General features: G+C 64.8%; 107 protein-coding genes, 1 pseudogene and 1 CRISPR repeat array (2 of these 109 cut by a window edge). Of the genes and pseudogenes, 65 read left to right on the top strand and 43 right to left on the bottom strand.

The window, feature by feature from the left end; genetic code table 11:
* From KPL81_RS16920 to KPL81_RS16890, 7 genes are all read left to right on the top strand, one after another.
* Positions 1–119 carry the 3' end of a phosphoglycerate kinase gene (locus KPL81_RS16920; protein WP_219793173.1) on the top strand. The gene continues 1,048 nt to the left of window position 1, outside the view, so 119 of the gene's 1,167 nt are visible here — the last part of the coding sequence; the start codon falls outside the window, past its left edge; it ends in the stop codon at positions 117–119.
* Between the two features lie 76 nt (positions 120–195).
* The gene (gene fba / locus KPL81_RS16915) at positions 196–1,260 is read left to right on the top strand and encodes a class II fructose-bisphosphate aldolase (RefSeq protein WP_209475733.1); all 1,065 of its coding nucleotides are present in this window, start codon (positions 196–198) and stop codon (positions 1,258–1,260) included.
* 181 nt (positions 1,261–1,441) lie between these two features.
* On the top strand, positions 1,442–2,491 hold the full coding sequence (locus KPL81_RS16910; protein ID WP_219793172.1) for a LacI family DNA-binding transcriptional regulator: 1,050 nt from the start codon (positions 1,442–1,444) through the stop codon (positions 2,489–2,491).
* The gene (locus KPL81_RS16905; RefSeq protein WP_219793171.1) at positions 2,488–3,471 is read left to right on the top strand and encodes a sugar kinase; all 984 of its coding nucleotides are present in this window, start codon (positions 2,488–2,490) and stop codon (positions 3,469–3,471) included. The genes KPL81_RS16910 and KPL81_RS16905 overlap by 4 nt, the downstream gene beginning before the upstream one ends.
* Positions 3,472–3,498: 27 nt before the next feature.
* Complete coding sequence (locus KPL81_RS16900; RefSeq protein ID WP_219793170.1) at positions 3,499–4,482, top strand: 2-hydroxyacid dehydrogenase; 984 nt, start codon at positions 3,499–3,501, stop codon at positions 4,480–4,482.
* A gap of 155 nt (positions 4,483–4,637) precedes the next feature.
* On the top strand, positions 4,638–4,919 hold the full coding sequence (locus tag KPL81_RS16895; protein ID WP_338035635.1) for a hypothetical protein: 282 nt from the start codon (positions 4,638–4,640) through the stop codon (positions 4,917–4,919).
* A gap of 62 nt (positions 4,920–4,981) precedes the next feature.
* Positions 4,982–5,563: a COG4315 family predicted lipoprotein gene (locus KPL81_RS16890; protein WP_219793169.1), complete on the top strand. Its 582-nt coding sequence runs from the start codon at positions 4,982–4,984 to the stop codon at positions 5,561–5,563.
* A 248-nt stretch (positions 5,564–5,811) separates the two neighbouring features.
* Here KPL81_RS16890 and KPL81_RS16885 read toward each other — a convergent pair whose 3' ends face one another.
* Positions 5,812–6,267, bottom strand: coding sequence for a hypothetical protein (locus KPL81_RS16885; RefSeq protein ID WP_219793210.1), 456 nt, complete (start codon positions 6,265–6,267; stop codon positions 5,812–5,814).
* A gap of 461 nt (positions 6,268–6,728) precedes the next feature.
* On the opposite strand from KPL81_RS16885, the gene KPL81_RS16880 reads away from it, so the two are divergent.
* The 3 genes from KPL81_RS16880 (at position 6,729) to KPL81_RS16870 (ending at position 8,354) form a co-directional block, all read left to right on the top strand.
* Entirely contained in the window at positions 6,729–7,427 is a 699-nt protein-coding gene (locus KPL81_RS16880; RefSeq protein WP_209475728.1) for an HAD family hydrolase, read from the top strand.
* Between the two features lie 136 nt (positions 7,428–7,563).
* Positions 7,564–7,938 carry a translation initiation factor Sui1 gene (locus KPL81_RS16875; RefSeq protein WP_219793168.1) on the top strand — a complete coding sequence of 125 codons (375 nt, stop codon included), beginning with the start codon at positions 7,564–7,566 and terminating at the stop codon, positions 7,936–7,938.
* Between the two features lie 14 nt (positions 7,939–7,952).
* Positions 7,953–8,354, top strand: coding sequence for a YbaY family lipoprotein (locus KPL81_RS16870; protein ID WP_219793167.1), 402 nt, complete (start codon positions 7,953–7,955; stop codon positions 8,352–8,354).
* On the opposite strand, the gene KPL81_RS16865 is transcribed toward KPL81_RS16870, so the two are convergent.
* Positions 8,326–9,195: an NAD-dependent protein deacetylase gene (locus KPL81_RS16865; RefSeq protein WP_219793166.1), complete on the bottom strand. Its 870-nt coding sequence runs from the start codon at positions 9,193–9,195 to the stop codon at positions 8,326–8,328. The genes KPL81_RS16870 and KPL81_RS16865 overlap by 29 nt on opposite strands.
* Before the next feature lie 110 nt (positions 9,196–9,305).
* Between KPL81_RS16865 and KPL81_RS16860 the strand changes: the two genes are divergently transcribed.
* Positions 9,306–10,244 (top strand): nuclease-related domain-containing protein, encoded by a 939-nt coding sequence (locus KPL81_RS16860; protein WP_219793165.1) that lies wholly within the window; start codon positions 9,306–9,308, stop codon positions 10,242–10,244.
* Here KPL81_RS16860 and KPL81_RS16855 read toward each other — a convergent pair.
* A complete protein-coding gene (locus KPL81_RS16855) occupies positions 10,231–11,568 on the bottom strand; it encodes a deoxyguanosinetriphosphate triphosphohydrolase (RefSeq protein WP_219793164.1) in 1,338 nt (445 codons plus the stop codon). The genes KPL81_RS16860 and KPL81_RS16855 overlap by 14 nt on opposite strands.
* A 159-nt stretch (positions 11,569–11,727) precedes the next feature.
* Here KPL81_RS16855 and KPL81_RS16850 point away from each other — a divergent pair, with 159 nt between their 5' ends.
* Positions 11,728–11,907: a hypothetical protein gene (locus tag KPL81_RS16850; RefSeq protein ID WP_219793163.1), complete on the top strand. Its 180-nt coding sequence runs from the start codon at positions 11,728–11,730 to the stop codon at positions 11,905–11,907.
* An 84-nt stretch (positions 11,908–11,991) separates the two neighbouring features.
* Here KPL81_RS16850 and KPL81_RS16845 read toward each other — a convergent pair whose 3' ends face one another.
* From KPL81_RS16845 to KPL81_RS16790, 12 genes are all read right to left on the bottom strand, one after another.
* Positions 11,992–12,591, bottom strand: coding sequence for a hypothetical protein (locus KPL81_RS16845; protein ID WP_219793162.1), 600 nt, complete (start codon positions 12,589–12,591; stop codon positions 11,992–11,994).
* Between the two features lie 57 nt (positions 12,592–12,648).
* Positions 12,649–13,818, bottom strand: coding sequence for a zinc-dependent alcohol dehydrogenase (locus tag KPL81_RS16840; protein ID WP_219793161.1), 1,170 nt, complete (start codon positions 13,816–13,818; stop codon positions 12,649–12,651).
* Between the two features lie 89 nt (positions 13,819–13,907).
* Positions 13,908–15,413 (bottom strand): tripartite tricarboxylate transporter permease, encoded by a 1,506-nt coding sequence (locus KPL81_RS16835; RefSeq protein WP_219793160.1) that lies wholly within the window; start codon positions 15,411–15,413, stop codon positions 13,908–13,910.
* A gap of 9 nt (positions 15,414–15,422) precedes the next feature.
* Positions 15,423–15,896, bottom strand: a complete 474-nt coding sequence (locus KPL81_RS16830) for a tripartite tricarboxylate transporter TctB family protein (RefSeq protein ID WP_219793159.1) — start codon at positions 15,894–15,896, stop codon at positions 15,423–15,425.
* On the bottom strand, positions 15,893–16,888 hold the full coding sequence (locus KPL81_RS16825) for a Bug family tripartite tricarboxylate transporter substrate binding protein (RefSeq protein ID WP_209475714.1): 996 nt from the start codon (positions 16,886–16,888) through the stop codon (positions 15,893–15,895). The genes KPL81_RS16830 and KPL81_RS16825 overlap by 4 nt, the downstream gene beginning before the upstream one ends.
* 70 nt (positions 16,889–16,958) lie before the next feature.
* Complete coding sequence (locus tag KPL81_RS16820) at positions 16,959–18,164, bottom strand: CaiB/BaiF CoA transferase family protein (protein ID WP_219793158.1); 1,206 nt, start codon at positions 18,162–18,164, stop codon at positions 16,959–16,961.
* A gap of 2 nt (positions 18,165–18,166) precedes the next feature.
* Complete coding sequence (locus KPL81_RS16815; RefSeq protein WP_219793157.1) at positions 18,167–19,117, bottom strand: hydroxymethylglutaryl-CoA lyase; 951 nt, start codon at positions 19,115–19,117, stop codon at positions 18,167–18,169.
* A gap of 120 nt (positions 19,118–19,237) precedes the next feature.
* A complete protein-coding gene (gene ntrC / locus KPL81_RS16810) occupies positions 19,238–20,650 on the bottom strand; it encodes a nitrogen regulation protein NR(I) (protein WP_209475708.1) in 1,413 nt (470 codons plus the stop codon).
* Positions 20,643–21,689, bottom strand: coding sequence for a nitrogen regulation protein NR(II) (gene glnL / locus KPL81_RS16805; protein ID WP_219793156.1), 1,047 nt, complete (start codon positions 21,687–21,689; stop codon positions 20,643–20,645). The genes ntrC and glnL overlap by 8 nt, the downstream gene beginning before the upstream one ends.
* 312 nt (positions 21,690–22,001) lie before the next feature.
* Complete coding sequence (locus KPL81_RS16800) at positions 22,002–22,541, bottom strand: DUF4124 domain-containing protein (RefSeq protein WP_219793155.1); 540 nt, start codon at positions 22,539–22,541, stop codon at positions 22,002–22,004.
* 164 nt (positions 22,542–22,705) lie between these two features.
* Positions 22,706–24,112: a glutamate--ammonia ligase gene (gene glnA, locus KPL81_RS16795; protein ID WP_209475702.1), complete on the bottom strand. Its 1,407-nt coding sequence runs from the start codon at positions 24,110–24,112 to the stop codon at positions 22,706–22,708.
* Positions 24,113–24,461: 349 nt separating this feature from the next.
* Positions 24,462–25,001 (bottom strand): glycosyltransferase family protein, encoded by a 540-nt coding sequence (locus KPL81_RS16790; protein ID WP_219793154.1) that lies wholly within the window; start codon positions 24,999–25,001, stop codon positions 24,462–24,464.
* Positions 25,002–25,336: 335 nt separating this feature from the next.
* Here KPL81_RS16790 and typA point away from each other — a divergent pair, with 335 nt between their 5' ends.
* The 15 genes from typA (at position 25,337) to KPL81_RS16715 (ending at position 42,465) form a co-directional block, all read left to right on the top strand.
* On the top strand, positions 25,337–27,184 hold the full coding sequence (gene typA, locus KPL81_RS16785; protein WP_209475698.1) for a translational GTPase TypA: 1,848 nt from the start codon (positions 25,337–25,339) through the stop codon (positions 27,182–27,184).
* Between the two features lie 259 nt (positions 27,185–27,443).
* A complete protein-coding gene (locus KPL81_RS16780) occupies positions 27,444–29,414 on the top strand; it encodes a type VI secretion system Vgr family protein (protein ID WP_219793153.1) in 1,971 nt (656 codons plus the stop codon).
* Between the two features lie 3 nt (positions 29,415–29,417).
* Positions 29,418–30,791, top strand: a complete 1,374-nt coding sequence (locus tag KPL81_RS16775; protein ID WP_219793152.1) for a DUF4123 domain-containing protein — start codon at positions 29,418–29,420, stop codon at positions 30,789–30,791.
* A gap of 19 nt (positions 30,792–30,810) precedes the next feature.
* Positions 30,811–32,679: a hypothetical protein gene (locus KPL81_RS16770; RefSeq protein ID WP_219793151.1), complete on the top strand. Its 1,869-nt coding sequence runs from the start codon at positions 30,811–30,813 to the stop codon at positions 32,677–32,679.
* Positions 32,664–33,695, top strand: coding sequence for a hypothetical protein (locus tag KPL81_RS16765; protein ID WP_219793150.1), 1,032 nt, complete (start codon positions 32,664–32,666; stop codon positions 33,693–33,695). Before KPL81_RS16770 ends, KPL81_RS16765 begins: the two co-directional genes overlap by 16 nt.
* Positions 33,692–33,955, top strand: a complete 264-nt coding sequence (locus KPL81_RS16760) for a PAAR domain-containing protein (RefSeq protein WP_219793149.1) — start codon at positions 33,692–33,694, stop codon at positions 33,953–33,955. The genes KPL81_RS16765 and KPL81_RS16760 overlap by 4 nt, the downstream gene beginning before the upstream one ends.
* The gene (locus KPL81_RS16755) at positions 33,952–34,875 is read left to right on the top strand and encodes a hypothetical protein (protein WP_240549338.1); all 924 of its coding nucleotides are present in this window, start codon (positions 33,952–33,954) and stop codon (positions 34,873–34,875) included. The genes KPL81_RS16760 and KPL81_RS16755 overlap by 4 nt, the downstream gene beginning before the upstream one ends.
* On the top strand, positions 34,872–35,135 hold the full coding sequence (locus tag KPL81_RS16750) for a PAAR domain-containing protein (RefSeq protein WP_219793148.1): 264 nt from the start codon (positions 34,872–34,874) through the stop codon (positions 35,133–35,135). Before KPL81_RS16755 ends, KPL81_RS16750 begins: the two co-directional genes overlap by 4 nt.
* A 133-nt stretch (positions 35,136–35,268) precedes the next feature.
* The gene (locus tag KPL81_RS16745) at positions 35,269–36,294 is read left to right on the top strand and encodes a MerR family transcriptional regulator (protein ID WP_219793147.1); all 1,026 of its coding nucleotides are present in this window, start codon (positions 35,269–35,271) and stop codon (positions 36,292–36,294) included.
* A 182-nt stretch (positions 36,295–36,476) separates the two neighbouring features.
* Positions 36,477–36,803: a hypothetical protein gene (locus KPL81_RS16740; protein WP_219793146.1), complete on the top strand. Its 327-nt coding sequence runs from the start codon at positions 36,477–36,479 to the stop codon at positions 36,801–36,803.
* Positions 36,804–36,984: 181 nt separating this feature from the next.
* Positions 36,985–38,430: a sodium-dependent transporter gene (locus tag KPL81_RS16735; protein WP_209475692.1), complete on the top strand. Its 1,446-nt coding sequence runs from the start codon at positions 36,985–36,987 to the stop codon at positions 38,428–38,430.
* Positions 38,431–38,547: 117 nt separating this feature from the next.
* Complete coding sequence (locus KPL81_RS16730; protein ID WP_209475690.1) at positions 38,548–39,318, top strand: ABC transporter ATP-binding protein; 771 nt, start codon at positions 38,548–38,550, stop codon at positions 39,316–39,318.
* Between the two features lie 94 nt (positions 39,319–39,412).
* On the top strand, positions 39,413–40,117 hold the full coding sequence (locus KPL81_RS16725) for an ABC transporter ATP-binding protein (protein ID WP_219793145.1): 705 nt from the start codon (positions 39,413–39,415) through the stop codon (positions 40,115–40,117).
* Between the two features lie 27 nt (positions 40,118–40,144).
* Positions 40,145–41,152: a branched-chain amino acid ABC transporter permease gene (locus tag KPL81_RS16720; RefSeq protein WP_219793144.1), complete on the top strand. Its 1,008-nt coding sequence runs from the start codon at positions 40,145–40,147 to the stop codon at positions 41,150–41,152.
* Entirely contained in the window at positions 41,152–42,465 is a 1,314-nt protein-coding gene (locus KPL81_RS16715; protein ID WP_219793143.1) for a branched-chain amino acid ABC transporter permease, read from the top strand. Before KPL81_RS16720 ends, KPL81_RS16715 begins: the two co-directional genes overlap by 1 nt.
* A gap of 184 nt (positions 42,466–42,649) precedes the next feature.
* Here KPL81_RS16715 and KPL81_RS16710 read toward each other — a convergent pair whose 3' ends face one another.
* Complete coding sequence (locus KPL81_RS16710) at positions 42,650–43,834, bottom strand: ABC transporter substrate-binding protein (RefSeq protein ID WP_240549337.1); 1,185 nt, start codon at positions 43,832–43,834, stop codon at positions 42,650–42,652.
* A gap of 332 nt (positions 43,835–44,166) precedes the next feature.
* Between KPL81_RS16710 and KPL81_RS16705 the strand changes: the two genes are divergently transcribed.
* Positions 44,167–45,252 carry a C45 family autoproteolytic acyltransferase/hydrolase gene (locus KPL81_RS16705; protein ID WP_219793141.1) on the top strand — a complete coding sequence of 362 codons (1,086 nt, stop codon included), beginning with the start codon at positions 44,167–44,169 and terminating at the stop codon, positions 45,250–45,252.
* 12 nt (positions 45,253–45,264) lie between these two features.
* Here KPL81_RS16705 and KPL81_RS16700 read toward each other — a convergent pair whose 3' ends face one another.
* Complete coding sequence (locus tag KPL81_RS16700) at positions 45,265–45,513, bottom strand: hypothetical protein (RefSeq protein WP_209475679.1); 249 nt, start codon at positions 45,511–45,513, stop codon at positions 45,265–45,267.
* 187 nt (positions 45,514–45,700) lie between these two features.
* Between KPL81_RS16700 and KPL81_RS16695 the strand changes: the two genes are divergently transcribed.
* Positions 45,701–46,072, top strand: a complete 372-nt coding sequence (locus KPL81_RS16695; protein ID WP_209475677.1) for a DUF6746 family protein — start codon at positions 45,701–45,703, stop codon at positions 46,070–46,072.
* A gap of 51 nt (positions 46,073–46,123) precedes the next feature.
* Here KPL81_RS16695 and KPL81_RS16690 read toward each other — a convergent pair whose 3' ends face one another.
* Positions 46,124–46,714 carry a DUF4202 domain-containing protein gene (locus KPL81_RS16690; protein ID WP_219793140.1) on the bottom strand — a complete coding sequence of 197 codons (591 nt, stop codon included), beginning with the start codon at positions 46,712–46,714 and terminating at the stop codon, positions 46,124–46,126.
* Positions 46,715–46,875: 161 nt separating this feature from the next.
* Here KPL81_RS16690 and KPL81_RS16685 point away from each other — a divergent pair, with 161 nt between their 5' ends.
* Positions 46,876–47,298: a DUF6746 family protein gene (locus KPL81_RS16685; protein ID WP_219793139.1), complete on the top strand. Its 423-nt coding sequence runs from the start codon at positions 46,876–46,878 to the stop codon at positions 47,296–47,298.
* Positions 47,299–47,359: 61 nt separating this feature from the next.
* Here KPL81_RS16685 and KPL81_RS16680 read toward each other — a convergent pair whose 3' ends face one another.
* Positions 47,360–47,881 carry a cytochrome b gene (locus tag KPL81_RS16680; RefSeq protein ID WP_219793138.1) on the bottom strand — a complete coding sequence of 174 codons (522 nt, stop codon included), beginning with the start codon at positions 47,879–47,881 and terminating at the stop codon, positions 47,360–47,362.
* Between the two features lie 200 nt (positions 47,882–48,081).
* Here KPL81_RS16680 and KPL81_RS16675 point away from each other — a divergent pair, with 200 nt between their 5' ends.
* Positions 48,082–49,083 (top strand): aldo/keto reductase, encoded by a 1,002-nt coding sequence (locus tag KPL81_RS16675; protein WP_240549336.1) that lies wholly within the window; start codon positions 48,082–48,084, stop codon positions 49,081–49,083.
* 395 nt (positions 49,084–49,478) lie between these two features.
* Entirely contained in the window at positions 49,479–49,895 is a 417-nt protein-coding gene (locus KPL81_RS16670; protein ID WP_219793137.1) for a cupin domain-containing protein, read from the top strand.
* Positions 49,896–50,088: 193 nt separating this feature from the next.
* Positions 50,089–51,736: a CRISPR direct-repeat array (repeat unit 28 nt; unit sequence TTTCTGAGCTGCCTGTGCGGCAGCTCAC).
* A 130-nt stretch (positions 51,737–51,866) separates the two neighbouring features.
* Here KPL81_RS16670 and cas6f read toward each other — a convergent pair.
* From cas6f to KPL81_RS20785, 9 genes and pseudogenes are all read right to left on the bottom strand, one after another.
* A complete protein-coding gene (gene cas6f / locus KPL81_RS16665) occupies positions 51,867–52,436 on the bottom strand; it encodes a type I-F CRISPR-associated endoribonuclease Cas6/Csy4 (RefSeq protein WP_219793136.1) in 570 nt (189 codons plus the stop codon).
* Positions 52,437–52,439: 3 nt separating this feature from the next.
* Positions 52,440–53,477, bottom strand: a complete 1,038-nt coding sequence (gene csy3, locus KPL81_RS16660) for a type I-F CRISPR-associated protein Csy3 (protein ID WP_219793135.1) — start codon at positions 53,475–53,477, stop codon at positions 52,440–52,442.
* Between the two features lie 17 nt (positions 53,478–53,494).
* Complete coding sequence (csy2, locus tag KPL81_RS16655) at positions 53,495–54,481, bottom strand: type I-F CRISPR-associated protein Csy2 (protein ID WP_219793205.1); 987 nt, start codon at positions 54,479–54,481, stop codon at positions 53,495–53,497.
* Complete coding sequence (csy1, locus tag KPL81_RS16650; RefSeq protein ID WP_240549335.1) at positions 54,474–55,793, bottom strand: type I-F CRISPR-associated protein Csy1; 1,320 nt, start codon at positions 55,791–55,793, stop codon at positions 54,474–54,476. Before csy1 ends, csy2 begins: the two co-directional genes overlap by 8 nt.
* Positions 55,794–55,997: 204 nt before the next feature.
* The gene (gene cas3f / locus KPL81_RS16645; RefSeq protein WP_219793133.1) at positions 55,998–59,354 is read right to left on the bottom strand and encodes a type I-F CRISPR-associated helicase Cas3f; all 3,357 of its coding nucleotides are present in this window, start codon (positions 59,352–59,354) and stop codon (positions 55,998–56,000) included.
* Entirely contained in the window at positions 59,351–60,325 is a 975-nt protein-coding gene (gene cas1f, locus KPL81_RS16640; RefSeq protein WP_219793132.1) for a type I-F CRISPR-associated endonuclease Cas1f, read from the bottom strand. Before cas1f ends, cas3f begins: the two co-directional genes overlap by 4 nt.
* 126 nt (positions 60,326–60,451) lie before the next feature.
* Positions 60,452–61,048 (bottom strand): malonic semialdehyde reductase, encoded by a 597-nt coding sequence (locus KPL81_RS16635; RefSeq protein ID WP_219793131.1) that lies wholly within the window; start codon positions 61,046–61,048, stop codon positions 60,452–60,454.
* Positions 61,049–61,122: 74 nt separating this feature from the next.
* Complete coding sequence (locus KPL81_RS20790) at positions 61,123–61,362, bottom strand: TspO/MBR family protein (RefSeq protein ID WP_338035634.1); 240 nt, start codon at positions 61,360–61,362, stop codon at positions 61,123–61,125.
* Between the two features lie 82 nt (positions 61,363–61,444).
* Positions 61,445–61,522 (bottom strand): annotated as a pseudogene (locus KPL81_RS20785) (TspO/MBR family protein); the annotation flags it as partial.
* Positions 61,523–61,700: 178 nt separating this feature from the next.
* Here KPL81_RS20785 and KPL81_RS16625 point away from each other — a divergent pair.
* From KPL81_RS16625 to KPL81_RS16570, 12 genes are all read left to right on the top strand, one after another.
* Positions 61,701–62,366 carry a hypothetical protein gene (locus KPL81_RS16625; protein ID WP_219793130.1) on the top strand — a complete coding sequence of 222 codons (666 nt, stop codon included), beginning with the start codon at positions 61,701–61,703 and terminating at the stop codon, positions 62,364–62,366.
* Between the two features lie 116 nt (positions 62,367–62,482).
* On the top strand, positions 62,483–63,382 hold the full coding sequence (locus tag KPL81_RS16620) for a metal ABC transporter permease (RefSeq protein WP_219793129.1): 900 nt from the start codon (positions 62,483–62,485) through the stop codon (positions 63,380–63,382).
* A gap of 148 nt (positions 63,383–63,530) precedes the next feature.
* Positions 63,531–63,680: a hypothetical protein gene (locus KPL81_RS16615; RefSeq protein ID WP_162832591.1), complete on the top strand. Its 150-nt coding sequence runs from the start codon at positions 63,531–63,533 to the stop codon at positions 63,678–63,680.
* Entirely contained in the window at positions 63,680–64,414 is a 735-nt protein-coding gene (locus KPL81_RS16610) for a metal ABC transporter ATP-binding protein (RefSeq protein ID WP_219793128.1), read from the top strand. Before KPL81_RS16615 ends, KPL81_RS16610 begins: the two co-directional genes overlap by 1 nt.
* Complete coding sequence (locus tag KPL81_RS16605) at positions 64,411–65,301, top strand: metal ABC transporter permease (RefSeq protein ID WP_219793127.1); 891 nt, start codon at positions 64,411–64,413, stop codon at positions 65,299–65,301. Before KPL81_RS16610 ends, KPL81_RS16605 begins: the two co-directional genes overlap by 4 nt.
* Before the next feature lie 38 nt (positions 65,302–65,339).
* Positions 65,340–66,485 carry a metal ABC transporter solute-binding protein, Zn/Mn family gene (locus KPL81_RS16600; protein ID WP_219793126.1) on the top strand — a complete coding sequence of 382 codons (1,146 nt, stop codon included), beginning with the start codon at positions 65,340–65,342 and terminating at the stop codon, positions 66,483–66,485.
* Between the two features lie 298 nt (positions 66,486–66,783).
* A complete protein-coding gene (locus KPL81_RS16595) occupies positions 66,784–67,899 on the top strand; it encodes an SMP-30/gluconolactonase/LRE family protein (RefSeq protein WP_219793125.1) in 1,116 nt (371 codons plus the stop codon).
* 345 nt (positions 67,900–68,244) lie between these two features.
* A complete protein-coding gene (locus KPL81_RS16590; protein WP_219793124.1) occupies positions 68,245–69,465 on the top strand; it encodes an ABC transporter substrate-binding protein in 1,221 nt (406 codons plus the stop codon).
* A 41-nt stretch (positions 69,466–69,506) separates the two neighbouring features.
* Positions 69,507–71,069 carry a fatty acyl-CoA synthetase gene (locus KPL81_RS16585; protein ID WP_219793123.1) on the top strand — a complete coding sequence of 521 codons (1,563 nt, stop codon included), beginning with the start codon at positions 69,507–69,509 and terminating at the stop codon, positions 71,067–71,069.
* A gap of 3 nt (positions 71,070–71,072) precedes the next feature.
* Complete coding sequence (locus tag KPL81_RS16580) at positions 71,073–72,230, top strand: acyl-CoA dehydrogenase family protein (protein WP_219793122.1); 1,158 nt, start codon at positions 71,073–71,075, stop codon at positions 72,228–72,230.
* Between the two features lie 40 nt (positions 72,231–72,270).
* A complete protein-coding gene (gene bktB, locus KPL81_RS16575) occupies positions 72,271–73,461 on the top strand; it encodes a beta-ketothiolase BktB (protein WP_219793121.1) in 1,191 nt (396 codons plus the stop codon).
* 43 nt (positions 73,462–73,504) lie between these two features.
* Entirely contained in the window at positions 73,505–75,157 is a 1,653-nt protein-coding gene (locus KPL81_RS16570; RefSeq protein WP_219793120.1) for a fatty acid--CoA ligase, read from the top strand.
* Position 75,158: 1 nt separating this feature from the next.
* On the opposite strand, the gene KPL81_RS16565 is transcribed toward KPL81_RS16570, so the two are convergent.
* Complete coding sequence (locus KPL81_RS16565) at positions 75,159–76,175, bottom strand: AraC family transcriptional regulator (protein ID WP_219793119.1); 1,017 nt, start codon at positions 76,173–76,175, stop codon at positions 75,159–75,161.
* 123 nt (positions 76,176–76,298) lie between these two features.
* On the opposite strand from KPL81_RS16565, the gene KPL81_RS16560 reads away from it, so the two are divergent.
* From KPL81_RS16560 to KPL81_RS16535, 6 genes are all read left to right on the top strand, one after another.
* Positions 76,299–76,982 carry an ABC transporter ATP-binding protein gene (locus tag KPL81_RS16560; protein ID WP_219793118.1) on the top strand — a complete coding sequence of 228 codons (684 nt, stop codon included), beginning with the start codon at positions 76,299–76,301 and terminating at the stop codon, positions 76,980–76,982.
* The gene (locus KPL81_RS16555; RefSeq protein ID WP_219793117.1) at positions 76,982–79,492 is read left to right on the top strand and encodes an ABC transporter permease; all 2,511 of its coding nucleotides are present in this window, start codon (positions 76,982–76,984) and stop codon (positions 79,490–79,492) included. Before KPL81_RS16560 ends, KPL81_RS16555 begins: the two co-directional genes overlap by 1 nt.
* Positions 79,489–80,652 (top strand): lipocalin-like domain-containing protein, encoded by a 1,164-nt coding sequence (locus KPL81_RS16550; protein ID WP_219793116.1) that lies wholly within the window; start codon positions 79,489–79,491, stop codon positions 80,650–80,652. The genes KPL81_RS16555 and KPL81_RS16550 overlap by 4 nt, the downstream gene beginning before the upstream one ends.
* A gap of 21 nt (positions 80,653–80,673) precedes the next feature.
* Positions 80,674–81,588, top strand: a complete 915-nt coding sequence (locus KPL81_RS16545) for a LysR family transcriptional regulator (protein ID WP_219793115.1) — start codon at positions 80,674–80,676, stop codon at positions 81,586–81,588.
* 81 nt (positions 81,589–81,669) lie between these two features.
* Positions 81,670–82,101: a DoxX family protein gene (locus KPL81_RS16540; RefSeq protein WP_209475630.1), complete on the top strand. Its 432-nt coding sequence runs from the start codon at positions 81,670–81,672 to the stop codon at positions 82,099–82,101.
* A 93-nt stretch (positions 82,102–82,194) separates the two neighbouring features.
* Positions 82,195–82,932 carry a DODA-type extradiol aromatic ring-opening family dioxygenase gene (locus KPL81_RS16535; RefSeq protein WP_219793114.1) on the top strand — a complete coding sequence of 246 codons (738 nt, stop codon included), beginning with the start codon at positions 82,195–82,197 and terminating at the stop codon, positions 82,930–82,932.
* Positions 82,933–82,957: 25 nt separating this feature from the next.
* Here KPL81_RS16535 and gloA read toward each other — a convergent pair whose 3' ends face one another.
* Positions 82,958–83,491, bottom strand: a complete 534-nt coding sequence (gloA, locus tag KPL81_RS16530) for a lactoylglutathione lyase (RefSeq protein WP_219793113.1) — start codon at positions 83,489–83,491, stop codon at positions 82,958–82,960.
* Positions 83,492–83,628: 137 nt separating this feature from the next.
* Here gloA and KPL81_RS16525 point away from each other — a divergent pair, with 137 nt between their 5' ends.
* Complete coding sequence (locus KPL81_RS16525) at positions 83,629–84,159, top strand: C40 family peptidase (protein WP_219793112.1); 531 nt, start codon at positions 83,629–83,631, stop codon at positions 84,157–84,159.
* 56 nt (positions 84,160–84,215) lie between these two features.
* Positions 84,216–84,830, top strand: coding sequence for a thiamine phosphate synthase (gene thiE, locus KPL81_RS16520; protein ID WP_219793111.1), 615 nt, complete (start codon positions 84,216–84,218; stop codon positions 84,828–84,830).
* A 34-nt stretch (positions 84,831–84,864) separates the two neighbouring features.
* Here the strand turns inward: thiE and mntR are convergent, their stop codons facing one another.
* Entirely contained in the window at positions 84,865–85,347 is a 483-nt protein-coding gene (gene mntR / locus KPL81_RS16515) for a manganese-binding transcriptional regulator MntR (protein WP_209475619.1), read from the bottom strand.
* A 180-nt stretch (positions 85,348–85,527) separates the two neighbouring features.
* On the opposite strand from mntR, the gene KPL81_RS16510 reads away from it, so the two are divergent.
* Genes KPL81_RS16510 through KPL81_RS16500 form a run of 3 tightly spaced genes read left to right on the top strand, consistent with a single transcriptional unit; the run spans position 85,528 to position 88,146 of the window.
* Positions 85,528–86,436, top strand: coding sequence for a metal ABC transporter solute-binding protein, Zn/Mn family (locus KPL81_RS16510; RefSeq protein WP_219793110.1), 909 nt, complete (start codon positions 85,528–85,530; stop codon positions 86,434–86,436).
* Positions 86,433–87,221: a metal ABC transporter ATP-binding protein gene (locus KPL81_RS16505; RefSeq protein WP_209475615.1), complete on the top strand. Its 789-nt coding sequence runs from the start codon at positions 86,433–86,435 to the stop codon at positions 87,219–87,221. Before KPL81_RS16510 ends, KPL81_RS16505 begins: the two co-directional genes overlap by 4 nt.
* A 43-nt stretch (positions 87,222–87,264) precedes the next feature.
* The gene (locus KPL81_RS16500) at positions 87,265–88,146 is read left to right on the top strand and encodes a metal ABC transporter permease (RefSeq protein WP_240549349.1); all 882 of its coding nucleotides are present in this window, start codon (positions 87,265–87,267) and stop codon (positions 88,144–88,146) included.
* A gap of 76 nt (positions 88,147–88,222) precedes the next feature.
* On the opposite strand, the gene KPL81_RS16495 is transcribed toward KPL81_RS16500, so the two are convergent.
* Positions 88,223–89,098, bottom strand: coding sequence for a DMT family transporter (locus KPL81_RS16495; RefSeq protein ID WP_219793108.1), 876 nt, complete (start codon positions 89,096–89,098; stop codon positions 88,223–88,225).
* Between the two features lie 334 nt (positions 89,099–89,432).
* Between KPL81_RS16495 and KPL81_RS16490 the strand changes: the two genes are divergently transcribed.
* Genes KPL81_RS16490 through KPL81_RS16470 form a run of 5 tightly spaced genes read left to right on the top strand, consistent with a single transcriptional unit; the run spans position 89,433 to position 94,915 of the window.
* A complete protein-coding gene (locus tag KPL81_RS16490) occupies positions 89,433–90,074 on the top strand; it encodes a DUF1826 domain-containing protein (RefSeq protein WP_219793107.1) in 642 nt (213 codons plus the stop codon).
* Between the two features lie 56 nt (positions 90,075–90,130).
* Positions 90,131–91,672, top strand: a complete 1,542-nt coding sequence (locus tag KPL81_RS16485; RefSeq protein WP_219793106.1) for an ABC transporter substrate-binding protein — start codon at positions 90,131–90,133, stop codon at positions 91,670–91,672.
* Entirely contained in the window at positions 91,669–92,652 is a 984-nt protein-coding gene (locus KPL81_RS16480; RefSeq protein ID WP_219793105.1) for an ABC transporter permease, read from the top strand. Before KPL81_RS16485 ends, KPL81_RS16480 begins: the two co-directional genes overlap by 4 nt.
* On the top strand, positions 92,649–93,476 hold the full coding sequence (locus KPL81_RS16475; RefSeq protein ID WP_219793104.1) for an ABC transporter permease: 828 nt from the start codon (positions 92,649–92,651) through the stop codon (positions 93,474–93,476). Before KPL81_RS16480 ends, KPL81_RS16475 begins: the two co-directional genes overlap by 4 nt.
* Entirely contained in the window at positions 93,473–94,915 is a 1,443-nt protein-coding gene (locus tag KPL81_RS16470; RefSeq protein WP_219793103.1) for an ABC transporter ATP-binding protein, read from the top strand. The genes KPL81_RS16475 and KPL81_RS16470 overlap by 4 nt, the downstream gene beginning before the upstream one ends.
* 84 nt (positions 94,916–94,999) lie before the next feature.
* Here the strand turns inward: KPL81_RS16470 and KPL81_RS16465 are convergent, their stop codons facing one another.
* From KPL81_RS16465 to KPL81_RS16435, 7 genes are all read right to left on the bottom strand, one after another.
* A complete protein-coding gene (locus KPL81_RS16465) occupies positions 95,000–96,304 on the bottom strand; it encodes a D-alanyl-D-alanine carboxypeptidase (protein ID WP_219793102.1) in 1,305 nt (434 codons plus the stop codon).
* 174 nt (positions 96,305–96,478) lie between these two features.
* Positions 96,479–97,714, bottom strand: coding sequence for a zinc metallochaperone GTPase ZigA (gene zigA, locus KPL81_RS16460; protein ID WP_219793101.1), 1,236 nt, complete (start codon positions 97,712–97,714; stop codon positions 96,479–96,481).
* A complete protein-coding gene (gene dksA / locus KPL81_RS16455; protein WP_219793100.1) occupies positions 97,714–98,142 on the bottom strand; it encodes an RNA polymerase-binding protein DksA in 429 nt (142 codons plus the stop codon). The genes zigA and dksA overlap by 1 nt, the downstream gene beginning before the upstream one ends.
* Before the next feature lie 204 nt (positions 98,143–98,346).
* On the bottom strand, positions 98,347–99,150 hold the full coding sequence (locus KPL81_RS16450) for an ABC transporter ATP-binding protein (protein ID WP_219793099.1): 804 nt from the start codon (positions 99,148–99,150) through the stop codon (positions 98,347–98,349).
* A complete protein-coding gene (locus KPL81_RS16445; RefSeq protein ID WP_219793098.1) occupies positions 99,147–100,283 on the bottom strand; it encodes a FecCD family ABC transporter permease in 1,137 nt (378 codons plus the stop codon). Before KPL81_RS16445 ends, KPL81_RS16450 begins: the two co-directional genes overlap by 4 nt.
* Positions 100,284–100,313: 30 nt before the next feature.
* Positions 100,314–101,270 (bottom strand): FecCD family ABC transporter permease, encoded by a 957-nt coding sequence (locus tag KPL81_RS16440; RefSeq protein ID WP_219793204.1) that lies wholly within the window; start codon positions 101,268–101,270, stop codon positions 100,314–100,316.
* A gap of 65 nt (positions 101,271–101,335) precedes the next feature.
* Entirely contained in the window at positions 101,336–102,211 is an 876-nt protein-coding gene (locus tag KPL81_RS16435; RefSeq protein ID WP_219793203.1) for an ABC transporter substrate-binding protein, read from the bottom strand.
* 243 nt (positions 102,212–102,454) lie between these two features.
* On the opposite strand from KPL81_RS16435, the gene KPL81_RS16430 reads away from it, so the two are divergent.
* Together KPL81_RS16430 and KPL81_RS16425 are read left to right on the top strand one after the other, a co-directional pair.
* Positions 102,455–103,444: a LysR family transcriptional regulator gene (locus KPL81_RS16430; RefSeq protein WP_219793097.1), complete on the top strand. Its 990-nt coding sequence runs from the start codon at positions 102,455–102,457 to the stop codon at positions 103,442–103,444.
* Positions 103,445–103,525: 81 nt separating this feature from the next.
* Positions 103,526–105,718: a TonB-dependent receptor domain-containing protein gene (locus KPL81_RS16425; protein WP_219793096.1), complete on the top strand. Its 2,193-nt coding sequence runs from the start codon at positions 103,526–103,528 to the stop codon at positions 105,716–105,718.
* A gap of 125 nt (positions 105,719–105,843) precedes the next feature.
* On the opposite strand, the gene KPL81_RS16420 is transcribed toward KPL81_RS16425, so the two are convergent.
* The gene (locus KPL81_RS16420) at positions 105,844–106,266 is read right to left on the bottom strand and encodes a PPC domain-containing protein (protein WP_209475590.1); all 423 of its coding nucleotides are present in this window, start codon (positions 106,264–106,266) and stop codon (positions 105,844–105,846) included.
* 38 nt (positions 106,267–106,304) lie between these two features.
* Positions 106,305–107,066, bottom strand: a complete 762-nt coding sequence (locus tag KPL81_RS16415) for a sulfite exporter TauE/SafE family protein (protein WP_219793095.1) — start codon at positions 107,064–107,066, stop codon at positions 106,305–106,307.
* A gap of 253 nt (positions 107,067–107,319) precedes the next feature.
* Between KPL81_RS16415 and KPL81_RS16410 the strand changes: the two genes are divergently transcribed.
* Positions 107,320–107,778, top strand: coding sequence for a thioesterase family protein (locus KPL81_RS16410; RefSeq protein ID WP_219793094.1), 459 nt, complete (start codon positions 107,320–107,322; stop codon positions 107,776–107,778).
* Positions 107,779–107,888: 110 nt separating this feature from the next.
* On the opposite strand, the gene KPL81_RS16405 is transcribed toward KPL81_RS16410, so the two are convergent.
* On the bottom strand, positions 107,889–108,545 hold the full coding sequence (locus KPL81_RS16405) for a PRC-barrel domain-containing protein (protein ID WP_219793093.1): 657 nt from the start codon (positions 108,543–108,545) through the stop codon (positions 107,889–107,891).
* A 406-nt stretch (positions 108,546–108,951) separates the two neighbouring features.
* Here KPL81_RS16405 and KPL81_RS16400 point away from each other — a divergent pair, with 406 nt between their 5' ends.
* Both KPL81_RS16400 and KPL81_RS16395 read left to right on the top strand, forming a co-directional pair.
* Positions 108,952–111,003 (top strand): NADH:flavin oxidoreductase, encoded by a 2,052-nt coding sequence (locus KPL81_RS16400; protein WP_219793092.1) that lies wholly within the window; start codon positions 108,952–108,954, stop codon positions 111,001–111,003.
* A 17-nt stretch (positions 111,004–111,020) separates the two neighbouring features.
* Positions 111,021–111,671: a TetR/AcrR family transcriptional regulator gene (locus tag KPL81_RS16395; RefSeq protein ID WP_219793091.1), complete on the top strand. Its 651-nt coding sequence runs from the start codon at positions 111,021–111,023 to the stop codon at positions 111,669–111,671.
* Between the two features lie 8 nt (positions 111,672–111,679).
* Here the strand turns inward: KPL81_RS16395 and KPL81_RS16390 are convergent, their stop codons facing one another.
* Positions 111,680–112,575: the final stretch of a prolyl oligopeptidase family serine peptidase gene (locus KPL81_RS16390; RefSeq protein WP_219793090.1), read on the bottom strand. It continues 1,159 nt past the right edge of the window; 896 of the gene's 2,055 nt are visible here — the last part of the coding sequence; its start codon lies off the right edge, out of view; it ends in the stop codon at positions 111,680–111,682.

Here is a 112,575-nt window from a genome sequence, read left to right as displayed (position 1 = left end):
AGTACGGGATCGAAGAACGGGTCTCCTACATCTCCACCGGCGGCGGCGCCTTCCTCGAATACGTCGAGGGCAAAGTGCTGCCCGCCGTCAAAGCCCTGGAAGACGCCGCAGCCCGCTGACCCAACCCTTGCCGCCCGGCACTACCGGGCGGCGCCCCACTGCCCCCAGACAGATCGAAAGAGAACAGGTGAGTCAATGGCACTGATCAGCATGCGCCAGATGCTGGACCACGCCGCCGAGCGCGGCTACGGCATTCCGGCATTCAACGTCAACAACCTCGAGCAGATGCGCGCCATCATGGAAGCGGCCGACGCCACCGATTCCCCGGTGATCGTCCAGGCCTCCGCCGGTGCGCGCAAGTACGCTGGCGCCCCCTTCCTTCGCCATCTCATCCTGGCCGCGGTGGAGGAATTCCCCCACATCCCGGTGGTAATGCATCAGGACCACGGTACCTCGCCGGCGGTGTGCCAGCGCTCTATCCAGCTCGGCTTCTCCTCGGTGATGATGGACGGCTCGCTGGGTGAGGACGGCAAGACGCCGATGGACTACGACTACAACGTCGACGTCACCCGCCGCACCGTCGAGATGGCCCACGCCTGTGGCGTCTCGGTGGAGGGCGAATTGGGCTGCCTGGGCAGCCTGGAGACCGGCATGGCCGGTGAAGAGGACGGCATCGGCGCCGAAGGCGTGCTTTCCCACGATCAGCTGCTGACCGACCCGGAAGAGGCCGCCGAGTTCGTCAAGGCAACCCAGGTCGACGCCCTGGCCATCGCCATCGGCACCAGCCACGGCGCCTACAAATTCACCAAGCCGCCCACCGGCGATACCCTGTCGATCCAGCGCATCAAGGAGATCCATGCGCGCATCCCCGATACCCACCTGGTGATGCACGGCTCCTCCTCGGTACCCCAGGAGTGGCTGGCCGTCATCAACGAGTTCGGCGGCGAGATCCCCGAGACCTACGGCGTGCCGGTCGAGGAGATCGTCGAGGGCATCAAGCATGGCGTGCGCAAGGTCAACATCGACACCGACCTGCGCCTGGCCTCCACCGGCGCGGTGCGTCGCTTCCTGGCCAAGAACCCCGGCGAGTTCGATCCGCGCAAGTACCTCAAGGAAACCGTGACCGCCATGCGCGACGTCTGCATTGCCCGCTACGAGGCCTTCGGCACCGCCGGCAACGCCAGCCGCATCAAGCCGATCAGCCTCGAGGCGATGTTCGAGCGCTACGCCCGCGGCGAGCTGGATCCCAAGGTGAAGTAATCCTCTCGCTTGCAGCACGAGACGGGCGGCCAAGAGTCGCCCTTCTCTTTCTCCGCACAGCCCCTCGTTTATCCGCACCGCCTGACATTCCCTTTCCGCTTTGCGTTCCACCGTTGTGCACAAGCCTTGTCCCCGCGCCTCGTGCGATCTAGTATGGGAACGTTCCCATTCGAGACGTCACATGTCTGCACCCACCTCTCGGCATCCCACTATCCTCGAAGTGGCACGCGAGGCCGGCGCCTCCAAGACCAGCGTGTCGCGCTACTTCGGCGGCGAGCGCGAGCGGCTCTCGCCGGCGCTGCGCCAGCGTATCGGCGAGGCCGCACGCAAGCTCGGCTATCGCCCCAACCAGATCGCCCGCGGCCTCAAGGGCGGCCGCTCGCGGCTGCTCGGTATGCTGGTGGCCGACATTCGCAACTCCTATTCGGTGGCGGTGATGCATGGCGTCGAGCAGGCCTGCCGTGAGCAAGGCTATTCGCTATTGGTGGCCAATACCGGCAACGACCCGGCACAGGAGCGCACCCATCTCTCTCTGCTCGCCTCCTACCGGGTCGAGGGGTTGATGATCAACGCCGCCGGCCAACCCACCCGCGAACTTCAAGCCATGGCCGCACAGGGCCTGCCGCTGGTCCTGGTCGATCGCTGGCTCGAGGAGCTCGAAGCGGACAGGGTCGGCCTCGACAATGCGCTCGCCGTCGATATGGCCATCGATCACCTGAGTGCCCAAGGCTACCGCCACCTACTGTTTCTCAGCGAACCGGTAGGCCTAGCCAGCCCACGCCAGCAGCGCTGGCAGCGTTTCGAGCAGCGCCTGTCCGAAGAGCCGGCACTTGACGGCGAACGCCACGATCCGGCCCTCGACGGCAGCGCGGTCGGGGCACTCCTCAAAGCGTTCCTCGCCCGCGCCGGTCGTCCCGCTGCAGTGCTGTGCGCCAACGGCAACGTGACCTTGGCCGCCACTCGCGCCCTCCAGGCGCTGGGTCTAAGCCTGGGCGAGGTCGGCCTGCTGGGTATCGACGAGCTCGACTGGTGTAGCCTCGTGCCGCCCGGCATCACCACCCTGGCCCAACCCACCGAGACCATCGGCCGCGCCGCCGTGCAGCAGTTACTGGCCCGACTCGACGATGGCGGTGCCGCCCTGCCGCCACGCCACACGCTGTTTTCCCCGACACTGATCGCCCGCGGCTCGACTCGCCTGCCCGCCACCGACAACGACAAGGAGACGCCATGAAAGACGCCAAGCTCGCACCAGAAATTCTCGCCTTCGGCGAAGCCATGGCCCTGTTCGTGGCCGAGACACCCGGCGCGATGGAGGAGGTGGAGTGCTTTCGCCGTGGCATCGCCGGGGCCGACACCAACGTCGCCATCGGCCTGGCCCGGCTCGGCTTCCGAGTCGGCTGGCTGAGTCGCGTCGGCGAGGATGGCTTCGGCCGCTATATTCGCACCACGCTAGAAGCCGAAGGGCTCGACTGCCGCCACCTGATCACGGACAACGACCATGCCACGGGCCTGGTGTTCAAGGAGCGCGCCGAGGGCGGCGCCGACCCTCGGGTGGCGTACTTCCGCCGTGGCAGTGCGGCCAGCCACCTGGCACCTGAAGATGCTGCCCGGGTGGACTTCGCCGCCGCCCGCCACCTGCATGCCACCGGTATCCCTCCGGCGCTCTCCCACAGCTGTCGCGAGTTGACCCAGGCCATGCTCGAACGCGCCCGATCGCAGGACGCGAGCATTTCCTTCGACCCCAACCTGCGCCCCAGCCTGTGGCCCAGCGAAAGCGCAATGCGCGACACGCTGAACGCGCTGGCGGCGAAGGCCGACTGGGTGTTGCCGGGCCTGGCAGAAGGTCGCCTGCTGACCGGGCTCGACACGCCGCGCGATATTGCCGCCTTCTATCTCGAGCGTGGCGCCAGGGCAGTGTTCCTCAAGCTGGGACCCGAGGGTGCCTATTACCGTGGCGTGCTGGGAGGCCGCGAAGCGGAAGCCACGGTCGCCGGCTTCCCGGTCGAGCGCGTGGTGGATACCGTGGGCGCCGGCGACGGCTTTGCAGTGGGCGTAATCAGCGCCCTGCTCGATGGCCTCTCTCCACAGGCCGCCGCACGCCGCGGCAACTTGGTCGGCGCCCAGGCCGTGCAGGTGCAGGGCGACATGGAGGGCCTGCCCAGCCGCGCGCGCCTGACCGAACTCGAGCGCCATCTGCCAGACTTGCCGTAACCGAGCCGCCAACACCGGAGCGAGACAATGACAAAACGCATCGTCGCCTACAGCCGCCTCAAGCCGACACACCTCGACCAGCTCAGGCAGCGCTTTCATGTCGACTACTTCGAAGCGCTGAAGAGCACCGACGACCCAGGCTTTCGCCAAGCGTTGAGCCAGGCCCACGGCATCGTCGGCTCGAGCCTTCCCATCACGCCCGACTTGCTCGACGCAGCGCCGCAGCTGGAGGCCATTGCCAGCATCTCGGTGGGCTACGACAACTACCCTGTCGACGAACTGACCCGGCGCGGCATCCTACTGTGCAATACCCCCGACGTGCTCACAGAGACCACCGCCGACACCGGTTTTCTGCTGATCATGGCCACGGCCAGGCGCGCCATCGAGCTGGCCGAATTCATCAAGCGCGGTGACTGGCAAGAAAGCATCGGCGAAGCCCACTTCGGCAGTGACGTGCACGGCAAGACGCTGGGCATGATCGGACTGGGACGTATCGGCGCCGCCGTGGCCCGCCGCGGCGCCCTGGGCTTCGGCATGCAAGTACACTACGCCTTCGCCTCACCCAAGCCCGAGCTGGAGCGTGAACTGGGCGCAGTGCGCTGCGAACTGGACGAACTGCTGGCGCAGAGCGACTTCGTCTGCGTAACCGTGCCGCTCTCGGCCGAGACGACCCACCTGATTGGCAGGCGCGAGTTCGGCCTGATGAAGCGCTCAGCGATCTTCGTCAACATCGCTCGCGGCAAAGTGGTCGACGAGGCGGCACTGATCGGTGCGCTGGAGAGCGGCGAGATTCGCGCCGCCGGCCTCGACGTGTTCGAGCAGGAACCGCTCTCGCCGGAGTCGCCGCTGCCGCACATGCCCAATGTCGTAGCGCTGCCACACATCGGCTCGGCCACCCACGAGACCCGTGACGCCATGGCCCAGCGTGCAGTAGACAACATTACGCTCGCGCTCGAAGGTCAGCGGCCGATCAGCCTGGTCAACGAGGAGGCCTTGCAGGCGCGGCGCTGAGCAACTTCGTTGCATCGCAGCATAAACTGACCAAGACTAGGAAGGGAATCAATGAGGAACCGCCTAGCCGACAAGGAGTCATGATGTCATTTTTCCACTCGCCGCTTATCCCAACCACGCCCACTGCCATGTTCGACGTTTGGAAGCTGGGTGTCATGACATTCGAGCTGTGGACCACTTCGTTCAACACTATCGCCATGCGCCATGGCCTGTGGCAGACCCAGTCGCCCACCAGCGCCAGGATGCTCAAGGAGAACCAGCGCATGGTGACCGAGAAGCTCGAGGCCGGCATGGAGACCGGGCTCGTCTGGCAAAAGGCCATGCTTGGCATGATGTTCGGCCAGACGACCCCTTGGTGGGTGACGAGCCGGCGCTCCATGACGCCCTACCATCGCCGTAGCAGCGCAAATTCGCGGCGGCTCTCCCGCCATCACTGAGTTTGCCCCTTTCCCGCCTCGCTACCTAAAGTGAAAAGAACACCCTGACAAGGAGACGTCATATGAAGCCTAGCGCACTGGCAGGCAGCCTGGTGACCGCTGCCGTCTTGATCGGACCGGCCCTTGCCGGGCCGGAAACCACCGAGACCGGTGGCAACGAGAGTCCCATGACGGTCGAGGGCATGGACCCCGAGGAGTCGGAGCAGCAGCTCGAAGCCAGATCGACGCCCGAGGGCCGGGCTCGCCTCGAGGTTGCCGAGACGGAGCCCTTCGGCCGCTACCTGACCAATCAGGACGGCAAGAGCCTGTACGTATTCATGCAGGACGAGCAGGGCGGGGGCTACAGCACCTGTGACGAGACCTGCGCCATCGCCTGGCCGCCTTACACGACCACGGACTCACCAAACGCCGGCGACGACATCGATGCCGAGCGGCTGGATACCTTCGAGCGCGAGGATGGCTCAGCGCAGGTCACTTACGACGGCTGGCCGCTCTATTACTTCGCGCGTGACGTCTACCCCGGCGATGCCCTGGGCCAAGGCCTCGACCACCTGGGTGGCCACTGGTATCTGATCTCACCCGAGGGCGAGGTCATCGAAACGGATGTGCAGAAACAGGCCGAACCGGTTGAGCCCGAACCTTGACCCCAGAGAGCCAGCGTCACCGAGCCACAAGGGCCTGATAATTGACCATCGCTTTGTTGTCGAAAGCCAACCTTGGGCAGGCACACATAAAACCGCCCCCAGCGTGAGCCGGGGGCGGGTCCGAGGTGGTTGATGGAATCAACCTCAGGTGACGTCGCCATCCTCCTTGATGGCGACCACCCATCCTTGGGTATCAGCGATTACCAATCCTGGTCGTCATCCTGATCCTCTTCCTCTTCGTTCTCTTCTTACCAGTCGTCGTTGGCAGCATCGCCCTCGACTTCAGCGCCAGCATCGGTGCCCAGGCCGCTGTCGCCGGTCTCGGCGCCGGCTTCGATACCGGTATCGGCGCCTGCACCTGCTGAGGTACCGGTATCATCGGTCCCCATGGCGGCACCATCGCTTGTGCCTGTCCCGGTAGTCATTCCGGTATCGGCACCTGCGTCAGCCTCGGTACCGGCATCGGTGCCCAGACCGCTGTCACCCGTCTCGGCGCCGGCCTCGATGCCGGTATCGGCGTCGGTTTCCGCACCGGTGCCGGTATCATCCGTACCCATGAATTCATCATCCGTTGCCGTCTCCTGCGACACGGCACCCTGCTTGTCCTCTTCGTCATGAAAATCGGCAAGAGCCAGCGGGCTGGCGGTCAGGCCAAACGTGATACCGACGATGCCGAGTTTCTTGAGAAATTCCTTGGACATCATGTTCGCACCTCCAGAGGAGTTGAACGTGAGTTTCCTTGAAGCCGAGGCTTCGCGGTTCATACCGGTAAGAAAATGTGCGCCTGAGCGCCAGGGTCTTGACCGGATGTCGTGCTCACTCTGAAGGTAGCATCGGTCGGGCCAACAAACCAAAATTTCAGAAAAAATCAAATATAACAGTAGGTTGAAAACATCAGGAGATGCCATGGCGTGCCCTGGGATGGGGCTGGTCGGTGGTAATATCTGACACATGGGTCTGATCGAGCCAACCTCGCCTGCTCTCAAGGGGAGCCTTTGGATGCTCATGCAGCGGAGGCTGTTCGTTGCAGACTTGAATACGCTGCGCTTAGAGGCAATACTTAGAAAACAGCGTTCGCAAACATGCGGTCCCTAAACTTCACGGTCCGCATGCCGATACAAGAGGTACGGTGCTCGACAGTCACAGACTGCGAAGGAAGATCGGTATGATTCGCCCCCTATGCCTACTTTTCGATTGTGATGGCACGTTGGTCGACAGCGAGCCCCTGCTGGCCGCGGAAATGGCTGCCAGCCTGACCCGGCTGGGGCTACCCTTCCAGGCGAGTGACTACATCGGCGAATTCCGCGGCAGTCGTTTTCGCAATATCGTGGCAGTGCTCGAGGACCGCTATGGCAGCGTCGACCCACTGCACCTGGCCGAGACCGAGACGGAGATGCGCAGCAATCTGAACCGTCGGCTCGAAAGCGAACTGTCACCGATCACGGGGGCTCGCGAAGCACTTCTGGCGCTCTCCAACTACCCGTGTGGTGTGGTGTCCAATGGCCCCGAGAACAAGATTGTCACCTCCCTGAAGGCCATCGGTTTTTCCGATTTCTTCGGGACGAATCTGTACAGCGGCTATACCGCCAAGTGCTGGAAGCCCGACCCCCGCCTCTACCTGCACGCTGCCCAACTGATGGGCTTCGAGGCCGAGGACTGCATTGCCATCGATGACGCCTTGGTAGGAGTCAGGGCTGCCCTCGACGCTGGGATGACGGTGATCCACCTGAACCGCTACCCCGACGCCGAGGAAACCCCGGAAGGGGCAATCATGATCAGCAGCATGTACCAGCTTCCTACGGTGATAGAGAATCTGGCGCACGCCAGGGCCATGGACAGCCGGCAAGTTGCCCACGCCCGCTGAGGCGGTGAATTCTCGCTTTTCCCGTCGCCATATCGGCTTATCCCGCCGCGGCAGCAATGCTGCGTAGGCACGCGCTCCCCTCGGGCGTTATCATCACGGTAATCCTCGACCGATCTACCCAACGCCAGGAGCTTACATGGCTTCACTGCAAGACCAACTGCGCGGCCTGGTCTATTCCACCGAACATGGCGACATCTGTCCCGACTGCCGCCAGCCTCAACAGGAGTGTCGCTGTGCCGAGCTGGTCGACCAGGCGCGCATCGCGGCACTCGACGGTATCGTGCGCATTCGGCGCGAGACGAGCGGCCGCAAGGGCAAGGGGGTAACCACCATCACCGGCCTGCCGCTGGCCAGTGCCGAGCTCAAGGCGCTGGCCAAGACACTCAAGAAGCGTTGCGGAACCGGTGGCTCGGTGCATGCCGGCGTCATCGAGATCCAGGGCGACCACCGCGAGCTGCTCAAGGCCGAGCTCGAGCGCCTGGGGCATACCGTCAAGCTCGCAGGGGGCTGAGAGAAGGAGAAGATATGCCGTATCACCGCAACGACTTGCCGCGCTGGGTGCGACTGGGCGCCGCCGTGCTGACGCTGATGGCACTGGCCGGCTGCGCCGGCAGCCCCGATTTCGTCGAACTCGACACGCGCATCGAACCTCCGGTCGGGCTGGTGCCCACCCAGGATGCCGAATTGCGGGTGCAGCTGAAGGATGCCAGCGGCCCCCTGGCGGAAACCCGTTCCACTCCGAGCGGGAACGGGCCCTGGCCGGTCACGCTGCGCTTCGACCGCCGCGCGCTCGAGCAAGCCCGCTCGCCACGCCTGACCGCCGAGCTGCGCCAGCAGGGCAGCCTGACCCATGTCACTGCCGAGCCGGTGCCGATCTCGGCTGCCGACACTGGCCCGCTCAGCCTGCCGCTCGATCCCCGCCCGTGAGATTGGCGGCCACCGCCGCGAGCACCACCCCCACCGGGGCCTCGAGCTTGAGGGCGTAGAGCGCATCGGCACGCGTACGCCCCAGATTGAGGCAGGCGGTCGGCTTGCCGGCAGCACTGGCTCGACGCGCAAATCGATAGCCGGAATAGACCATCAGCGACGAGCCCACCACCAGTAAGGCCTCGGCCTCGTCGACCATCGCCTGAGCCCGTAAGACCCGCTCCCGCGGTACGCTGTCGCCGAAGAACACCACGTCCGGCTTCCAGATGCCTTGGCCACAGCGTCGGCAGCCGGGCACCTCGAAAGAGGAGAAGTCGGTTTCCAGGCTGGCATCGCCATCTGGACGCGCCTCAGCCTGCACACCCTGCCACTCGGGATTGCGCTCGGCCAGCTCCGCGTGCAGGTCATGGCGCATGCGCAGAGCACCACAGCCCATGCAGCGCACCTGCTCGGCGCGCCCATGCAGGTCGATCACACGCCGGGAGCCGGCTTTCTGGTGCAGGCCGTCCACATTCTGGGTGATGACACCATGGACGACCCCGGCTCGTTCCAGCGCCGCCAGGGCGCGATGGGCATCCCCGGGGCGCGCCTGATGCAGGGCGCGAAACCCCACCAGCGCGCGCGCCCAGTAGCGCTGTCGCGCGGCATGGCTGGTCATGAACTGCCGGTGCTGCATGGGCGGAGCGCACTTCCAGGCGCCCGATGCATCACGATAGTCGGGGATGCCGCTCTCGGTGCTGACCCCGGCGCCGGTCAGCACGGCCAGGCGCGAATGGCCGGCCACGAACTCCCCCAATCGCTCTACCGCTTCTGTCACGGCGGGCTGTCGTGTATCGTTCATCGTCTATCCGTCATGCTGCGGTGCACGTGTGGCAACGAAGATGGCCCCGGGCACCTCGGCTTGTCTAGAATCTAATGCTTATGTGACGCTCACCGGCAAGGACGGACCCGATGGCCTGGCTGGAATATCTGCTGCCCCTAATTTTTCTGTTCCCGCTCGGGGCCATGGCCATTATCGTCATCGCCTTGCGTAACCTCCATGATGCGCGCGTTCGCTCGCCTTTCAATGCCCGCCAGCTGCGCGAACCCGGCCAGGCCCTGCGCGATCGCCTCGACCGCGCCTTCGCCACGCTGTTTCTCAACGGCGCGCTTGGCCCCATCGTGACCCTGGCACCGCTGGTGTACGGCATGGGTCGCATGCTCTTCGCCAGCCGCCAGAACTGGCTCGAATGGGCGCTCTACGGGGCGCTGAGCACCGTACTGGTGCTGGTCTACTGCTTCCGGCTGATTCGTGACTTCCAGCATATCCGCCGCATCAAGTTGGGGCTGGCCTGCGAACTCGCCGTCGGCCAGGAGCTGGAGCGCCTGGTGCGCCCCGAAGCCCATCCATATTTCGTCTTCCACGACGTACCGACCGATAGCGACATCATCAACCACGTTGCCGTCACGCCTCACGGCGTCTTCGCGGTTGAGACACGCGCCCGCACGCGGCCGTTCACCGCCGACGGTCGTGAAATCGACCTGGTCACGGTCGAACCGGAGCGGCTGCGCTTTCCCGGCTGGAGCGAGCATCGCCCGCTGGTCAAGACGCTACGCGACTCGCGCTGGCTCGCCGCGTGGCTCGAGCAGCGCTGTGGCGAGCCGGTCCCGGTGATGGGCGTACTCGCCCTGCCCGGCTGGGACATCACCTGCGCCGGTACGCCGGAAGGCTTGATGGTCGTCAGCGGCGACTCGCTGTGTGAGCAACTCGACGAACGCCGCCTGGGCGTGCTTGACGATGGCTTGCACGACAAGGTGATCGCTGCATTGATCGAGCGTGCCGCGGGGCAGGACCGCCATACCGGCCCGGAACCCTCGCAGCCACCCGGTCATCCACTCAGTCCCCCCTGAGCCGCCCACCCATCTCCTGGGCCAGGTCCACCGCGTAGTGGTCGGTCATGCCGCCGATGAAGTCGAGCATACGTCGGTAGCTGTCATAGAGCGGCCAGGAGGGGCGCGGCGTGTTCTCGCCGATCAGCGCCAGCACCCGCTGATGCTTGAAGCTCGCCTGGCCGGTATAGTGCAGCTCATGGGCGGCGCCGATGAAGGCCTCGAGCAGAATGCCGAGCGTGGTGTAGGCGCCGATTTCCAGCTTGGCCTTGCGTTCGTTCTGGAAAATGCGCTCACGCGCGAGCTGCTTGGCCGCCGCCACGCCCCAGCCCAGATCGGGATGACAGAGTTCGAGCAGGTCGCTCACCAGCGTGCCGTTGAGCAGCGCCGTCTCGTGTTCGACGAACACGGCCCCCACGTCGTTGACCGCACGCTCCATGGCGGCACCGCGCAGGGCGGCGATGCGCCTTCGCTGCGAGACGCCGTCTCGGGCCATGCGCGAATAGTCAGGCGGCGCATCGCCGGCGATCTGCAGCAATACGTCGGCCACCTCCTCGAAGCGCAGGATGCCCATCTCCAGGCCGTCCTCGAGATCGAGCAACGCATAGCAAATGTCGTCGGCGGCCTCCACCAGCCAGGCCAGCGGATGCCGGCACCAGCGCCCTTCGCCGCGTGGCAGCAGCCCCAGGCAGCGAGTCACGTCTTCGAGCAGCGGCCGCTCCGACTGGTAACAGCCGAACTTGCCGGCACCGCCGCCGTGCTCCACCGTCCAGGGATACTTGAGCAGAGTCCCCAGCGTCGCCGCCGTCAGGCGCATGCCGCCGCGGAACTGGTTGTATTCGACCTGGGTCACGATGCGAAAGCCCTGGGCGTTACCCTCATAGGTCAGCAGATCGGCCCGCTCACGCTCCGAGAGCCCCTCGAGCAGGCCGCTGCCATCGGCTTCTGCGCGTTTGAACCAGTCGCGTATGGCGTACTCGCCGGCATGGCCGAAGGGCGGGTTGCCGATGTCGTGCCCCAGGCAGGCAGCCTGTACGATCACCCCGAGGTCGGCCGGAGTGATCCAGCTCGGCAACCGTTCACGCAGTAATTCGCCGACGATCATACCCAGACTGCGGCCCACGCAGCCGACCTCCAGGGAGTGGGTCAGACGGGTGTGGATGTGATCGTTGTCGGTCAGCGGATGGACCTGGGTCTTGCGCCCCAGACGCCGGAACGAGCCGGAAAAGACGATGCGGTCGTGGTCCTTGTGGAACGGGCTGCGGCCGATCTCGTCACGCCCGCTGGTGGGCTTTCCGTGCAACCGGGAAGGGTCGAGCAATTGCTGCCAGTGCATCTGCGTCATGGGCTTCCTCCTGAAGCCTTCATTCTGGCACTGCCATGGGTGGCATGACCATCATCGTCGCATCGTCTCGCTTGCCGCCTACCGCGGGACTTGCCTAACGTGTCAGTGAGTCTTCACTCGGAAACACAGAGAGGCGACGCAAGCGGCAAGGAGGCAGATATGGCACACAAACCCGATGCGACCCGTCCCGAGCAGCCAGGCGACGAGGCGCCCCCCGGCACACCCGGAACCGGCCAGAACGTCTGCCCGACATGCAGGGGCGACGGCAGGATCGAGAACCGCACCTGCCCCGACTGCGGCGGTTCGGGCTACGTCATCGAAGGCATCGGGGGTGGCTGAGCGTTTCGCTCGCGCCCGCTCACGCCAAAAGGCCGAACCGCTAGGGTTCGGCCTTTTGGCGTCTGATGCAAAGCAGCTTGCGGTTCAGTAATCGTAGTCGCTGCCCTTGGTATAGCCGCTGGTGTCACGCTGGCGTGAAGGCGTGGTCTGAAACCGCGGCCCAGGCGAGTGCGCCGGCGAGGGCAGCGCCATGGGGCGCGAAGGCAGCCCGCTGCGGGTCGCCGCAGCGCCGCGGGCATGTTCCAGGCCACGGGGGAAGCCGCTGCGCCCGCGGTAGTCGGGCGTGCGCCCGCCTTGGTAGGCATGCCGCCGGGTCTGAGCCTGGGCGCAGTAGAGGCTCGCCGCGGCACATGCCCCCACCCCGGCGAGGGCCAGCTTGACGCTGCCCCGCTTGGGATGATCACGGTCGGCAAGCAAGGCCAGCAGTGCCGCCAGGTCCATGACATCGCCGACGCTGCGAGCCCACAGCGCCTGCTTGGGATTGACGCTCAGCGCTCCCATGCCGGTCGCCAGGCCACGCGCGCCGCAGGTACGCACGATGGCTTCCGCCCCTTCGACACCCAGCGAACGCGTCACGCTGCGCGGCGCCAGGAGCTGATAGAGGCCCAGCCCGATGCCCAGCCAGCCGAGCGCTCTGGCCAGCCGATCGCTGGGTTGCAATGAACGGCGTCGATCGAGATTCATGTCACCTCCTTGTCGTGTCAGACGTATCCTGTTGGGCGTGAGCCCAGCCCGACCCGCTCAGGGCTTGAGCACTACCTTCACGCAGCCGTCCTGCTTGTCGCGGAAGGTGTTGTACATGTCGGGGCCCTGCTCCAGCCCGGCGCTGTGGGTCACCACGAAGGAAGGATCGATCTGCCCCTCTTCGATCAGGCCCAGCAGCTCGTCGGTCCAGCGCTTGACGTGGGTCTGGCCGGTGCGCACGGTCAGCGCCTTGTTCATCAGCGGCCCCATGGGCACCTTGTCGATCAGCCCGCCATAAACGCCGGGGATCGACAGGATGCCGCCCGGGCGGCAAACGTAAATCATCTCGCGCAGCACGTGGGCACGGTCGCTCTCCAGCATCATGGCCTGCTTGAAGCGGTCGTAGACCGAGTCGAGGGAGCGCGGCACGTGGGATTCCAGCCCCACCGCGTCGATGCACTTCTCCGGTCCCTTGCCGCGGGTCAGCTCCTGCAGCCGAGCGAGCACGCTCTCCTCGTCGAAGTTGATCGCAATGGCCCCGCCGGCCTCGGCCATGGCCAGGCGCTCGGGCACATTGTCGATCACCACCACCTGCTCGGCACCCAGCAGGACGGCGCTGCGCACGCAGAACTGCCCGACGGGGCCGGCGCCCCAGATGGCCACGGTGTCGCTCGGCTCTATGTCGCACTGCACCGCCGCCTGCCAGCCGGTGGGGAAGATATCGCCGAGGAACAGCACCTGCTCATCGGTCAGGCCGTCGGGCACCTTGACGTGGGTCTGGTCAGCGAAAGGCACCCGCACGTACTCCGCCTGACCGCCGGCATAGCCCCCAGTGAGGTGCGAGTAGCCGAACAGGCCGGCACCGGCATGGCCGAAGACCTTGTCGGCCAGCGCCTTGTTGCGATTGGAGCGCTCGCAGAGGGAAAAATTGCCCCGACGACACTGCTCGCACTCGCCGCAGGTGATGGTGAAGGGCACCACGACGCGATCGCCGACCTTGAGATCGCGCGTCTCGGCGCCGACTTCCATCACCTCGCCCATGAACTCGTGGCCCACCACGTCGCCCGACTCCATGGCCGGGATGAAATGGTGGAAGAGGTGGAGGTCGGAACCGCAGATGGCGCAACTGCTCACATTGACGATGGCATCGCGTGCATCTTCGATCCTTGGGTCGGGAACCGTTTCATAGCGGATATCGTTCTTTCCGTGCCAACACAGCGCTTTCATGGACTCACTCCCTGTCTGTCGGCGAAAGCGAATGACTCGCTCTCACCATAGTGCAGCGCCGGCGTGCCGCACGTAAGGGAGTATGGTGCCTAGGTTACGGACCTTATCCTTTGACGCATCATCCAGCCGTAGACCAACCCGGCCACGATGAGAGTGACGGCGAAGGCATAGATGCCGACGGTGATGCCACTGTTCCACAGAATGCTCCAGTCGCCCCCCGAGAGGGACATGGCGCGACGCAGGTTGTACTCCATCTGCCCGCCCAGCAGCAGCCCCAGCACCACGGGCACGGCGGGCATCTCGAGCTTGCGTAGCACATAGCCAAGCACACCGAAGGCCAGCATCATGTAGAGATCGAAGGCGCTGTTACTCAGCGAGTAGACGCCGACGAAGGCCACCATCACCACCATCGGCATCAGGAACCAGCCGGGCGCCTGCAGCACCTTGGCGAACAGGCCCACGAGCGGAATGTTGAGTACCAGCAGCATCACGTTGCCGATGAACAGCGCCGCCACCAGGCCCCACACCATGTCCGGCTGCTGCGAGAACAACAGCGGCCCGGGGCTGATGTTCATCGACAGCAGCAGCGCCAGCAGGATGGCCGTGGTGCCGCTGCCGGGAATGCCCAGCGAGAGCATGGGAATCAGCGAGCCGCCGGCGGCGGCGTTGTTGCCCGCTTCCGGCGCCGCCACGCCGCGTGGGTCGCCCTGGCCGAAGGTACCGCGGCGCCCCAGCCAGCGGCGCTCGAGGGTATAGGAAAGGAAGCTGCCGAGCGCCGCGCCGGCCCCCGGCAGCACGCCGGCGACGAAGCCGATGAACGAGCTGCGCCCGATGGTCGGGGCGCATTTCCAGGCGCTGCGGATTCCGGGCACCGCCGAGCCCACCTTCAGGGTCGGCTTGTTGCTGCCGCGCACGTCCTCGAGGAACACTAGGCACTCCGAGATGGCAAACAACCCGACCAGGGCGACGATGAAGTCGATGCCGTCGTAGAGCTCGTACCAGCCGAAGGTATAGCGCGGCACGCTGCTCACCGCATCGATGCCCACGGTGCCCAGCAACAGCCCCAGGCAGGCGGCGAGGAAGCTCTTCACCAGGCTGCCGCTGGTCACGCCGCCGATGGTGGCGAAGGCCAGCACGAACAGCGCGAAGTACTCGGCGGGGCCGAAGCGAATGGCAAAGCCTACCAACAGCGGAGCGAACAGGGTGAGGCCGATGGTCGCCACGGTGGCACCGACGAACGATGCCACCCCGGAAAGCCCCAACGCCTCGCCGCCCTGCCCCCGTAAGGCCATGGGGTAACCATCCAGAGTGGTCATCACGGCCGGCTCGTCGCCGGGAATGTTGAGCAGGATCGAACTGATCCGCCCGCCGTACATGCAGCCGTAGTAGATGCTGACCAGCAGGATCAGCGCCGCGGTCGGCGCCAGGCCGAAGTTGAAGGTCAGCGGGATCATCAGCGCCACCCCGTTGACCGGACCGAGCCCCGGCAGCGCGCCGATCAGCGTGCCCACGGCACAACCGACGAGGGCCAGGAACAAGTGTTGGGGTTCGAGCGCCACGGCGAACCCTTGGGCGAGAAAAGTCAGTATCTCCATCGTGACGCCTTACCAGTCGAGCCCCGGCATATTGGGTAGCGGCATGCCCAGGGCGAATTCGAACAGCAGATAGAGCCCTATCGTCAGCGGCACCCCGCACGCCAGCGATGCCCGCCAGGTCGCGCCGAACAGACGAATCAGCAGCACCACGCAGACCAGGCTGGCGGGCAGGAACCCCAGCGGTTTGAGCAGGCCGGCATAGATACCGAGCAGCAGCAGCGCCGCCGCCTGCCTGAGCAGGGCGGCGCGCTGCGGCCAGCGCTGATTGACCCCGGGGCGTATCACCAGATAGGCCGCGAACAGCCCCATCGGAACGCTGACCAGACGTGGAAAGGCACCGGGGCCGACGACCTGGCCGAAACCGGCCGGGAAGCTGTGCGAGTACCACCACGCCCCTGCCGCCATCAACAGCAACACGACGCCGGCGATCCGGTCGGCGACGGCACCCGAGACCTGATCCGGGTTGAGCCCGGGCTCACTCACTCGAGGACCCCGATCTCGCGCGAGACGGATTCGACCTCGTCGATGGTCTGGCGTACGTAGTCGGTGAACTCGTCGCCGCCGCGCCATAGCGGTACCAAGCCGTTCTGCTGTGCGGTCTCTTTCCATTCATCGCTCTGGTAGAGCGTCTCCAGCGTCTCGACCATCTCGGCATAGTCAGCGTCGGAGACCTCACCGCCGGTATAGAAGCCACGCCAGTTGTAGCCGGTCACGTCATAGCCCTGGGACACCGCGGTGGGCAGATCGGCGAAGGGCTCGGGCAACGGCTCGTCGGAAAGCACCGCCAGCACCCGCACGTCGCCGGACTCGATGAAACCGGCAATCTCGCCCAGGTCGGTGGAGACCATGTCGACGTGGCCGCCCATCATCTGGGTCACCGCCGGGCCGCCGCCGTCGAACTGCACCCAGCGCACGTTGGCCATCTGCTCGGCCGGCATGCCCGCCTCCTCGGCCAGCAGCAGTGCGCGGATATGGTCCCAGCCGCCGGCGCCACTGGAGCCGGCCATGGCCACCGCGCTCGGATCCTCGACCATGGTCTCGAGGAGCTGCTCCAGGGATTCGTAGGGGCTCTCGTCGTCGACCAGGATCACCCCTACGTCGGTACCCAGCATGGCCAGCCAGCGCATGGTATCGACATCGCCGGGATAGCGCCCCTGGGCGATCTGGGTCATGCCCACGGTGCTGGTGGCAACGATCAGGTCGCTGTCGTCGGCCCGGCTGCCGGCCACGTTGGAGAAGGCCACGGCACCGACGCCGCCCGGCATGTTGGTGACTTGCACGGCACCGTCGGTCAGCTCCAGCTCGCGCAGCAGCTTGGCCACCGAGCGGCAGGTGAAATCCCAACCGCCGCCGGGGTCGGCCGGGGCAATGCACTCGCTGATCGGCAGTGCCTGGCTCGGTGCGCTGACAACCAGACCCAGGCCCAGCAGGGCAGAAGCGGCGAGGCCGCGGCGAGCGTACTTGATGGTAGGCATTGTCGTTTTCCTCGTTGTTGTTGTATCGGTCGTTGAGGCAGCGGGCCCGCAACGCTTCTTGCAGACTAGCTTATATGACCCCGTTTGCCCGAAGCGCTTCGAGTGCCCCCTCATCGACGCCCAGCTCTCGCAGTATTTCCTGGGTGTGCTCGCCGAGCTGGGGCACGGGCCGATGGACCGCCGCGGGCGCCTCGCTCATCTTGACCGGAAAACCGGTGGTGGGAATCCGGCCGTAGGCACCCTGGTCCAGTTCGATCTTCATCTGCTGGGCCTGCACCTGGGGGTCGTCGAAGGTCTCGCGCAGGTCATGCACCCGCCCGCAGGGCACGCCGGCCCGGTTGAGGTGCTCGATCCACTGGTCGACACGGCGCTGCTCGGTGACCCGCGTCAGGATCTCGCGCAGGGGCTCGCGGTTGGCCATGCGTCGGGCGTTGTCGCAAAAGCGCTCGTCGTCGAGCAGGTGCAGCATGTCCAACGCGCCCAGGAAACGCTCGACCATGATGTCGTTGCTCGGGGCGATGGCCACCTCGCCGTCGCTGGCGCGGAACAGGCCATAGGGGTAGAGCATGGGGTGGTCGTTGCCGGTGCGTGCCGGCACCCGGTCGGTGGCGAAAAATTCCGCCGCCAGGTAGCCCATCATGCCGATTAGGCCGTTGGTCAACGCGGTCTCGACGATCTCGCCCTGGCCGCTGCGCTCGCGCCGCACCAGTGCCGCACAGATGCCGAAGGCCAGGTTCTGGCTCGCCACCATGTCGCTGATGGGTGGCGCCGCGCGCATGGGCTCGCCGTCGGCAGGGCCGTTGACGCCCATGAAGCCGCTCATGGCCTGGGCGATGAAGTCATAGGCTGGCCGGTCGCGATAGGGGCCGGTGGAGCCGAAGCCGTTGATGCGCCCTACCACCAGACGCGGATAGCGCTCGCGCAGCGTGGCATCGCCGAGGCCCATCTTGGCCATGACCCCGGGACGAAAGTTCTCGACCAGCACATCGGCCCCCTCCAGGAGCCGGTGAAGGATCGCCTTGCCTTCGTCGCGGCGCAAATCGAGGGTGAGCGAGCGCTTGTTGCGGTTGAACTGGGCAAAGTACCAGCTGAAGCCTTCCACCATGTTGCCCTGGGAGCGCACGATGTCGCCGCGCTCCGGTGGCTCGATCTTGATCACCTCGGCGCCGTGGTCACCGAGCATCTGGGTGCAGAAAGGCCCCGATATCACCCGCGTAAGGTCGATCACGCGGATACCTTCGAGACTTCCCGCCGTATTGGGTTTCGGATTCGCCATGCTCATCCCTTTGCCGTGGCCACGGCGGCGCAGTCGCTGAGCGTCAGCCGCGGTCCCGCCTTGGAGACCTGGGCCGGCAGCGGGCGCCCCATCAGGCGGGTGGCGAGCCGAGCCGCCGCGATCATGCCGTCCAGGTCGATCCCGGTCTCGATGCCCATCTCGCCGAGCAGGTAGACCAGATCCTCGCTGGCGATGTTGCCGGTGGCCCCCGGGGCGAAGGGGCAGCCGCCCAGCCCGCCAATCGAACTCTCGTAGCGATCGACGCCGAGCGCCAGCCCCTGCATGACGTTGGCCAGGCCGATGCCGCGGGTATTGTGGAAGTGCAGGGTGGGAGATATGTCGGGTGCCACCTCACGCAGATGGGCAATGCGCTCTACCACCAGCGGCGGTGTCGCCATGCCGGTGGTATCGCCAAGCGACACATGGCGCGCCCCGAGATCGGCGAAATGTCGCGCGATACTCCCTACCGCGGCGACATCGACATCCCCTTCGAAGGGGCAACCGAAGCAGGTGGCGATCGCCCCGCGCAGCTCGACGCCGCTGCCTTCGAGCAGTCGGGCGACCTGCTCGAAGCTTGTCAGCGACTCAGCGATACTGGCATTGACGTTCTTGGCGTTGTGACTCTCCGAGGCGGAAACGAACAGCACCACCGAATCGATGCCCGCCGCGAGCGCCCGCTCGGCCCCACGCAGGTTGGGCACCAGGGCAGAGAAGTGCACGCCATCGCTGCCCTTGAGTTCAGCCACGAGCTCCGCCGCATCGGCCAAGGCCGGCACCGCCCGAGGACTGACGAAGGAGGTCAGCTCGAATTCACACACGCCAGCCGCCATCAAGGCACGCACCAGCTCGGCCTTGTGTTCCGTGGAGAGCAACACCTTCTCGTTCTGCAGACCGTCACGAGGACCGACCTCGGTGACGTGGACCCGCCGGGGTGCCCGGATGGCTTCGTGCATGATGGTTAGCCAGGCAATGGATTTCCCCGACTGTACGAAGCGGATTCCCTCCGCAGCCATGCGCCTTTGGTTGAATGCCGCTGTTCTCTTCTGCTACTTGCCGCACGCCCCCGCTGCGTCTCAGTCGCTATCCGCCAGTGCCGGCAGCAGCACCTTGAGCTTGCGCGTCAGGGTGTTGCGCCCCCAACCGAGCAGCTCGGCGGCTTCGCCCTTGCGTCCGCCGGTGTGCTTCAGCGCCGTCTCGATCAGGATGCGCTCGAAGTCGGGTACGGCTTCTTCCAGCAGGTGGGTGTGCCCCGCCGCCAGGGCGCGGTCGGCCCAGTCGCGAAAAGCCGCCCGCCAGTCGCCGTTGGCGACCTCGCCCCCCTCGTCCTGGCGCAGCTCCGGCGGCAGGTCCTCGATCAGGATCTCGCGCCCCGATGCCATCACCGTCAGCCAGCGGCAGGTGTTCTCCAGCTGACGCACGTTGCCCGGCCAGGGCAGCCGGGTCAGGTGTGCCTCGGCGTCCTTGGTCAATACCTTGACGTCGGTGGCGAGCTCCTTGGCCGCTTCCACCAGGAAATGGCGCGCCAAGCGCGGGATGTCCTCGCGCCGCTCCGCCAGTTTGGGCAAGTGAACGCGGATCACATTGAGGCGATGGAACAGATCCTCGCGAAAGCGGCCGTCCTCCACCAGTCGCTCGAGGTTCTGGTGGGTCGCGGCGATGATGCGCACATCCACCTTCACCGGGGTGTGGCCGCCGACCCGGTAGAACTCGCCGTCGGCCAGCACTCGCAGCAGCCGCGTCTGGGTCTCGGCGGGCATGTCGCCGATCTCGTCGAGGAACAGCGTGCCGCCGTTGGCCTGCTCGAAGCGCCCTTGTCGGCTGGCGGTAGCGCCGGTGAAGGCGCCCTTCTCGTGGCCGAACAGCTCGGACTCGATCAGGTCGCGGGGGATGGCTGCCATGTTCAGGGCGATGAACGGATGGCTGGCGCGCGGGCTGTGCTGGTGCAGCGCACGGGCCACCCGCTCCTTGCCGGTGCCCGACTCGCCGTTGATCAGCACCGTGATGTGCGAATGCGACAACCGCCCGATGGCACGGAATACCTCCTGCATCGCCGGCGCCTCGCCGATGATCTCCGCGTCGAGCCCCTCGGGCACGCTCACCGGGCGCTTGCGTTCCCGCGCATGGGCCACCGCGCGGCGCACTAGCGCCAGCGCCTCATCGACGTCGAACGGCTTGGGCAGGTACTCGAAAGCGCCACCCTGGTAGGAGGCCACGGCACTTTCCAGGTCCGAGTGAGCCGTCATCACGATGACCGGCAGGTCGGGATGCACCTCGCGAATCCGCGACATCAGATCGAGGCCGTCGATCCCCGGCATGCGAATGTCGGTGACCAGTACGTCGGGCGGATCGTCCAGCAATCGGCTGAGCGCCACGTCGGCCCGATCGATGCATTCGACCTCGAGGTCGGGCTGAGCCAGGGCACGCTCCAGCACCCAGCGAATGGCGCGGTCGTCGTCGACCACCGCGACACGTGCGACATCAGTCATGGCGCCTCTCCAATGGAATAAGCAGACGAAATTCGGTATGGCCGGGGCGGGACTCGCACTCGATCAGCCCCTGGTGCTGATGCAGGATGCCCTGAGCAATGGACAGGCCCAGTCCGCTGCCGTCGGCGCGCCCCGATACCATCGGGTAGAAAAGGGTTTCCTGAAGGCTCTCGGGGACGCCGGGGCCGTTGTCGATCATTGCCACTTCGCAGACCAGGCGATGGCGCTCTGCTCCCAGTGTGAACTGACGGCGGGCCCGGGTGCGCAGCAGCAGGCTCGGCGCCTCGGTACCGGCCTCGGTCATCGCCTCCACGGCGTTGCGTGCCACATTGAGCACCGCCTGGATCATCTGCGCCTCGTCGCCGGGAAAGTCCGGCAGGCTGGGGTCGTAGTCGCGCTCGATGGTCACCGCCGGGGTCTCGGCAAGCAGCAGGGTGCGCACCCGCTCCAGCACCTTGTGGATATTGAGCGGTTCGTGGCGCAGCAGCTTGTTCGGCCCCAGCATGCTGTCGACCAGGTCGCGCAGCCGATCGACCTCCTCGACGATGATGCGGGTGAACTCCTTCAGGGAAGGGTCATCGAGGTCGCGCTCCAGCAGTTGCGCCGCGCCACGGATCCCGCCCAGGGGGTTCTTGACCTCATGCGCCAGCCCACGCGATAGCACCTTGATCGCCTCCTGGCGGTTGAGCAGGGCCTCCTCACGGGAGATACGCAACAGCCGGTCACGCGGCTCCATCTCTATCAGCAGCTCCACCGACGACAGCGGCGTCACCGTATAGTCGATCGTCACCACAGCGCCGCCGAGCAGCGCCAGCCTCACTTCGCGCTGGGTGAACGGGTGCTGATCGTCGCGCGCCTTGGCCAGCACCTCGCCCATGCCGTCGTCCTCGGCCAGCAACGTTGCCAGACCGAGCCCCTTCACCCGGCCCAGGCTGACCGCCAGCAGGGCTTCGGCCGCCGGATTCATCCAGCTCAGCCGCAGCTCATCGTCGAGCAGCAGCACCGCGGTGGTGAGGTGTTCCATCAGGCGTCGATACATTTACCACCTTCCCCTCGGTGAATGCTGGAGCGCATGGGCAGCCCCTGCATCGTCATGGCGCATCGGCGGAGATCGCCGCTGCACCGCCCCGATACCGGGCAGCGCCCGGGGCGGGACATGTCTATCTAGAAGCCAAGCAAGAAGCGCGCCAACCCCTCTCGGTGCGGTATGGCGCCGTTTCGGGGCGACGACCCGACTCACTCATGCACTATAATGGTGCATGAGTGAAAAAACTGCCATGTCAGGGGGCATGGCTCCTTGCTCTCATGGTGCAGCCAACGACATGAGGGGAGCCGAAAGGTGAAAACCGCGTCAGTCGGCACGCTGTACGTACAGCGTGACCGGCGCGCTACGATGGCGCACCTGCCCCTGGGCGTCGAGCAGCTCTGCCTGCAGCACGTATTGCCCACGGTCGAGATTGGCCAGCATGAAGGCATGGGTATGCATGGGGGTCTGACTCACCCGGCCGTCGACCAGCAGTCGAACGCTGTGGTCGGGACGCAGCTCGGGCTCGATGGCCAGCTCCACTTGCAGGTTGCCGGCATAGCTCGCGGGGAGATCCGCCCCATGCTGCGGCGAGCGGATACGAAAGGTGTCGTAGGGCATGAAGGGCTGGCCAGGCGGCTCCCCCATGCGTGGAGCTACGCCATCGACGCGCGGCGGTGCCGCCTGCCCTGCCTCGATGCCCGGTATCACGGTCAGCGGCGCCAGCTCGACCGGCTCGCCGCCACGACCGGGATCGTCGGTGAAGATCACGTTGCCCTGCGCATCGGTGGTGCGATAGATCGTCGTGGCCAGTGCAGCCTGAGCCAGTGCCAAGCCCAGCAGAAACAGCACGATCGCCTTGCCCATGAGGACTCTCCCTTGACGGCGACCCGCTCTTCGCTGACGGTCGTCCGGTGCCAGTGAACGTGTTTCCCCCGCGAACGTTTCGCATCCCAGTGTACGACAAAAAAGGGCCCCGCGATGCGGAGCCCCTGGTGGCAAACCGGTGGCAGGCCACCGGATGCAGCTGCTTAGCAGCTGTAGTACATGTCGAACTCGATCGGATGCGTGGTCATGCGGATACGCTCGACGTCTTCCATCTTCAGCTCGATGTAAGCATCGATCATGTCGTCGGTGAACACGCCGCCCTCGGTGAGGAAGGCACGATCCTTGTCCAGGGCTTCCAGCGCCTGATCCAGGCTGTGGGCCACGGTCGGCACTTTCTTGCCCTCTTCCGGCGGCAGGTCATAGAGGTTCTTGTCCATGGCATCGCCGGGGTGAATCTTGTTCTTGATGCCGTCGATACCGGCCATCAGCATCGCGGCGAAGCACAGGTAGGGGTTGGCGGTCGGGTCCGGGAAGCGAAGCTCGACGCGCTTGCCCTTGGGGCTCGCGGTATACGGAATGCGGATGGAGGCCGAGCGGTTGCGAGCACTGTAGGCCAGCATTACCGGCGCCTCGAAGCCCGGCACCAGACGCTTGTAGGAGTTGGTCGAGGCGTTGGCGAAGGCGTTCAGCGCACGCGCGTGCTTGATGATGCCGCCGATATAGTACAGGGCCATTTCGGAGAGGCCGGCATACTGATCGCCCGCGAACTGGTTCTGTCCATCTTTCCAGAACGACTGGTGCACGTGCATGCCGCTGCCGTTGTCGCCGACCAGCGGCTTGGGCATGAAGGTCGCGGTCTTGCCGTAGGCATGGGCCACGTTGTGAATGACGTACTTCAGCTCCTGGACTTCGTCGGCCTTCTTCACCAGGGTGTTGAACTTGACGCCGATCTCGTTCTGGCCGGCGTTGGCCACCTCATGGTGATGCACCTCGACGGTCTGGCCGATGGCTTCCAGGGTGTTGCACATGGCGCCGCGAATGTCATGGAAGCTGTCGACCGGGGGCACCGGGAAGTAGCCGCCCTTGACCCGCGGACGGTGCGCCAGGTTGCCGCCCTCGAGCTGGCGATCGGTGGCCCAGGCACCTTCCTCGGAGGTGATCTTGTACATGGCACCTTCGATATCGGCCTTCCAGTGCACTTCGTCGAAGATGAAGAACTCGGGCTCGGGGCCGAAGAAGGCGGTGTCGCCCAGGCCGGTGGACTGCAGGTAGGCCTCGGCGCGCTTGGCGATGGAGCGCGGGTCGCGCTCGTAGCCCTGCATGGTAGCCGGCTCGATGATGTCGCAACGCAGCACCAGCGTGGCGTCCTCGGTGAACGGGTCGAGGAAGGCGGTACCGTCTTCGGGGCGCAGGATCATGTCGGACTCGTTGATGCCCTTCCAGCCGGAGATGGAGGAGCCATCGAACATCTGGCCGTTCTCGAAGAATTCCTCATCGACGTCACGGGCCGGAATGGTGACGTGCTGTTCCTTGCCCCGTGTGTCGGTGAAACGCAGGTCGACCCACTTCACATCATGTTCTTCGATCAGGGCGAGAGTCTTGGCTGACATTTGTGTCCTCCGTTGAGCTGTGGCTCGATTCGTTTGGCTGAAGTCCACTGGCGCTGGTGCGTCGCAGCGCCTGTTGTAACACGCTGTGGGCTGGCTGCCCACGTTCGCCATGCACAAGCATGGAGAGCTGTATCGACAAATGCAGGAGGCGTGCCAAACTTGCACCATCCAAGCTCATCATAAAAATAACTCATTGTTTTCAAAATGAAATACTTTGCACCTCGCTTTATCTCACTGCACCAAGCGTGCTCGACGGAGACCTCGGCGGGCCGTTAGGAGGGAAAAAAGGCGTCATGATGGTGCAAGTAGCGCCTGGACGCACCGTAACAGTGCATGAAAGGACTGCGCGTTACACGATATCGATCGACACGCGGGCCTGGCAGGCCCGCAGGCGCTCGAGCAGATCGGGCAACGCATCGCTGCCCAACTGCGGGTCGAAGCCGCCGATACGCTCGAACCATTCGCGTGCCACCCAGAAGGTATCCAGCGGAGAAGGCCGCTGGAGCAGCCACCACCAGCGCAGCCAGCTGTGACGCCGCACCGGCAGGACTGCCGCATCCCAGCCGTTGGCGAGTTCGAGATCGATCAACCGCTGGCTAAGCCAGTTGGCGGCACGACGATCTCCCAGCCCGGGAAAGAGCAGCACGTTGCCGCGGCTGGCAGCGACCGCGGCGTTGAACCGGCTGCCCAGGCTGGCGGAGCCGCACGATATCAGAATCGCCTGGTAGCGCTGGGCCAAGTCCGGCAGCCGGCGGTCCCCGGTGTCATCCACCAGCAGCAGCTCATACCCTCCTTGCCAATGCCGGGCGGCCTGCTCGAAGAGAACCAGGCTGCGCGGTAGCTTGGCTCCCGCAGCGCGTGCATCGAAAATGACACTGGCAAGGGTCATGTCAGCTCCACCGAGGCAGATAAGGCGCCCGACAGCCAATTGCGTTACGAACTGTGTAGATAAGTTTAGAAAAGTATCGAAAAAGTTCCCTTGCTGAATTTCGTCGCACCCGGCTGCCCCATTCCTGCCCGAGTCACCGGGAGGGGAACATGGTGCGAGCCGCCCAGGAATGATGGAGACCGCCACGCCCGGGACTGAGAAACACCTGATGATGCGGTAGAGCTATTCCCCTTCCCCGCTTACCTGTACAATGCGCCTCCACTCCCTACCCCGCGCCTAGGGTACGTCCTTTTCGATGTGTACATAGGTGCGCCCCTGTTGATGAGTCACACCTTATGAACACAGCTGTAACCCCCTCTCGCATCGAGAGTTTGCGCAATATTGCCATCATCGCTCACGTCGACCATGGCAAGACCACGCTGGTCGACAAGCTCTTGAGCCAGTCCGGCACGCTGGACCGCAAGGCCGAGGGTCAGGAGCGCATCATGGACTCCAACGACCAGGAGAAGGAGCGCGGCATCACCATCCTGGCCAAGAACACCGCGATCCGCTGGCAGGATGGCAACGGCCGCGACTTTCACATCAACATCGTCGACACCCCCGGACACGCCGACTTCGGCGGCGAGGTGGAGCGCGTGATGTCGATGGTCGACTCGGTACTGCTGCTGGTCGACGCCGTCGACGGCCCCATGCCGCAGACCCGTTTCGTTACCCAGAAGGCCTTCGCCCAAGGCCTCAAGCCGATCGTGGTGGTCAACAAGATCGACCGCCCCGGCGCTCGTCCCGACTGGGTCATCGACCAGATCTTCGACCTGTTCGACAACCTCGGTGCCACCGACGAGCAGCTCGACTTCCCGATCGTCTACTGCTCGGCGCTCAACGGCATCGCCGGCATGGATCCGGAGGCGCTGGCCGAGGACATGTCGCCCATGTTCCAAGCCATCGTCGACATCGTCGAGCCGCCGGCCGTTGAGCTCGACGGCCCGTTCCAGATGCAGATCTCGGCGCTGGACTACTCCAGCTACGTGGGCGTCATCGGCCTGGGTCGCATCAAGCGCGGCTCGGTCAAGCCCAACCAGCAGATCGCGGTGATCGGCACCGACGGCAAGACCCGCAAGGGCAAGGTCGGCCAGGTGATGACCCACCTGGGGCTGGAGCGCGTGCAGACCGAGCTCGCCACCGCCGGCGACATCGTCTGCATCACTGGCATCGACGAGCTCTCCATCTCCGACACCCTGTGCGACCCGGCCGCCGTCGAGGCGCTGCCGCCGCTGTCGGTGGACGAGCCCACCGTCTCCATGACCTTCCAGGTCAACGACTCGCCGTTCGCCGGCCGCGACGGCAAGTACGTCACCAGCCGCAACATCAAGGACCGCCTCGACCAGGAACTGATCCACAACGTGGCGCTGCGTGTCGAGCAGGGCGAGAGCCCGGAGAAGTTCAAGGTCTCCGGCCGCGGCGAGCTGCACCTCTCGGTGCTGATCGAGACCATGCGCCGTGAAGGCTTCGAGCTGGCGGTGGGTCGCCCCGAGGTGATCATCAAGGAGATCGACGGCATCAAGCAGGAGCCGTACGAAGAGGTCATCATCGACTGCGAGGAGCAGCACCAGGGCGCCATCATGGAGGAGCTCGGCTACCGCAAGGGCGAGCTGACCAACATGAACCCCGACGGCAAGGGCCGCGTGCGCCTCGACTTCATCATCCCCGCACGCGGGCTGATCGGCTTCCGCGGCCAGTTCCTGACCCTGACCTCGGGCACCGGCATCCTCACCAGCCGCTTCGACCACTATGGCCCGCTCAAGCCCGACGCCGCCATCGAGCGCCGTAACGGCGTGCTGGTGTCGATGGTCGACGGCAAGGCGCTGGCCTACGCGCTGTACGCCCTGCAGGAGCGCGGCAAGCTGATCATCGACCACGGTACCGAGGTCTACGAAGGCATGCTGGTGGGTATCCACAACCGCGCCAACGACCTGGTGGTGAACCCCACCAAGGGCAAGAAGCTCGACAACATGCGCGCCTCGGGCAACGACGAGAACATCGTGTTGACCCCGCCGGTGAAGTTCTCGCTGGAGCAGGCCATCGAGTTCCTCGACGACGACGAGCTGGTGGAGATCACCCCCAACCACATCCGCCTGCGCAAGAAGTTCCTCAAGGAGCACGAGCGCAAGCGCAACAAGAAGTAAGCCGCCCCGGCGGTCACAAGAACCGGCGCCAGACTTCTGGCGCCGGTTTTTTTGTCTCTACCGCCCAGCGGTTCGAGCGCTGATGACTCCGACAATGGCCAATGTCTCACCCTTCTTGTCAGCCATGGCTGACAAGCCCATCAGAGAAAAACGACAGATTTGTTCGAGACGAGGCGCTACCCTCTTCTTCGCCAAGAAACCGCTAATGCAGCGTCGGGCGTGCCGTCAGCGCCCGGAAACATGGACGTAAGGAGACGTCATGGCCAGCCTGACCGGACTGCAGTTCACCCTGTCCCTGCCCGGAGGCGGCGACGTCGCAGTGGTGGATTTCACCCACCGCGAACGGCTCTCCAAGCCCTTCAAGCTGACCGTCAACCTGGCCAGTCGTCACGGCGACCTGGACCCCGGCGAACTGCTCGACCGCGAGGCCTGTCTCACGATCTGGCAGGACGGCGAGGCGCTGCGTCGGGTGCATGGCATCATCAGCGAGTTCGGCCGTGGCGATCGCGGCCACCGTCGTACCGTCTATTCGCTGGTGCTGCGCCCCGCCCTGTGGCGCCTCTCGCTGCGCCAGAACTCGCGCATCTTCCAGCAGGTCTCGCCGCTGGCCATCATCGAGACCCTGTGCCAGGAGCGCGGCCTGCGCGATATCGCCTTTTCCGTGACCCGCGAGCCGGAAGTTCGCGAGTTCTGCGTGCAGTACCGCGAGACCGACCTAGCCTTCATCGAGCGCCTGGCCGCCGAAGAGGGGCTGTGCTACTTCCACGAGTTCGACGAGGGCGGCCATCGCCTGGTGTTCGCCGACGCCCCCCAGGTCCTCACCGATCTTGGGCCGCGCACCTACCACAGCCGTGCCGGCGGCACCGCCCCCGGCCGCCACGTACGCCAGCTGCGCCAGCTCGCCCGGGTCGCGCCCGACTCGGTGATGCTCAAGGACTACTCTTTCAAGCGGCCCGCCTACGCGCAGCAGCACGAGCATGTCGCCGAGGACGGCGCCGAACGCGGCTACGAGCACTACGACTACCCCGGCCGCTACAAGCAGGACGCCTCCGGCCAGCCCTTCACCCGCGTGCGCCTCGAATCGCTGCGCCATGAAGCGCTCACCGCCGAGGCCCAGAGCGACTTGCCCGAATTCGCCCCCGGCTCGCGCTTCGTGCTCACCGACCACGATGCCGAAAGTCTCAACCGCGACTGGCAGCTGGTCGCGGTCACCCACCACGGCCAACAACCCCAGGCCCTGGAGGAGGACGGTATCGTCCTGAACGGTGAGCCGGGGGTGGCCGACGACGCGGGCGGCATGACCAAGTACCACAACGAGCTGGTGTTGACCCCCGGGGACGTCGCCTGGCGCCCCAGGCCCAACCCCAAACCGCGGGTCGACGGCCCGCAGATCGCCTTCGTGGTGGGACCGGCGGGCGAGGAGATCTACTGTGACGAGCACGGTCGGGTCAAGGTGCAGTTCCCCTGGGACCGCGACGCCGCACCCGATGAAACCGCCAGCGCCTGGATTCGCGTCAGCCAGGGCTGGGCCGGCGGCGGCTACGGCAGTATCGCGATTCCACGGATCGGCCACGAGGTGGTAGTCAGCTTCCTCGAAGGCGACCCCGATCAGCCATTGATCACCGGACGCACCTACCACGCGGTCAATCGGCCGCCGAACCTGCTGCCCGCCCACAAGACCCGTACCACGATCAAGACCCAGACCCACCAGGGCGAAGGCTACAACGAGCTGACCTTCGAGGATCAGGCCGGCGAGGAATTCATCTACCTGCACGCACAGAAGAACCTCGACGTGCACGTCGAGAACTCGCGACAGAAGCGCGTGGAGTACGACGACACCGCCACCATCGGCCACGACTCCCATCTCGTCGTGGCCAACGACCGCATCGAGACGATCGAGGGCAACCGCGAGGTCACGGTCGTCGCCAACCTCAGCGAGAAGATCGACGGCGAGCGCGGGCTACGCGTCGGCAGCAGCTTCCAGACCCACGCCGGCGGCGACATCACCCTCAAGGCCGATGGCGAGATCGTCCTAGATGCATCCAAGATCACCCTCGTCTCGGGCGGCGCGGCACTGGTCGTCTCGGGCGGGCGCGTCGACGTCACGCCGCAGCTCAACGTCGGCTCGGCCTCGCCCGGATCGGCCGCGTTGCCACCCATTCCCGCCGTGCTGGAAGCCGCCGCCGGCGAAGGCAGCCCCTTCGTCTCCCACTGCCCGCTGGCGGAGTGAGCCGTGTCGTCACATGACTACTGGACCGGGCGCTGCCACCTGCGCGCCGCTGCGCCCACGGCGAGGCACTGGCAAGCGGACACCGACGACGCCGTCGTCACCGTGGTGGTAAGGGCCGAATCGGAAACGGACATGCGCGCCCACCTGCACGCTACGCTCGACGCTGAAGGCCTCACTCTGGTACGCCTCGACGCGGTGCAGACCCTGCTGCAGCGTTTCCGCCGCGAAGGCATGTCGAAAATGCTGCTCGACCTGGCGGACGCGACCTCGCTCCGCACCCCGGTGGCCCTGGGCGAGATGCTCCCGTTGCTGCCGGAAGCGACAGCGCCAATCGAAGAGCCCGGCCCGCCGGCGCCGCCAGTGCATTACGACGAGGTCACCTGGTCGGACCTCTTCACTTCCACCGCCCTCACCTCGGCGCCGCTGTGGGCGGTGATCGACGGCGTCAACTGCCGCGACGTCATGCAGCGGCTTGCCGGCGCCGACGTTCAGAGCGCCTGCCTCTACGCCACCACCGATACCGCCACCCGCGCCATCGCGCCCTGGCTGGTACGGCTCGAACCCGACAGCGAGATCCGCCACTGGCTGGAAAGCCTGCCTCACGACCAGCACTGGGGCATCCTGCTGCAATCCCATGCCACCTTGAAGCAGCTACGCAGCCACCTGCGCAAGTACACCATGCTGTGGACCCCGGTCAACGACCAGGCATCGGTCTACTTCCGCTTCTACGACCCGCGCGTGGCGCTGGACATGGCCCAGGCGCTCGCCCCCTGGAAACTGTCCGCCTTCATGGCCCCGCTGGAAACGCTCATCGTGGGCATCTCCCCGCTGATGAACGTCCCCGACATGGCCAACCTCAGCGATGTACCCCACTTCGCCACCACGCCCGAAGAGTTGCAGGGACGGCTGCTGCGGCTGGCGCTGAACGACAGCGACACCGAGCGCCACGGCGAAGCCAACCCCGTCACTCCCGGCCGCAGCTTCGCCATCGATCCAACCGAGTTCGCCCGCTTCGGCGCGCTGCAGAAGACCCGGGCCCAGCGCAAACTGGCCAGGGAGCTCATGGAATCCTACGACACAACGCCGCTGGCAGACCTCCTCGCAGCGGTCGAGGCAGCAGAAAAACTGGGTCAGCGCTATGCAATGACCTCGGCGAAACAGGTGGCGACGTTGGCCAAGTGCATGCTGGAGTTCGGCCACGATTTCCTCCACGAATACCAGGATGCCAAGGGCATCCTAAACCACCCCAGCATGCTCGCATGGCAGAAGCGCAAGCTCATGGAAGAGTGGATTCCGCGTGGCCGTATTCGGCGTGACTTCCTGAAGCAGCAAGCACAAACCCGCGTGCAACCTGGCGCCTGGGTCGAGTCGCCCTAGCAGGCAGAGGAAAATCGGAATGAGCTACACACCCACCGCAGAAGATCTCGCTTATATCCTTGCCTCGGATGGAGAACGTTTCTCCGAGCAGGAACGTCGCATGTTGGGGGGCGAAATCGATAAGGCCTTCCAGCGCAGGAGCGATAACGGAGCGAGCGGCCTGGAGGGTACCATCATGAGCACCTGGGCCAACCGATGGGTCGAGTTGGGCGGCAACGGTGGCCAGGCTCTTACTGCCAGTCTCATTCCACCGGAACCGGGTGATGATGTCGTTCTCGACCCGGACTTCGCAGCCATCTGCGTCGAATGTCAATCCAACGAGCCCTGCTGTCTAATTTCGGGAAGCGTATCCGACAGCACCGATAGCACTCGCAAGATTACCTGGCCCCCAGTAATGGACGAGTCGGACGAGCAAGATATCGCGGCCACGACACTCCTGGTCGTCGCCAAGGAGGTGGAAGGCAGGCATTTATGCTCCAAGGTGCAAGTCGAATGGGAAGGGCAGCGCTGCCAGGTCGGACATTACGACCGACCCAGAATGGAGACAATGGGACTGACCGATGGACGTAGCCGAATCGAAGAGAAGCAGGTGGAAGTGGCCACAGGCTACGAGCAAATGCTCAATGTTAGCCTGGCACTGCGAAACTACGTACCAGAGAATGTGCTGTATGCGCTATTTGCCATGGATGCCGTGCTAGCCATTGCTTCGGCTGTCAAAGGAAGACAGGGGGCCAGCTTCATGCCCTACCAGTGCATTTCGGATGTCTCGATGGGCGCCCAGTGCCGTGTCATTCCGCTACCCTACGCCAAGCTGGATGGAAAGCTGGAACTGGCCACCCGCATCAGCTTCACCACGGCAGGAGTTTCCGCCTCCGCGGAGGCCAAGGGAACGCTTACCGGGCAGTATGGAGCCGACGAGTTGACGGCCGAAGGAAGCGCCGGTGGCTCCGCCAACACCGGCCAAGCTATTGATAGCGGCAAGGAAGCTCCGGGGCTCGTCGGTACCATGGCCAGTATCATCGAGAGGATGGATCACTATGTTTCCGTGGGCAATAGGCAGCGACAGGAGCTGGATCGTACCCAGTACGCCTCCGGTATTCAGCTCAGCAAGTCGTTGACCTTCGAGCCCAAGGGCTTCGAGCTGACCGCCGTCACGGGGTCTCCTGACCTGCTACTTGCCATCTCCAGCCTTGAATCGACGCTCAGCATCGGGGTATCGGGCAAGCTCGACTTCATCGATGCCCTGGCCTATGGCTTTAGCGGCCCCGGCGCCCGCGCCATTCAGGAGGCCCGGGCACGTATGGCAGCGGGGGAACATGTTAAGGCGAAATTGCAGGCGGATCTTGAAGTGGCCGCCACGGGCAGCCTGCGGCATACGATCGATAGCGGCGCGAGCATTACGATTCCGGCCAATGGCAACCTGGAAGCGGCCTATGCCGGTATTCAGCAGCAGTTTGGCGGTGAGCTCAAGATCAACGGTACGGCCGAAATTGCCATTCAAGTATCCACAGAGGTATGGGTATTCAGTGCCAAGGCTGGAGCCAGCGGCTCACTGCATACCGCCTGGATCTGGGCCATGCGTATGCACGAAGGTGAGCGGCAGCGTCGCTATGAGTTCGAAGGCGTTGTGCTGACGCTTACAGGTTACGCGGAAGTTCAATGGGAAAATAATGATAATAACGACAACGTCAGGCAAACAGGATTCAATGTCGGCGGAGAGCGTAGCGCAGAGATGCAAGCGGGGGATCTCTTCGAACAAGTAGGGAGACATATCGCCTCATCGCAAACGGCGGCAGAGAGGATGGCGCAGGAGCGGCCGGATGCTCCCGCAAGCGGCAGAGACTACCCCATATGGAGCCCCGAGGTAATCGAATGGCAAGCTTATTGAGACTGTTGAGTGTTACGTTTCTGACCATGATCGTCTGGCAAGGATCAGCAATGGCTAATAATTCAGAATATTTATATTATGCTCATGTTCATACTCAGGGGGCCGCTTGGTCCTTGCGTGTCAACGACATATTTGTGCGCGATAATATCGATGTGCCCTATGCAGATTATTCACCAAACATTGGTTTGAACCTGCGTCCGGGAAGAAATACCCTTTCTCTTCTCTTCTCCCCAATCACCGGGCAGGACCCGGATACTGGGGAGTATCTCTATGCTCTGCACGACGGCGTGTCAATCGATATCGCGATCGAACGTTATCAGTGGACGACGCAGGCACAGGAGCGCATCCGCCCCATTCGTATTCGCTATAACGAGGCAGAAGGCAAGTTCGAGCACCTCGAGCATACTGCCGGCGGTGAGGAACGCTTGCTTGAGCAGCCGCACCTGCGTAGCAATGGGCGCATGCAGCTCTCCGAGTTCGATAACATCATCTTTGGTGGTGGTCAGACGATTGATGGCTACCGTCTGGATATCACTTTTACCGTCGACGATCCCATCCCGGCCTTTCACTGGGAGCGGGAAGCCGTCGCACTGGAAGACTCCCCCGCGCTGCGGCGCGAGCTTCGCGATGCCTACCGCCATATTCATGGCTTGATTTCAAGAAATGATACAGAAGCGATCTTTCAGGAGGTGGAGCCGGTCTGGGAGCGCACGGCGTATATGCTGACGGAGAGAAACTCTGCCCGTGATTTTGTCGATAACGCTAGTCAAGGACTGGAAAAATTTGAACGAATCCGACCGGATGGTGCGGTTCTTCAGCCTCTATATTGGGGCGAGAACCCACAGAACGATCAGGTGGAATTCCTTGCCGATGGTCGCCTAGTGCGGATCCGGCCCAATCCCATACTCTGGGAGCATCCTCCGGCCGGTAGCGAGCGTTTCGCCAGCTTTCCGGTGGTCTTCTACAAGACCCGCAATGGTGAGTGGCGCGTCGCGGATGTGGCGACAAATATATGAAACCCGTCGCACGCAAGGGCGATCTGCATCGCTGCCCTATCCCTGGCCACGGCGTGACGGAAATCGTCTCGGACTCGCCCTCTGAGGTAGAGGGCCAGCCCGTGGCCCGGATGGGCGACAAGACCGGCTGCGGCGCCACCATTATCGAAGGGGCGAGCAGCTCCACCACCGATGGCAGGCCCACGGCTTATCTTGGCTGCAAAACGGACCACGGCGGTGAAATCATCACCGCCTCCAGCAAGGCCAAGGTTCAGCCATGAGGTCAAGGCTGCCAAGACTTCTGATCGTTGCCGTCCTGGCCGCCATCGTGTGGCAAGGACCGGCAGCGGCACAGGAAATAGAATATCAGTTAGGCATTCGTTGGAGCGTAAATGGTTTAGCGTCATCATTGGACATGCAAGATATTATGCTCGATTTCAAAGGCGTTCCAAGCGAGCAGAATACGATGTTGCCAGTCACGCAGTATGTCCGTAACGGCCGCAATGCCATACAGTTTTACGCTTGGCCAGTACCGTCTACTGAGCCATTTGACATTCAGCATGAAATTCGCCTCTCCATGGAGTATTGGCGACCCGGCCAAAACCCCAACACCGACGCCAGCACCGCGTTTGAAGTGGTGATGAGGCCCGGCGTGGAAGACGCCAAGCCCGAGATCGTCTCAAGAGATTTGGTCGCCCCCGTGCAGCCGCGGGAAGGCGAAATTCGCTGGGATAAGGACTACTTTAAATTAACTATTCCCTTAAACAACCGCCAGCCGATGCCTACCTGGTGCTGGGAAGAGGGCGAAGTCCTGCGCGACAACGAAGCCACCCGCGATAGCCTGACCCAGGCCTACCGCCGGCTACATAGGCTGTTTGCCGCGGGCGATAACGATGCCCTGTTAGCGGCCGCATCGACCAGGACAAAAGAACTCGCTCAAGCCACCGGCACCCCGGAAGCTTACGTGAGGAATAGGTTCAGCTACACCATGTTTTTCGATAACCCGGATGTTTACCAGCTAGACGACTTCCCTGAGGAGCCCATGACGTTAAATCTGGCGGCGGACAATCGTGTAGCCTGGCTAACGACACAGGGAGTTAGTGTTCCCCTTGTGTTTAGCCACGTTGGGACCGAGCACGGCGCCTCGTTTATTAGGCCTTACTTTATTCGTCGCGATGGCCTATGGGAAATTTGTCGATGAAACCCGTCGCACGCAAGGGCGATCTGCATCGCTGCCCTATCCCTGGCCACGGCGTGACGGAAATCGTCTCGGGCTCGCCCTCTGAGGTAGAGGGCCAGCCCGTGGCCCGGGTAGGAGACAAGACCGGCTGCGGCGCCACCATCATTGAAGGGGCGAGCAGCTCCACCACCGATGGGCAGCCCACCGCCTACCTCGGCTGCAAGACGGACCATGGCGGTGAAATCATCACCGCCTCGGGCAAGGCAAAGGTTCAGCCATAGCTGGTACAGCCTGCCCATCGCGACACCCGCCCCTTCGGCGGGTGTCGTCGTTTTGCGGTAAAAAACCTGCTTGACCCTCACGCGACGTGAGCCTCCAAGCTTCAGCCCACGCATGGAAGAGAGGAGACGAAGCATGCTGTTACGAGTCGGTGAATTGGCCAAGCGCACGGGTTTGACCGTGAGAACGCTCCACCACTACGACGAGATCGGCCTGCTCAAACCTTCCATGCGTTCCGATGCCGGCTATCGGCTCTATCGGCGCCAGGACGTCGCCCGCCTGCACCATATCCAGGCGCTGCGCTCCCTGGGCATGTCGCTGACCGATATCGGCGCCCTGCTTGATCGGCCTTCGTCCTCTCTCACCGCGGTGATCGAACGCCAGATACAGATGCTGGAACGCAAGATTGCGGACCAGGCCCAGCTGCGAGATCGCCTAGTGGCGCTGCATCGTCAGTTCGAGAACGGCGACGAGCCGGAGATGGACGACTGGTTGAAGACATTGGAGATGATGACCATGTACGACCGCTATTTTACCCGCGAGGAACTCGACCGCCTGCCGCTGTACCGGGTCGACGACGACCGACAGGCCGAATGGAAGACGCTCATCGGCGAAGCCCAGGACCTGATCCGCCAGGGTGTGCCGCCCAGCTACCGCGCCGCACAGGAGCTGGCACAGCGCTGGATGACGACGCTCGAGCGAGACACCGCCGGCGACCCCACGCTGCTCGACAAGCTCAACGCCATGCATGCCAACGAGCCGGAGGTTCAGGCGCAGATGGGGATCTCCACGCAGGTCTCCGAGTACGTGATGCGCGCGTTCGCCGAGTCCAAGCTGGCCATCTACCATCGTTACCTCAGCGAGGAGGAGTTCAGCTTCATGCGCCAGCGGTATCCGCAGCGCATGCACGAGTGGCCGACCCTGATGGCCAAGCTGCGCCAGCAGCTCGAGCAAGGCACCCCGCCGCAGGCCCCTGCCGTGCAGCAACTGGCCCGGGAATGGCTGGAGCTACTGCGTAGCTTCGCCGGCGACGACCCGGCCACGCATGAGAAGATTCGCCGGGCCAACGAGCAGGAGCCGGCGCTTCAGGCGAACGTGTGGATGACCGAGCGCATGAAGGAGTACCTGGGCAAGGCGATCGCGCACCTGACGGCGAGCTGAGCCACCCCACCCGCCACCGCCTACCTCGGTGGCGGGCTCCCCCTCCGCTATTCCCTCCTCCAGCAAAAAGCGCTTTTCCTGGCCGTGATCATGGAATCCCACCTTGGGTTTGCCGTAGAGTTCGGCGCTCACGCATTGCCATGTCTACCCTTGGAGAGAACCGACGTACAAGGAGAGCAGCCATGCACAAGCACGTGGAATGGGACGACCCCGGCGCCGACAGCGTGATGCGTCACTACGAGCGCAACCCGCAGGGCTATTCCGAACCCGGGCCCGGCGACATCCTCACCGCCCGCTTCCAGGGGCTGGTGGCGCGCGTGCGGGTCGAGGCCTACGTCGACGGCACCAGCATCGGCCCGGTGGTAGCATTGATCGAGCCGCGCAGCGGCAAGCGCCTGCAGACCCGCGGCAAGCTGGTGGTCGGCGACACGGTGCGCCTGCCGGATGCCAGCCGCGCCTTCGAGCCGCGCCCGAGCGACAGCGCCGCAGAGGACGAAGAGCCGCAGTGACTTCCACGAACCCGCGTCCCGGTCATCTGTCGTTTCCAACGTAGCCTTAACGATCGTCTACTGGCCAGGACGCAGGTTTGTGTCGCACAGTGTACGCGCCCACCGACCGGCCCACCCAACCGGCTTTCGGTAGCGGCATTCGCAGGCCCACAAGGCCACAAGACGAGCCTTCGGAAGCATAATGAGCACGCACAACGTCTGGACACACAAGGGCACCTTCCTGCTGGCTGCCGTCGGCTCGGCAGTAGGGCTCGGCAACCTGTGGCGCTTCCCCTACCTGACCGGAGAGAACGGCGGCGGTGCTTTCATCCTGATCTACGCCCTGACCATCTTCGCCGTCGGCATCCCGATCCTGATCGCCGAGACCATGCTCGGCCGTGCCAGTCGCAGAAGCCCGATCATGGGCATGCAGTTCCTGACCCGCACCCACAAGACCTCCCGCGGCTGGGTATCGATCGGCTGGCTGGGCGCCGCCTCGGCCTTCCTGATCCTGAGCTTCTACTCGGTGATCGCCGGCTGGGCGATCCATTACACCTGGCTGATGCTGACCGGCACGCTGGTCGGCGCCGATGCCGCCACCATCGGCGCCGGCTTTGATGCTCTGCTGGCCTCGCCGGGCCTGCTCACGCTCTATCACACCTTGTTCATCATCGCCTCGGGAGTGATCGTGGGCCTGGGTATTCACAAGGGTATCGAAAGCGGGCTGCGCATCATGATGCCGGCACTGTTCGTGATCCTGCTGGTGATCCTCGGCTACGGCATCGCCAACGGCAATTTCGCCGCCGCGGCGAGCTTCCTGTTCACCTTCAACCTCGCCGACCTGAGCCTCGAAGGCTGGCTGCAGGCGATGGGCCAGTCGTTCTTCACCCTGAGCCTCGGCATGGGCGCGATCATGGCCTATGGCGCTTACATGGCCAGCGATGCCTCGCTGAGCCGCACCGCGTTCGCCATCGCTTTCATCGATACCGCCGTGGCCATGGTCGCGGGCCTGGCCATTTTTTCGCTGGTGTTCGGCGCCGGGCTCGACGCCGATGCCGGGCCGGGGCTGATGTTCGTGACGCTACCGCTGGCGTTCGCCGAGATGCCCCTCGGCGGCTTGATCGGCGGGGTATTCTTCATTCTGGTACTGGGCGCGGCCATCAGCTCCTCGATCTCGCTGATCGAGCCGGTAGCGGCCTTTCTGGTGGAGCGCTTCGACCTCACCCGCCCCCAGGCGGTGTTCGTCATGGTGGTGGCCAGCTGGGCGCTGGGCCTGCTCACGGTGGTCAGTTTCAATCTGTGGGCCGAAGCCAGCCTCTTCCACACCCTGTTCGGACGCAGCGCCTTCGACTTCATCGAGCTGCTGACCAATATCTTCATGCCGCTGGGCGGCCTGCTCATTGCGCTGTTCGCCGGCTGGGCACTGACCCACTCCGAAGTGATGAAGGAGATGCGTACCGGCGAAACCTGGTTCCGGGTCTGGCGCTTCCTGGTACGCTTCGTGGCACCGGCTGCGGTCGCCTTCGTCTTCCTGCGCACCATCCCGCAGGTCGAGGGGTATGTGATTCCGGCCATCGGCGCGCTGATCATCGTCGGCGCCTTTGCCGCCGGCCGCACCTTCCTGGCCGACAATCGCCAGGAACAGTAGAACGAACACCTTGCCGCCGCCTTCGGGCGGCGGCTCGATAGACGTCGCCCGACCTCTGCCATGCGGGGCCGGGCGAATAACAACGATTCCGGAAAGGAATAACGTGCAGGAACCAACATGCCATCCATCATCGACGTCAGGCACGTCCACAAGGCCTTCGGTGGCCTGAAGGTCATCAACGACTGCTCGATCCAGGTCGAGAAAGGTTCGATCACCGGGCTGATCGGCCCCAACGGGGCGGGCAAGTCGACGCTGTTCAACATCATCGCCGGGGCCCTGCCGCTCGACAGCGGCCAGGTCCTGCTCGACGGCGAGGACATCACCAACCGCCCCGCCAACGAGCTGTTCCACAAGGGCCTGTTGCGCACCTTCCAGATCGCCCACGAGTTCTCCCACATGACCGCGCTGGAGAACCTGATGATGGTGCCGCCGCGGCAAGCCGGGGAGAACCTGTTCGATGCCTGGCTCAAGCCGGGGCTGGTGCGCCGCGAGGAAGCCGAGGTGCGCCGCCGGGCGCTCGAGGTGATCGACTTCATCGGCCTGCACCACGTGCGCAACGAGCTCGCCGGCAACCTCTCCGGCGGCCAGAAGAAGCTGCTGGAACTCGGCCGCACCATGATGACCGATGCCCGTGTGGTCCTGCTCGACGAGATCGCCGCCGGGGTCAACCGCACCCTGCTGGGCGACCTGGTGAGCAACATCGAACGGCTCAACCGCGAGATGGGCTACACCTTCCTGGTCATCGAGCACGACATGGAGATGATCGCCCGGCTGTGCGACCCGGTGATCGTGCTGGCCCAGGGCAGCGTGATGGTCGAGGGCACCATCGAAGAGATCCAGAACAATCCTCAGGTGATCGAGGCCTACTTTGGCTCTAACGTGGCCTGAGGATTCCAACGTCGCCTGAGCAGCGCCGGCGCCTTTCGGCCTGGCCCGCAGAGATCGACAAGAAGAACAGTAACGACAGCGCAGAGAATCCACGATGCCATTACTCGAAGCACGCGACGTGCACGGCGGCTACGGCGGCATGAACATCCTCAACGGGGTGAACATGTCGATCGAGGCCAACGAGGTCGGCGTGATCGTCGGCCCTAACGGCGCCGGCAAATCGACCATGCTCAAGGCCATCTTCGGCCTGCTCACCGTCAGCCAGGGCGAGATCCTGCTGCGCGGCGAGCCGATCCACAACCTGCCGCCCAACAAGCTGGTACAGAAGGGCATGGGCTTCGTGCCCCAGGAGAAGAACGTCTTCCCCAGCCTCACGGTGAAAGAGAACCTGGAGATGGGCGCCTTCCTCAAGCCGGGCAACGTCAAGCGCATGCTCAAGCAGATCTACGACGTCTTTCCTCCACTTTACGACAAGCGCCACCAGCCCGCCGGCGAGCTCTCCGGCGGCCAGCGGCAGATGGTCGCCATGGGCCGCGCGCTGATGGCCGAGCCCGACGTGCTGCTGCTCGACGAGCCCACCGCTGGCCTCTCGCCGCTCTACATGAACGAGATCTTCGAGCGCGTGAAGGAGGTCAATGCCGCCGGCGTGGGCATCCTCATGGTCGAACAGAACGCCAAGCAGGCCCTGGCCATCGCCGACAAGGGCTTCGTGCTGGCCGCCGGCAAGAACCGCTTCACCGACACCGGCGCCGCCCTGCTCGCCGACCCGGAAGTGGCCAAGAGCTTCCTGGGCGGTTGAGCCCGGAGCCGTACTGGAGAGTGAGTCGTGAACGAACTGGTTTTCTTCATCAACAACGTGATCGTCGCCGGCAGCGTGTCCGGCTCGATCTACGCCATCGGCGCCATCGGCGTGACGCTGATCTTCAGCATCATGCGCTTCGCCCACTTCGCCCACGCCGACATGATGACCTTCGGCACCTTCATGGTACTGCTGCTGACGCTGGCTTTCCCTGGCGTGGGCGCAGTCGTGGGCCTGCCCACCCCCATCGTCATGCTGCCGCTGGCCATCGTGCTTACCGCCCTGCTCGCGGTGGGCATCGACAAGACCTTCTACAAGCCGCTGCGCGCCCACGGGGTCAAGCCCATCGTCATGGTAATCGCCTCGCTCGGCGTGACACTGATGCTGCAGGGGCTCATTCGCCTGTTCTCGGGAACCGGCGCCCAGAACCTCTACCTGGCCGGTGAGCGCAAAGAGATCTACCGCTTAGAGATGCCGTTCGAGTTGGCGTCTCGCCCCGTTATCGTCACCGAGCCGCAGATCATCCTGTTCGTGCTGACCATCGTCTGCGTGGTGGGGCTGCACCTGTTCCTCAACCGCACGCGGCTGGGCAAGGCCATGCGGGCAATGTCCGACAACCCCGACCTGGCACGGGCCTCGGGCATCAACACCAATCACATCGTGGCGGTGACCTGGGTGATTGCCGGTGGGCTTGCCGCTATCGCCGGCACCCTGCTGGCGCTCGACGTCACCTTCAAGCCCGACCTGAGCTTCTTCCTGCTGCTGCCGATCTTCGCCGCGGCCATCGTCGGCGGCGTGGGGCACCCTTACGGGGCCATCGCCGGGGGCTTCGTGGTCGGCTTCGCCGAGACGCTGGCGGTATTCAACTGGGCGGTATTGTTGCGCCCCTTCCGCGACAGCCTGCCCGAGTGGCTGGCCCAGGCCGGCAACCTCGCCTTCGTCGGCACCGAGTACAAGATCGTGGTGCCCTTCTTCATCCTGGTGGCGATCCTGGTGTGGCGCCCCACCGGCATCTTCAAGGGGAAGGTGATCTGATGAACACGCAACATACCGAACGTCGCGACGACGTCGTCGCCGCGCCGTCACGCTTCCCGCTACGTGAAGTCATCCTGTTCGGCGCCCTGCTGGCGATGATCCTGGGCGTTTACGCCATGATGGGCAGCGCCTACAGCACGCGCATGCTGGTGGAGGCGGCCTGCTACGCCATCCTGGCCCTGGGGCTGACCATCCAGTGGGGCTATGCCGGCCAGTTCAATGCCGGCGTGATGGGCTTCGTCGCCCTGGGCTCCTTCGCCACCATGTTCTTCAGCGTGCCGGTCAACGAGGCCTTCTGGGTCACCGAGCTACCCGGCGAACTGGGCCTGGCGCTGCTCTACGTGACCGCCGCGGTCTTGATCGTCTATGGTGCTACCAAGCTCGACCGCATCGGCGTGCCGAAGAGGCTGCGGACCTTGATCGCCATCGTGCTGGCCGTGGCGCTCTACCTGACGGTAATCAGCGTGCTGCGCGAGGTCACCGGCGAGATCGAATCCCGCGCCGGCTTCATCGGCGGTCTGGGCCTGCCGGCCTGGAGCGGCTGGATCGTCGGTGGCGCACTGGCCGGCGTGATCGGCTACTTCATCGGTCATATCTGCCTGGGACTACGCAGCGACTACCTGGCCATCGCCACCCTCGGCATCGCCGAGATCATCAAGGCGTTTCTCAAGAACTCCGACTGGCTGACCCGCGGTACCGCCACCGTCTCGCCGCTGCCCTGGCCTACCCCCGGCCCGAGCGAACTGGGCTTTACCCTGGCCCGGGCGTTGTACCTCTCGCTCACGGCGGTAATGATCGCGGCGATCTTCTTCCTGCTCCACCGCGCCTACCATGCCCCCTGGGGCCGCATGATCCGCGCCATCCGCGACAACGAGATCTCCGCCGCGGCAATGGGCAAGGACATCAACAAGCGCCGCCTGGAGATCTTCGTGCTGGGCTGCATCCTGATGGGCATCGGCGGCGGCGCGCTGGCCTCGTTCAACAGCATCTTCGATCCCAACGGCTTCCTGCCGCTCAACCACACCTTCCTGGTGCTGGTGATGGTCATCCTGGGCGGGCCCGGCAACAACCTGGGCACCATCTTCGGCGCCGTGGCGGTCTACATCATCTGGCTGATGTCCGAGCCCCTGGCGCTGTTCCTGATGCACGGGGCCGCCGCCCTCAGCGAGGGCTGGTTCGGCTGGGAGCCGCCGGGCAACCTCGACAGCCGTGCACTGCAGGCCCGGGTATTCGTGATCGGCCTGCTGATCACCCTGGTGCTGCGCTTCGCGCCGCAGGGGTTGTTGCCCGAGAAAGTCAAACACCACGGTTAGAGAGGGCTGATTTTTGCCTTGCGACCCACAGGGATGTGGGAAGTGCGTTGGCCCGCAGGGAACGGGCCTAGCCCTGGTCTTCGCTCGACGACTTTTCGAAAGAAGCCTCATGAACATGAAAGGCCCCGGCGGGAATCCCCGCCGGGGCCTTTGCTTGCACTTTCCGCTTCAGTTCAGGCCTGGATTAGTCCTGGATCAGGCCCTTGCCGACGAAGGTACCCCCTTCCACTGCCATTTCCAGTACCACGCCCGGTACGTCGCCGCTGTCGTCGAACTCGTGCCTGCCGGAGGCACCCTCGTAGTTGATCTCCTCGCCGGCCGCGATCAGCTCCACTGCCTTCTCCCACTCGCCGGGCAGGATCGTTTCGCCGGGGGCAGAGGAAACGCTACGCAGCGCCTCGGAGAGGCCTTCGCGCTCGGCGTTGCCGTTCTGCTCGATGGCCAGCGCCAGCAGGAAAGCGGCGTCGTAGGCTTGGGCGGCGAACACCGCGCTGGGGTCGAAGCCGGCCTCCTGAGCCGCCTGGTTGAAGATCTCGGTACCCGGCAGTTCGGGGCTGCCCGGGCGGGTAGCGATCATGCCTTCGAGGGCATCCGCACCCACCGCACCGACCAGCGAATCCCCCACCATGCCGTCGGCACCGGCGTACTGGGTGAATGCGCCACTCTCATAGGCTTGGCGCAGGATGGTCTGGCCCGAGCCATCGGCATAGGCGAGCACCACCAGGGTCTGGGCGCCGCTGGAAGAGAGCGAGCCCAGCTCGGAGCGGTAATCGGCGCGACCGTCCTCATGCGCAAGATTCTCGGCCACCGTGCCACCGCCGTCTTCGAAGGCCGTGGTGAAGGCATCGGCCAGGCCCTGACCGTAATCGTTGTTGACGTAGGTTACCGCCACTTCGTCGAAGCCCTTCTCGAGCATCAGCTTGGCCAGGATCTGGCCCTGGTAGGCGTCAGACGGCACGGTACGGAACACCAGGTCGTTGTCGTCCAGCTCGGTCACCGCCGGCGCCGTAGAGGCCGGCGAGACCATCACCACGCCACCGGGAATTGCCGCACTGTTGGCCGCCGCCACGGTCGCGCCGGTACACAGCGCCCCGACGATGGCGGTAACGTTCTCGGTATTGACCATGCGGTCCGCCGCGTTGGACGCCGCCGAGGCATCGCTACAGGTGGTATCGGCATTGGGCATGGCCAGTTCCTGTCCGCCGAGGATGCCGCCCTGTTCGTTGATCTGGGCCACTGCCAACCGCGCGCCGTCGAAGATCGGCGGGGTCAGGCTTTCGATCGGGCCGGTGAAACCGCCGATGAAACCGATCTTGACCTCCGCTTGTGCCGCCGCAGCGAATGCCACACTGGAGGCCGCAACTGCCATCGCCAAAACACTCTTCTTCATTTGTTCTTCTCACTCTGATGATTGAGGTATGGGTGAACGAGGTGTGGTGATTTACGTCTGGTTACGAATGAACGACACCCCTTTAATCTGGAAGCCCCAACGGCAAAACACAAGCCCCCCATACCAACGTTTGATCCTGACGGCACAGCGCCAAGCCCTTATCAGCGATGGAAAACCCGACACGACGAGAGGCTGCACGTTCAACGCTGTCGGCCAGGCTTGCCAGCCATCACCTATACTGAAGCGCGCAACGCCCAATCACAGGAGCCCCGCATGCACTCTGTCTCCCCCGCCCTGCTCAAGGAGATGCCATGACCCTGCCGGCGAGCCCCTTGTCCGTGACCGAACTCACGGGAAGCCATCACGAGGTCGGTGCGGAGCACGGCCGCATCCACCGCCACCTGATCGAGCGCGGCATCGAGGTGTACGGACAGCTATTCCAGGATTTCGTGGGGATTCGCTGGGAAGAAGCCCGCGACCGCGCCTGCCACTTCGAGGCCCAGATCGCGCAGGGCTTTCCTGAAATACTCGAGGAGATGAACGGCATCGCCTGGGGCGCGGATGTCGATTTCATCGACATCCTGACGCTCAACTGCCGCAGCGAGATCGCCCTGACACAGGCCAGCGGCGGCTGTTCGGCCTTCTCGCTGCAGCGCCACGGTAAGCAATGGCTGGCGCAGAACTGGGACTGGCGCCACGATCAGCTCGACAACGTGGTCGCCCTGCACATCCGGGGCGATGGGCGCCCCGCCCTGGTGAGCATCGGCGAGGCCGGCATGGTCGGCAAGGTGGGCCTGAACGACCGCGGCATCGGCGTCTGCCTCAATGCCATTCGCTCACAGACCTGCGGCGTCGGCCTGCCGATCCATATTGCCCTGCGCAAGATTCTCGAGTGCGACGACATGCCGAGCGCGCTCGCCGTGGCCACTCACGACCGGGTCTGCTCGCCTGCCCACTTCCTGCTCGCCAGCGCTCAGGTCGGCAACGAGGGGGGCCAGGCCGTCGGCCTCGAGGTACAACCCGGCGAGCCAGGGCGCATCGAGCCGCGCAACGGTATCGTCACGCATACCAACCACCTCTACGCAGAGGACACCCCCTGCCCGGTGCAGGACTTTCCCCGCACCGACTCCCGGCCACGCCTGTGTCGCCTCGATACGCTGCTGCATGACGAACTGCCGCCGGACGCCGATATCGACGAGGCCAGGTTGTTCGGCATCCTCAGCGATCATCAGGGCGCACCGCTGTCGATCTGCCGCCACTTCAACCCCGACCAGCCCGCCGAGGAGCGCATGGAAACCCTGTTCTCGGTGGTGATGAACCTCAGCGAACGGCGCCTGACCCTGCGCCACGGCAAGCCCTGCGAGAGCGACGACAGCCTGAGCATCAGCCTGAGCTGACACACCACCCGCTCAGGGAGCCGGGTTAGTCGCGGGCAGTTCGCCTTTCAGATAGCGCTCGGAGACGAGCAGGAACGAACGCCGGAACAGATCGTGCCGGGCCTCTTCCCGATAGAGTTGAAGCAACTCCCACTCCTCCTGGGAGAGGCTGGTGTCCTGGCGCGGATACTCACGGGCCAGGCGCACCGAGCCCGGGGTGGCATCGCAGATTTGCAGGGGCGGGGTGACGCCGCGGATGGCGGTATGAGTGCGGTACGACATGGCGACCTCCGTTCGCTCAATTAATGATAACGATTATCATTAATTGAGATGAATCTAGATGGCCGGCTGACCTCTGTCAAATACCATGAAGAAAAATCGTTCTCGTTTCCGTGGCGGCTTGCTTGCGGCAGGCGAGAGTGGTACACAAGATAACGCATACCATTCTCATTCAATACGGAGACGAACCATGAAGAAACTGCTGCTGCCCACCCTGCTGTCCGGCCTGATGATCGCAGCCACCGCTCAAGCCAGCTCCCCCACCGAGCACTTCGAAGGCGAGCCTTCCGAGACCCTGAGCCAGGCGGTGGCCAACTTCTCCGAAACCAACCAGCAGCTGGCCGAGCTGCTTGCCCAGGAAGAACTCAGCATGGAGGACCTCGGCACCATTCACGAACTCTCCTACACGCTGGAGAATGCGCTGCAGAAGATCGATGCCGAAGTGGAGACCATGGCGGTCAACCTCGAAGAGGTTCACCTGGGCTCAGAAACCGGTGAATTCGAGCGCGTGCAAAACCACGGTAGCGACTACCTGGAAGCGGCCCAGACGCTGGTGCCCTGAGCCGATCTGGCTGGACCCGCCCCGCCGCGGCACCATGGCGCCGCGGTACGGTTATCCGGCCAGAGCCTCCTCCACCACGCCTCGCGCCTCGTCGCTCATGGGCAGCGTCAACGCCAGCTCATGGGCACGCGGCGACATCTTCTTCCAGGTCATCTGCACGATACGCACCAGGTGGTCGTGCTCCACCTGCTTGGAGAAGTCGGCGAAATAGTTCTCGAGGAACACCAGGCAAGCGCAGTCCTCCACCGCCTGGGTGCCCGGATCGCGGCCCAGGCCCTGCTTGCGAATCATGCGGGAGACCTCGGCGGCGTCCTGCGGCGAATACCCCGCCGCCTCCATCACCCGCGCCGTGGTCTCGCCGGCCCGCTTACCCTGGTCGCGGCGCCAGGTGAGATAGCCCACGCGCCCTTCCGGGTAATCGTTGCGCGGCACCTCCCAGCGTTGCAGATGCTGCGAGCGCACCGCGATCTGCACCAGCTCGTCAGGCGCTTCCACCACCCGCTCCAGCCAGGCGCTCATGCGCCCCGCATGCCACAGCTCCAGGGGCAGGCTTTCACCTTCGACGTCGACCCGCCGCGGATCCTCGGCGTGCAAGGCATCGAGTTCGGCGATGGCACGCTGAAACGGTGTTTGATCTGGCATAGGAATGTCCTTGCAAGTCGTTATTGCCACAGCATACCGCATCCAAGCATGGCGCCGACAATCTGATCGTGGGTTGTACCGTGCTTTCAGTGTACTTGTAACTCACTGAAATCCAACTAACTTGATTGAGACAGCCATCGAAACGACATAGAGGTTGCTCAATGAAACGTACCGCTCTGATTGCCTTTCTCGCCATGCTCACGATCGGCTTCGCCCACGCCGAGGAACAGGACCTCAGCGTCAATGCGGACGACAACATGATCGAGTCGGAACTCATGCAGGAGCTCGAACAGACCCAGGGTCAGGACATCGAGACCCTGCAGCAGGCCGTGGACGCCCTCGAGCTGCGCAACGATCTGCTCGACGTGCTGATGCAAAAGGAAACACTCACCGACGGCGACCTGGCCATCATCCAGCAGCTCACCGAAGACATCGAGAACGCCCTGGTGAAGGTCGAGGAGGAGGTCGGCACCATGCGTGAGCGAGTGCGCGAAGTGCGCTCAAGCGCCGACAGCCAGGGGCAGGAAGGCATTCGCGAGAGCGGCAGGGAGTACCTGGACCGGGTCAGGACGCTGATGCAGTAAGGCTGGCCGGCACCAGGCAGACACGCGGGGACCCGGCGGCCACGACCGCCGGGTACGCGAGTTAGCGCACCAGCATGCGACCCAGCACGTCCTGCCCCTGGCGCCGATGCCACATCACCATCGCCACGTGGCCCACGATCAGCGCCAGCAGAACCCAGCCCAGCACACCATGGAACAGGCTGCCCGAGGCCACCATCCACTCTATTTCGCCCTCGAAGCCTGGCATCAGCGGAATACCGAAGGGCTCGAAGGTGCGCCCCGAACCGTACTGACGCAGCAGCGCCAGCGACGGCACCAGCAGCATCAGGCCATACAGGGCCAGGTGCCCCAGGCGAGCCGCTGCATTCAGCGCCGCTGGCCGGCTTGCCCGGCTCAACAACGCCCAGTCCATCCGCAACACCACCAGCACTAGCAGCAGCAGGCCCGTTGGTTTGTGAGTTGCCCACAGCAGCTCATCCAGCGCCGTGTCGCTCAACAGCACCCGCACGCTCGTTGTCAGGAACTGCCAGACGAACAGCAGCGCCATGCCCCAGTGCAGATAACGGCTCACACGCCCGTAATGGGTAACCTCGACAGCGTTCATGATCGGTTTCTCCCCTTGGCCACTAACGGCTTCGCTACGCTTGGTGCTCCAACCGTAGCGGCGGATTGAGGAAGCCGTGTGAACGCAGTGTGCATGCCGATGCCCGTGCCGATAGCAAGCCCATGCCCGGCGCTCTGTCTTGCGAGCCAAGCGCCTCGCTCGGCATGATAATAGCCCCCTTCCCCTGACCCGGAGCCTGCATGACCTTCTTCTCTCGCCTCAAGGAAGTGGCCTCGCCCATCATCGGCCTGGGCTGCATGAACCTCTCCCACGGCTACGGCAACCCGGTACCCGAGGCCGAAGCGCTACGCGCCCTGCATGAAGCCTTCGAGATGGGCTATCGACACTTCGACACCGCCACCCTCTACGGCGCCACGGCCAACGAACGGGTGGTCGGCAAGGCACTCGCCGGCAAGCGCAGCGAGATTCTGCTGGCCAGCAAATGCGGCATGGCCATGGACCCTGCGCTGGGCAAGAAGGTGATCGACGGGCGCCCCGAGACGATTCGCCGGCAGTGCGAGGAAAGCCTCGAACGCCTGCAAACCGACCATCTGGACCTCTACTATCTGCACCGGCTGGACCGCAACGTGCCCATCGAGGAGAGCGTCGGCGCGCTGGGACGGCTGGTGGAAGAGGGCAAGATTCGCACCATCGGGCTCTCGGAAGTGTCTGCCGCCACCCTGCGCCGCGCGCGGGCCGAGCACCCCATCGCCGCGGTGCAGTCCGAATACTCGCTGTGGACCCGCAACCCCGAGATCGCCCTGATCGACGCCTGCCGCGAAGCCGATACGGCCCTGGTCGCCTTCAGCCCGCTGGGGCGCGGCTTCCTGGCCGGCGCCGTCACCGAGGCCACGCAACTCACGGAGAACGACGTGCGCCGCGGCATGCCGCGTTTCAGTACCGAGAACCTGTCGCACAACCTGCGCCAACTGGAAAAGCTACAGGCAATTGCCAGCGAACAGAACGTGACCACCGGCCAGCTCGCCCTCGCCTGGCTCAAGGCCCAGGGCAACGACGTCATACCCATCCCCGGCAGCCGCTCCATCGCGCATATGCGCGAAAATCTCGCCGCCGAAGACCTGCGCCTGGATGCCGCCACCATTGAGCGGCTGAGCGCACTGCTGACACCGGACCAGGTAGCCGGCGCCCGCTACAGCGAAGCGCTGCAGGCCGAGATCGATACGGAGGAGTTTGGGGGATAGGGGCGGCTCGCCATATTGGTTCCGCCACTCCATAGGTTTTTATTAGCTGCCTGTGTGCACACGCGCCGGCGCCCTGGTTGCTGGCTCATCTCCTTTTCTGAGCTGCCCATGCGGCAGCTCACGCCTGAACATTCCCGGCCTTGGTCTTGCTGTTTTCTGAGCTGCCTGGACATCGCTCAGCCCAACACCTTAACACCTGACAACCGTGGCCGGGCCCGCCGCTTTCGCTGACCAGCTACCGCAGCCAAAGTGCAGCACACATAACTGACGAAAATATACAATTCTACTCCTCTCGCCGTCAGTAATGTTCTCCCTGCAACCCTCATCGTTGCCATCTACGAAGCCGCACCGCAACAGCAATGCTTTCCTTATCCACAACGACCGAGAGAAACAATATGAAAATTGCTAAACCATTGGCATTTTTACTTTTCTGCAGTGCCGGAGCCGCCATGGGAGCGGAAATAACCCCTCTCATGACTGAAGCACTCGTTAGCTTGCCCGACTCTCCCCAAGTCAAGATGCTGACTGTGCAATACGAGCCCGGGGGAATGTCAGCACCACACCGTCATAATTCCCATGTTTTCGTTTATGTACTGAACGGCAAGGTAGAAATGCAGGTGGAGGGTGGTGATGTAGTTACGTTAGAAGCTGGACAAACCTTTTATGAGTCACCTACGGACATTCATACTTTATCCAGGAATGCGAGCGACACCGAACCGGCAAAATTCCTGGTTTTTTTTGTCAAGGAAGCTGGCGCTGACGCAACGCTTCCACTCGATAACTCGGCTTCAATGCCAGTCGAGACAAGGTAATATCTGTCATATGGAAGGCAGGAAAAGAGGGGGTGTATTTTCCGAAATCCGACAGCCAGGAACTTGAGCTGCGTAACCCGTGCGGGCCGTGACGTCAGCTCGACACCCTGGCTGGACAGGTCGGGGAAGTTTCAATGCGCGCGCCCCGTGCGGCAGCTCACAGGTGACGACATTAACCGTGCCCGAACTGCGCTTTATGAGCTGCCTGTGCGGCAGCTCACGGTCATTCATGAGTACCCCGTATGATCGGCCTTTTCTGAGCTGCCTGTGCGGCAGCTCACCTGGGTCGAGTATCACGCGGTGTGGCAGGGCTTTTCTGAGCTGCCTGTGCGGCAGCTCACCACAGTCAACTGCGGCGCATTGCCCAAGAGCATTTCTGAGCTGCCTGTGCGGCAGCTCACGCCACTGCGGCGATCGACGGCGGTACCACTGCTTTCTGAGCTGCCTGTGCGGCAGCTAACAGGAAGTCCTTGCAGCCCTGCTCGGTGAAGCATTTCTGAGCTGCATGTGCGGCAGCTCACTGGTTCTCTCCGGACTGCCGCCACCACAGCAATTTCTGAGCTGCCTGTGCGGCAGCTCACATGTCTTTACCGGCCACACCACTTGTTTGATTTTTCTGAGCTGCCTGTGCGGCAGCTCACTACGGGGGCGCTATTGGCAATGCTGCTCAGGCTTTCTGAGCTGCCTGTGCGGCAGCTCACAGGACTGGGCGACATCCACCACGGAAGTAGCGTTTCTGAGCTGCCTGTGCGGCAGCTCACTCTGGGATCTGCCACTAACCGCCTCACGAAATTTTCTGAGCTGCCTGTGCGGCAGCTCACCTCAGCTTGCGAAGGCCCTGCTCCACTTGCCATTTCTGAGCTGCCTGTGCGGCAGCTCACTCCTCCAGCTCTTCCTGGATGACTTCGATGGTTTTCTGAGCTGCCTGTGCGGCAGCTCACGCCGGTCAGCGCCACATGGGTCGCCTTCAGCATTTCTGAGCTGCCTGTGCGGCAGCTCACGCCGAGGCGGCCGACTGAACGCAGGGCGTAGATTTCTGAGCTGCCTGTGCGGCAGCTCACGCCGAGGAGCACGAGTGTGAGCGGGCGGTGCTTTTCTGAGCTGCCTGTGCGGCAGCTCACTAATGCGCTATCGCGCACCGCTCACCGGCCATTTTCTGAGCTGCCTGTGCGGCAGCTCACGCCCCGGCGACGATGACCAGCTCATGCCCGGTTTTCTGAGCTGCCTGTGCGGCAGCTCACGTGCCGGCGTGGCGTAGACGCAGCATGTGCTTTTTCTGAGCTGCCTGTGCGGCAGCTCACGCGCGCGACGTCGTCGACATCGAAGGCGTTAATTTCTGAGCTGCCTGTGCGGCAGCTCACTCGACGATCGCCGGCAGCAGCTCGCCGACGACTTTCTGAGCTGCCTGTGCGGCAGCTCACTAATGCGCTATCGCGCACCGCTCACCGGCCATTTTCTGAGCTGCCTGTGCGGCAGCTCACGCCCCGGCGACGATGACCAGCTCATGCCCGGTTTTCTGAGCTGCCTGTGCGGCAGCTCACGTGCCGGCGTGGCGTAGACGCAGCATGTGCTTTTTCTGAGCTGCCTGTGCGGCAGCTCACTAGCGAAGGCTTCAACATTGGACATGCTCATATTTCTGAGCTGCCTGTGCGGCAGCTCACCGTGCCCGCTCGGGCTGCGACTGCTTTGGTCTTTTCTGAGCTGCCTGTGCGGCAGCTCACAGAACGTTCACGGCAGTGGCGTCGATGATGCTTTTCTGAGCTGCCTGTGCGGCAGCTCACACATTCCCGCTCGCCCGAATCGTCGGCGGGCTTTTCTGAGCTGCCTGTGCGGCAGCTCACTAGAGCGTATTCAAGTTAAGCGATTGATTGTTAAAGAGCAATGCTTTGAAAGAGCAACGCCTCCCTTTTCAGAGAGGCGTCAGTAACAACTTGATTTAACAGGCCCTAGCGTGACCTTCTGAAAAAAGGGTCAGAACCAGGGCACAGTGGCCTCACTGCTCAACCCGTAATGGTTGAAGCGACCCGCGATAGGCTGAGACTGCGGCTGGCCATGCTCGATGAAGAGCGCAAACCGCTGTCCGCTTGAGCGGCTGCTGACCTGTACGAAAGGCAGGGCGATCTGCCGGGAAGCAGGTGCCTCCATCAAGCGCTGCGCTTCTTCGACTTCGATGCTGTGTCGTTGTGCATACCGCTTCGCCCGGCTAGGACTTCCGGTATTGAACTGTCGACGCCGAACGACGCAGTGCTTTGCATCGGCAGGCACAGGTTGAATGGATGCCAACGTGATGTGGTCGCGCATGCCGGTGAGCCACGAGACCTCCATTAGTTGCTCCAATCGCGGGAGCTCAGCATGCAGTCGCAACCGATCTCCCGGCGTGCGTGCACGCACGCCGGTTTTGTGATCGGGGAAGCTGATGCCGATGTCATTGGACTTCAGGTCGAAAAGGGCGCGATGCAACTTGCTGTATAGCGCCCCCATTAGCATCGCAGGCCGGAAATCCGGATCGGGTCGCAGATGAATATCGAGATAGTGGTCCATGGCTTACCCCGCTTCGCCGAATACACCACCACGGATCAGCGTAGCCATGACGAAATGCTGCTGCTCTGGTTCTGGCTGCTGATCCTTGATCATCCAGTTGTCGAGCAGAGAGTAAAAGTCAGCTTTTTGCTTGGGTTGGCGATAGGCCTTGCCTTGGGTAGTGACTGAACCATAAGGTTCGACGGCGATAGGCCCAAGATCCTCGTCGTCCTCCTGCGGATACCAAGTGTCCACCGTACGGATGGCATTGCCGAGCTTCTGAGAGTGCATGCCTGCAATTTCACCGACCTGATAGAGTGTTTTGCTCTTGTCACCTCGACTACGATCCAGAATCAGTTCCTGGGAGGGGAAGACCTCCTGGCCATTTCCAACTCGTGCGAAAGCCGTGACATCAAGCAGAACATGTCGCGAGCCGCTTAACCCCTCGGCAATACGTGCAGTGAGCGATTCCAAGCTAGAGCGCGTATCTTCGGTCGGCTCAAAGTCACGCAGGGAGAGGGAGAGAGCATCGAACGTCCAAGTGTCGACGGCTTCACCTTGCTCCATCAGGCGTACCTGTATCTCGACCTGCTCCGCTCCGATTCGGTTGCGCCACAGGAAGCGTCCGTTCGCTAGGTTGTAGGCATAGCGGCTGGCCAGAGTCTCAAACCCGTAAGAGTGTACATAGCCACTCACCGCCTCCTTGAGTTTCGCTTGATACTCGGCGTTATTGCAGGCTGAGGGTACGCCGGCTCCGCCGAGTACCCGAAGCGTAAAGCGCACCTTCAGTGTATCGGCATCGCTGGGCAAGGTCGCAACATCGACAGTCTGCAGGTTAGGGTTTTCGATAGCTGCATCCAGCTTGGCGGGGTCCTGATCTTTGGCTTTCAGGCGGTTGGAAATCGTGCCCCGCACCGACTTCTCGCGAATGGCGATAGCGGGCCACGCTTCTGCCTGGTCGCGCGTTTCCCAGTTACCGGCAAAGAACAAGGCATCGGAAGGGTCGAGCTTGCGCTCGAAGGCGAGGACGGAAGCAGTCTTGAGGGTATCGTTTTTGGCCATGATTCATTTCCCTGTCGTTATGCTCTTGTTGAGCGATTGTGATAGTCGTTATTGAGTCGATAGAGGCCGGCATCGAGATCGTTGCCTACATACCAAAGCAGCTCTTCGGGGCACTGCAGACGATGCGGGCTGATCCATTGCCCGATGGAGTAAAGGCTTTCGACAAAGCGGAAAGGCGTTTCGGCATCGCGCGAATTGGCGACCGTACCTGGCTCGAACACTTCGGTCAGCGCGCCATAGCCGATCGGAATCGGCACGATCCAGCCAGGTGGGCGTCGTATCTCCCAGCTCACCTCTTCGTGGATTTCGCCCTGGGCGCTCTCTATCGGTTTGAGGTGGCACTCATGGTTGAGACGCGACAGGTCGAGCCAGGCGTCCAATATGGTGGCAGTGGGCCTGGCCTCACGCATTTCCTCGAAGCGCTGCGCCAGCAGATCATCGCGGGATACCAACGTGAATCCCGGCAACCAACGGCGCTTGAGTCGTCTGAACTGCTCATCACGCTCCTCGCCGCTTTCCTCCAGCGGAATAAGTGTCGGGCGTGAGCGCGAGGTTCGGCCCGGCAGCGCCGGGATAACGCTGCCACCGGCGATACGCATGCCCGCGACGATCTCGGCCACCTCCTTGGCCAGGGCACCACGCTCGGCTTCGTTACCACTGCAGACGTCCCCGCGAACGGCAAATACTAGGGTGATATCAAGGTGGACACGCCCTTCCTCGACAATAGCCGCAGTGCCACCGCTCCGGTCGACCGGGTTGCGCGTCAAATGGAAAGTGCGGGTAAAGCCATTCTCTGTTGCCTGAGCCTCGAAGTCGTGGCAAATGACACCGACACCGTCGAACAGCAGCAAAATATTACTCGTAGCGAGTTTACGTTCGAGCGCATGCATCAATCCGATGAAGGCGCTAATGGCGGGGAACCCCCAGGTCATCTGGCTGGAGATGGCATTGGCGTTCTGCACTCGTAAGCGAGGCAGCACCAGAAGATTTTGAACCTCACTCATTGCCAAGGCCTCCCTGCCAGTCATCCAGCTCGTGATCGAGCGACTCCATCCAGCGGCGGTCACGCTCCAACCAGCGCTGGTAGGTCGCATCACGCTCCAGTTCCCGCGACCAGTGGCGATGCTCGGTATCACCCAAGGGCAATTTGCGACCAAGCGCATGGTTTAGCCAGTTGGCAAAGCGCTGCCTGATTGCACTTTCCCAGTCCGTCGACTCGCGAGCCTCACGAAACGCCTCGTCGATTTCCGCTCGACCGGGGTCCAGCCAGTACACCTCTTCAGCCGGCAGTCGGCATTTATCATCATTACTCCACCCCGGCGGCAGTCCATGGAGTTGCATGGTGAACAGCATCAGCTCATCCATCAGCGCCGCGTTCAGGTCATCGCGCAGACCACGGGCCTGGTAATCGTGCGATGGGCTGGATTCAAGGAAGCGCCTCAGATCGCTGACTAACCGCTTGACCTCACGTCGCCGCCCGAAACGCGGGAATACCGAGTCGGTCAACAACGGCGCCTTGGTATCCTGCGAAGCCCAGCGCGGCGGCAGCGAAGCCAGCAGGTAGTTGCTACCACCCCGCTCGCTATTCAACTGGGATATGTTCTGTGGCTTGGTTCCCCCCAGCTTCTGTACCGCCAGATTCGGGTAGTCGTGATATCCCTCTTCAGAGAACGCCTGTTCACGACGCGCCTTGCGCGCCGCCTTAGCCGCTTCGCCGAAGCGGTCCGCATTGATGGCCAGGATTACGCTATGCGCCAAGGACGTAGCATAGAGCGGCGCTAGCAGGTGGTAGTCGTTGTTATCGACAGGATCCTCGCCCACCAGCCAGTAGAGCTGCTTGGCGCGTGTATGTGAGGCCTCACCGCCGCGCGGCTCGGTAATGGCAGCGAAGGCCTGCATCCAGGCATGGGCCTGTTCAGGATCGTCGCTGAGGGCAGCGGCGAGTTCCGCGTCGTTCTCCAGCACTCGCTCCAGCAGTGACTTTCCTTGGTGTTCGAGTTTAAGAAACTTGTAGACATCCAGAGCGGCGGCATTGCCGACCACATCGCCGAGGAAATCCGCCGGCAGAACATGACTGCCCACTGCTGGATGAGCGGATAGCGACTCTGGAGGTACGTATAGGTTGGTGCCCTTGGCGTCGGGATGGATCGGTTTCAGCGAGTGAGTGACGACCTGGAGCTGAGCGACTCGGCGCGCCGCGTCGCTGATCCAGGCATCGAACTGGAATTGCGCGACCAGCTCATCGCGTTTGGGGTCGTCGGGCACAAGCTTTTCAGCCTTTGCATCGAAGCGTTCCTGAAGGAAGCCTTCAATCAAGGCTCGCAGGCCTGTCCCTGGGTCACTGGCCATTAAAATATTCTCCATTGTAGTTTTATTTTTAGGGTAAAGGGATTCGTGCTATTTAGATCAAATGTAGCTAGCCTGTAGCTCTGCCGCAAGGCAGCTCAGAAAATTGTCGCTTTGTCTTTCGGGATAATGTGCTGCCGCATAGGCAGGATGGCCGGCCAACGCCGGCCCACCTCAACGCCGCTTGGTGAACCCCAGCGCGGCGTGATAACGCCACCCTTGCCGGTTCTCGGGTACCGTCACGGTGCCGAACTTCCGGGCAGCCTCTTCCAGCGGCAATTCCAGGTCGTCGGCCAGTGCTACCAGTGCCTCCATATAGTCCGTTTCCCCCCACGGCTGGATACGCTTACCCCCCACGGTGTCCAGCTCGATGCGGGTCAGCAAGCTCTCTTCGACCGGCACATAGAGACTTTCGCCGCGTCTGGCGCCCTTGTGGACTCGGTGTAGATCCCACTCCTCACCGCTCTCATCCGGCCTGAGAATGAGCTCCTCCTGGGGTGTGGTCTGCTCACGGAAGGGCTGGCACTGTGGCATCACGCCCAGCAGGTGAACACGTGGCATGGCGTACCAGGTATAGGCACCCAGCGATGGCGGTGGAGGCTCTTTCATGGCACGCAATTCACGCTTACTCAGCACCTTGCTGGGAGGTTCGACCATGGCGGCCTGCAAGCGAGCATGCTCGAGATCAATGAGGCTATCGTGGGGCTTGAGTGTGTCCCGTGCGACGATCCGCGGCCTGGCATCGATGACTTGCCACTCCTCGGACTGCAGCAGTTGCTGCAGGGAGTGGCTGTTGAGCGCCCACTCCTGCGACGTCTCGAAACCGGGACGGCGGAATGCCAACTCACCCGGGTTCTCAAGGTGCTTCAGGTTGGTATCGAGCAGTAGGATATTGGGCGTGGTGCACTCACCCTCGCGATGGCGCCGCACCCGCCCGGCGAGCTGAATGATGGATCGCATGGAGGAGGGCTCGACGATGGCCCAATCGTAGTCGTGGTCCCGGCCGACCTCGGTCACCGGCGAGCCGAGCACAATAAAGATCTGGTCCGCTTCCGGTGAGACCTCAAGGCAGCGGCGCACCTCCGGCAGATCGAACACAGCATCGGCATTACGCCGGTCAAGCGTACGGTCGAGGCGTCGTTCGATAGCCGAGCGAATCAGTAGCGGATGCTGAGAGTGGTAAACACACAGGTGGATTCGCTGCCCTTCCACAGCGCCCAGACGATAGAGCGCCAAAGCCACATCGAAGATCGGCTCGATATTGGCCAGACGAAGCAGCCCGAAACTGACACGCTTGCCGCTATGCGGGTCGATGCTGTGATGTCGTTCATGCAGAGCCGTGACATGTTCACGCAGCCGTTCGGCCAGCGCTTGCCTTATTGCGTCTGGGGCCTTGCCCACTCCATCCATAGGCACCAGCTCGGCGCGACGCCTTATGGCATCTGAGGCCAAGCGTCCGTATCGCCGTATCGCGAACTGCCGATGCGACTCAGCGAAGGCTTCGCCGTTGGCGCAGTCCGCATGCTGTCGATCATGCTCATCGAACCAGGCGCAGCAGATATCCACCGGCAAACCGGGCACGCCTCGATTGCGCTGATAGTGCTCACGCCCATTGCGATAGGCCTCATACAGCCCCCGTACCAGCGCTGGCGGCAGAGTGGCAGAGGAGAGCAGTACTCGCGACCCGAGCAGCCCCGCCCAGTGCACCAGCCGGGTCAGCGCAGGCAGGTCGTTGACATCAAAATCGTCGATCTCATCCAGCACCAAATCGCTGCTCATCAGCCGCAGCATCGGCGCAATCTGACGTCCGCCTCGGGTACTCTCGGTGGCCGGCACCAGGTGGTCGACGGTGCACACCAGGATCGGTGCCGCAATCAGTGGCCGAGTACCAAAATCATCGTTGAGCCGCCGCAGCACCGGGTGGCTCTCGAAATTGCCATCGAAAACCACATGTCCGTCCTCCTCGATCAACTGCTGCACGGAGGCCGATCCACTCTTCTCGGCCTCCCGCTCGTAGTGTTCGAACAAAGCACGGTTGGCGCTACCGCCGACCCGTACCGCCAGCTCATCCTCGCCCAGATTGAGCCGCTCGCGGTAGGCCTGACCAGTCTGAAGCGTCAAGGTGCGCAGGCCAAGAGCCACGCAGAAGCGCGCACCCTGTTGCGGGTCCGCCAGGGCGTAGAGAATCCGCCCGTTGGCCAGTGTCTTGCCACAGCCGGTGGAGGCCATATTGATGCCGAAGAACCCTTGCCGCTCGCTCCGCTCGCGCAGCGCCTGGGTGAGATCATAGGCTCGATCCTGCCAGCGGAAGCGCAGGTGGTCGCTGCGCTTGCGAAATCCCTTGTGACGAGCCAGGCGCGGAAGGTGGCTGGTAAGGCTTGGCAGCGCCCGGGCAACGGCAGCAGCATGCTTCTCGACGCCCAATATATGTTCATCGAGTGGTTGGTTGAGCTGGCCTGTCTTGCGAACGGTATTGGCGTACAGAGGATACCCCGCTTCCCCTCTGACCCGGTGGCGCAACTCTTCCAGGCTGGAATAGTGGTGATCAGCCAGCATCAAGCTGAGCCGCGCCAAGTGGATGGCATACGGCTCATCCAGCCAAGATCGATCCGGCTGGGGGCGCTTCAGGAGTCGCTGTGCCAGATGCCGCGCGCGCTCACGCCACTTCTCCGTGGTCACTGGCAGGCCGTGCTTGAAGGTCCAATAAAGCGCCTGTTGCTTCTTGTCCTGACTGTCAGCGATCTCGTTCCAGTCGGCAGAGATTGTCGCAGGCAGGTCTCGTAACTGGTCCGCCCGAAATACGGGTTTCTCTCTCCCCCAACGAGCTGACTCAGGATCAGCATGGAGCTTGTCCCCCGGCATCAAGGGTAAGCGGTGATGAGTGACTATTAACCAGCCTATGGCCGCGGCCAGAGGGGGTAAGTTTTGAAATGGCAACTTGGAAAGGTCATCCAATCCATCGCGCTCCAATCGCGCTAGCCAGGGCGACTCGTCCTCAGCGCTATCTTCATGCCCCAAGCGAGTCAGCCAGCCCGTATCGTCATCTTCTCCGACGAAGGCCTGGAACAGGCGGAGCGAGATCCATTCATGGCGGTAGAGGTTACGTCCCTCAAGCTTGCCTAAGAGCCGATGCTGAAAGGCCTCGCATGCCTTACCCAGATCATGCAAAAGCGCGGCCATGGCGGCCAGCAAAAGGATGTCTTCGCCGGTATGCCAGTCATTTTCATCGCTGCGACGCAGCATATCCCGGGAAGTCGTGTTGGTGGGTACCGCTCCTTGTAGGTTGAAGCGTTTGGCATCACCAACAATCCACATCAGCTCGCTGTGATCGCGCCCACGGATCCAGTGGCAGGCAATTGCGGCATTCTTACGTGCTGTCTTACGTAGCAGTTTGCGTAGCGTATCTAGCCCCGCCTGAGTAATCGGCGTTTGCCAGGTACGATCGCCGCGCCGCTCGGCGAACTGATCGAGGATGCGTCGCGTCTCCTTGAGCGCGTTCTTGCTGCACTGGGAAACTAGCAAGACGTTCACTCCGCTGCTCCTCCCTGCGCGAGCGCGACGTCCTTCAAGGTGTCGATCATGAAGTCGAGGGATTCCGTGCGAGTCAGCCGCTCGATGCATGCCTGGCGAAACTCCTGCTCCTCGTCGCCCCGCATGGCGGAAAGAAACGCCTGGGGCAGTATGACGGCATCCTTGACCAGATCGGCCACGTCGAACACCAGGCCACCGCGACGCGTCTTGCCATGCAGCACCGCTAAGCCGTGAGGGATGCCGAGAACCCAGGTAGCCGTAGCTGCCAAGCCATAGGCCAGGTAGTTGCCGTGGTCGAGGAAGCGGTTGGCAGGATCGGCACCGCTGCCCCGCTTGGCACGGGTGAACTCTCCGTAGCCCACGGCCTGGGTGGCTAGCTTGAACAGCAGTTTGGTCAGGCGCGCTTCGAGGGTAAGAAGATCGGTCGTTGTGGGAGACTTTGAAATGACTTCACGATGCGTTGCCAAGGCTTGGTGAAGCGCATCCGCCGAAGCGGTGAAACCGGCCTCCTTGAGATGGCGATCGGTCCATAGGGCTTCGATTCTATCTATCCGTGCGAGCTGGAATGCTTTTGCTGCCTCCAGTCGTTTCTCGTCCTCGAACCAGAAGCGCACCCAGTATTGAAGATATTCCGTGGGACGGTATTCGCTCTGAGGGGTCAGCCAAGCGACATCGACATCCACCTCATTGGCGGCGAACAGTGGCGTACCGCCACCGCCGCAGAAACCAACCAGCACACCGGCTTTGGCCAGCTCACGCATCGCCGCCTGGGTAATCGAGGTGCCGGTACCCAACAGTAGCGAAGTCGTGTTGGCGATAGGGATGTTCCAGTAGCGAGACCGACTTCCCTCGTCGGTGACGTACTCGACGCGACCGCCATTCACCAGCACGCGGCAGTGCTGCAAGTAGTAGAGGTTGGCTCGTTTCGAGTGCAGGATCGTTTTTAGATCCGAAGGCGAAAGGTCATCCATGAGTTCCCTGTCGTACTTTTTTGTTACTTATTCGTAACTATATAAGCACTCCTCATTCCCTGTTGCCACCAGTGGCGTGTAGGAAATTCGCCATTCCTTTCTAAAGCTTGATATGGGTCACCCACCTCAAACCACCTCCGCCACTTCCTCAAACGCCAGCCTCGGCCCCCTTGGCCGCTGGCTCTCGGGGTCGCCCGTGCCGAGGTTGACCAGGAAGTTGCTCTTGTAGCGGCCGTCGGGGAAGAACTCCTCGTCGACCATGGCGTTGTCGAAGCCGCTCATGGGGCCGGCGTCGAGCCCCAGCATGCGGGCGGCGATAATGAGGTAGGCGCCCTGCAGGGTGCCGTTGCGCCAGGCGGTATCGCTGGTCGTTTCCGGGTTTTCGGCAAAGCGTTCGCGGGCGTTGGGCGAGCTGGGAAACACCTTGGGCATGTGTTCGTAGAAGCGGGTATCGACGGCAACGATCACGGTGACCGGGGCTTCGTGAGCCTTGTCGCGGTTGGCTTCGGAGAGCGCCGGCAGCAGGCGCGACTTGCCCTCTTCGCTCATCACGAAGACGTAGCGAGCCGGCTGACTGTTCATCGAGGTCGGCCCCCACTTCAGCAGGTCGTAGAGCTGGCGCAGGGTGGCCTCGTCGACGGGCTCCGGCCGGAAGCCGTAGTGGGTCCGCGCTTGGCGGAAGACGGTGTCGAGCGCGGTGTCGTCAAGTGGCTGACGAGGCATGGAAATCTCCAGGTCGCGGTATTCTTAGACTCTACGCCTTTGCCGGTGGCCCGTCACGGCCGGCCGCCCCAACGCTAGCCGTTCAGCCAGCCGATGCCGGCATTGAGGTACCCCGCGAAGCTGACCCATGCCAGGTAGGGCACCAGCAGCCAGGCGGCGAGCGACGACACGCGGGCGAAACGGCTGATCGTCAGCAGGATAAGGCCCCACAGCAGCACCAGGTCGGCCAGGGCGACGAAGACCCAGTGCAGGCCGAAGAACAGGATCGACCACAGCCCGTTGGCCGCGAGCTGGGCGACGAACGGCCACAGCACCGTGACGCGCTCGGCCGCCGGCACCCGCAGCGTGACCCGCCACGGCCATCATCAGGTAGAGCGTCGTCCAGGCCACCGGGAACAGCCAGTCGGGCGGGGTGAGCGGGGGCTTGTCGAGTTCGGCGTACCAGGTGCCGGGGGGCGTGAAGGCCCCGACCATCGCCACGAGGGCGACCAGCAGCAGCCAGCCGGACAGGATAGCCATCGAGTGGCGGGAGGCGACGGGGGCGCCAACCATGATCAACTCCTTTGTGTCTCGGTGCCGCCAGTGTGGGATGCCGCTTCGGCAAATGCTACTTTCATAAGGCATACCTTCATTGCCTGACAAGGAATCCCTCATGCCCCGTTGCCGTTTCCTGCCGTTCGTGTGCGCTGCCCTGATGCTCCTCGCCTCTCCCCTGGCCCTGGCGCAATCCAGCGAGCGCGAATACCAGGCCTACGAGGACGCCCTGGCCCGCGGCGAGCGCCAGGCCAACCTGTGGCGGTACGGCTGGGCCGGGGTCTATGCCACTTCATTGGCGTTCAATACCTATCAGGCCAGCGAGGCGGACGACCGCGACGACCGTTACGATGCCCGAGTGGGCGTGATGAAGTCGGCGCTGGCGCTGGCCGGCACGCTGATGGATCGCCAGCCGCACCCGGCCGCCTACCGCGAGCTGCGCGAAGGCGATGGCGATATCGAGAGCGCTCGCCGGTTGTTGCATGAAGTGGCCGAGGAGGAACGCCAACGCCGCAGCCTGGAGGCACGCCTGGGCTCGCTGGCGATCAATGCCGCGTCCGGGTTGTTGATCGCCGTGGGTGACGGCCGCGAGCGTGACGGGGCGATCAACTTCGCGACGGGCATGCTGATCAGCGAGCTGCAGCTACAGACCCAGCCGCGCCAGGCCTCAGTGGCCATCAATCGCTTCAAGCCGGCACGGGTGTCGCTGGGCGACGTGCATCTCAAGGGCGAGTACGCCTTCCTGGTAAGCCCGAACCAGGTCGGCGTGGCGCTGCGCTACTGAAAGGAACGGCTTAGCGGTACGACGCAACGCGTCTACCGGCATAGGGTAAGTGGCCGCTTGGCCTGGCATGTTTTGTTATGATATAACATATCTCACATCACGACCTGACACTTGCCATGCTCGACTCACTGCTCTGGTGGCTCACGTCACCTTTCGACTATGTCTTCATGCGCCGCGCCCTGGCGGCCTGCCTGGCGCTCTCGCTCACGGCGCCGATTCTCGGCGTTCTGCTGTCGCTGCGTGGCATGAGCCTGATGGGCGAGGCGCTGTCGCACGCCATCATGCCGGGCGTTGCCATTGCCTTCATGCTGGCCGGCTTCTCCCTGCCATTGATGATGCTCGGGGGCGTGCTGGCGGGCCTGGTCACCGTGTCGCTTGCCGGTGGCGTGACGCAGTTCAGCGGCCTCAAGGAGGACGCCGCCATGGCCAGCCTGTTCCTGATTGCCATGGCCGGCGGGGTGACCATCGTCAGCCTCTCGGGCAACGCCCTGGATCTCGGGCATGTCCTGTTCGGCAGCATATTGGCGGTGGACGGCCGCACGTTGGGGCTGGTGGCGCTGGGCAGCAGCACCATCCTGGTCGGCTTGGCCATTTCCTTTCGCGCCTTGGTGGTCGAGTGCCTCGATCCGCTGTTCCTGACGCTGCAGGGGCGTCACGCCGGCTGGACGCACGCCCTGTTCATGGTCCTGGTGGTGGTCAGCCTGGTGATGGGGTTTCAAACGCTGGGCACGCTGATGGCGGCCGGGTTGATGCTGCTGCCCGCCGCGGCGGCGCGCTACTGGAGCCAGCGGCTCGAGGGCATGATCGCCATTGCCATCGGCATCGCCCTGGCTTCCAGCGTGACGGGGCTACTGGTTTCCTACCATGCTGGCCTGCCTTCCGGCCCTTCGATTATCCTGCTGGCGGGGCTGGGGTATTGCGTGTCGGTCGTACTGGGCCCCTACCGGGGGCTGAAAGCGGGCTCCCTTCGGCCGAAGCGTGTCATGGCGTCGCGCCATGCCGGGCAGTTACGCTGATGGTTCCCTTTTGCGATGAAACCAGGATACTGCGGCCCTTGGATCCGGTGATGGCCGTCACCACATGTCTCACATGTCGCATTCACGACTCCCACTTTGCCGATCGACTTGTTATGTTATATCTTAATTGGTTTTGCGAGGGCCTCTGATGGCACACCGCACACATCGGCATCGCCCTGAGGGGCCATGCCATTTTTCGTTGATGTCGCTTTCCGCTACGCGTCGCCTGCTGTTGGCCGCCGCGCCGCTGGGCGTGCTCTGGCTCGCCGTCTCCTGGGCGGCAGGTTGGTGGGGCTGATGGCCGAGGCACAACCTTCTCGCCTGGAGCTTCACGACCTGCAGCTGGCCCAGGCCAACCGTACCGTGCTCGAACACGTCAGCGGGCGCTTTCGCGACGGTGCGATCACCGCCCTGGTCGGCGCCAACGGCGCCGGCAAGAGCACCCTGATCCAGGGCATCATGGGCATGCTGCGCCCGGTGAAAGGCGAAGTGCGCTGCACCGTACCCAAGGAGCGGCGCGCCTGGCTGCCCCAGCAGCTGGCACTCGATCTCACCTTCCCCATGAGCGTGGAAGAGCTGGTGATGACCGGCAGCTGGCCGAGCCACGGCGCGCTCACCGGCTACTGCGCGCGCCATTACCGGCGCGGTCGCGAGGTGATGGCGCGCCTGGGCATCTCGCACCTGGCCCACCGCCCGCTGGGCGAGCTTTCCGGCGGCCAGCGCCAGCGCGCGCTGATCGGCCGCACCCTGATGCAGGAAGCCGAGCTGCTGCTGCTCGACGAGCCCTTCGCCAACGTCGATGCGGAAACCGTCGAGGTGCTGATGACGGTACTCCGCGACATGGCCGCCGAAGGCGCCACCATCATCGTGGTACTGCACGACATGGAGCAGTTGGCTCGCCTGGCCGAAGAGGTCGTGGTGCTGGCGGGTGGCCATGCCCGCTGGACCACCACCCAGGCCATCGTCCAGAGCCACCCCAGCGCCATCGATTCGGCACGTTTCGCACTGGGCATCCCGGGGGTCGACGCATGATGGAGCTGCTTCACGAGTGGCTGGTCGCCCCCTTCGACTACGGTTTCATGCGCCGCGCGGCGGTGGCCGGCCTGGCCCTGTCGCTGGCGGCCCCGCCCATGGGCGTGTTCCTGATGCTGCGCGGCATGAGCCTGATCGGCGATGCCATGGCCCATGCCATTCTGCCCGGCGTGGCGCTGGGCTTTTTGCTGGCGGGCTTTTCGCTGCCGATCATGAGTCTGGGTGGCGTGCTGTCGGGGCTGCTGATCGCGGTACTGGCGGGTAGCGTGTCGCAGATGACCGGTCATCGGGAGGACTCGGCCATGGCCAGCTTCTTCCTGATTTCGCTGGCGGCGGGCGTCATGCTGGTCTCGCTGGGAGGCAGCAGCGTCGACCTGACCCATGTGCTGTTCGGTTCGATCCTGGCGGTGAACTCCACCGCGCTGCTGCTGATCGCGTCGATCAGCAGCGTGATCGTGATCACCCTGGCACTGATCTTCCGCGCCCTGGTGGTGGAGTGTCTCGACCCGCTGTTCCTGCGCGGCCAGGGCATGCAGGGCAGCTTGGTGCATGGCGTATTCCTCGGCCTGGTGGTGCTCAACCTCACCGCCGGCTTCCAGACCCTGGGCACCTTGATGGCCGTGGGGCTGATGATGCTACCGGCCACCACGGCGCGCTTCTGGAGCAAGCGCCTGGAGGGTCTGATCACCATTGCCGTCCTGCTGGCCGCTTTCGCCAGCCTCGGCGGCCTGCTGCTCTCGTACCATCTCAGCGTGCCTTCGGGGCCGGCGATCATCCTGCTGGCGGGCGTGGGCTACGTGCTCTCTGCCCTGCTCGGCCGTCACCACAGCCTGAGGGCGAAGCTGCAGCGTCATGCCATACCGCTCGGCGCGCCCGAATCTCACTGAACTTGCACCACACCACTCGCCATTCGAGGAGACTTCCCATGCGACACCTCACACCCGCCACGCTGATGCTGGGCGCTTCGGCCATGCTGGCGCTGCCCGCCGCCATGGCCGCCGAACGCGTTCAGGTCGTCACCAGCTTCAGCATTCTGGCCGATATGGCGCAGAACGTGGGCGGTGAACACGTGGAGGTCACCTCGCTGGTCGGTCCCGACAGCGACACGCATGTCTTCTCCCCCAGCCCGCGTGATGCGCGCTCGCTGGCCGAAGCCGACCTGGTGGTGTTCAACGGCCTGCAGTTCGAAGGCTGGATGGAGCGGCTGGTCGAGTCCAGCGACTACAGCGGCCCGCTGGTCACGGCCAGCGACGGCATCGACACGCTCGACTACCATGGCCACGACCATGCGCATGCCCACGGTCACGACGACCATGAGGATGACCACGACGATCACGGGCACGACGATCACGACCATGACGACGAAGAGCATGGGCACGATGATCATGGCCATGATGACCACGACGATCACGGCCATGACGAGGCGACGGCCCACGACGATCATGCCCATGGCGACGACGACCCGCACGGCTGGCAGGACCTGGCCATGGGCAAGGTCTATATCGGCAATATCCGCGATGGCCTGATCGAGGCGGACCCGGACAACGAAGCCGCCTACCGCGAGAACGCCGAGCGCTACATCAACGAGCTGGAAGCCACCGATGCCGAGATCCGCGAGCTGCTGGGCGAGATTCCGGATTCCACCAGCGTGATCACCGGCCACGACTCCTTCGGCTATTTCTCCAGTGCCTACGGCATTCGCTTCCTCTCGCCGGTGGGGCTCTCCACCGAGGCCGAACCCAGCGCCGCCGACATGGCTGAGCTGATCGACGTTATCCGCGAGCAGGACGTACGCGCCCTGTTCCACGAGAACATGACCAGCCCGGCAGTGATCAACCAGCTCGCCGAGGAGACCGGCCTGCCCATCGCCGGCACGCTGTATGCCGATGCCCTCGCTGCCGAAGGCGAAGCCAGCACCTACCTGGGCATGATGCGCCACAACGCCCAGGTACTGCACGACGCCCTGGCCGAAGCGGGCCATGACGATCATGATCATGATGATCATGGTCACGACCACGACGATCATGGCCATGACGAGCATGACCACGACGATCACGGTCACGATCACTAAACAAGGAACGGCATGAGCCAAGCAGCGCCTCGGTTATCTTCCCGATAATCGAGGCGCTGCTCGTTTGTGGCCTTGGAAGTGCGGCAACACCGCAACTTTAGTCGTGCTCGAAGAGCCCGGCGTCATCCCGACACCCACCTGACACCTTTCTGCCCCGCCTAGCGATAACCCTTTGGGCATCGGCCTTCGAGGCAATGCGTATTGGTGGGTCATGGCGTGCCCGTCTACGGTTGCGGCTGTGCCGCAATGGCCGCGTTGTTGCAATAACAACTGATACAACAAACAGGGAGGATGACGCATGCACGACGACCCTCAGCAAGCACCCGAAGCGACGAAACCCTTTCCCCACCTTTCCCGGCGCACCTTTCTCGGGGCGGCGGCGGCCGCAAGCGCGTCGGCAGTGCTCAAGCCCGGGCAGCTATTCGCCCAGCAGCGCCCCTGGGACGGCTCCCTCGTGCCTTACCCCGACCCTGCCATCGAGGTTCTCGATGAGCGTTTCGGCGCCTACCGCCTGGCCAATGCGGCGGTCGAACGCCTGGCCACCGGCTTTCGCTGGGCTGAGGGGCCGGTCTATTTCGGCGACGGTGGCTTTCTCGTCTGGAGCGACATCCCCAACAACCGCCAGATGCGCTGGCTCGAGGACACCGGCGAGGTAAGCGTCTATCGCGAACCCTCCCACAATTCCAATGGCAACACGCGGGATCGCGAGGGGCGGCTGCTGACCTGCGAGCATGACACCCGCCGGGTGACCCGTACCGAGCACGACGGCACCGTCACCGTGCTGGCCGATACATTCGAGGGCAAGCCGCTCAATGCCCCCAATGACGTCATCGTGCATCCCGATGGCGGCATCTGGTTCACCGATCCGGGCTACGGCATCCTGATGCACTACGAGGGCCATATCGCCGACTTCGAGCTACCCGAAGCCGTCTATCGCATCGATCCTGGCAACGGTCGGCTGCAGAAGATGGCCGAGGTCGCCAAGCCCAACGGCATCGCCTTCTCGCCCGACTACTCCCGCCTCTACGTGTCCGATACCGGAGGCACCCACACCCCCGGGCATCCTCACCAGATCCTGATGTGGGACGTCGTCGACGACGGCACGCGCCTGGCCAACGAGCGTCAGTTCGCCGAGGTCGGCCCGGGGTTCATCGACGGCATGGCCGCGGACATGGATGGCAACCTCTGGTGTGGCGCCGTCTTCGGCGGACTGTTCGATGCCGAGGACCACGACGGCGTGCATGTCTACGCCGACGACGGCACTCTCATCGGCAAGATCCACCTGCCGGAACCCTGCGCCAACGTCTGCTTCGGCGGCCCCAAGCGCAACCGCCTGTTCATGACCGCCAGCCAGTCGCTCTATGCCGTCTACGTAGAAGCCCAGGGGATGGCGGTCTGGGCCGGCAACTCCTAGTACTGGCCAAGCGTAACGGCCCCAGCGGAGGCAGCCCACTGCCTCCGCTTTTTTGATCCCTCACGCCCCCTCCTGCACTGGCACGATTCGTCACTCTCCTCCTCTTCGCGCCTTTCTCTGCTCCGTCGCCAGGGAAAGAATGGCACGAAATGCAAAAACTGTGGCGCGATGCGTAAACCTGACGAAGTGCTTTCTTCCTACCATGAACGAGCATGCCAGGGGACATCCGGGCTCTCACAGCAAGCCCACACCCTGTGCACAAAAGTTCACCAAACCATGCACAGACTTATCCACAGCTACTGCAAAGAAAACGAAAACGCCACAACAACAAACAAAGGCCACACCATGCCAATAGCACGCCGCTTCGCCCTGGGGGCGCTTGCCGCCTCGATCCTGCTCGCCGCTCAGACCGCACATGCCGAGGTCACCGACAATGCAATACGCATCGGCTACCTGGCCGACATGTCCGGCCCTTACCGCGACCCCATCGGGCCGAACGGCCTGGAAGCGGTGAAGATGGCCATCGAAGACGTCGGCGGCAGCGTGGCCGGTGCCGGCATCGAGCTCTTCAGCGCCGACGACCGCAACAGTCCCGACGTGGGCTCGAGCGTGGTGCGCGAGTGGATCGATCAGCGCAATGTCGACATGGTCACTGGCCTGGTGGCGTCCTCGGTCACCCTGGCCGCGGTACGGCTGCTGGAGGAAGAGAATCGCCTGGGCCTGGTCAACGGCGCCGTCTCCTCCGGGGTGACCAACGAGAGCTGCTCGCCCAATCATATTCACTGGGTCTACGACACCTGGGCGATGTCCAACGGCACCGCCAAGGCCATCACCCAGGAGGGTCACCAGAACTGGTACCTGCTCAGCGCCGACTACGCCTTCGGTCATGCGCTGGAGGCCGATGTGGAGCGGGTGGTCACCGACAACGGCGGCACCGTCGTGGGCAAGGCGCGCCACCCCTTCCCCAGCAGCGACTTCTCCTCGTTCCTGCTGCAGGCCCAGGCCTCCGGCGCCGACGTGATCGCCCTCAACAATGCCGGCGCCGATACCATCAACGCCATCACTACCGCCGGCGAGTTCGGCATCACCCAGGCAGGGCAAGTGCTGGCCGGCATGGTGCTGTTCAGCACCGACGTGCGCAGCATCGGCCTGGAGGCCGCCCAGGGGCTGCAGTTCACCAAGGCCTGGTACTACGACCTCAACGACGAGACCCGCGCCTGGGCCGAGCGCTTCCGTGAGCGCACCGGCAGCATGCCGACCATGGTCCACGCCGGGCTCTACTCCAGCACCCTGCACTACCTCCAGGCGGTCGATGCCGTCGGTACTGACGAGGCTCAGGCCGTGCGCCGCCAGATGGCCGACACGCCGATCAACGACGTCTTCGCCACGGGCGGCTACATCCGCGAGGACGGACGCATGGTCCACGACATGTACCTAGTCGAGGTGAAGACGCCCGAGGAAGCGCAGAACGAGGACGATCTGTTCCGCGTGGTGCGCACCATTCCCGCCGAGGAGGCGTTCCGTCCGCTGTCGGAGAGCAAGTGTCACCTGGTCGACAACAACTGAGCCTTTCGCTTACGCCACGCGAACAAGCACAAGAGGACGCCATGAGTCACGTAGCCAAGAACGCGCACGGCAGGATCCAGCAGAACACCATCGGCGCCGCGCTCAGCCGCAGCGCACGCAAGCACGGCGCCAAGCTGGCGCTGACTTTTGAGGGTCGGCGTTGGTCCTATGCCGAACTCGACCGGGCGGCGAACCGGGTCGCCAATCGCCTGCTCGCCTCGGGCCTGGTACCCGGCGATCGCCTGGCCGCCTACGGCAAGAACTCCGACGCCTACGTGATCGCCTGGCTGGCCGCCACCCGCGCCGGTCTGGTGCACGTGCCGATCAACTTCGCCCTCGGCGCCGACGAGCTGCGCTACATCCTCGAGCAGTCCGGCGCTGCGGGGCTGCTCAGCGACCTGAGCCTGGCCGACAACGTCATCAGGGCGAGCGAGGGCCTGGAGCTTGCGCTCTCCGGCACCCTGCACGCCGAACGGCCGCAAGGCTTTGACGTGCTGCAGGTCGCCCTCGATGGCGACGACACCGACGATGACGAGCCGGACGTCGCCATCGACGCCGCCAGCCTGGCGCAATTGCTCTACACCTCGGGCACCACGGCGGCACCCAAGGCGGCGATGATGACCCACCAGGCTTTGCTCGCCGAGTACATGGCCTGCATGGTCGAACTCGACATCAAGGGCGACGAGCCGATGCTGGCCGCCCTGCCGCTCTACCACTCGGCACAGATGCACGTGTTCCTGATGCCGGCACTGCTACTCGGTGCTCCGGTGCACCTGCGCATGGCGCCACTGCCCGACGACTGTCTGGTGCAGATGGCAAGCCAGGGCATCGTCTCGTTCTTTGCCCCGCCCACGGTATGGATCAGCCTGCTGCGCCACCCCGACTTCGATTCCTTCGATCTCACGGCACTGAAAAAGGCCTACTACGGCGCTTCGATCATGCCGGTGCCGATACTCGAGGAACTACAGCAGCGCCTGCCCGGAGTCGGGCTGTACAACTGCTACGGCCAGAGCGAGATCGCCCCGCTGGCGACCGTGCTGCGCCCCGAGGAGCATGCCGAGCGTCCGGCGTCGGCGGGTCGCCCGATCCTCACCGTGGAAACCCGCGTGGTCGACCTCGAGATGCACGACGTGCCGCCCGGCGAGCACGGCGAGATCGTGCATCGCTCGCCGCAGCTGCTCACCGGTTACTGGGACAAGCCCGACATGACCGAAGAGGCCTTCATTGGCGGCTGGTTCCACTCCGGCGATGTGGGCTACTTCGACGAGACGGGCTACCTCTATGTGGTCGACCGCATCAAGGACGTGATCAACACCGGCGGCGTGGTGGTGGCCAGTCGCGAAGTCGAGGAGGGGCTGTTCAAGCATCCCGCCGTTTCCGAGGTGGCCGTGATCGGGCTGCCCGATGCGAAGTGGATCGAGGCGATCACCGCCGTGGTGGTGCCCCGTGAGGGCATGGAGGTGAGCGAGGCCGAGCTGATCGAGCACGCCAAGGGGTGTATGGCCCCCTACAAGGTGCCCAAGCGCATTCTATTTGCCGATGCCCTGCCCAAGAGCACCGCCGGCAAGATTCTCAAACGCCATCTGCGCAAGGAGCTGGGCTGACCCATGACGGAATCGCAAGACGACCTGACGCCGCTGTTTCACGACACCATTCGCCGCTTCCTCGAACAGGAGGTGGCGCCCCATTACGAGGCGTGGGAAGCCGCCGGCGAGATGCCGCGCTCGCTGTGGCAGAAGCTCGGCGAGGCCGGGTTGCTGGGTATCGACATGCCGGAGGAACTCGGCGGGGCCGGTGCCGATTTCGCCATCGTCCAACTGGCGCTGGAGGAGATCTCGCGCCAGGGCTTCGGCGGTCTGGCCAGCGCCTACAACATCCACGCCAATATCGTCATGCCCTACCTACTGCACATCGCTACCCCGACCCAGCGCGAACACTGGCTGCCGACCATGGCCCGAGGCGAAACGATCGGCGCCATCGCCATGACCGAGCCCGGCGCCGGCAGCGACCTGGCGGCGATGAAGACCCGCGCCAGCCGTACCGACAAGGGCTGGCGACTCGATGGCAGCAAGCTCTTCATTACCAACGGCCAGGTGGCCGACCTGGTCATCGTCTGCGCCAAGACCGACCCTGCAGCGGGAGCCCGCGGCGTGTCGCTGTTCCTGGTCGATACCACCCTTGCCGGCTTTTCCCGCGGTCAGCCGATCAAGAAGATCGGCCAGCACGCCAGCGATACCGCCGAGCTGTTCTTCGACGACCTGCATTTGCCGGAAGAGGCCCTGCTCGGCGAGGCGGGCGCCGGCTTCAGCTACCTGATGCAGGAACTGCCGCGGGAGCGCCTCGGCGTGGCGGCACAGGCGCTGGGCGCCATGGAAGGCGCGCTGGCGCTGACCCTCGACTACGTGCGCGAGCGCCGCGCCTTCGGTCGCGCCGTGGGCGATTTCCAGAACACCCGCTTCACCCTGGCCGAGGTGCGCGCCGAGATCGACATGGGCCGCGCCTACTTCGAGCAGTGCGTGGCCAAGCATCGCCTCGGCAAGATGAGCGCCACCGACGCCGCCATTCTCAAGCTGCAGCTCAGCGAGATGCAGTGCCGCACCATCGACGCCTGCCTGCAGCTTTTCGGCGGCTATGGTTATACGCGTGAATACCCGATTTCGCGCTTCTATCTGGATGCCCGCGTACAGACGCTCTACGCCGGCACCTCGGAAATCATGAAGGAAGTGATCGCTCGCTCGCTGCTCGGCAAGAGCACGGCGGCCTGAGCGCTTCGACAAGATTCGAACGACAGACAGGAGACACACCATGCGGCTCGATTCCGTGGTCATTCTCGGCAGTGCCCGCACCGCCATCGGCAGCTTCGGCGGCAGCCTGGCCGGGCTCGCCCCGCATGAGCTGGGCACCACGACCGCCCGCGAGGCGCTGGCCCGCGCCGGCGTCGAAGCCGGCCAGATCGACCACGCCGTGTACGGCCATATCATCACCACCGGGCCGCAGGACGCCTATCTGGCCCGGCACATTGCCTTGGACACTGGCGTGCCCGAGAGCGCGGCGGCGTTCAACGTCAACCGCCTGTGCGGTTCCGGCGTGCAGGCGATTCTCTCCGCGGCACAGCAGATCGTGCTCGGCGACAGCCGCCTGGCGCTGGCCGGCGGCGCCGAGTCGATGAGCCGCGGCGCCTACCTGTTGCCACCCCAGGCGCGCAACGGCCTGCGCATGGGCCACGCCAGCGTCACCGATCTGACCCTGGGCGTGCTCAGCGACCCCTTCGGCAGCGGCCACATGGGCGTGACCGCAGAGAACATTGCCAAGCGCTGCGGGCTCACGCGCGACGAGATCGACGACTTCGCGATGCAGAGCCACCACAAGGCCGCCCGCGCCATCGCCGAGGGCCGCTTCGACGGCCAGATCGTGCCGGTCACGGTGCGCGAGGGAAAGAAAGAGCGCCAGTTCGACCGCGACGAACACGTGCGCGACGGCGTTACCCTGGAGGACCTGGCCCGGCTCAAGCCCGCCTTCGCCAAGGAGGGCGTGGTCACCGCCGGCAACGCCTCGGGCATCAACGACGGTGCCGCCACGCTGGTGCTGGCCCACGCCGACGAGGCCGCACGCCGCGGACTCACGCCCCGCGCCCGACTGATCGGCGCCAGCACCGCCGGGGTCGAACCCGGCGTGATGGGCCTGGGGCCGATACCCGCCGTACGCCGCTGCCTCGACGAAGCCGGGCTCTCCATCGCCGACATCGACGTGATCGAGTCCAACGAGGCATTTGCCGCCCAGGCCATGGCGGTGGCCCGGGAGCTCGATTTCCCCGCCGAGCGCCTCAACCCCAACGGCGGCGCCGTGGCGCTGGGGCATCCGGTGGGTGCCACCGGTGCCATTCTGACGATCAAGGCACTGGCCGAGCTGGAGCGTACCGGCGGCCGCTACGGGCTGATCACCCTGTGTATCGGCGGCGGCCAGGGTATTGCGCTATTGATCGAAAGAACGCCTTAGGCCAGCGCACTCTCAGGACGGATACAAGTACAAGGAGCCGCAGATGAATACCGTCACACCGAAGATCCTCCCTGCCACGCCCTCGGCGACCAACCCACCGCTACTGATCGGCGAACTGCTCGATTCGGGCGTGCGCATGGCCGGCGACAACCAGATCGTCTACCGCGACCTGAGCCGCCACGACTACCGCCGCTTTCGCGAGCGGGTGCATCAGCTCGCCCATTTGCTCTCCCGTCAGGGCGTCGAGGCAGGCGACGTGGTGGCGGTGCTCGACTGGGACAGTCACCGCTACCTGGAGGCGTTCTTCGCCGTTCCCATGCTCGGCGCGGTGCTGCATACCGTGAACGTACGCCTCTCGCCGGAGCAGATTCACTACACCATGGAGCACGCCGAGGACGACTTCGTGCTGGTACACGAGGATTTCGTACCGCTGCTCGAGCCCCTCGCCTCTCGCCTGCCGCGCATCCGCGGCTACCTGCTGTGCCAGGACGCACCGGCCCAGCGAGAGAGTTCGCTCAACCTGGTCGGCGAATACGAGGCGCTGCTGGCCGAGCAGCCGACCCGCTACGACTTTCCCATCTTCGACGAGAACGCGGTGGCCACGCTGTTCTACACCACCGGCACGACCGGCAACCCCAAGGGTGTGTTCTTCACCCATCGCCAGCTGGTGCTGCACACCCTGGGCGAAGCCAGCACCTTCCAGAGCCCGGGCTTCGAGCTGCTCGACCGTGACAAGGTCTACATGCCGATCACGCCGATGTTTCACGTGCATGCCTGGGGCGTGCCCTACACCGCCACGCTATTGGGCGCCACCCAGGTCTACCCCGGGCGCTACGAGCCGGAAATGCTGGTCAAGCTGCTGGTCGGCGAGAAAGTCGACTTCTCTCACTGCGTGCCGACCCTGCTCAACATGGTGGTGAGCGCTGAAGCGATAACCTCGGGCAGGGTCGACCTCTCCGGCTGGAAGGTGCTGGTGGGCGGCAGCGCGCTGACCCAACCGCTGGCGCAGAAGGCCTGGAAGCTCGGCATCGACACTCGTAGCGCCTACGGCATGTCCGAGACCTGTCCTCTGCTAACCGCCGATATCCTGCCCCGTGACATCGCCGAGGCCGGCTTCGAGACCCAGTTGCCGTGGCGCTGCAAGGCCGGCGTGGCCGTTCCTCTGGTGCATCTTCAGGTGGTCGACGAGAGCGGTACACCGCTGCCCCACGACGGCGAGAGCGTCGGCGAAGTGCGCGTTCGCGCCCCCTGGTTGACCCAAGGCTACTACAAGGAGGAGGCCCGCAGCGAAGAGCTGTGGCGCGACGGCTGGCTGCACACCGGTGACGTGGCAGTGCTCGACGCGCGCGGCTTCCTGCAGATCCGTGACCGCATCAAGGACGTAATCAAGACCGGCGGTGAATGGATCTCCTCGCTGGAGCTGGAGAACCTGATCGGCCAATGCCCCGGCATCGCGGAGGTAGCGGTGATAGGCGTGCCCGACGAGAAGTGGGGTGAACGCCCCGCGGCGCTGGCGGTACCCAGCGATCTCAACACCCCGCCCAAGGCCGAAGAGGTGCAGGCGTTCCTCGAGCGCTTCGTCGAGGAGGGCCGCATCAACCGCTGGGCGATCCCCTCGCTCGTGCGCTTCGTCGACGAGATTCCCAAGACCAGCGTGGGCAAGCTCGACAAGAAGCGCATACGCCAGGAGGTTTGAATCAGACGCTGCGGATAAGCGGTACCGGCGCCCGCCGGTAGGCGGCGGGCGAGTTGCCCGTCCACGCCTTGAAGGCGCGGCTGAAGCAGGCCAGGTCGGTGAAGCCCAGCTCGTCGGCGATGGCCGGCAGCGACCGTTCGGAGCGAGTCAGTGCCTGGACGGCGAAGTCGCGCCGAAACTCGTCCTTTACCGCCTGGAAGTGAGTGCCCTCGTCGGCCAGCCGGCGTGCCAGGGTACGCACCGACATGTGCAGCGCCCTGGCCACATCATGCACCGAGCCCGACGTGGCCAGGTGCCGCATCAGGTGTTCCCGCACCCGGTGCGAGACCAGGCGATCGGCGAAGGAGACGTAGAACCAGTCGGCCGGCGCCCGACGCAGGAAGGCTCCCAGGTGCTGCTTGGTCTGGCGGATCGGCTGCTCCAGCAGGGCGGCATCGAAGTAGATAGCGGTCTGCGGCCGCTCGAAGCTCACCTTGCCCGGGTAGAAATAGAGGTAGTCGGCGCTGTGGGCCGGCTGGGCGTAGGCACACTCCATCATCTGCGGCGGGATCTTGCGCGCGATCATCCACGATGCGATGCCGTGGAACAGCTTGAGCATCAGCTCATGGATCAGAATGGGGCTGCCCGACAGCGGCCGATGCTCCACCAGGGCCACCCGCGCCAGACCATTCTCGATGCCGTATTCGTAGCCGAAGTCATCCAGCACGATGCGAAAGAACAGCGTATAGCGGTGCAGCGCCACCTTGAGCGTCGGCGCCTCCAGAACGCTCAGACACAGCAGTTTCAGCGTCCCTCCGCGCAGCGGGCGGGCGAAGAAACCCGGCGTCTCGTCGTCGTGCTCGTTGACCAGCAGGCGGTAGAGCGTGGCGAACTGGTCCACGGTCACCCGCCCGTGAGGGGCACTGAGCAGAAACGGCGAAATCCCGGCACGGGCAAGGTACGCCTCGCGAGCCGCCTCGCTCTCGGGCACCCCGCGGAACAGCTCGTTGACGAAATGCATGGATACCGTGACGGTCATGCCCCACTCCCTCCGGTTCCGGCCTGGCGACATCGAATCGCGTGCTCATGGTAAGTTACCCGGTGCCTTGGTTGGATACTCTGCGACCATGGCATCATCGCCGCGATATCGACGGGAGCCGCCATGCTCGAATTTCGCCAGGTTCACAAGGCCTACGCTACACCCCAGGGCCCGCTCGCGGTGCTCACTGCCGTCGACCTCGAGCTGCGCCCCGGCGAAAGCCTGGCGCTGATGGGCGAATCGGGCAGCGGCAAGTCGACCCTGCTGCACCTGGCGGCGGGGCTCGACCTGCCGGACAGCGGCGAGGTGCTGGTTGACGGCCGCTCGATCTCCACGCTGGACGAGCCGGCTCGCGCGCGTCTGCGTCGCGACACCCTGGGCCTGGTGTTCCAGCAGTTCCATCTGGTACCGAGCCTGAGCGTGCTCGACAACCTGCGCCTGCAGGCGCGTCTGGCCGGGTGCGAAAGGCCCGAATGGTCAACGCATCTGATCGAACGCCTGGGGCTTGCCGGCATGGAGCGACGCTACCCCGAGCAGCTCTCCGGCGGCCAGCAGCAGCGCCTGGCCATCGGCCGGGCGCTGGCGCCGCGCCCCGCCCTGCTGCTGGCCGACGAGCCCACCGGCAACCTCGACGAGACCACCGCCGGTGAGGTGCTGTCACTATTGTTGGATCTCGTGCGCGAGGCCGGCAGCGCCATGCTGATGGTGACTCACAGTGCCCAGGTGGCGGCACCGCTTGATCGCTGCCTGCATCTCACCCACGGCCGGCTTGGCTCGCCCTCGGGCCAGGCGGTGAGCCACCGCTGATGCTGATCGCCCTGGCAACACTGCTCTCGCATTACAAGCGCCACCCCGGCCAGCTCGCCATGCTGCTGCTGGGGCTGTGGGTAGCCGGTGCGCTGTGGAGCGGCGTGCAGGCGATCAATGCCTCGGCCCGCGACAGTTACGCCCGCGCCGAGGCACTGTTCACCACCGGGCTCGATCGCCTGGAGCGCCGCGACGGCGAGCCGCTGACCCGCGAAGACTTCCTGCGCCTGCGCCGCGCCGGACTGCCCGTCTCGCCGCTGATCGAGGGCTCGCTGGATGTGTCCGACGGCACCGAGCTGCGCGTGATCGGCATCGACCCGCTGACCCTGCCCGGCGATAGCGCCTTCGCCGCCGCCTCGAGCCAGGGCGAGCTGACCGGTTTCCTCACCTCGCCGTGGCAGACCCGCGTCGCCCCGGACACCCTGCCTGCGCTGGGGCTGAGCGCACGTGAGGCAGGCGGCGCCGAGCCGCGCCTGGGCGGTCTGGCCGAGGGCCGGCTGCCGCCGCTGGTGCTCTCGCCCACGCTGCCGCCCGACACACTGGTGATGGACATTGCCGCCGCCGCGGCGCTACTCGACAGCGGCGAGCGGCTGTCGCGCCTGGTCACCGCCCCCGGCGCACTCGAGCGGCCCCCCGAGGGGCTGGTGCTGACCCGGGCGGCCACGCTGGTCTCGCCCGGCCAGCTCACCGAGAGCTTTCATCTCAACCTCAGCGCCATGGCGCTGCTGGCGCTGGTGGTGGGGCTGTTCATCGTGCAGGCGGCGCTGGGCCTGGCACTGGAGCAGCGCCTGGGCATGCTGCGCACGCTGCGTGCCCTGGGAGTGTCGGGGCGCGGCCTGGTCGGCCTGCTGGCGTTGGAACTCTTGCTGCTGGGTGTCGCCGGCGCCGTGGCCGGTATCATCAGCGGCGTGTGGCTGGCCCGTATGCTGCTGCCCGACGTGGCCGCCACCCTGGGCAGCCTCTATGGCGCCGAGGTGGCGGTCACGCTCAATCTGCCTTGGCATTACTGGCTCGGCGGGCTCGGCGTCACCCTGGGCGGGCTGCTATTGGCCGGCAGCGGTGTGCTGTGGCGGGCCGCCAGGCTCAGCGTGCTGGGACTGGGCCAGGCCCAGGCCTGGCGCACCGGCTTCTACCGCCAGCTGCGCGGCATGGGACTGGCGGGAGGCGGCGTCAGCGCAGTGGGGCTCATCCTGTGGGCCTGGCTCTCGCGCCAGCCCGCTGGCGAGGGTCTGCTGCCCGGCTTCGGCCTGATCGCCGCGCTGCTGCTGGCCAGCGCCCTGCTGCTGCCGCCGCTGATCGCCCTGGTCCTGGCCGGGCTCGGCCGGCTGGTGCGACACCGCCCGCTGGCCCAGTGGGCGCTGGCCGACCTGCAACTGCAACTGCCGCGGCTGGCACTGGCGATGATGGCGTTGCTGATCGCTCTCTCCGCCAACCTGGGCGTGAGCAGCATGGTCGGCGGTTTTCGCCTCACCTTCCTCGACTGGCTCGACCAGCGCCTGATGGCAGACTATTACCTGCGCCCGGCTCCCGAGCAGTTCGATGAGGTGCAGACGTGGCTGGCCGAGCGCCCCGAGGTCGGCGAGCTGCTGCCGACCCGCCATGCCGAGGCGACACTGCTCGGGATCGTGAGCTCCGAGGGATCGCGCTCGCCGCAGCTGCCGGTCGGCCTCTACGGCATCACGCCCGGCGAGTCGCTCATGCCGAACTGGCCGCTACTCGCGACCCAGGCAGGCCGCGACGCCGCTTGGCAGGCGTTCGCCGCAGGCGAGGCCGCCTTCGTCAACGAACAGCTCGCCATCGACCAGCGACTCGAACCGGGCAACCGCCTGACGCTGACGTCCCCAAGCGGCCAGGAGACGCTGACGGTGGCGGCCGTCTATCCCGACTACGGCAACACCCGCGGCGAGGTGCTGCTGGCCACGCCGCAGTTGGCCCAGCGTTTTGCCGCCACGCCCAGTTCGATCGGCATCGTGCTCGCCGCAAACGTCGACGAGGCCGCACTGCGAGACGCGCTGCGCCAGCGCTTCGAACTCGGCAGCGATGCGCTGGTCGACCAGCGCGAGGTGAAGCGGGTCTCCGTCGAGATCTTCGAGCGCACCTTCACCATCACCCGGGCGCTCTCCGCGTTGACCCTGGCGGTGGCCGCCCTGGCTCTGCTCGCCAGCCTGCTGGCCCAGGCGCGGGAACGCCGCCGTCAGCTCGCCCCGCTGTGGGCGCTGGGCGTGCCGCGCGCCCGCCTGGTGACGGTGCAACTGGTACAGCTGGCCGGCATGGCGCTGGGCGTCGGTGTCCTCGCCGTGCCGCTGGGAAGCCTGCTCGCACTGGGTCTGGTGGCGGTGATCAACGTGGCCGCTTTCGGCTGGCGCCTACCGCTGCACGTCTTCCCCGGCGACATCGCCCTGACCTTGGCGACCGCCGGCGCGGTGGCGCTGCTCGCCGCGGCGCTCCCCGCGACCCGCCTTTGGCGCACGCCGCCCCGCGCCCTGCTGGCGGAGGAGGGCGACACATGAGGCCTGGGTTTGTTGTCACGCTCCTGCTGCTGACGCTGGCTGGCTGCGGCGAGCCGACGCCCGACGAGCCTGCCGGCTTCGCCGGGCTGGGCGAGGCGGCTGACGATTTCGCCCAAGCAGCAAAAGGCATCGAGCTGCGCTTCCCCGAGGATCACGCCGCCCACCCGGACTATCGCATCGAGTGGTGGTACCTCACTGCCAACCTCACGGACGCACGCGGCGAGCCGCTGGGCCTGCAGTGGACGCTGTTCCGCCAGGCACTCACCCCGCCCGGCCAGCGGCCCGAGCCTACTCCCTGGGCCGCCGACCAGCTGTGGATGGCGCACATGGCTGTCTCCCGAGGCGATACCCACCGCGTGGCCGAGCGCTTCGCCCGCAGTCATTCGTCAGACCAAGAGGGGCAGGCGGGGGCGATCGCCGAACCGTTTCGCGCCTGGATCGACGATTGGCAGCTGGCCAGCCATATAGAAACATCAGGCGATCCGTCAGGCGATGGCGATACCTTCGCCGGGCTGGAGCTGAAGGCGCACCAGGACGACGAGCACGGCGGCTTCGGTTACGACTTGACGCTAACCGCCGAGGGGCCGCTGGTATTGCACGGCGATGCCGGCTTCAGCCAGAAATCGGCCGATGGGGAAGGCTCGATGATCTCTGGTTCCATGTACTACAGCCAGCCCTTCTGGCGCATCGAAGGCGAGGTCACGCTGGATGGCGAGACCCGCGCGGTGAGCGGGCGCGGCTGGCTCGACCGCGAATGGAGTAGCCAACTGCTCGACGAGCGCCAGCAGGGCTGGGACTGGTTCTCGCTGCACCTGGCGAGCGGCCACAAGCTGATGGCCTTCCAGTTGCGCGGCGGGGGCAAGGAAGGCGGCGACTACCGCTCGGGCACCTGGATCTCTCCCGCGGGCGAGCCCACCGCACTGGCCCCGGACGAGCTTGCCATGACGCCGCTCGACACGCGACGCGTGGCGGGGCGCGAGGTACCGACCCATTGGCGCCTGGAGGTTCCCCACGCCGGGCTCGAGCTGATCGTCGAGGCGCCCCACGCCGAGCGCTGGATGGACACCCGCGTACCCTACTGGGAGGGCGAGGTGGTCGCACGTGATGCCGACAGCGGCGAACGCCGCGGGGTAGGATACCTGGAAATGACGGGCTACTGATCGTCGGGCGAGGAGAGCGCCATGAACCTGCTGGATGCCATGACCGCCTACGTGCGCGTTGCCGAACTCGGCAGCTATACCCGCGCGGCGGAGACACTGGATCTGTCGCGCACGCGGGTCTCACGGCTGATCATGGAGTTGGAGAGCCACCTGGGCGTGCGCCTGCTGCAGCGTACCACCCGGCGCCTGCACCTGACCGAGGCCGGCGAAAGCTACCTGGCCAGCGCCCAGGGAATCCTGCAGGCGCTGGAAGAAGCCGAGGCGGAGCTGGGCGCCGGCAGCACCGAGGTATGCGGCCGCCTGCGGGTCAACGGCCCGATGTCCTTCGGCACGCGCTTTCTCGCACCGCTGATCACGCGCTTCATGGTCGAGCACCCCGCCCTGGAGGTACGTCTCGACCTCAACGACCGCCGGGTGGATCTGCTGGAAGAGGGCTACGACCTGGCCATTCGCATCGGCAACCTGCCCGACTCCAGCCTGGTGGCACGGCGCCTGGCACGCTGTCGCATGCTGCCGTGCGCCTCTCCCGAGTACCTGGCCCGTTTCGGCGAACCGCACACGCTCGAGGAACTGAGCGAGCACCGCTGCATGCGCTATCGCACCACGAGCGGCAGCGAATGGCAGTTCGGTGGACACCGACTCACGGTTCACGGCCCGCTGGAGAGCAACAACGGCGACGTGCTGACCCACGCCGCCGAGGCCGGGCTGGGCATCGCCCACCAGCCGAGCTTTCTGGTCACCGAAAGCATCCGCCAGGGCCGCCTGGTGCCACTGCTGCAGAACGAGGAGCCGGTCATACTGGGAATCTATGGCGTCTACCCGGCGCGGCGCCACCTGCCGGCCAAGGTCGAGCGGCTGCTCGACTTCCTGGCCGAGGCCTGGGGCGACCCACCGAAGTGGGAGAGGGAAATGGGATTGTCGCCTCTCGCGCAATGATGTTGTTCACACACTGATGATTATCCCAGCAATCGTGCAGCGTAAAGTGAGGACATCCCTGACAACAACGGAGTCCTTCCCATGCAAGCGCAAGCCACTCAGTCCCTACGCCTCTCCCAGGACCAGTCCCTCCAGGCCCATGCCACCGCCCTGCTGCGAATCTCGCTCGGTGTGATGGCCCTGGCCCACGGCCTGCTCAAGGTATTCGTCTTCACCGTGCCCGGCACCGTCGGTTACTTCGAATCGATCGGCCTGCCCGGCTTCATCGCCTACCTGACCATTCTGGCCGAGGTCGGTGGCGGCCTGGCCCTGCTGCTGGGCGTCTATACCCGCTGGATCAGCCTGGCGCTGATTCCGGTACTGCTCGGTGCCGCCTGGGTGCATGCCGGCAACGGCTGGGTCTTCTCCAACCCGGGCGGAGGCTGGGAGTACCCGGTCTTCTGGGCCGTGACACTGCTGGTGCAGGCCGGCCTCGGTAGCGGTAGCCTGGTCCTCAGCCGCCGCTTCGCCTGACCTCTCTGCCTGAACTGGTCCAATGCCTGACGCCGCCCAGCGGCGCCAGGCATCGAGGAGCTTTCCCAAGGAGCTTTTCCAAGGAGCTATGCCATGTTGCCCAGCCTCTTCATCTCCCATGGTTCGCCCATGCTGGCCCTCACCCCGGGGCCGGCACACGATTTTCTGCGCGATTTCGGCGCGACGCTCTCGCCCAAGGCCATCGTGGTGGTCTCGGCCCACTGGGCCAGCGAGCGGCTGCTGGTGAGCACCAGCGAGCGGCCCGAGACCATTCACGACTTCGGCGGCTTTCCGCGCGCGCTGTTCGAATGCCAGTACCCGGCACCGGGAGACCCCGAGCTGGCCTTGAAACTGGCTCGCAAGCTCAACGCCGTGCCGCTGGAACGCGGCCTGGATCACGGTGCCTGGGTGCCGCTGTCGCTGATGTTCCCCGCCGCCGATGTGCCGGTGGTATCGCTGTCGCTACCGGTGACTTGGTCGAACCAGGACTTGGTGGAACTAGGTGAGAAGCTGGCGAAGCTGCGCGAGGAAGGTGTGCTGGTGGTCGGCTCGGGCAGCCTGACGCATAACCTGGCCGAGATGCAGGCGCAGGGCACCCCGATGCCCGCCTGGGTCGGCGAGTTCAGCGACTGGATATTCGATAAGCTGACGAGCGGCGAGCGCGACGCGCTGCTGGCGTGGGAAACTGCGCCGCAGGCACACCGCAACCACCCCACGCCGGAGCACTTCCAGCCGTTGCTGGTGGCCCTGGGCGCGGGCGGCGAAGCCAGCCGCCTGCACCACAGCGTGGAGCACGGCGTGCTGGCAATGGATCTCTACGCCTTCGCCTGAAGGCAAGGCAGGCCGAGACCGGAGGTCAGTCCCCTAGAGCAGACAGGCGGTCGGCCTGGACCACCTCGATCCAGTAACCGTCCACGTCCTTGACGAATACCACGTCCTTCATCTTGCCCTGGTCCGAGCGCTTGACGAATTCGACCTCGTTGGCATCGAACCAGGCCTCGGCGGCCTCGAGGTCCGGCACCGAGAAGCAGATGTGGCCGAAGCCCTGGGGCTCGGCGTTGCCGTCGTGATAGGCGAAGTCGGCCTGGGTCTCGGTGCCCCAGTTGTGGGTCAGCTCGAGCAGGCCTCGCTGGCGAAAGGTCCACACCGTGCGTTCACCCTGTTCCTCCGGCACCTGCTCGTTCTCGTCCAGCTTGGCGAGGAAGTAGAGCGAGAAACCCATCTCGTCGAAATCGAGGCGGCGCATCACCTGCATGCCGAACACCCGGGTGTAGAAGGCCAGCGCCTTTTCCGGATCCTTGATCCGCAGCATCGTATGGTTGAGGCGAAAGCCCTGCGAGTCCGGCGTGGGGGCCTGTACGCCGGGATGCTGCTCTCCCTTGAAGCTCATGCGTCTTCTCTCCTTAGGCTTGGCATGGGCTGTTGATGATGCGGGTCGCTTCGACGTTTTTCCAGCCGTCCGCCGCTGCCATGAGTTCCCGGTTCGAGCTAAAGTAGGGAAAGTACCGCTGCGTAGAGCGACTGCCGATGCCGACCTCGTCACTGCCAACTCCGGTTACGCCGAGACTGTTCAGCCTCGATGCCGGACGCCTGCTGCGCCGCTTGGCACTGCTGCTGGCGTTGGCCCTGCTGGCCGGCTGTGCCAGCCGCGACCTCGCCACTCACGATGCGCACCACGGCACGGATGGGCTCTCCATCGAGCGCGCCCTGATACTCGCCACCGCCAAGAGTGCCTTGGGCACGCCCTATCGCTTCGGCGGCAACACGCCGGAGGGGCTCGACTGCTCGGGGCTGGTGGAGCTGGCTTACCGTTCGGCGGGCATCCAGGTGCCGCGTACTGCCGACCAACAGTTTCGCGCCTTGCCGGCCGTCGATCGCGCCCAACCCGGCGACCTGCTGTTCTTCGGCGACCGGCGCAAGGCCACCCATGTGGGCATCTACCGCGGCAACGGCCAGATGATCCACGCCCCGGGCAGCGGGCGTCAGGTCACCAGCGTGCCGCTGCATATCGACTACTGGCAGGACAGGTTCCTGGGTGCCGCCGGTCCCGCCCCCTGACGCCGGCCCAGCACAGGGGTATCATCGAGGCATAACCATTTCCGGCTGGAAGCGTCATGTCCCTTGATCTCTCTCTCTATCTGGTCACCGACCCAGAGCTCTGCGCCCGTCAAGGGCTGGTCGAGACCGTGGTGGCCGCAGTGCGCGGCGGTGTTACCGTCGTACAGCTACGCGACAAGCACGCCTCCGACGGCGAGATGATCGACCAGGCGCGCCGCCTCAAGGCCGCGCTGGCCGGCAGCGGGGTGCCGCTGATCATCAATGATCGTCTGGCGGTAGCGCTGGAGAGCGGTGCTGACGGCCTGCATATCGGCCAGGACGACGGCGACGTGGCAGCGGCCCGCAGCGCACTGGGCGAAGCGGCCATTCTCGGCCTCTCGGTACAGAATCACGACCAGCTCGCCCGCCTCGACCCAGCCAGGCTCGACTACCTCGGCTTCGGCCCGGTATTCGCCACCACGACCAAGCGCAACCATGCCACGCCGCTGGGCTTTGACGGCCTGGCCGCGCTGGTGGCAGCAAGCCCGCTGCCGGCAGTGGCCATCGGCGGGCTCAAGGCCGAGCACGCACGCCAGGTGCATGCCGCCGGCGCGAAGGGACCGGCGGTGGTATCGGCGATCTGTGGGCAGCCCGATCCCGAAGTGGCCGCACGGGCGTTCCTAGTCGACTGAAATCAATGGGCCGGCGGGTAGTCGCGACGCCGGCTCAGGCGTCGCGGCGCTCCTGCTCGCGGGCGAAGCGCTGCATGACGTCCAGGGTTTCCTGGCTGACGTGGTGTTCCATGCCCTCGGCATCGATACGCGCGGTGCGGTCGCTGACCCCAAGGGCGCGCAGGAACTGCAACACGATGGCATGGCGCTGATTCGACATGGCCGCCATCGCCTCCCCTTTCTCGGTCAGGAACAGCGAGCGGTAGGGCTTGCTGGAGACCAGTCCCAGCGCTTTGAGCCGGGTCACCGTTTTCGACACCGTGGCCTGGCTGACCCCCATGCGCGCGGCGATATCCGTCGCGCGAGCCTCGCCCTGATGCTCCAGCAGGTCGGCGATCAGCTCCACGTAGTCCTCGAGCAGCTCGGTTTCATGGGCATTGCGCACGGCAGCGTACTGCTGCGCATGCTGGTCGCTGGGCGGCAGGGCATCCGCCTTGCAAAGGCGATCCGGCGTCACATCGTTCGGGGAATCGGTCATCGCGCCAATATAGCCAATGTTCTGATAGCGCAGCAACAGTGCACCGATAGAGATTTCCTACTACGCTACAACTTAACCTTGGCTAAAATAGTAGCTATGCTCTTAGAAACTCACTGTAACGAAACAACTCGTATTCAACGGCCCTGATGCCAGAGGCCCGATGTCAAAGGAGAGTGACCGATGCCGCTTCCCAAGGGATGGATACTGCTTAGCGCTCTTGCGCTGGCCCTGCCGGCTGCGGCCCATGCCGAGGAGTCGCCGCTCAGGGTTGCGGCCACCTTCTCCGTGCTGGGCGACCTCATTCGCGAAGTCGCCGGCGACGATGCCGAGGTCGAGGTGCTGACCCCGGTGGGTGCGGAAGTCCACGAATGGGAGCTGGTGCCGAGCAATTTCGTCGCCCTCGAGGAAGCCGAGGTGGTGTTCTACAACGGCTACGGCCTGGAGCAATGGATCAGCCAGGTCGAAGCCACGGTGGGGGACGATGTGCCGCTGGTCGCCCTGGCCGAAGAGAGCGGCTACGCCACTCAGCCGATCGCCACCGGAGACTTTGCCGGCGAGGCCGACCCCCACGTGTGGATGGATCCACGCGCCGCCGCCGAGTATGCCCGGGTGATTGCCGATACCCTCGCCGAGGCCCGGCCGGACGCCGCCGATGCCTTCCGGTCGCGTGCCGAGGCGCTGGGGGAAGCGCTTGACGCCCTGCATGACGAGCTCGCTCAGACCCTTGCCGCCATCCCCGATGATCAGCGTCTGCTGATAACCAGCGAAGCGGCCTTCCTCTACTTCGCCGACGCCTTTGGCTTCGAACACGACGGCATCTGGGGCAATAACGCCGAGCAGGAGGGCTCTCCCAATCAGGTCATGCGCATCGTCGACAAGATCGAAGAGCGCCAGCCGGCCGCCCTCTTCTGGGAGAGCACGATCTCCGATCGCCACGTGCGCAGCGTCGCCGGCGAGACTCAGGTGGAAATCGCCGGGCCGCTCTATGTCGACTCCCTCAGCGAGCCGGATGGCGAGGCGCCGGATTATCCCGGCATGCTGCGCCACAACGCCCGGCTGCTGGTCGATGCCTTGGGAGGTGAAAAATGACGGAAACCGTGCCCGCGCTTCAGGCACGCCGGCTCTGTGCCGCCTACCACCAGCAGCCCGTGCTCGAGGACATCACCCTGTCGCTGCCCCAGGGGCAGTGGACCGCCATCGTCGGCCCCAACGGCGCCGGCAAGTCGAGCCTGCTCAACCTGGTGATCGGCAGCCTCGCGCCGCTGCGCGGTGAGCTGCGGGTTCTCGGCGAGAGCCCTGCCGCACAGCGCCGGGCCGGCAACATTGCCTATATGGCACAGCAGGAAAACATGGAGTGGGATTTTCCCATTTCGGTACGCGACACGGTACTGACCGGGCGCTATGGCCTGATGCGTCATGACCCGCTGTGGCGGCGCCTGGCCCCGCGCCACTGGGCCGATCCCAGCCATCGCCAGGCGGTGGAAGCTGCCCTCGACGCCGTCGACATGGCCGACTACGCCATGCGTCCCATCGGCGAACTTTCCGGGGGGCAGAAGAAGCGCGTGATGCTGGCCCGAGCCTTGGCGCAGCAGGCCCGGATCCTGCTGCTCGACGAACCCCTGGCGGGCGTGGACCCACCCAGCGAGGCGCTGATCCTCGATACCCTCGAGCGCGAGCGCCGCGCCGGACGCACCGTCATCATGGTGACCCATGACATGCCCAGCGCACGGGTCCACGCCGACAATGTGCTGCTGATCAATCGCACCCTGGTCGGCATGGGTGCGCCGGACGAGATGCTCAGCGATGCCATGCTGGCACGCCTGGCGGTGGGCGACCGCGGAGCGCTGAGCGGAGGTGAGCGTGTTGCCGCTTGAAAGTCTGGCCCTGGGTACGATCGATGCCTTGACCGCCCTGCTGATGCTGGCGGTCGACCTGCTGCCGGAAAACCTGGCCGCGCCCTTCGAATATCGCTTCATGCAGCGTGCCCTGCTCACTTCGGTGCTGGTGGGAGCGATCTGCGGACTGCTCTCCTGCTACGTGGTGCTCAAGCGCTGGTCGTTGCTGGGCGATGCCATCTCCCATGCGGTGCTGCCCGGCGTGGCCATCGCCTATCTGCTGGGCTGGCCGTTCTTCATCGGCGCCTTCATCACCGGTGCGCTCACCTCGCTGGGTATCGGCGCCATCGAACGTCATACGCGCATCAAGTCGGATGCGGCGATGGGGCTGATGTTCACTGCCGCGTTCGCGCTGGGCATCGTGATCATCAGCAAGATCGCCACCAGTACCCATCTACTGCATATCCTGTTCGGCAACGTGCTGGGGGTGAAGGACTCGGCGCTGATACTCACGCTGCTGGCCAGCGTGGTGACGCTGCTGGCGATCTGGCTGGCCTATCGCCCGCTGCTGCTCTACACCTTCGACCCGCAGCAGGCCCAGGCGCTGGGGTTCAATACCGGCGCGATTCACTACGGGCTGATCCTGCTGCTGACGCTGACCATCGTCGCCAGCCTGGAGACCGTGGGCATCATCTTGGTGGTGGCCATGCTGATCACTCCCGGTGCCACCGCCCACCTGCTCACCGACCGCTTTCCCCGCATGCTGGCCATCTCGGTCGGCGTCGGCGTGACGTCGGCCGTGGTAGGGCTGGTGCTATCGGTCAAGCTGGACGTCGCCTCGGGCGGTGCCATCGTGCTGGTCGCCTCGGCGCTGTTCCTCGTCGCCCTGCTCGCCGCGCCCAAGCATGGGCTGGTAGCCCGCCACTGGCGGCGCTGGCGCCTGAACCAGACCAGCCAAACGTAGACTAGAAGATCGGGAACTCAGGGAAACACCGCGCAATGCAGCGATTCGCTCGCGCATGCGTTTGTGCTGTGCTTCCTCACGAAGTGGGGCGACGCTTCAGCGTAGTCCGGCGGTCGTGATAGGCGATCGCCAGGCCGCTGCCGATGATCAGGATGCTACCGACGAACACCCATACATCGGGCATCTCGGCCCAGAACCACCAGCCCAGCAATACCGCCCACAGCATGGCGGTGTAGTCGAAGGGCGCGGCAATGGCCGCCGGCGCATGGCGAAACGCCATGGTGATGAAGGCCGTGGCACCTACCCCGATCACCCCGGCACCGAGGAACCCCAGCCAATGCCAGGGGTGAGGCGTCTGCCACACCCATGGCAGGGTGACGGAGGTGATCACCAGCGGCACCAGGGTGATGTAGAAGACCATCGCCCAAAGATGCTCGCGACCACCATAGCGTCGCGAAGTGATCATGAGCAGAGCATAGAAAACCGCCGCAGCCAGCATGACCAATGCGCCGGGATGGAAACCCTCTCCGCCCGGCCGCACTACCACCATCACACCGGCAAAGCCCAGCAGCGAAGCCGCCACGACTTGAAGATCGACCCGCTCGCCGAGCAGCGGCACCGACAGCAGCGTGACGAACAGCGGTGCAGCGAAGGCAATGGCCGTGGCCTCGGCCAGCGGCAGCATGGTCAACCCCAGCACGAAGCAGCCCATGGTGCCGGTGTATATAAGGCCGCGCACCAGGTGAACCCCGGGGCGGCGAGTACGCAGCTTGGTAAGACCGCCGCCGTAGTGGGCCAACACGGCGATCAACGGCAGCGATACCAGCGAGCGGAAGAAGATGATCTGCAGCGGCGAGTGTACCTCGCCCAGCCACTTGGCGATGGCATCGCCAATCGCTAGGCACAGCACACCGGCGCACATGAACAAAATGCCCTTCAATGATGGCGACATGGAGCCCCCTCGGCTTCGCTGGCTGCAAAAAAACCACCCCGCCGACCAAAAGGCAGCGGGGCTTATTGATTAACAACCTAATGGCTGGCGTAAGCCGCGGCAAGTGCGACGCCCCAAGATGGCGCATTTGACCATGAGCAGGTCGAGGCCGGGATGGATCTGCTTTTGCGCTTCTGAGATGCTTGGCCAGGCAAAACTCGTTATGTTATAACGCAACATTCTCAACTCACAGCAGGGTCTACACCCTTCCTTTTCGACCACCGTCCTGCGGCTCCTCACGCAGAAGCCATGCGCCGCATGAATGATATGTTATAGAGTTCCAAAAGGAGGCGACATGCTGCCCGGTACAATTGCGAAAACCGTGCATTGGGCGTTCGGCCAGGACATCGCGGTGCTACCCCGTATCTTCGACGATGGCATCACCCTGGCGGTGATGGAGCGCCGGCTCGACTCGGCCCTGACCCTGGCCGTACGGGCACAGCTCTGCCACCCGCGTGGCCTCGAATGGCAGTGGCGCGGCGCACCCGGCCCGGCGATGCAAGAAGACCTGGCTCGCCGACTGCCCGCCCCCGAAGCCGGTGAAGCGCTGGTGGAGGATATCGGCACGATCGCCGAGGCCATGGCTTACCTCTTCTCGACCGAGACCATCGGCATTCGCCTGCGCACGCTGGAAGGCGCCATGTGCCCACGCTTTCACGTCGACAACCTGCCGGTGCGTCTGGTGAGTACCTATGCCGGACCGGCTAGCGAGTGGCTGCCGGAGCATGCCGTCAACCGAGACGGACTCGGCGCCCCGCATCCGCACAAACCCGATATCGTTGCCGACCCCGGCACCATCCAGCAGCTCGGGGTGGGCGACCTCGCCCTGCTGAAAGGCGGCGGCTGGGTCGGTAACGAAACACGCGGCCTGGTGCACCGCAGCCCACAGCCTGCCCCGGGCGAGCGCCGCCTGCTGCTGGCGCTGGATCCGGGCTGAACGCCCGAGTCGCTTATCGTCTGTCTTGAACAACCCCTGCAAGGAAAAATCCTGCCATGCCACTGCCTTCTCGTTCGCTGCTCCCAGGTTCCTTACTGCTTGGCCTTGCCCTGCTGCCCCTGACAGCCATCGCCGACCGGCCGCTCTCCGTGGTCGCTCCCTGGGAGATCACCGGCGCCGACCCGTCGACCTCGGGCTATGTCTACGCGCGCATGCGCGTCGCCGAGACGCTGGTCGACACCGATGCCGCGGGGCAGCCCGCGCCGGGGCTGGCAGAGTCTTGGCAGGTCAGTGAAGATGGACTGGCCTGGCGCTTCGCCCTGCGCGAAGGCGTCAGCTTCCACGACGGCAGTCCGCTCACGGCACAAGCAGCGGCCGCCAGCCTCGAGCACGCACGGGCCAAACCGGGCATCCTCGACTCCGCGCCCATCGCAGCCATCGAAGCCGACGGCAACGAGGTGGTGGTCCAGCTCGAATCTCCCTTCGCGCCGCTACCGGCCCTGCTGGCCCACTCCACCACGCTGATTCTCGCCCCGGCAGCCTATGACGACGAGGGACGGGTCTCCCAGGTCATCGGAACCGGCCCTTACCGGGTGGAAAGCGTGGCGCCCCCGCAGCGGCTTGGCGTAGAGCGCTTCGACGACTATTGGGGCGAAGCACCCGCCATCGACAGCGCCAGCTACCTGGCGGTGGGCCGCGGCGAGACCCGGGCGCTGATGGCAGAGAGCGGCGATGCCGACGTGGTGTTCACTCTCGATCCGGCAAGCCAGACTCGCCTGGCTCGCAACGACCGCCTCACCCTGCATGCCGAGCCGATTCCGCGCACCATCGTGTTCAAGGTCAATGCCGCTCACCCGCTTCTCGAGGACGAACGCGCCCGCCAGGCGCTGAGTCTGGCCATCGACCGCGAGGGTATCGCCGCCGGTCTCCTACGCAACCCCGAGGCGGCCGCCGCCGAGCTGTTCCCGGCCAGCCTCGGCTCCTGGCATCTCGGCCTGGATGCCGGCGAAGCACGCGATTTGGAGCGCGCCCGTGAGCTGCTCGCCGAGCTGGGCTGGCAAGCCAATGGCAACGGCGTGCTCGAGCGTGACGGCGAAGCCTTCGAGCTGACCCTGCGTACCTTCTCCGACCGCCCCGAGCTGCCGCTGGTAGCCACTGCCCTGCAGGACCAGTGGCGCGAACTCGGCGTGGCGCTGGAAGTCGCCGTAGGCAACGCCAGCGAGATCCCCTCCGGCCACCGCGACGGCAGCCTGGAGCTGGGCCTGATGGCACGCAACTACGGCCTGGTACCCGACCCGCTGGGCACCCTGCTCGACGACTTCGGCGCCGACCCCGAGTCCATGGGCGGCGACTGGGGTGCCATGGGCTGGCGCGACACCGACCTGGCCGGCTGGCTCGACACCCTGCGCCAGGAGGCCGACATGGAGGCCCGCAGCGAACTGGCCGGGCAGGTGGCACGCCGCCTGAACGAGGCCATGCCGGTCGTGCCCGTGGCCTGGTACCAGCAGACCGCCGCGGTCAACGCCGAGCTCGAAGGCTTCTCCATCGACCCGCTGGAGCGCAGCTACCGCATCGACGAGCTGAGGTGGAGTGAATGAGTCAAGTGCTGGCTTCACGGACGACTCCACGCTGGACGACAGGCCTCGGCGGCCTGCTGCTGCAGCGCCTGTTCCAGGCCGGGCTGGTGGCGTGGATGGTCGGCACCCTGACCTTCGTGCTGACCCGCTCGCTGCCCGGCGACATGGCCTACCGTATCGCTGCCGGTCGTTACGGGCACGACATGGTCAACACCAGCGCCGCCGAGGCGGTACGCGCCGAGTTGGCGCTGGACCAGCCGGCGCTCGGCGCCTACTTCGGCTGGCTGTGGGATCTACTGCAATTCAACCTGGGCCGCTCGCTGGTCAGCGGCGAGCCGGTGCTGGCTGAGTTGTGGCATCAGCTCGGCCATTCACTGGGCCTGGCAACGATGGCGGTACTGCTCTCGCTGCTGCTGGGCCCACCGCTGGGGCTGATCGCCGGTCTCAAGCCCAACGGCTGGCTGGATCGCGTGAGCGAAGTGGCGGCCAGCGTACTGCGCGCCCTGCCGCCCTTCGCCGTGGGCCTGCTGCTGATCCTGATCTTCTCGGTGTCGCTGGGATGGTTGCCCGCCGCCGGTCATGGCCGCAGCGCCCATGGCGTGCTCCCCGCGCTGACCCTGGCGCTGGCACTGGCCGCCATCTCCAGCCGGGTGGCGCGCAACGCCATGGCCGACGTATCGCAATCGGCCTACTACGCCTTCTCGCGCACCAAGGGGCTGGGCGAGCGGCAGAGCTTCCTGCGTCATGGCATGCGCAATGCCGCGGTGCCGGTGATCGCCTATCTCGGCGTGCAGTTCGTCTACCTGATCGAGGGCGTAGTGGTGGTCGAGACCCTGTTCGCCTGGCCCGGCATCGGCCACGCCCTGGTACACGCCATCGTCGCTCGCGACGTGCCGATGGTCCAGGGCACCGCCCTGGTCATGGGCCTGATGTTCGTCGTCCTCAATACCGTGGTGGACCTGCTCTGCCACTGGCTAGACCCCAGGAGGCGCAGCGCATGACCACGCTAGCCATGACTCCCCCTCGCCGCTGGGCGCTGCCTGCACTCAACAGTCGCCAGCAGATCGGCGCTGCGCTGCTTGCGCTGCTGCTCGCCTTCGCCTGGCTGGTACCCTGGCTCTCCGATGCCGACCCCGCACGCCAGCAGCTCACCCGCATCCTGCAGTGGCCATCGTTCGCCGAACCGCTGGGTACCGACCATCTGGGCCGCAGCCTGCTGGCACGGCTGGCGTCCGCCGTGCGCCTGTCGCTGGGCATGGCGCTGCTGAGCGTGGCCAGCGCCGCCGTGCCGGGGGTGCTCCTCGGCGTGATCGCCGGCTGGCGCGGCGGCTGGCTCGATCGCGTGCTGGGCAGCCTGGCCGATGCCTGCCTGGCACTGCCGGGCCTGCTGCTGGTACTGCTGCTCGTTGCCATCGCCCCGGGTAACTTCTGGGCGCTCTATGTCGGCATTTCGCTGGTACTGTGGATCGAGTATTTCCGCGTGGTACGCGCGCGTACCCGGATCCTGGTCGCCTCGCCGCAGCTCGAGGCGAGCCGGCTGCTCGGCTTCGGCCCGCTCTACCTGTTCCGGCGCCATCTGTGGCCGGAACTCGCACCGCAGGTGCTGACCCTGGCTGCCTTCGGTGCCGCCAGCGCGATACTCGCCATGGCCGCGATGGGCTTCGTCAGCGTCGGCCTGCGCCCTCCCACCGCCGAGCTGGGGCTGATGATGATCGAACTGCTGCCCTACTATCATGAAGCGCCCTGGGCCATGGCCCAGCCGATACTCGTGCTGTTCGTGCTGGTGCTGAGCCTGAACCTGCTGGCCGGAAGGGATCCGCGATGAGTAGCTACTTACTTCAAGCCGAGGGCCTGACGATCCGGGGCGAGGACGTCACGATCGCGCCTTTCTCCTGCTCGCTCACCCCCGGCGGTCGCCTGACCCTGCTCGGCGAAACCGGCTCGGGCAAGAGCCTGCTCGCCCAGGCGATCATGGGCACGTTGCCGAAGGGACTCGTCGCCCAAGGTCAACTGGTCATCGATGGCGAGGCGTTCGATGCCGCCGACACCACGTCGCGGCGAGCGCTGTGGGGCCACCGCCTGGCGCTGCTGCCCCAAGAGCCCTGGCATGCGCTGGACCCCACCATGCGCGCCGTTTCGCAGATCGCCGAGAGCCATCATCACGTGGCCGGACGCGACCAAAGGGCGTCACTGCAAGCCGCCTGGGCCGATCTGAAGGAGCTGGGCCTGCCGGAAGCCGGCGACAAGCTGCCCGGCGAACTCTCCGGCGGCATGGCGCAGCGCGTGGCCTTCGCCGCCGCCAGTGCCGGCGGCGCGCCCATCGTCATCGCCGACGAACCCACCAAGGGCCTCGATGCTCCCAGGCGCGATGCGGTGGTAGAACTGCTGGCGCGAACGCCCGAGGCGGCCGGCGCCCTGCTCACCATTACCCACGACATCGACGTGGCTCGCCGTCTCGGCGGCGAAGTGGTCATACTGCGCCAGGGTCAGGTGGTCGAGCGCGGCCCGGCCCAGCAAGTGCTCACTCACCCGCAGAGTGAGTACGGGAAGCGCTTGCTGGACGCCGAGCCCAGCCGCTGGCCGGCCCCTGCGCCGCTCGGCGAGTGCGACATGGCAGCGGTCGTAACCGCCAACGGCCTGGCCAAGGTCCGCGGCGGTCGCGAACTATTCCGCGACCTTTCGCTGACGGTGCGCCCCGGCGAGATCGTCGGCGTGGTCGGCCCATCCGGCTGCGGCAAGAGTACGCTCGGCGACATGCTGCTCGGCGTGACCCGGGCCGATGAAGGTGAGGTTCGGCGTGCAGCGGGGCACTCGCTCGGCTTCCAGAAGCTCTATCAGGACCCGCCGGCAGCCTTCTCGCCGCACTGGCGGCTCTCGCGACTGCTCGACGACCTGGTCCGCCGCCATCGCCTGAATCGCAGCAGCATCCCCCCGCTGATGGCGCGTCTGGGGCTCGACGAGAATCTGCTGGGTCGTCGACCCGGCGAAATCTCCGGCGGCGAGCTGCAGCGCTTCGCCATCCTGCGCGTGCTGCTACTCAATCCGTGTTTCCTGTTCGCCGACGAGCCCACCTCGCGTCTCGACCCCATCACCCAGCGCCAGACGCTGGCGCTGCTGGTCGAACTGGCCCGCGAACGGCGCTGCGGGGTGATGCTGGTGAGTCACGACCCGGCGCTGATCGAGCGGATCTGTGACCGCAGGATCACGCTTGGGAACGAGAGCATGAGCGTGACCAAGCGTGAGCGCGAGCCGGCCATGGCCTGAGACGTCACCGCCTTGCAGTTCAAACGAAAGACGCCCCGCAAATGCGGGGCGTCGTTCTAACCAGCCAAGGGGTGCGAATGCGGCTCAGTTATGTGCCACCACCATGCAGTCCATGCCCTGGGCACGCAGGCTATGGCAGGCGGAATGCGCGTCGCTCTCCTGCATGTCGACCAAGCGGGCGCGGAAGACGCGCTGATCCCCTCCCGACTCGGCCACCGAAACCCGCACGTCGCTTAGCAAATTGGCTAACTGATCGGCCGCGCGCGAAGCGAGGTAGCGGGCCTGATCGGCGTCGCTGAAGGCACCGACCTGTACGGCCCAGCTACCGCCGGAGCGCTGCTGTGGTGCATCGGCCTGAGCGATCAGAGCACGGATCGGATCGTCAGCGGACCCCATCTCGATCCCCACCTCGGATTGGAAGGAGTAGCGCTGCTCCGAATCGCCACTGGGCGCCTGAGCCCGCGACTCCGGAGCGGCCGCCAGCTGCTGCGCCGAAGCGGGCGGGCTATCCGGCAGCTCCATGCGATCGCCCAGCACGTCGGCGCGGGCGATCCAGTCGCCTCGCTGCAGCATGGAGAGGCGGGCGAAGCCACGATCGAGCAGGTCAGACATGTGAGTATCACGCGAGGCGGCGGTGAAGCCGCCCATCACCACCGAGACGATACGCCGATTGTCGCGGATCGCCGATGTCGCCACGTTGAACCCCGAAGCGCGAATGAAACCGGTCTTGAGACCGTCGGCACCGGGATAGTTGCGCACCAGCCGGTTGTGGCTGGTATGGGTGGTGCCGCGGTAGGTGAAGCTCTGGGTGGAGAAATAGTGGTAATACTGGGGGAAATCCTGCATCACGCGAATCGACAGGGTGGCCATGTCTCGGGCCGTGGTCACCTGGGCGTTGTCCGGCAGGCCCGATGCATTGCGGAATACGGTACTGGTCATGCCCAGCTCCTGGGCTCGCTGGGTCATCATGCGCGCGAAGCCGGACTCGGTGCCGCCCAGCGCCTCGGCCACCACCACCGCGACATCGTTGGCGGAGCGCACCACCAGCGCCTTAATGGCATCCTCCACCGCAATGGAGCTGCCCGCCGCGAGCCACAGCTTGGAGGCAGGCATCGAGGCGGCATGAGACGATACCGGCAACGGCTGGCTGAGATGCATGTTGCCGCTCTCGAGCGCCTCGAACAGCAAGTAGAGCGTCATCATCTTGGTCAGCGAGGCGGGGTAACGGGTGGCGTCCGCATTGGCGGAGTGCAACACGTCGCCGCTCTCGACATCGATCACGATGGCCGCATAGCGGGGGTTGGCCTGTGCCGTGTCAATGGCCAGCAACTGAAAGCAAAACAAGAAAAAGACGGCCACACCGAGGTAGTGTCGGTTGTAGGAGCGCATGACGAAGACCTCTGGTTCCCTTATGATTCCCTGTAGCCCGATTCTAAAGCGGACCTAGGCTCAGTATGGCCATTAACGGAGCGGTTTACAGCCGGAATAGCGAGTTTTTTTGCATATATTCCGGCAGCTTCCATCAAAATTCCGTTTATTAATCAACTGGAATAAGATCCGCCGCTAGACGGTACTGCCGGGGGGCTCCCAGGCCGGAAAGGGGTCGGGCAGGCTGACCCAGCCCGCAGGACCATCCGCCAGTTCGGCAGCGCCGACCAGACACTCGTCCAGCGCCTGACGTATGCGTGCCTCGTCGAGGTTCTGCCCGATGAAGACCAGCTCCTGGCGCATGTCGCCAAAAGGCTCCTCCCACTGCTCCATGATATAGGCCCGGCTCTCCGCATCCTGGGGCCAGCGCGACTCGGGTACCGCTTTCCAGAACATGCCGGCGAAGCCGTAGTGGGCAATGCCGCCCGCCTGGCTCCACTGCCCGGCGAACTGCGGCCGCGTGGCAAGCCAGAAGAACCCCTTTGAGCGCAGCAGCTTGCCGCCGAACCAGTCGCCATGCAAGAGGTCGTGAAACTTCTGCGGATGAAAGGGCCGCCTGGCCCGGTAGACGAAGCTCGAGATACCGTACTCCTGGGTCTCGGGCATGTGTTCGCCGCGCAGTTCCTTGAGCCAGCCCGGCGCCAGTTGCGCCCGCTCGAAGCTGAAACGACCGGTATCGAGCACCGCATCGAGCGGCACCTGCCCATGCACCATGGGAATCAGCTCGGCATCGGGATTGAGCGTGCGCAGTATCGCCATCACCTCGGCCAGCTGTGAGTCGTCGATCAGGTCGGTCTTGCTGATCAACAACACATCGCAGAACTCGATCTGATCGACCAACAGGTCGGCGACGTTGCGGTGGTCCTCCTCTCCCAGGCTCTCGCCCGCCTCGGCCAACGATTTCGCCTCGTGGTACTGCCCCAAAAAGTTGGCGCCATCCACCACCGTGACCAGGGTATCCAGCCTCGCGACGCTGGAAAGGCTCTGCCCTTGCTCATCCTCGAAGGTGAAGGTTTCCGCCACCGGCAACGGCTCGGAGATACCCGTCGACTCGATGACCAGATAGTCGAAGCGGCCTTCTCGCGCCAGTCGGCTCACCTCTACCAGCAGATCCTCGCGCAGCGTGCAGCAGATGCAGCCGTTGCTCATCTCGACCAGGCGCTCCTCGGCACGATTGAGGGCAACCTCGCCCGCCTGGTCGCCGGGACCGCCTCGCACCATGGCGGCATCGATGTTGACCTCGCTCATGTCATTGACGATCACCGCCACGCGGCGCCCTTCGCGGTTGGCCAGGATATGGTTGAGCAGGGTGGTCTTGCCGGCCCCGAGGAAGCCGGACAGCACGGTGACGGGCAACAGGGCATTCGTCATCATTGATCTCCTCGCGATTTGCTGTAGTGATGCTCGCGCTGCTCCTGGCGCTCCTTGGCCTCCAGGCACAGCTCGGCCGTAGGCCGCAGCAGCAGGCGCGGCAGGCCGATGGGCTGCCCCGTCTCGGCGCAGTAGCCGTAGTCGCCCTCTTCGATGCGTCTCAGCGCCTGGCGAATCTTGCGCAGCAGACGTGTCTCGCGATCGGCCTGACGCAGCAACAGGCGCAACTCCTCCTCCACCGCGGCGCGGTCGAGCTCATCGCCGCTGCGTTCGTTGTCGGCCACGGCCTTACGAACTTCTTCCAGATGCGCCTCCACTTCGGCCTGCTCGGTCAGCAGGCGAGCGTGAAAGAAGAGCAACTGCTCCTCGTTCATGTATGTCTCTTCAGGCATGGCCAGCAATCGCTGCGCCTCAGGATCGGCCTGCATGGAACTCCCCTCTAAAAAATTTATGTTATAACATATCATTTGAGCCACACACACCCACTTCCACGCTTGCTTGCTTTACCGGCGTCGAATCAGGCAATTCCTTGCCCGCCGGGCGGGACAACGGTCCACACCACGACGCCAGCGCTCGAAAAGAGCGCTGGCGTCGTGGTGTCTTCAGGCTTGGGCTTCAGGATGGTTGAGCGCTCAGGCGTCCCCGCATCGCCCCGCCCGCCTTACGTTGGCCAGCAGCAGGCTGCCGGTGGCGGGGTCGGGGATCAACGTGCAGTCGATGCCGTAGAGCCGGCGTACCAGCTCGGTGGTGACCACTTCGCCGGGCGGGCCGGCGGCAATCAGTTGTCCGCTGCGTAGCGCCAGCAGATGGTCGGCATAGCGACAGGCGCTGGCAAGGTCGTGCAGTACCATCACCACGGTGCGGCCGTCGGCAGCGAGCCTTCGCACCAGCTCGAAGACTTCGATCTGGTGGCCGAGATCGAGCGCCGAGGTGGGCTCGTCGAGCAGCAGCAGCGGCGTCTGCTGGGCGATAGTCATGGCGATCCAGGCGCGCTGGCGCTGGCCGCCCGAGAGGGTATCGAGAGGCCGACCCGCCAGTTCGCTCACGTCGGCCGCGGCCAGCGCCTGGCGAACGACCTGCTGATCTTCCGCCGACCACTGGCGCAACCAGCCCTGGTGCGGCTGGCGGCCGAAGCGCACCAGTTCGGCCACGGTGAGCCCTTCCGGAGCGATGGCCTCCTGGGGCAGCAGCGCCAGGCGGCGGGCCAGTTCCCGCGCCGGCAACTGCTGGATGTCTCTGCCGTCGAGCAGCACGGTCCCCTGCTTGGGCGCGTGCAGCCGCGAGAGGCCGGCCAGCAGGGTCGACTTGCCGCAGCCGTTGGGCCCGACGATGGCGGTGACCTCTCCCGCCGGCAGGGTGAGTGCCAGGCGGTCGATAATGGTCGCACGGCCGTGGCACAGGGTCAGGTCGCGGGTGGCGAGTTCGTGTTGCGTCATGCCAGGTTCCTCGAAGCCGGTCGCAGCAGTATCCACAGCAGCCAGGGGCCGCCCACCACGGCGGTGACGATGCCCACCGGGATCTCGATGGGGCTGAGCAGTATCCTTCCTGCCAGATCGGCCAGCACCATCACCAGCGCCCCCGCCAGCGCCGACGCGACCACCGGCACACCGCGCGGCGACGAGAGGGAGCGGGCGATCTCGGGGCCGATCAGGCCGATCAGCCCCACCGGGCCGGCCACGGCGACGGCAAGCCCGGTGAGCAACACCGAGACCGCCAGCACCTGCCAACGGCGCCGCGCAACGCGCAGGCCAAGGCCGGATGCCACGGCATCCGAGAAGCGCATCAGGCTGAGCGCGCGGGTGAGCCAGAGGGCGGCGCCCAAGCCGAGTGACAGGCCGACGGCGAGCAACATGACGGCCCCAGCGGGGCGGGCATTCAACGAGCCGACCGTCCAGGGGTAGGCGGCATTGGCGGTGTCGATGTGCACCTTGGCCAGCAGCAGCTGCGTGATGGCGCCGAACACGGCGCCGACCCCGATGCCGGCCACGATGAAGCGGTAACCCCGAACGCCGCCACCCGCGGCCAGGCCGAAGGTGAGGGCAGCCGCGGTGGTGGCACCCGCCAGGGCCATGGCCGGCGGCGCCAGGGAGACCCCCAGGCCGATCACCGAGGCCACGGCGAAGGCGGTGGCGCCGTTGTCGATACCGATGATGCCCGGCGTGGCCAGCCGGTTACGCGCCAGCGTCTGCATCAGGCACCCGGCCACGCCGAAGGCGGCGCCGGTCAGGCAGGCAGCGGCCAGACGCGGCAGGCGCAGCTCCTGCACCAGAAATACGGCCATCATGTCGCCGCGCCCCACCAGCGCCGCCGGCACTGCCTGTGGCGGCAACGGGCTACTGCCCATGGCCAGGTAGGCGAGCGATGCTGTCAGCAGCGCCAGCAACAGGATCAGGGCGGCGACGAAGGCACGTCGATCGATCAGCAGGCTGTAGGGTAGGCTGCCGCCGGCCGCCTGCCACGCCAGGCGCCAGTGCCCCGGGGGAGCGACGATATCGCCCGCTCCCCGCTCGCATCGTTCTGTACCGGGCCTCTGCCGCGCCTGGCTTTCGGCTGATACCTCACGCCACATGGGGCGTCTCTCCCTTCCCATATTCATCACTCAGAGGGACGGCATGCGGCGCGCTCGCACCACGGCCACCAGCACCGGGGCGCCACACAGGGCCGTGATCACGCCCAGCGGCATCTCCGAGGGCGCTACCAGCAAACGCGAGACGATGTCGGCCGTGATCACCATCAACGGCCCCAGCGGCAGACAGAACCACAGGGTACGTCGGATGTCGGGGCCAGCCAGCGCCCGGGCGGCGAACGGCACGACCAGGCCGATGAAGGCGATGGGACCGGCCGTGGCGGTGGCCGCGCCCACCAGCAGCGCCACGACCACGATCACCAGCAGCCGAATCAGCCCCGGGCGGTGACCGAGGCCGCTCGCGACCCGCTCGCCAAGTGCCAGGGCCGCCAGGGGGCGGGCCACGGCGATCACCAGCCCTCCAGCCAGCAGCAGGCTGGGCAGGATGGCAACGAGATGCTCGAGGCGCCGCCCGGCCAGGCTGCCGACGATCCAGAAGCGGATCTCGTCGGCGGCGCGCTGATCGAACAGCAGCAGCAGCGAGGTGAGCGAGAGCAGCAGGCCCGTCAGCGCGGCCCCGGCCAGCACCAACCTTACCGGGTCGTTGCCGGCCCCGCTGAAGCGGGCGACGCCCAATACGCAAAGACAGCCCACCATGGCACCGAGCTGGGCCACGCCGACCCGCAGCGTCGTTGCCGTGGCTCCCAACAGCAGCGCCAGTGCGACGGCAAAGGCCGCCCCCGCGCTGACGCCAAGCAGCCCCGGTTCGGCCAGCGGGTTTCGTGTGACCGCCTGCAGCAAAGCGCCAGCCACGCCAAGCGAGAGTCCCACCACCAGCCCGATCAGGGTACGCGGCAAACGCAGCGAGCCGAGCACGAACCTGGCCTCGGCATCGCCCTGCCCGGCCAATACGGCAAGCGCCCGTACCGGACCGACGTCACCGGCCCCCAGCATCAGGCTGGCCAGGCAGGCCATCACCAGCAGCAGCATGAGGCCCGCCAGCCTCAGAGTGAGGCGGCGGGCCGAAGCAGCGCCCGAGCGGGTAATCGCGTCCATCAAGGCGTCAACGCGGCGTCTAGCTCGTCGAGGATCGCCAACGCCGCCAGCGGGCCGGAGGCACTCGTCCACAGTTGGCCGTCGACCGGTACGACCCGATCGCGAGCCGCCACGTCGAGCCGGACGAAGGCGGGCGACTGCCTGGCGGCTTCCAACGCTTCACGCCCCTCCTCGTTGAGCGTGGCCAGGAACATCCAATCGGCTTCGAGGCGCGCGAGGTTCTCGAGGCTCAGGGTATCGCTGTGCGGCCTGCCTTCGCTCGTCAAACCGGCATCGTGAATCGCCACTCCCGAAGCGCGCAGCAAGCCGGCGGTGAAGAGCTGGTCGGACATGACCATGGGGCCTTGCGGCATCCAGCGAACCACCACGGCGCCGGGGCTCTCGTCGCCAGCCTTGTCCTCGGCTATCTCGGCGGCCCGCGCATCCACCTGCTCCAGGAGCGCTTCGATTTCCGCCCCGCGCCCCAGGGCCTGGGCATACAGGCGTGTTTCATCCCGCCACAGCTCGGGGTCGAGCCCCTCGGACAGCGGCACCACGGTAGGGGCCATGCGCGAGAGCAGCCGGTACTGCGCCTCGGAGAGCTGCGGCGGGGCGAGGATCAGGTCCGGCTCGAGTGCCAGCACGGCTTCGAGATTGATCTCGCGCACAACGCCGACAATGGCGGGGCGCTCCTCGCCGAGATGGGCCTCGATGTAGCGGGCCACGCCGTCGCCGCCGCGCGTGGTCACGGCCCCCAGGGGCGTGATGCCGACCGCCAGGGCAGTATCGAGGGCGCCTTCATGCAGGGTGACCACGCGCTTGGGCGTGTCGGGTAACGCGACCTCGCCGAAGGCTGTGTGTACGCTGCGTGCGGCCCAGGCGGTAAACGGCAGCATAAGCACGGTTACCAATAGAAGTGACGAGCACAGCGTGCCGAACCAGTGTTTCCCAGCGTTCATACCAGCCTCTCAGGACCCAAGATTTAATACGAATTATTATCACAAAGGATTGCGCCAACGCACTACGCAACGCTGCGTTGCATGGTTCGCAACGAGAACACCTCTAACAATAATAGTTTTCATTAACAACAAGGTCGAGATAGACTGTTGCGATTGATGCAACGTATTCGGTAACTCACCATGTACGACCTCGACGAACTGCTCGCCTTCGATCACGTGATGCGCTCAGGCAGTATGACCCGTAGCGCCCGTGAGCTTGGCTTGGTCAAGTCGACCCTAAGCCGACGTATCGCTCATCTCGAACGCCAGCTGAGCCAACCTCTGCTACGCCGACAGTCGAACCGGCTGCTGCCCACCGAGGCCGGCCATGCCTTTCACGTCTACTGCCGACAAATCCTCGAGCTTGCCGAGCAGGGCCGACAAGCACTGCAGGAATTGAACGCAGAGGTCAGCGGCGAACTGCACGTGGTGGCGCACAACGCCTTGGCCAGGAGTTGGCTGTCCGCTCGCCTCACCGCGTTCATGGAGTGCCATCCTGCGGTGCGCCTCACTCTGCTGACCTGCACCGCTCCCACCCTGACCGCCGACAGCCAGGCCCTTACCGTATGGCTGGGGGAGGTGCGCGGCAGCGAGCTGCGTCAGGAAGTGCTGGGTTGGCTCCATCGAGGTCTGTACGGACATCCCGACTACTTCGTGCGTCGCGGCTATCCGCAACACCCCCGTGAGCTGGTACGGCACACCTGGATCGACCTGCTCGGCGAAACCGAGCAGGGACTCACCCTCACCCACCGTGAGAAGGGCAGTGACTTCCACTTTCACCCACCCGAGTCACGCTTGCGCGTCGACCAGCAGATGCTGCATGGCGACGCACTCGCCCACGGCCATGGCCTGGGCCTGATGCCCGACTGGCTGGCACAAGCTCGAGAACGCGCTCACCCCGGCTCGTTGGTGCGCTGCCTACCGGAGTGGGACGCACCGGCCGTACCGGTGACGCTTTTATATCCGTATGGCTTTCGACCGCGGCGTCTGAGTGCCCTGCTCGCCTTCCTGCGTGAAGCGTTACCGGACGCATGGCAACCAAGCCCCGTCCCACAACTCAACCCCATGGCCGATGGGCGAGACGAAAGCGTTGCCGGCCGCGCAACGCAACGTTGCCCATCCACCCCCTGAGCAAAGGGAACTTCCCGCACTAGAATCATCTGCGCTTGATAATCAATATCATTAAAAATATTCATGTCAGCAGGTGATCTCATGCTTCATGTCCGTCGCTCCGCCCTGGCCGTCGCCGTTGCCAGCGCGCCGCTCGCTTTCACTGCACAGGCGCAGGACAGTTCCCGCCTCGATAGCATCGTGGTGACCGCCTCCGGCTTCGAGCAGGCGCTGCAGGATGCGCCGGCCAGCATCTCCGTCATCACCCGCGAGGAGCTGGAGCAACGTCGCTTCTCCAATATCGCCGAGGCGATAGCCGACATTCCCGGAGTCGACGTACGCTCGGGCACCGGCAAGACCGGCGGGCTGAACGTGAGCATTCGCGGCATGCCGAGCGACTACACCCTGATCCTGATCGATGGACGCCGCCAGAACACCTCCGGCAGCGTCACTCCCAACGGCTTCGGCGAAACCGCTACCAGCTTCATGCCACCGATGTCGGCCATCGAACGTATCGAGGTCATTCGTGGCCCCATGTCGACCCTGTATGGCTCCGACGCCATGGGCGGCGTAATCAACATCATTACTCGCCCGGTCAGTGACACCTGGATCGGCAGCGTCTCTATGGACACCACCTTCCAGCAGGATCGCGATGCGGGTAATTCGCAGGGTATCAACCTCTATACCTCCGGCCCCCTGGTCGATGACGTGCTGGGCCTGCAGCTGCGAGGCCGGCTGTTCGATCGCGACGCCTCCGAGCGGATGATTGCCGACAGCGCCGCCCGCGACCCGCGCCCGACCGAGGCCCGTATCTACTCGCTGGGTGGACGCCTGACACTGCGCGCCAATGAGAGCCACTCGCTGTGGCTGGACGCCGAGCGCGCACGCCAGGTCTACTCCAATGAAGACTGCCGCCTCGGTACGCTGGACGGTACCAACCGCGCGAATTGTGCCCCACAACCGGGTCAGGTCTGGGGCTACGAGGATGAGCTGCGCTTCAATCGCGATCAGCTTGCCTTCGGCCACACCGGGCGCTTCGAGGCTGGCACGCTGGAGAGCAGCCTCACGCACAATACGACCGAAACCCTGGGTCGCACCCTGCCGGCGGGCAGTGCACCGGAGTACGGCTACGAGGCTCAGGGAGGAGAGCCACGGCTGCTGGAGAACCGCGATATCGTCTTCGATACCAAGTACACCCTGCCGATCGACCGCCACATGGTGACGGTGGGCGGTCAGTACATCGATGCCCGACTGGAAGATGGCGCAGCGGGCGACCAGGCATTCGAACAGCAGAGCTGGGCGCTGTTCGCCGAGAACGAATGGTGGCTGCGTGACGACTTGGCGCTCACCCTGGGCGGTCGCTACGAGCATCACGACGCTTTCGGCGGCCACTTCAGCCCACGTGGCTACCTGGTGTGGAACACCACCGACCACTGGACCCTCAAGGGCGGCGTGAGTCGAGGCTACAAGACGCCGACGCTCAACCAGCTGCATGACGGAATTACCGGTTTCGGCAATCAAGGCCAAAGCGTCACCATCGGTTCACCGGATCTTGAACCGGAAAAGAGCACCAACTACGAGTTCGGTGCCATTTACGACAGCCTGGATGGGCTCACGGTCAGCGGCACGGCCTTCTACAACCGCTTCACCGACCGCATTGCCGAAGGCGCGGAAATCCCCAACTGTCTGCACCCGGACGGCAACGTCCCAGGCTGTATCGCCGTCGGCAACTTCTCGCAGCAAACCGGCTTCTCCCGGCTGATCAACATCGACGAGGCCAGAACCCGGGGCATCGAAGTGGAGGCTCGCTATCGCTTCGCACCCGACTGGGAGGTGCGGGGCGGCTATACCTACACCGACACCGAGATCACCTCCGGTGAGCAAGAGGGTCTATTGCTCACCAATACACCCAAGCACAAACTCACTGCCAGCCTGGGCTGGGACGTGACGGACAGACTCAACACCACGCTCGAGGGTGAGTTCTACTCTTCAAGGGAGCGCTTCACAGACGGCGTTCCTGCAAGCGGGCAGAACCTGGCCATGTATGAACAAGTGGGCAACAAGCTGGATGGCTACGAGTTGTTCCATCTGCGTACGACCTATCACATCACCGATCAGGTACGCCTGACCGGCTCGATCTACAACCTGTTCGACAAGGACTTCAGCAAGGCCGACAGCTACGAGTGGCAGGGCGACACCTATCAGGCCTATCGCTACACCCAGACGGGACGCGCCACCGATGGCGTGGCTCTGGACGGCCGCAGTTTCTGGCTCTCCGCCACCTACGAGTTCTGACCGAGCGTTCTGCTTACCGTCCTGCATCGTCAGCTTAGCCCCGGCTCTGCCGGGGCTGTTTCTGGGGCGCGAGCGACATGACGGTTGGCAACTCCATCAGCACGATCGAATGGCACTACCTCGCCTCAACGGCTCCTGTCGATCCTCAGCGTTACCGAATAGCGGTAGTCACGCTCCAGCATGCCGAAGGAACCAAGGCTCGCGTGGGGCGTGGTCACCCGCAGATACCAGGTACCCGCCTCGAGCTGGTGCGCAATGCGGAAGTTGCTGTTGCGACCGCTGTTCCAGTCACGCACGACGAGCTGGCCGTCGGCATCGAGCAGTTGCCCGGCCGGCGCCACCACGCCCGTATCGCCGGGGAAGGTGTGGCTCTCCAGCACCACGCGGGCAGGAGCACTCAGGGTAAAGGTGAAGTAGCGATGACCTGGCGTCATCACTTCGTAAGGCTGGCCGGGCACCAGCTCGGTGGCGGTGTCACGCGGGTCGCCCATGCCGGCGCAGCCGGCCAGCAGAAGGATCAGCGACAGGCAAAAGACGAAGCGCTTCATGACAGACTCCTTTCCGGTTAAGCCAGCCCCTATGTCACTCAGCCTAACCCCAACAGGCGCTCCACGCCCAGCCAGATCAGGCGCAGCGCCAGCAGTGTCAGCGTCCACTTGAAGAAGAAGTCGAAGCGATGATCGGTCACCCGGTGCAGCAGGCGCAGCCCCAGCCAGGTGCCGACGAAGCCCGCCGCCACCATGACCAGCATCAGCCCCAGCCAGTCACGAAAGACGAAGCCGGCGAAGCCGAAGATGAACGCCTTGGTCAGGTGCTGCAGCGTCATGCAGGTGGCGAAAGTGGACACCCGCGGCAGGCGCTCGCTCAGGCCGAGCTTGATGAACGAGGCCACCATGGGGCCGCTGGCCCCCACCAGGCTGGAGAGCAGGGTAGTAAGAGCGCCGGCAACCACGGTACCGGTGCGCCCCAACGCTCGCTGCGGCAAGCCGGGCCCCCAGCAGGAGTAGAGCACGAAGGCAGCGATACACAGCTCCAGCACGCCATAGGGCAGGCGGATCAGCAGCCAGGCCGCCACCACGGCGCCAACGATCACACCGGGAAAGAAAGCCGCGACGATATCACGGCGGATATGCCGCCAGGTCATCAGCGCCCGGCCACCGTTGGAGCCGAGCTGCACCATGCCATGCACGGGAATCAGCGCCGTGGCCGGCATCACCTGGGCCATGGCGATGATCAGCAGCGTGCCCCCACCGATGCCGGCCGCCGCGGAGAGCGCCGAAGTCATCACGGAAAGCAACACCAGGCCCAGGTTGGCCCCGGCCGACAGCGGCGAGAGCAGCTCCAGCATCAGTCTCGATGCCTCATGGCCGAGCCCGTTTTCATGCCAAGGGAGAGGAACAGCGGTGACAACATGTTAGTTTCTCTATCAAGCGCTTGCGGGAAACCACGAAAGCCAGAATTACCTAAATAATGCTTTTCAGCGCCATATCGACTGCTAGCAGTTGCATTTGTGGTAAGGAACCCGATTCTTGGGAAACCACTCGGATAGTTTTTGCTTCGCCGACAATAACTGCAAATGCCGATACAAGGGAAGCCACCCCATGACATTGCTGACGACCCGAGTCGCCCCGGAGTGGGTCGACTACAACGGACACATGAACGATGCCGAATATGCCAGGGTGTTCTCGCTGGCGGTGGATACGCTGATGGAGCGGATCGGGCTCGATGCCGAGGGACGCGAGCGCCTCGCCTATACCCTCTTCACCCTGGAGACCCATCTCTGCTACCGGCGCGAGGCCCACCAGGGACAGGAACTGGCCGTCGAAGCCCTGCTGCTCGACCGCGATGCCAAGCGCCTGCATCTGTTCTTCACCATGCACGATGACGACGGCGAGCTGCTCGCCACCAGCGAGCAGATGCTGATGGGCATCGACACGGATAGCCACCGCCCCGGCCCCTTCCCTCCTGCCGTGCTCCAAGCCATCGAGACCTTGCCGCACGCAACAACTGGCAACTGGCCCCAGGCTGCCGGGCGACGCATCGGCATTCCGCACCGTTGAGCAGGAGATCAGCCGTACACCGTTTTTCCGTCATGGCAAAGAAAAAGGGAGGGAAAGTCCCTCCCATTCAATGGCCTTACGTACCGAACAGACGGAAACGCTACAGACAATCAGTTTGAGCCTTCGCCCCCATCGTCACCCTGATACGCCCCGGCCTGCTCGATATCACTCTGGCTATAGGGCACGATCATGATCCACTCCGGATCGATCCAGCCAAGGTCGGTAGGAATCCAGTAGCTGTCGGTATCCATGCCATCCGGATCGACGATGGCACTGGTGACCTGATTCTGCTCGTTCACCACCAGATCCTCGACTTCCGCATACGCCGCGCCTTCGACTTCCACGCCCATGCCGAGCATGTTCAAGGCACTATACTGATCCTCACCGATCAGCTCCTGCGGTGAGCTTGCGACCGGCTGGTCGCCGAATTCAGAAGGCTGTTGGGCTATCGAAAGCAGTACATCGCTGGGCTCGAAGCGTAGCACCGGCCACTCCACGGTGCGAAAGCCCCGGTCCACTTCATTGCCGTTGGAATAAACCAGCAGCGACTCGACTCTACCCTCGGCATCGAGTAGGACGTCAGCCACTTCACCGACTTCGGTCTTCTCGCCCGCGATCACGTCGTCGCCGAGCAGTTGACTCATCGTCCATGTCGATGCGGGGTCGCTGCGCTGGTTCTGCCAGTCATCCAGATTGCCGGGAGCCGCCAACGCCGTGAGAGGCAAGGCAGCGACACAGAGCGGAATATAGCGCTGTAAAACTGTCATGGCTCTCCTCCTGACTTCCTTGGGTTGAGAAACCGGACCTTCAAGGCAGGCCACCTACGCCTACCGTTCGACTGCAGCACGCAATCCTTACCCTCCATGACGAGCGTAACCGCAGCTTTTGTCGTTCATGCCTCCAAGGGCATGAGCATCTTACCCAGCAACGTAGAAATGGGAAGAAAGTGCGTCAACCGGTGCTAGTCGAGATCACAAGCCCCATCTTCCAGCCCGCCGATGATTACGGCGTTTCGCGAGGCTGTCGCTCAGCGCTTTTCAGAAAATGTACACTGATGTACATTTAATCGACCTGAGTGTCCAGCCGCGATAAAAAGGTCAAGACCACCGCAGGGCACAAGCGCAAACACCAGCTCACGAAACCGGCAGACAATAAAGAGAGGGAGAGCCGACCATGACCAACGACCCGCTGCTGCAGCCCTTTCAGCTCAAGCACCTGACGCTGAAGAATCGGCTCATGATGACCTCCCACGAGCCGGCCTATCCCGAAGACGGGATGCCCAAGGACCTCTACCGGGCCTACCACGTCGAACGGGCCAAGGCTGGATTGGGACTGACCATGACCGCCGGCTCCGCGGCGGTGGCCAAGGACAGCCCGCCGGTGTTCAACAACGTCCTCGCCTACAAAGACGAGGTGGTGCCGTGGATGCGCGAACTCGCCGACGCCTGCCACGAGCACGGCACCGCGGTGATGATTCAGCTCACCCACCTGGGCCGACGCACCCGCTGGGACAAGGGCGACTGGCTGCCGGCGGTGTCGGCCTGCCACCGCCGCGAGCCGGCCCACCGCGCCTTCCCCAAGCAGGTCGAGGAGTGGGACATCGAGCGCCTGATCCGCGACTACGCCGACGCCGCCGAGCGCATGCACGCCGCCGGCCTCGACGGCATCGAGCTGCAGGCCTATGGCCACCTGATGGACCAGTTCTGGTCGCCGCTGACCAACACCCTCGAGGCGCCTTACGGCGGCGACCTGGATAACCGGCTGCGCTTCACCTTCGAGGTGCTGCGGGCCATTCGCCAGCGGGTCGGTAATGAGTTCATCGTCGGCGTGCGCTATACCGGCGACGAGATGCTGCAAGGCGGGCTAACGGCCGAGGACGGCATGGCAATCTCGCGGCGCCTGAAGGAGAGCGGTCTGATCGACTTCCTCAACGTGGTGCGCGGTCACATCGACACCGACGCGGGTCTCACCGACGTCATCCCCATCCAGGGCATGCCCAGCGCCCCGCACCTGGATTTCGCTGGCGAGATCAGGCGCCAGGTCGATTTCCCCACCTTCCACGGCGCCAAGATTCAGGACGTGGCGACGGCGCGCTACGCCATCGCCTCGGGCAAGGTCGACATGATCGGCATGACCCGCGCTCACATGGCCGACCCGCACATCGTGCGCAAGATCATGGAAGGGCGTGAGGAGGAGATCCGCCCCTGCGTCGGCGCCAACTACTGCCTCGACCGCATCTACCAGGGCGGCGCCGCCTACTGCATCCACAACGCCGCCACCGGGCGCGAGACCACCATGCCCCACACCATTCCCAAATCAGAGCTGAAGCGCCGGGTGGTGATCGTCGGTGCCGGGCCGGCAGGGCTGGAAGCCGCCCGCGTCGCCGGCGAGCGGGGCCATGACGTAGTGGTGCTGGAAGCCGCCAGCGACGCCGGTGGCCAGGTGCGCCTCACGGCGCAGAGCGAGCGGCGCCGCGAGATGCTGGGCATCATCGACTGGCGCCTGGCGCGCTGCGAGGCGCTCGGCGTCGAGATACGCTACAACGTCTGGGCCGAGGTCGATGACGTGCTCGCCGAAAAGCCGGACGTGGTGATCGTGGCCACCGGCGGCTACCCCATGGACGACCAGCCCGAGGTCGGCAGCGACCTGGTGGTCAACACCTGGGACATCCTCTCGGGTCACGTGGCGCCAGGCAAGCGGGTGCTGCTGTTCGACGATGCCGGCGACCATGCCGCCATGCAGGCCGCGGAGATCATTGCCGCGAGCGGGGCCGAACTCGAGATCATGACGCCGGACCGCACCTTCTCGGCGGAGATCATGGGCATGAACCTGGTGCCCTACATGCGCGCCCTGCAGCGCCCCAACGTCACCTTCACCCCGACCTACCGGCTGAAGTCGGTAGCGCGCGACGGCGGCGAACTGCTCGCCAGGCTCACCAGCGACTACGTATCGCCGGGCAAGCAGGACCTGGACCATGAGCGGCGCATCGATCAGGTAGTGGTCAACTACGGCATCACGCCGATGGCGGACGTCTATTTCGAGCTGAAGCCGCATTCCCGCAACGGTGGCGAGGTGAACTACGACGACCTCATCGCCGGCCGGCCCCAGGCGGTCGTGCGCAACCCGAAGGGCAGCTTCCAGCTGTTTCGCATCGGCGATGCCGTCGAGCCGCGCAATACCCACGCGGCGATTTATGATGCGTTGCGACTGGTGAAGGATATCTAGACGGAGAAAATCAGCTGATGCCGAGTGGCACCAACCGCGACACCAAGTGGAAAGGCTCCCGCGAGGCCTGGCTCGATGCCGCCTTCAAGGTGCTGCTCGAGTCCGGTGTCGACAGCGTGCGCATCCTGCCGCTGGCCAAGCGGCTCGACGTCTCACGAACCAGCTTCTACTGGTTCTTCAAGGATCGCGAGGCGCTGCTGGATGCCCTGATCGAGCGCTGGCGCGAGAAGAATACCCAGGGCCTGGTACGCCGGACCGAGGCCTATGCCGAAACCATCGTCGAGGCGATCCTCAACGTCTTCGACTGCTGGCTGGATCCCGAGCTGTTCGACTCCCCGCTGGAGTTCGCCATGCGCAGCTGGGCGCTGCAGTCGGAAGCGGTGGCCAGGGAGATAGACGCCGCCGACGAGGCGCGCATCGAGGCGCTGACGCGCATGTTCGAGCGCTACGGCTATGAGCCGCTGGCGGCCAACGTGCGCGGCCGCACCATTTACCTCACCCAGATCGGCTACATCTCGATGAAGACCCAGGAAGCCCTCGAGGTTCGCATGCAGCGCATCCCCGCCTATGTCGAGATCTTCACCGGGCAGACGCCGCAGCCCCGCGAACTGCAGCGCTTCCAGGCCCGGCATGGGTTTGTGCTGAAAGACATCTCCCACTCCGGCTGACCTAGGGTCTAAGCCTTCGCCATCAATGTCCGACAGAGAAACGTGAACGCCAGAGCCTGCATATGGGCGCGCTGGCGGTTGTCGGCGGCACCACCATGGCCACCTTCGACGTTTTCGTAATAGAGCACCTGATGCCCCTGCTCGCTCATGCGCGCCATCATCTTGCGCGCGTGGCCGGGGTGGACGCGGTCGTCGCGGGTGCTGGTCATCAGCAGCATGGGCGGGTAGTCCTCTGCGGCGTCGAGGTTGTGATAGGGCGAAAGGTTGCGCAGGAATTGCCAGTCGTCACTCTCGGGGTCGCCATACTCGGCCATCCACGAGGCGCCGGCCAGCAGCTTGTGGTAGCGGCGCATGTCGAGCAGCGGCACCTGGCACACCACGGCGCCGAGCAGCTGCGGATAGCGGGTCAGCATGTTGCCCACCAGCAGGCCGCCGTTGGAGCCGCCCTGGATGCCCAGCCGGCGCGGCGAAGTGACGCCACGTTCGATCAGATCTTCTGCCACCGCGGCGAAGTCCTCGAAGGCCTTGTGGCGCTTGTCGCGCAGCGCCGCCTGGTGCCAGCGCGGGCCGTACTCGCCGCCGCCGCGGATGTTGGCCACCACGTAGACGCCCCCTTGGCTGAGCCAGGCGCGCCCCACCCCGGGGCTGTAGCCGGGCAGCAGCGGCACCTCGAAGCCGCCGTAGCCGTACAGCAGGGTCGGATGCTCGCCGCTCGGCTCGAGCTCGCGCCGCGCCACCTGGAAGTAGGGAATCGCCGTGCCGTCGCGGCTGGTGGCGAAGTGCTGAGTGACCTCGAGGTCCTCGGCGTCGAACAGCGCCGGGGCCTGCTTGAGCGTTTCCAGCGCCTCGCCGACCCGACCGTGCAGCAGCGTGGTCGGCGTGAGGTAGTCGCTGACGATGACGA

This window comes from Billgrantia antri, from assembly GCF_019430905.1.
Classification (GTDB): Bacteria; Pseudomonadota; Gammaproteobacteria; order Pseudomonadales; family Halomonadaceae; genus Halomonas; species Halomonas antri.
The sequence above is the reverse complement of the archived record's forward strand: the minus strand, read 5'-3'. Positions and strand labels throughout refer to the sequence as shown.

What these genes read in the sequence shown, in the direction of transcription:
- fba (WP_209475733.1), top strand. Translation starts at nt 196, where the DNA reads ATGGCACTGATCAGCATGCGCCAGATGCTGGACCACGCCGCCGAGCGC.
- KPL81_RS16910 (WP_219793172.1), top strand. Translation starts at nt 1,442, where the DNA reads ATGTCTGCACCCACCTCTCGGCATCCCACTATCCTCGAAGTGGCACGC.
- KPL81_RS16905 (WP_219793171.1), top strand. Translation starts at nt 2,488, where the DNA reads ATGAAAGACGCCAAGCTCGCACCAGAAATTCTCGCCTTCGGCGAAGCC.
- KPL81_RS16900 (WP_219793170.1), top strand. Translation starts at nt 3,499, where the DNA reads ATGACAAAACGCATCGTCGCCTACAGCCGCCTCAAGCCGACACACCTC.
- KPL81_RS16895 (WP_338035635.1), top strand. Translation starts at nt 4,638, where the DNA reads ATGACATTCGAGCTGTGGACCACTTCGTTCAACACTATCGCCATGCGC.
- KPL81_RS16890 (WP_219793169.1), top strand. Translation starts at nt 4,982, where the DNA reads ATGAAGCCTAGCGCACTGGCAGGCAGCCTGGTGACCGCTGCCGTCTTG.
- KPL81_RS16885 (WP_219793210.1), bottom strand. Translation starts at nt 6,267, where the DNA reads ATGATGTCCAAGGAATTTCTCAAGAAACTCGGCATCGTCGGTATCACG.
- KPL81_RS16880 (WP_209475728.1), top strand. Translation starts at nt 6,729, where the DNA reads ATGATTCGCCCCCTATGCCTACTTTTCGATTGTGATGGCACGTTGGTC.
- KPL81_RS16875 (WP_219793168.1), top strand. Translation starts at nt 7,564, where the DNA reads ATGGCTTCACTGCAAGACCAACTGCGCGGCCTGGTCTATTCCACCGAA.
- KPL81_RS16870 (WP_219793167.1), top strand. Translation starts at nt 7,953, where the DNA reads ATGCCGTATCACCGCAACGACTTGCCGCGCTGGGTGCGACTGGGCGCC.
- KPL81_RS16865 (WP_219793166.1), bottom strand. Translation starts at nt 9,195, where the DNA reads ATGAACGATACACGACAGCCCGCCGTGACAGAAGCGGTAGAGCGATTG.
- KPL81_RS16860 (WP_219793165.1), top strand. Translation starts at nt 9,306, where the DNA reads ATGGCCTGGCTGGAATATCTGCTGCCCCTAATTTTTCTGTTCCCGCTC.
- KPL81_RS16855 (WP_219793164.1), bottom strand. Translation starts at nt 11,568, where the DNA reads ATGACGCAGATGCACTGGCAGCAATTGCTCGACCCTTCCCGGTTGCAC.
- KPL81_RS16850 (WP_219793163.1), top strand. Translation starts at nt 11,728, where the DNA reads ATGGCACACAAACCCGATGCGACCCGTCCCGAGCAGCCAGGCGACGAG.
- KPL81_RS16845 (WP_219793162.1), bottom strand. Translation starts at nt 12,591, where the DNA reads ATGAATCTCGATCGACGCCGTTCATTGCAACCCAGCGATCGGCTGGCC.
- KPL81_RS16840 (WP_219793161.1), bottom strand. Translation starts at nt 13,818, where the DNA reads ATGAAAGCGCTGTGTTGGCACGGAAAGAACGATATCCGCTATGAAACG.
- KPL81_RS16835 (WP_219793160.1), bottom strand. Translation starts at nt 15,413, where the DNA reads ATGGAGATACTGACTTTTCTCGCCCAAGGGTTCGCCGTGGCGCTCGAA.
- KPL81_RS16825 (WP_209475714.1), bottom strand. Translation starts at nt 16,888, where the DNA reads ATGCCTACCATCAAGTACGCTCGCCGCGGCCTCGCCGCTTCTGCCCTG.
- KPL81_RS16820 (WP_219793158.1), bottom strand. Translation starts at nt 18,164, where the DNA reads ATGGCGAATCCGAAACCCAATACGGCGGGAAGTCTCGAAGGTATCCGC.
- KPL81_RS16815 (WP_219793157.1), bottom strand. Translation starts at nt 19,117, where the DNA reads ATGCACGAAGCCATCCGGGCACCCCGGCGGGTCCACGTCACCGAGGTC.
- ntrC (WP_209475708.1), bottom strand. Translation starts at nt 20,650, where the DNA reads ATGACTGATGTCGCACGTGTCGCGGTGGTCGACGACGACCGCGCCATT.
- glnL (WP_219793156.1), bottom strand. Translation starts at nt 21,689, where the DNA reads ATGTATCGACGCCTGATGGAACACCTCACCACCGCGGTGCTGCTGCTC.
- KPL81_RS16800 (WP_219793155.1), bottom strand. Translation starts at nt 22,541, where the DNA reads ATGGGCAAGGCGATCGTGCTGTTTCTGCTGGGCTTGGCACTGGCTCAG.
- glnA (WP_209475702.1), bottom strand. Translation starts at nt 24,112, where the DNA reads ATGTCAGCCAAGACTCTCGCCCTGATCGAAGAACATGATGTGAAGTGG.
- KPL81_RS16790 (WP_219793154.1), bottom strand. Translation starts at nt 25,001, where the DNA reads ATGACCCTTGCCAGTGTCATTTTCGATGCACGCGCTGCGGGAGCCAAG.
- typA (WP_209475698.1), top strand. Translation starts at nt 25,337, where the DNA reads ATGAACACAGCTGTAACCCCCTCTCGCATCGAGAGTTTGCGCAATATT.
- KPL81_RS16780 (WP_219793153.1), top strand. Translation starts at nt 27,444, where the DNA reads ATGGCCAGCCTGACCGGACTGCAGTTCACCCTGTCCCTGCCCGGAGGC.
- KPL81_RS16770 (WP_219793151.1), top strand. Translation starts at nt 30,811, where the DNA reads ATGAGCTACACACCCACCGCAGAAGATCTCGCTTATATCCTTGCCTCG.
- KPL81_RS16765 (WP_219793150.1), top strand. Translation starts at nt 32,664, where the DNA reads ATGGCAAGCTTATTGAGACTGTTGAGTGTTACGTTTCTGACCATGATC.
- KPL81_RS16760 (WP_219793149.1), top strand. Translation starts at nt 33,692, where the DNA reads ATGAAACCCGTCGCACGCAAGGGCGATCTGCATCGCTGCCCTATCCCT.
- KPL81_RS16755 (WP_240549338.1), top strand. Translation starts at nt 33,952, where the DNA reads ATGAGGTCAAGGCTGCCAAGACTTCTGATCGTTGCCGTCCTGGCCGCC.
- KPL81_RS16750 (WP_219793148.1), top strand. Translation starts at nt 34,872, where the DNA reads ATGAAACCCGTCGCACGCAAGGGCGATCTGCATCGCTGCCCTATCCCT.
- KPL81_RS16745 (WP_219793147.1), top strand. Translation starts at nt 35,269, where the DNA reads ATGCTGTTACGAGTCGGTGAATTGGCCAAGCGCACGGGTTTGACCGTG.
- KPL81_RS16740 (WP_219793146.1), top strand. Translation starts at nt 36,477, where the DNA reads ATGCACAAGCACGTGGAATGGGACGACCCCGGCGCCGACAGCGTGATG.
- KPL81_RS16735 (WP_209475692.1), top strand. Translation starts at nt 36,985, where the DNA reads ATGAGCACGCACAACGTCTGGACACACAAGGGCACCTTCCTGCTGGCT.
- KPL81_RS16730 (WP_209475690.1), top strand. Translation starts at nt 38,548, where the DNA reads ATGCCATCCATCATCGACGTCAGGCACGTCCACAAGGCCTTCGGTGGC.
- KPL81_RS16725 (WP_219793145.1), top strand. Translation starts at nt 39,413, where the DNA reads ATGCCATTACTCGAAGCACGCGACGTGCACGGCGGCTACGGCGGCATG.
- KPL81_RS16715 (WP_219793143.1), top strand. Translation starts at nt 41,152, where the DNA reads ATGAACACGCAACATACCGAACGTCGCGACGACGTCGTCGCCGCGCCG.
- KPL81_RS16710 (WP_240549337.1), bottom strand. Translation starts at nt 43,834, where the DNA reads ATGGCAGTTGCGGCCTCCAGTGTGGCATTCGCTGCGGCGGCACAAGCG.
- KPL81_RS16705 (WP_219793141.1), top strand. Translation starts at nt 44,167, where the DNA reads ATGACCCTGCCGGCGAGCCCCTTGTCCGTGACCGAACTCACGGGAAGC.
- KPL81_RS16700 (WP_209475679.1), bottom strand. Translation starts at nt 45,513, where the DNA reads ATGTCGTACCGCACTCATACCGCCATCCGCGGCGTCACCCCGCCCCTG.
- KPL81_RS16695 (WP_209475677.1), top strand. Translation starts at nt 45,701, where the DNA reads ATGAAGAAACTGCTGCTGCCCACCCTGCTGTCCGGCCTGATGATCGCA.
- KPL81_RS16690 (WP_219793140.1), bottom strand. Translation starts at nt 46,714, where the DNA reads ATGCCAGATCAAACACCGTTTCAGCGTGCCATCGCCGAACTCGATGCC.
- KPL81_RS16685 (WP_219793139.1), top strand. Translation starts at nt 46,876, where the DNA reads ATGAAACGTACCGCTCTGATTGCCTTTCTCGCCATGCTCACGATCGGC.
- KPL81_RS16680 (WP_219793138.1), bottom strand. Translation starts at nt 47,881, where the DNA reads ATGAACGCTGTCGAGGTTACCCATTACGGGCGTGTGAGCCGTTATCTG.
- KPL81_RS16675 (WP_240549336.1), top strand. Translation starts at nt 48,082, where the DNA reads ATGACCTTCTTCTCTCGCCTCAAGGAAGTGGCCTCGCCCATCATCGGC.
- KPL81_RS16670 (WP_219793137.1), top strand. Translation starts at nt 49,479, where the DNA reads ATGAAAATTGCTAAACCATTGGCATTTTTACTTTTCTGCAGTGCCGGA.
- cas6f (WP_219793136.1), bottom strand. Translation starts at nt 52,436, where the DNA reads ATGGACCACTATCTCGATATTCATCTGCGACCCGATCCGGATTTCCGG.
- csy3 (WP_219793135.1), bottom strand. Translation starts at nt 53,477, where the DNA reads ATGGCCAAAAACGATACCCTCAAGACTGCTTCCGTCCTCGCCTTCGAG.
- csy2 (WP_219793205.1), bottom strand. Translation starts at nt 54,481, where the DNA reads ATGAGTGAGGTTCAAAATCTTCTGGTGCTGCCTCGCTTACGAGTGCAG.
- cas1f (WP_219793132.1), bottom strand. Translation starts at nt 60,325, where the DNA reads ATGGATGACCTTTCGCCTTCGGATCTAAAAACGATCCTGCACTCGAAA.
- KPL81_RS16635 (WP_219793131.1), bottom strand. Translation starts at nt 61,048, where the DNA reads ATGCCTCGTCAGCCACTTGACGACACCGCGCTCGACACCGTCTTCCGC.
- KPL81_RS16625 (WP_219793130.1), top strand. Translation starts at nt 61,701, where the DNA reads ATGCCCCGTTGCCGTTTCCTGCCGTTCGTGTGCGCTGCCCTGATGCTC.
- KPL81_RS16620 (WP_219793129.1), top strand. Translation starts at nt 62,483, where the DNA reads ATGCTCGACTCACTGCTCTGGTGGCTCACGTCACCTTTCGACTATGTC.
- KPL81_RS16615 (WP_162832591.1), top strand. Translation starts at nt 63,531, where the DNA reads ATGGCACACCGCACACATCGGCATCGCCCTGAGGGGCCATGCCATTTT.
- KPL81_RS16610 (WP_219793128.1), top strand. Translation starts at nt 63,680, where the DNA reads ATGGCCGAGGCACAACCTTCTCGCCTGGAGCTTCACGACCTGCAGCTG.
- KPL81_RS16605 (WP_219793127.1), top strand. Translation starts at nt 64,411, where the DNA reads ATGATGGAGCTGCTTCACGAGTGGCTGGTCGCCCCCTTCGACTACGGT.
- KPL81_RS16600 (WP_219793126.1), top strand. Translation starts at nt 65,340, where the DNA reads ATGCGACACCTCACACCCGCCACGCTGATGCTGGGCGCTTCGGCCATG.
- KPL81_RS16595 (WP_219793125.1), top strand. Translation starts at nt 66,784, where the DNA reads ATGCACGACGACCCTCAGCAAGCACCCGAAGCGACGAAACCCTTTCCC.
- KPL81_RS16590 (WP_219793124.1), top strand. Translation starts at nt 68,245, where the DNA reads ATGCCAATAGCACGCCGCTTCGCCCTGGGGGCGCTTGCCGCCTCGATC.
- KPL81_RS16585 (WP_219793123.1), top strand. Translation starts at nt 69,507, where the DNA reads ATGAGTCACGTAGCCAAGAACGCGCACGGCAGGATCCAGCAGAACACC.
- KPL81_RS16580 (WP_219793122.1), top strand. Translation starts at nt 71,073, where the DNA reads ATGACGGAATCGCAAGACGACCTGACGCCGCTGTTTCACGACACCATT.
- bktB (WP_219793121.1), top strand. Translation starts at nt 72,271, where the DNA reads ATGCGGCTCGATTCCGTGGTCATTCTCGGCAGTGCCCGCACCGCCATC.
- KPL81_RS16570 (WP_219793120.1), top strand. Translation starts at nt 73,505, where the DNA reads ATGAATACCGTCACACCGAAGATCCTCCCTGCCACGCCCTCGGCGACC.
- KPL81_RS16565 (WP_219793119.1), bottom strand. Translation starts at nt 76,175, where the DNA reads ATGACCGTCACGGTATCCATGCATTTCGTCAACGAGCTGTTCCGCGGG.
- KPL81_RS16560 (WP_219793118.1), top strand. Translation starts at nt 76,299, where the DNA reads ATGCTCGAATTTCGCCAGGTTCACAAGGCCTACGCTACACCCCAGGGC.
- KPL81_RS16555 (WP_219793117.1), top strand. Translation starts at nt 76,982, where the DNA reads ATGCTGATCGCCCTGGCAACACTGCTCTCGCATTACAAGCGCCACCCC.
- KPL81_RS16550 (WP_219793116.1), top strand. Translation starts at nt 79,489, where the DNA reads ATGAGGCCTGGGTTTGTTGTCACGCTCCTGCTGCTGACGCTGGCTGGC.
- KPL81_RS16545 (WP_219793115.1), top strand. Translation starts at nt 80,674, where the DNA reads ATGAACCTGCTGGATGCCATGACCGCCTACGTGCGCGTTGCCGAACTC.
- KPL81_RS16540 (WP_209475630.1), top strand. Translation starts at nt 81,670, where the DNA reads ATGCAAGCGCAAGCCACTCAGTCCCTACGCCTCTCCCAGGACCAGTCC.
- KPL81_RS16535 (WP_219793114.1), top strand. Translation starts at nt 82,195, where the DNA reads ATGTTGCCCAGCCTCTTCATCTCCCATGGTTCGCCCATGCTGGCCCTC.
- gloA (WP_219793113.1), bottom strand. Translation starts at nt 83,491, where the DNA reads ATGAGCTTCAAGGGAGAGCAGCATCCCGGCGTACAGGCCCCCACGCCG.
- KPL81_RS16525 (WP_219793112.1), top strand. Translation starts at nt 83,629, where the DNA reads ATGCCGACCTCGTCACTGCCAACTCCGGTTACGCCGAGACTGTTCAGC.
- thiE (WP_219793111.1), top strand. Translation starts at nt 84,216, where the DNA reads ATGTCCCTTGATCTCTCTCTCTATCTGGTCACCGACCCAGAGCTCTGC.
- mntR (WP_209475619.1), bottom strand. Translation starts at nt 85,347, where the DNA reads ATGACCGATTCCCCGAACGATGTGACGCCGGATCGCCTTTGCAAGGCG.
- KPL81_RS16510 (WP_219793110.1), top strand. Translation starts at nt 85,528, where the DNA reads ATGCCGCTTCCCAAGGGATGGATACTGCTTAGCGCTCTTGCGCTGGCC.
- KPL81_RS16505 (WP_209475615.1), top strand. Translation starts at nt 86,433, where the DNA reads ATGACGGAAACCGTGCCCGCGCTTCAGGCACGCCGGCTCTGTGCCGCC.
- KPL81_RS16500 (WP_240549349.1), top strand. Translation starts at nt 87,265, where the DNA reads ATGCTGGCGGTCGACCTGCTGCCGGAAAACCTGGCCGCGCCCTTCGAA.
- KPL81_RS16495 (WP_219793108.1), bottom strand. Translation starts at nt 89,098, where the DNA reads ATGTCGCCATCATTGAAGGGCATTTTGTTCATGTGCGCCGGTGTGCTG.
- KPL81_RS16490 (WP_219793107.1), top strand. Translation starts at nt 89,433, where the DNA reads ATGCTGCCCGGTACAATTGCGAAAACCGTGCATTGGGCGTTCGGCCAG.
- KPL81_RS16485 (WP_219793106.1), top strand. Translation starts at nt 90,131, where the DNA reads ATGCCACTGCCTTCTCGTTCGCTGCTCCCAGGTTCCTTACTGCTTGGC.
- KPL81_RS16480 (WP_219793105.1), top strand. Translation starts at nt 91,669, where the DNA reads ATGAGTCAAGTGCTGGCTTCACGGACGACTCCACGCTGGACGACAGGC.
- KPL81_RS16475 (WP_219793104.1), top strand. Translation starts at nt 92,649, where the DNA reads ATGACCACGCTAGCCATGACTCCCCCTCGCCGCTGGGCGCTGCCTGCA.
- KPL81_RS16470 (WP_219793103.1), top strand. Translation starts at nt 93,473, where the DNA reads ATGAGTAGCTACTTACTTCAAGCCGAGGGCCTGACGATCCGGGGCGAG.
- KPL81_RS16465 (WP_219793102.1), bottom strand. Translation starts at nt 96,304, where the DNA reads ATGCGCTCCTACAACCGACACTACCTCGGTGTGGCCGTCTTTTTCTTG.
- zigA (WP_219793101.1), bottom strand. Translation starts at nt 97,714, where the DNA reads ATGACGAATGCCCTGTTGCCCGTCACCGTGCTGTCCGGCTTCCTCGGG.
- dksA (WP_219793100.1), bottom strand. Translation starts at nt 98,142, where the DNA reads ATGCAGGCCGATCCTGAGGCGCAGCGATTGCTGGCCATGCCTGAAGAG.
- KPL81_RS16450 (WP_219793099.1), bottom strand. Translation starts at nt 99,150, where the DNA reads ATGACGCAACACGAACTCGCCACCCGCGACCTGACCCTGTGCCACGGC.
- KPL81_RS16445 (WP_219793098.1), bottom strand. Translation starts at nt 100,283, where the DNA reads ATGTGGCGTGAGGTATCAGCCGAAAGCCAGGCGCGGCAGAGGCCCGGT.
- KPL81_RS16440 (WP_219793204.1), bottom strand. Translation starts at nt 101,270, where the DNA reads ATGCTGCTGCTGGTGATGGCCTGCCTGGCCAGCCTGATGCTGGGGGCC.
- KPL81_RS16435 (WP_219793203.1), bottom strand. Translation starts at nt 102,211, where the DNA reads ATGCTGCCGTTTACCGCCTGGGCCGCACGCAGCGTACACACAGCCTTC.
- KPL81_RS16430 (WP_219793097.1), top strand. Translation starts at nt 102,455, where the DNA reads ATGTACGACCTCGACGAACTGCTCGCCTTCGATCACGTGATGCGCTCA.
- KPL81_RS16425 (WP_219793096.1), top strand. Translation starts at nt 103,526, where the DNA reads ATGCTTCATGTCCGTCGCTCCGCCCTGGCCGTCGCCGTTGCCAGCGCG.
- KPL81_RS16420 (WP_209475590.1), bottom strand. Translation starts at nt 106,266, where the DNA reads ATGAAGCGCTTCGTCTTTTGCCTGTCGCTGATCCTTCTGCTGGCCGGC.
- KPL81_RS16415 (WP_219793095.1), bottom strand. Translation starts at nt 107,066, where the DNA reads ATGCTGGAGCTGCTCTCGCCGCTGTCGGCCGGGGCCAACCTGGGCCTG.
- KPL81_RS16410 (WP_219793094.1), top strand. Translation starts at nt 107,320, where the DNA reads ATGACATTGCTGACGACCCGAGTCGCCCCGGAGTGGGTCGACTACAAC.
- KPL81_RS16405 (WP_219793093.1), bottom strand. Translation starts at nt 108,545, where the DNA reads ATGACAGTTTTACAGCGCTATATTCCGCTCTGTGTCGCTGCCTTGCCT.
- KPL81_RS16400 (WP_219793092.1), top strand. Translation starts at nt 108,952, where the DNA reads ATGACCAACGACCCGCTGCTGCAGCCCTTTCAGCTCAAGCACCTGACG.
- KPL81_RS16395 (WP_219793091.1), top strand. Translation starts at nt 111,021, where the DNA reads ATGCCGAGTGGCACCAACCGCGACACCAAGTGGAAAGGCTCCCGCGAG.